The sequence below is a fragment of the Lacinutrix jangbogonensis genome, from assembly GCF_000797445.1.
In the GTDB taxonomy this organism is placed as follows: Bacteria; Bacteroidota; Bacteroidia; order Flavobacteriales; family Flavobacteriaceae; genus Lacinutrix; species Lacinutrix jangbogonensis.
Window position 1 is genome coordinate 1 of sequence record NZ_JSWF01000033.1, and the last position, 115,343, is coordinate 115,343.

Genomic DNA, 115,343 nt, shown 5'->3' on the forward strand with positions numbered 1-115,343 from the left:
AGCTTTAAGGAAACAAAGTAATACACCAAAAGAAGGTATAGCTGGCGTGTTTCAAAGGGTGTTTTCTAAATTGCGTTACATTAATATGTTTGGAGATAAAGTCATGACTTGGCTTCGTGATAAATTGTATAGTCCTACGTTAAGATTCGCTTTAAAGTATAAGTTTTTAACTTTTCATTTTTATTGTCTTCTTAATTTTAACCAAAGCTAGTTTTGATAGCGGTATCATTAGAGGTGCTTTTTTCCCAACAATAGCCAGTGATAGGATTAGTATATCACTAAATATGCCTAATGGTACAACAGAGAAAGTAACAGACAGTATTATTTCATTTATTGAAACTAAAGCGATTGAAGTTACCAAAGAAATAAATGATGAATATATTGGTGAAGATTCTGAAAAGTATTTGGTAGAAAATATGATTAAGAATATTGGGCCAGGTTCATCAACAGCATCTTTAGCAATAAACTTGTTGCCAGGAGAAGAACGACCTAATGAAATTACGTCTGCTTTAGTGTCCAATAGAATTCAAGAACGTGTTGGAGCAATATTTGGTGCCGAAAGTTTAGTTTTTGGAAGTGGCGGGAATTTTGGAGGAAGTCCTGTTTCAATATCATTATTAGGAAATGATATTATTGAATTAAAAGCAGTGAAGTCTGAATTAAAACAATATCTAGAAAATAATATTTTACTAAAAGATGTCACAGATAATGATCCTGCTGGTATTAAAGAGATTCGTCTAGAACTTAATGAAAGTGCTTATGCACTAGGTTTAAACTTGAGAACGGTAATGACTCAGGTACGTTCTGCATTTTTTGGAACTGAAGCACAACGTTTTCAAAGAGGGCAAGATGAAATTAGAGTTTGGGTACGATATAACAGAGACAATCGTTCATCCATTAAGAATTTGGATAATATGCGAATTGTGGCGCCAAATGGACAAAGAGTTCCTTTAAAAGAAATAGCTAGTTATAGTATTGAGCGAGGAGATGTTGCTATTAATCATTTAGAAGGAAGGCGAGAAATCCAAATTTCCGCAGATATAAAAGATCAAAAGAAAACGAGTCCAACAGATATTATGGCAGAGATTCAAAATGAAATTATGCCAGAAATATTATCAAAATATCCTACGGTAACACCATCTTATGAAGGGCAAAATAGAGAGCGAGTAAAACTATTTAATTCTTTAAATGCAGTAGGTTTAACAATTTTAGCGCTCATATATATAGTTATTGCATTTACATTTAGAAGTTACAGTCAGCCTCTTTTATTATTGCTACTTATTCCATTGAGTTTGCCAGCTGTTGCTTGGGGTCATTGGGTTCACGATTTTCCATTAAACATTCTATCAATGCTTGGTATTATTGCTCTTATTGGAATAATGGTTAATGATGGATTGGTACTTATTGGAAAATTTAATAATAATCTAAGAGAGGGTATGTTGTTTGATGACGCTTTGTATCAAGCAGGTCGTTCTCGTTTTAGAGCCATATTTTTAACCTCAATTACTACTGTAGCAGGTTTAGCACCTTTAATTTTTGAAGAGAGTAGACAGGCCCAATTTTTAATTCCTATGGCAGTTTCTATTGCTTACGGAATTGGATTCGCAACCGTTTTAACGCTTGTTGTGCTGCCAATTTTCTTATCGTTTAGTAATAGCGTAAAAACAACTGCAAAATGGTTGTATACAGGTAAAAAAGTAACTAGAGAAGAAGTGGAGCGCGTAACAAGAGAACAAAATCATAACAATGACTATTAAATTTTATATTACATATGTTTTATTTTTAATCGGAATAGTAGTTAGTGCACAACAAGTACTAACAACAGATGAAGCAGTAAAACTAGCATTAGAAAATAATTTCAATATTAAAATTGCTAATAATGCAGTTGAAGTAGCCGAGAACAATACCAATATTTTAAATTCAGGTTACTTACCAACGCTAACAGGAAGTGCAGGAGCAACTTATAATTTAGATAATACTGAGGCTGATTTTTCTAACGGAAATACTACAGTTTTAAATGGAGCAGAAAGCTCACGTTACAATGCTTCGTTAAACTTAAATTACACCATATTTGATGGTTTAGGAAGACAATACAATTATAAAAGTTTAAAAGAACAATATCAATTATCTGAATTACAAGCACGAGAAACTATAGAGAACACGATTATTCAGCTGTTTTCGGTGTATTATAATGTAGCACAAGTATCTGAAAACGTTTCCGCCTTAAAAGAGACTTTAAAAATTTCAAAAAACAGATTAGTAAGAGCGCAATATCAATTCGATTATGGACAAAATACCAAGTTGGGAATCTTAAATGCCGAAGTGGATATTGTAAACGATAGTATTAATATTATTAATGCTATTCAGCAATTAAAAAATGGGAAACGAGATTTAAATGTTGTTTTGGGTGATGTTCTAAAAAACGATTTTAATGTAGAAACTGAAGTCAACTTTGCAATACAATTTAAAAAAGATAGCTTATTTGAAAAGGCTAAAACCAGAAATACGGCATTACTTCAAACTGAAAAAAATATAGCTATTAGTCAATTAAGTATTAAATCAGGTCAATCGGCTTACTTGCCTACAATTGGTTTGGTTGGCAGTTATGGATGGAATAAAAATAATAATAACGCAGCGTCTTTTGTTGCAGGATCTATTAATACAGGTTTATCTGCAGGTTTAAATTTGTCATGGAATATCTTTGATGGAGGCAATACAATAACTAGAGTAAGAAATGCTAAAGTCAATCTTGAAACACAGCAGCTTCAAAAAGAGAATATATTAATTAGTATTACGCGAGATTTTAATAATGTTTGGGACGATTATAATAACAAATTAGCCATTTATAACTTACAAGAAAATAATATTTCAACAGCTCAAAATAATTTTAGTCGTACCCAAGAGAAATTTAAAATTGGACAGGTAAATTCTATTGAGTTTAGACAAGCACAACTTAACTTGCGTAATGCAGAATTAAGTAGGAATTTGGCTAAATTTTCAGCTAAATTGGCAGAGTTAGATTTGTTGCAGTTAAGTGGGGAATTGCTTAACACTTCTTTTTAATTCTAAAAACTTAAAAAAACACCTAAATTATGGGTTTAGTCTTTTCTACAAACAACTTATAACCAAAAAATAATATTTTATGCTTGAGCATTTTTTTCAGTGTCCTTATTGTTGGGAAACGATATCAATGCTTATAGACAGCAGTGTAAGACAACAAACTTATGTAGAGGATTGCGAAGTATGTTGCAATCCAATACAATTAACTCCTCAGTTTTTAGACTTGGAACTTGTTGGTTTTGAGGCTGTAAATATAGAGCAATAATTTTTTGTAAAATAATACTTGTATTATCTAAAAAGCATTGTATATTTGCAGTCCGAAATGATTTGGTCGGTATTATGAGCCGAAAGTTAAAAGCTAAGTTAATCGTTTTAGAGATTATATCGCGGGATAGAGCAGTAGGTAGCTCGTCGGGCTCATAACCCGAAGGTCACTGGTTCGAGTCCAGTTCCCGCTACTAAGCTAAATGCTAATAGAATCAACGGATTGTGTCTCACAATCCGTTTTTTTATGTCTTATATTTTCTTACATTTACGTAAAGTACACGATTCCGTACACGATTTGTCTATGAAATTACAATACAACGAGCCTAAACTCTTCACTGGAGGAGTTGATATTACCAACTGGTATAAACTATCTAAAGCAGACCAAAAAAGGGCGTTATCTAAAGATTGGTATGTGTATTATTCTTTTAGAAACCCTAAAACAAATAAGCTTGTTAGGCAGACTAATCTTAAAGGAGGAACTAATGTGTTTAAGGATAAATTACGTCGTTGTACTGCACTAAACATATTAAAGAAAGGTCTAATGACACTTCTAGATGAGGGCTATAACCCATATAAAGATAACTTAACTTTTCTTGAATACCTCGAGAAGCGTGAGAAGGAAAAAGTCAAGATTAAAAGCAAGAATAAAACTAAAAAGAAAAAGAAGGTTTTATTAGAAGTTCCTATGGTTATAGAATCAACAGATGATGCTATTAAAGTTGTAACAATATCAATTGAAGATGCTTTTATTTTAGGGTTAGAAACCAAAGCTAATATCCTTGCAACGGGTTCTTATACCAGATTTAAAAGTAGGATCAATAGATTTAAAGTGTGGTTAGAAAAAGAAGGCTTTGATTTTAAATGTGATATTAATACTTTAAATAAAAAAACTGTAATACAATATTTAAACACTGTATTACAAAACACGAGTCCTAGAAATCGTAATAATGCAAGGACTGATATTGGTTCTCTATTCCAAGTATTGGTGGATAATGATGTTATACTTGATAATTTTGTTAGAAAAATTAATGTTTTAAAGGCTATCCCTAAAAGGAATAAAACATATACTCCAACACAACTTAAAGAAGTATTAAATTATGTAAAAACTAATGATCCTGTATTACACTTATTTGTGCAATTTTTTTCCTATAATTTCCTAAGACCTATAGAAGTTTGTAGATTGAGAATAGGAGATTTAGATTTGGAGGACAAAAAGCTTTATGTTAGAGCAAAAAACCAACTTGTTAAAACTAAAATTATACCAGATATTTTAATAAAAGAGTTGCCAGATCTTACAAAATTTAGAAAAGATGATTTTCTTTTTACACCAGATGCAATTGGTGGAACATGGGAAACTTTAGAAGAGAATAAACGTAATTTTTTTACTAAACGTTTTAAAAAGGTAAAAGATCATTTTGATTTAGGTATAGAATATGGTTTGTATAGTTTTAGGCACACTCTAATTACAAAACTATATAAAGAGATGGCAAAAAATGCAACGCCGTTTGAAGTTAAAAGTAAACTATTATTAATTACTGGACATGCAACAATGAGTGCTTTAGAACTATATTTACGCGATATTGATGCTGTGCTTCCAGAAGATTACTCAAACCTTTTAGAATAAATGGACTACAAATATTTAGGAATTATAGAACAATACAATTTTAATGGTCTTTCTAATGATGAACAGGACGATTATATGTTTGGAAAGCGATATTTATTACGAAGAGCTACAATAAACGAGGACTTAGTTCCTAATGAAAATGAAGTTGGTGCATTTTCTGTTTCAGGTAATATATCTTTAAGTGGTAAAACTTATATTCTATCTCGTGAAATTGCAGAAGAATTTTATCAATTTTTGCTACAACATTATCAAGGAGGTTTAGAAGGAGATAATATTTTGTTTTTTAAAAAATTTAATGAAGACACGTTTGCATTAACCGATAAAAAAGCTAAAAAATTAGGTTTAAAGAAGTTTAATAAAATTTTTAAAGGAGCCTGTCCTGAAGGAGATACAATTAAGGGTATGGATAATGAAACAGGAGCACTTATATTTCATAATAAGTTTTTTACTCTAAATCGTGAGCGTGTTCAATTAACAGAATGGCTTAGAAAAGAAAGAGCGTTGTTTATTCAATATTTATTAGGTAATAAAACATTTTTTGATAGATCACTTTTTAAACAGCAGCCTACACTAATAAAAATGTTCAAATTTGAAAATGATTTATTAACATTAATTCAATTAAATAGAAAATTCAATTTTATAATAGATGAACATTTTTCTGTAAAACCTATTTCTTATAAAATTTATGATAACTACTCATGTCATTTTGAAAAACAGATACAAGTTGATTTCATTTGTATACAATTGAAATTAAAAACAAATTTTGTATTTGTCGTTAGTCTCTTTTATTTTTTTAGAGATAAATTATCCATGAAAATGCCTTCAGCTAAATTATTTCAAGCAATAATTAACGAGTGTTTTAACCTTGAATTACAAACTTTAAAGCTAACCGATACTACAAATGCCAAACACAAAGAAAGGTTAAACATCTTTGAAAAAAAATGGAATAAATTTATCTCTGACGTTAAATAATATTCAATTTCTACATTCCTTTCATTTTTTCTATAAATTTCTATACATTTTCTATTTTCCTTTCATTTTATAACTTTCAATGTTTTCATTTATTACAACCAGTTAGATCTTATTAGCTGGTAATGGATTTTCATCATTCTATTTAATAAGCATTTAACAAAAACAATGTTTAATTAAATAAATAAATAAAGATGAAAGCAAAAATTAATTTAAGAATTGATTTATTATTAAAAGGAGAATTAGAAACTTTAGCTCTAGAGAGAGAGACTACTGTTTCAAATCTTATTAGAGATATCCTTGAAGAAAAAGTATCTGATTACTTTGAGGAGCAATGTGTTCAAGATTTCGAAAAACCAGAACCATTAGTTATTGATTTGTCTGATTGTTTGGGACAACGAACAGAAGAGCACATAAATCAATTAAATTCTGTGCATTATTTTCCAAACTATATTGATTTAAGTCAATGTCTAAATGTTAAGCCTAACTCAAATAGAGAAGAGGATGAATAGCAAAAACATAAACTTAATTGGAAACGATCTTCTGTCTAACGAAAACAAATTAAAACAGAAAGAGTCCGTTCAAGGATGTTTAATAATTAAAGAGGCAAACGAATGGGTAGATGAAGCTAAAAGGCGCCCTATTCCTAATATGCTATTTAGTGAACTTTGGTATGAAAATGAATTAGCAATATTATTTGCTGACACTAATATCGGCAAGTCTATTTTGGCTGTACAAATAGCAGATAGTTTAAGCCGTGGAAAACCAATAGCAGGTTTTAAACTAGAATGTCAACCAAAAAAAGTGTTGTACTTGGATTTCGAATTGTCAGACAAACAATTCGAAAACCGTTGTTCTAATAATTATAAGGAGCATTATGTCTTTAATCATAATTTTCTTCGTGCAGAGATAAATACAGATTTAGATATTCCAAAAGAGTATAGTGGTATCGAAGATTATTTGTGTAAGACACTTAATGAAAGTATCTCCAAAAATAATGTAGACGTATTAATTATAGATAATCTTACATACCTAAAAAGTGACAATGAACGTGCTAAAGATGCATTAGAGTTAATGAAACAATTAAAAAAACTTGCCAAAACAAGTGGTGTTTCTATTTTGGTCTTAGCACATACTCCAAAACGTGATGAAACTAAAGCTATTTCAAAAAATGATTTAGCAGGTAGTAAAATGTTAATGAATTTTTGTGATAGTTCTTTTGCAATTGGTGCAAGTTCTCAAGATTCATCGTTACGTTATATAAAACAAATCAAACAACGTAATACAGAACATTTGTATCATGGTGATAATGTTGTTTTGTGTCAAATTAATAAAGAACAGAATTTTTTAAAGTTTGAGTTTTTAGGTTTTGGTAATGAATTGGAACACCTAAAAACTTTTGGTACAAATTCTAAAGAAGAAAGTAATAACCAGTTATTAGAACTTGTAGAAAAAGGAATTTCAAACGTTCAAATAGGTAAGGAGTTAGGAATACACGAGGCTACAGTTAGACAGAGAAGAACAAAACTAGGAATCTAACGTATGACTGCTAATGATGTATATAATGTAGCTAAAGCACTTCCTAAGGAAGAGCTTAATAAGCTGTATAATATGATCAAAAGCGAAGTAGAATTAGAACTGCCTAAAATTAACAATCGAAAGAAAAATTTTCAATCGTCAATGTTTACAGAAACAGAGTGTTTAAAATACTTAATACAGCATTTCAATAAAAAAAGAATCCCTTAAAATAAACTCGTACAACTCGTACATATATAATTGTACGACCTATACGAATAGTAATATGACACAACAATACAAATACACACTCGATAGGTCAAGTAAAAAGCACCAATGCCCTAGCTGCAACAAAAAATCATTTGTTAGGTTTATAGATTCTGAAACAAAACAATATACAAACTCATTTGATGGTAGATGCGATAGGGAAAGTAAGTGTGGTTATTTTAAAAAGCCAAACACAAACAAACGTATTACGTCTTCAATAATAAGTAATACAAAGCGTATTACTCCTACGTATCACAGTTTAAGTATGGTAATACAGTATATGTCAAATTTTAAGCAAAATAACTTTATAGCCTATTTACTAACGCATTTTGTGCCAGTAGATGTAATACAAGCTATTAAATTATATAAAATTGGTACTACAAATCATTGGAATGGTGCTACAATTTTTTGGCAGATAGATAATTGTAGGACAGTTAGAGCAGGAAAGATAATGTTGTACAACAGTAATACCGGTAAAAGGGTAAAAAAGCCATACAACCATATAAATTGGATGCATAAAAGTATAAAACAACATGATTTTGTGTTACAACAATGTTTATTTGGATTGCATTGTATTACAAAACAAGAAAATTATAAAATAATTTGCATTGTCGAGTCAGAAAAGACTGCAATAATAATGAGTATTATTTATCCATCTAATATTTGGATGGCAACTGGAAGTAAATCTAATTTTAAAGAAGAATTACTTACACCTATAAAGCATAGAAAAATAATTGTGTATCCAGATAAGTCTGAGTTTGATAAATGGAATACAGTTAGCCTTGAATTAGAGAAAAAAGGATATAATATTGAATGCAGTAGGATGTTAGAGGAATCCAGTTTAAAAGATGGTGGTGATTTAGTTGATCTAGTTGTATAAATGTTATTTGGTAAATGAGTTTTTTTGAAAATAAAAAAAAGCGACATTTTCATGCCGCTTTAAATGTTTTCACAACGGAATAATCCTTATTGTGAATTGATTTCAAATTGTTTAACAAATATATAAAAAAATATGATTCTAAATTACGGGTTTCCGTACAGGGAGTAATTATTTTTTTTTTAAATTTATAGTAAATATAAAAATCGCTCAGAATGAAAAAGATATTAGGATTAGATTTAGGGACTACATCTATTGGATGGGCTTTGGTAAATGAAGCTGAAAATAAAAGTGAAAATTCAGAAATTATTAAACTTGGAGTAAGAGTCAATCCACTTTCTATTGATGAGAAAACAAATTTTGATAAAGGAAAACCAATTTCTACAAATGCAGATAGAACATTAAACAGAGGAGCAAGAAGAAATTTACAACGTTATAAACAAAGACGTGAAAACTTATTTGAGATATTGTTAGACAATAAATTAATCACGAAAGAAACAATATTAACTGAAACAGGAAACAACACGACCCATGAAACTTTAAGATTAAGAGCTAAAGCACCTAATGAGAGGATAGAACTAGATGAATTGGCTAGGGTGTTTTTTTCAATAAACAAAAAAAGAGGATATAAAAGTAGTAGAAAAGCAAAAAGTGAAGATGAAGGAAATGCTATTGATGGCATGTCAATTGCCAAAGAATTATATGAAAATAATATTACACCAGGACAATATGTATATGAGTTACTGTTAAATAAAAAAAAATATATACCAGATTTTTATCGCTCCGATTTACAAAATGAATTTAATATAATATGGGAATATCAAAAACAATTTCACTCGAATGTACTAAATGATGAAATGTACAAGAAACTTGAAGGACAAGGACAACAAAACTCTAGAAAAAGATTTCTTGCAATTCATGGAATTTATACCGCTGAGAACAAGGGCAAAAGAGACGCTATAAAACTACAGCACTATAAATGGAGAGCGGAAGCAATTACTAATCAATTACCAATAGATCAGGTTGCTTATGTTTTAGTAGAGATAAATAATAATTTAAATAAATCCAGCGGATACCTCGGTGCTATAAGCGACAGAAGTAAAGAATTGTATTTTAAAAATGAAACAGTTGGCGAAAATTTACACAGACAAATTAAAGAAAACAATCATACTTCTTTAAGAAATCAAGTTTTTTATAGACAGGATTATTTAGATGAATTTGAACAGATTTGGGTAAGACAAGCTAAATATTACTCAGAATTAACTTTAGAGTTAAAAAATGAAATCCGTGATGTGGTTATTTTTTATCAACGAAAATTAAAATCTCAAAAACATCTTATTTCTAATTGTCAGTTTGAAAAACAACATAAAGCTGTTCCTAAATCTTCTCCATTATTTCAAGAGTTCAAAATTTGGCAAAACTTAAACAACCTAGTATTTAAAAATACAAGAACAAAAGAAAAATGTGTTTTAGATGATGACTTAAGAATTTCTCTTTTTGAAGAATTAAATTTAAGAGGCAACTTAACGGAAAAAACAATCTTAAAGTTTTGCAATTTAAACTCAACTTGGAAAAGTAATTTCACCAAAGGACTAGAGGGTAATAATACAAATAAAGCACTCTACAATATTTACCAACATATTGCAACAGAAGAAGGTTATGGTTTTGATTGGGAAAAGAAAACTACAAAAGAAATAAAAGAAGAGTTAAAGTCTATTTTTCCTCGAATCAATATTGATACTACTATTTTAAATTTCGAAACGAATATTGAAGGTCAGACATTTGATAAACAAACCAATTATCAATTATGGCACTTACTATACTCCGCCGAAGATGATACAAAAATTTTGGAGGAAGATAGATTGGTTTATGGAAATTCTAATGTAGCTCTAAAAAAGAAACTTCATACTAAATATGGTTTTAAACCAGAATACGCTACCATGATGGCTAATGTTACTTTACAAGACGATTATGGCAGCTTGTCTTCTAGAGCAATTCGGAAAATCATCCCTTTTTTACAAGAAGGTAACGAGTATTCAGAGTCTTGCGCGTTAGCAGGATATAACCACTCTAGTAGCCTAACTAAAGAAGAATTAGAAAAAAGGATTCTTAAACCAAGATTAGAGATACTGCAAAAAAACAGTTTAAGAAACCCGGTTGTAGAGAAAATATTAAATCAAATGGTAAACGTTATAAATCAAATTATTGATGAATATGGGAAGCCTGATGAAATAAGAATTGAACTGGCGAGAGATTTAAAAAAATCTGCAAAACAAAGGGAAGAAACTACAAAATTTATAAACTCTGCAACAAAAGTAAACGATGATATAAAATCTGTAATTCAGAAAGAATTTGGCTTCACTCCTACAAAAAACGATGTAGTACGTTATAAGCTATGGCTTGAACTCAAAAACAATGGCTATAAAAGCTTGTTTACCAACAAATACATACCAAAAGAAGACATCTTTTCTAAAAATATAGATATTGAACATATTATACCAAAAGCCATTTTATTTGACGATTCTTTTTCCAACAAAACACTCGCATACAGAGCCGTAAACCTAAAAAAAGCAGATAGAACAGCAATAGATTTTATAGAACAAGACTATAGTAATGAGGACATTAACAAATATAGATTAAGAGTAGAAAGTTTATATAAAAACGGTGATATAAAAAAAGGAAAATACAAGAAGCTTTTAATGAGTTTAGCTAATTTACCTACAGATTTTATTGCCCGAGATTTAGTAAACACACAATACATTTCTAAAAAAGCAAAGAGCATGTTATTTGAAGTGTTTCAGAATGTGGTTCCAACATCTGGTAGGATTACTGATAAATTACGTGGCGACTGGGATTTAATAAACGTTATGAAAGAACTTAATTTACATAAATATAGAAGTTTAGGATTAACAGAAATTCAAGAAAGAAAAAACAATGTAAAAATTGAAATAATAAAAGATTGGACAAAAAGAAACGACCACAGACATCATGCAATGGATGCACTTACGGTTGCTTTTACAACGCACAACCATATTAATTATATTAATAATTTAAATGCTTCAAGAAATAAAGAAAGCCACTTGTTTAGTATTAAAAACACAATTACCAAGGTGTATGAGGATACAACAGGAAATAAGAAAAGAAATTTTATTCAACCAATTGAAAACTTTAGAACTGAAGCCAAAAAGCATATTGAGTCTATTTTAATTTCTTTTAAAAACAAAAACAAAGTTGTTACTAAAAACATTAACAAATCTAAACTAAAAGGTAAAGATAATTTTAATGCTAAACCACAACTTACTCCAAGAGGGCAATTGCATAAAGAAACAGTATATGGCACCTCTAAAAGGGAAATGGACAAGCCTATTAAATTGAGTAAAAAATTTAAGATAGAAACATTGAAATTAATTGTTAACTCCAACTTAAAAACAGTTGTAACAAAGCATTTACATAAATACAATAATAAGCCAGAAATTGCTTTCGATTCTAAGACAATAAAAAAAGATCCTATTCTCTATAAGGGTTTACAGTTGACAGAAGTTTTGTGTTTTGAAGAAATTTATACAATACGAAAAGTTGTTTCTCCAGATAATTTTAAAACAGAAAAAGATTTAAATAAAATAATTGATAAAAAAACACAAGAAGTTTTAAAAAATAGGCTTAATGAATTTGGAGGTAAACCTAAAGAGGCTTTTTCAGATTTAGATAAAAACCCTATTTGGTTAAATAAAGAAAAAGGAATTAGTATAAAGCGTGTTACTATAACTGGAGTTTCTAATGCAGAGCCTTTACATTATAAGAAAGACCATTTTGGAAGTGAAATTTTAGATAAAAAGGGTAATAAACAAGCTGTTGATTTTGTAAGCACAGGAAATAACCATCATGTAGCAATTTATAAAGATGACAAAGGTAAATTACAAGAAAAAGTTGTTTCGTTTTATGAAGCCGTGGCTAGAGTAAATGAAGGATTGCCTATAATAAACAAAGAATACAATACAGGTTTAGGTTGGGAGTTTTTGTTTACTATGAAACAAAATGAAATGTTTGTATTTCCCAATGATGATTTTAATCCAATTGAAATTGATCTTTTAGATGAAAAAAATGAAATCTTAATCAGTAAAAACTTGTTTAGAGTACAGAAAATTTCAACAAAAAATTATATGTTTAATCATCATTTAGAAACACAGGTTGTAACAAGTGAAATTTTAAAAACAAAAAAACAATTATCAGGTATTACGTATCACTTTATTCAAAGTACAGAGCCATTAAGAAATATTATAAAACTAAGAATGAATCATATTGGAAAAATTGTTTATGTAGGAGAATATTAAAAAAGAAAGCCATGATAAAAAGAACCATTTACATAGGCAATCCATCCTATTTAAAAATAAAACAAGAACAATTGGTTGTTCAAGAACCTGAAACAAAAGAAATCAAAGGAACTGTACCAATTGAAGATATTGCCTTGTTAATGTTAGACCATTATCAAATTACAATATCTAACCAGCTTTTAGTAAAATTACAGGGTAATAATGTTGCTGTAATTAGTTGTGATGAACATCACTTACCATTTGGAATGATGTTACCAATGCATGGACATTCAGAATATTCAGAAAGAATAAAACACCAATTTGCTGCATCAGAGCCTTTAAAAAAGAAGCTATGGAAACAAACGGTGGAACAGAAAATAAAAAATCAAAAAGCATTACTAGTATTAAATGATAAATTTGCAGAACCTTTAGGAGTATATCAACTAACTGTAAAAAGTGGTGACACTACAAATAGAGAAGGAATAGCAGCTCAGTTTTACTGGAAACAGTTGTTTGAAAACTTTAATAGACAACGTTTTGGAGAAGCACCAAATAATTTATTAAATTTTGGATATTCCGTTTTACGGAGTATCGTTGCTAGGGCTTTAGTTAGTAGTGGTTTATTACCTGTTTTAGGGATTTTTCATAGAAACAAGTACAATCCGTATTGTTTGGCAGATGATATTATGGAACCTTACAGGCCTTTTGTAGATAAATTAGTTTACAATTATATTTTAGTCAATAATAATACCGAATTAAACAAAGATGCAAAGGCTACTATTTTAACAATTGCAACACAAGATGTGCGTATTGATGGCTTAGTAAGGCCTTTGCTTGTTGCTGTAACTGCCACAACTGCTAGTTTATATAAATGCTTTACTGGAGAGCTAAGACACATAAAATATCCAGAATTAGATTAAATGTCAACTAACAGATATAGCGCTTATAGAATTATGTGGGTATTCGTTTTTTTTGATTTGCCAACCGAAACTAAAAAGGAACGAAAAGCCGCTGGCTTGTTTCGTAAAAAACTAATTGATGATGGTTTTGCCATGTTTCAATTTTCAATATATCTTAGGCATTGCCCAAGTAGAGAAAACGCAAAAGTGCATGCTAAAAGAGTAAAATTTAGTTTACCAAAACATGGAAAAATCTGTATTTTAGAAATTACTGACAAGCAATTTGGTAACATGGAATTATTTCATGGTATTAGAGAAGTGGATTTACCACAACCAACACAACAGTTGCAATTGTTTTAAATAGGATAGGTAAAATCTAATAAACTTCTATTTATCCTCTCCTAAAAGTAAATTTTTTGAATCTTAAAAAGGAATCCCAACCTATTGATTTTACTCAATAAACTGGGATTGACCTTGTGATTGCTCACGTAAAAATACAATTTGAAATCAATTCACAACCCCCTTACCTATAATAAACACCGAGTAAAACTTGTGATTGCTCACGTAAAAATACAATTTGAAATCAATTCACAACACATTAACATCAATGGTTTGATTTAGTTTTCTTGTGATTGCTCACGTAAAAATACAATTTGAAATCAATTCACAACGACAGTAGCAAAGTATTTAAAAGAGTTAAACTTGTGATTGCTCACGTAAAAATACAATTTGAAATCAATTCACAACCTGAGTGGTGCAAGTAAACAACGAAACGAACTTGTGATTGCTCACGTAAAAATACAATTTGAAATCAATTCACAACAATTCCTTCATTTTCTTTTAAAATGTCTAACTTGTGATTGCTCACGTAAAAATACAATTTGAAATCAATTCACAACTATCTTCATTCGCTTGTATGTCTAGTTTAGCTTGTGATTGCTCACGTAAAAATACAATTTGAAATCAATTCACAACACATCTTGCAAAGTTTGGCATTGCTTGCTTCTTGTGATTGCTCACGTAAAAATACAATTTGAAATCAATTCACAACGGCCTTCAAATCATCATTTCGAAATCTTGCCTTGTGATTGCTCACGTAAAAATACAATTTGAAATCAATTCACAACTTAGTATGGATTTATCTCTAGCGTAATCTTCTTGTGATTGCTCACGTAAAAATACAATTTGAAATCAATTCACAACACTTTAACCATTACTTTAATTGTTCGTTTCCTTGTGATTGCTCACGTAAAAATACAATTTGAAATCAATTCACAACAATTGCTCCTTTAATGGTTGTTGGTTTTGTCTTGTGATTGCTCACGTAAAAATACAATTTGAAATCAATTCACAACTAAGTTCCCAAATTGGTTAAATTGGTTATGCTTGTGATTGCTCACGTAAAAATACAATTTGAAATCAATTCACAACCATATCGACAAACTTTACAAAGTTCTGGATCTTGTGATTGCTCACGTAAAAATACAATTTGAAATCAATTCACAACAAACAAGCTTGTACCATCACACCACTATAACTTGTGATTGCTCACGTAAAAATACAATTTGAAATCAATTCACAACTATTTATTCGTGAATTAACTGACTGATTTACTTGTGATTGCTCACGTAAAAATACAATTTGAAATCAATTCACAACATGCCTTACTTAATTAGTAAAGATAAAAAACTTGTGATTGCTCACGTAAAAATACAATTTGAAATCAATTCACAACACAATCTACAAGTTCCAAAATGGTATGCCTCTTGTGATTGCTCACGTAAAAATACAATTTGAAATCAATTCACAACTGTTTAAACTGTCTTTTAAGAAGTGTAATTCTTGTGATTGCTCACGTAAAAATACAATTTGAAATCAATTCACAACAATCCTATGGCGCAATGCATAGACCTGTCTCTTGTGATTGCTCACGTAAAAATACAATTTGAAATCAATTCACAACAACATCGCTCTCCTTACACTCATAATGGATCTTGTGATTGCTCACGTAAAAATACAATTTGAAATCAATTCACAACCATTAACTTCAAAACCAAAACTATGACCGACTTGTGATTGCTCAAGTAAAAATACAATTTGAAATCAATTCACAACTACACGTATAGCAGTTTATAACTCATTTTTCTTGTGATTGCTCACGTAAAAATACAATTTGAAATCAATTCACAACTCTTTTAAACGTTTAACAGCATTCTTCATCTTGTGATTGCTCACGTAAAAATACAATTTGAAATCAATTCACAACAGTATGAGTAAAATTACTGAACACGATAGACTTGTGATTGCTCACGTAAAAATACAATTTGAAATCAATTCACAACATTAGCACCGCTTTTTTACATAGCAGAACACTTGTGATTGCTCACGTAAAAATACAATTTGAAATCAATTCACAACCATATTTAGCAGTATAAAAAATGAAACTCTTGTGATTGCTCACGTAAAAATACAATTTGAAATCAATTCACAACGCGTTAAACCCAAGTTTGGAAAGTGCTTTCTTGTGATTGCTCACGTAAAAATACAATTTGAAATCAATTCACAACTATTCCTCTGGATTTTCTAAAGGATAAACCCTTGTGATTGCTCACGTAAAAATACAATTTGAAATCAATTCACAACTAAATCTTTCCAATTTTATATACTGATGCACTTGTGATTGCTCACGTAAAAATACAATTTGAAATCAATTCACAACGTTCTAAACCTGTGGTATTAGCATCTATTGCTTGTGATTGCTCACGTAAAAATACAATTTGAAATCAATTCACAACCAACCTTGCTCCATAACTTCAAACACATCTCTTGTGATTGCTCACGTAAAAATACAATTTGAAATCAATTCACAACATGTAATTGCTCACATGATGCCTTGCTTGTCTTGTGATTGCTCACGTAAAAATACAATTTGAAATCAATTCACAACTAATCCGCACCATCTAAAAATGGATAAGACCTTGTGATTGCTCACGTAAAAATACAATTTGAAATCAATTCACAACCAACTTTACATTATAAAGCAAGAGATTTTACTTGTGATTGCTCACGTAAAAATACAATTTGAAATCAATTCACAACACATAGGATCAACACAATTAAAAAGTGATACTTGTGATTGCTCACGTAAAAATACAATTTGAAATCAATTCACAACTAAACTACGTAAGTGCTACAGATATATTCACTTGTGATTGCTCACGTAAAAATACAATTTGAAATCAATTCACAACAAACGAGGGTGAAGTTGTATTTAGTCCGTTCTTGTGATTGCTCACGTAAAAATACAATTTGAAATCAATTCACAACTGGAGGTATGTTTATAATAAGCCTTTTAATCTTGTGATTGCTCACGTAAAAATACAATTTGAAATCAATTCACAACGATGGCGATAATGTCACTTATGAGGTTGTACTTGTGATTGCTCACGTAAAAATACAATTTGAAATCAATTCACAACATAGTTCTTAACCCTTTGAATGTGAAATTTCTTGTGATTGCTCACGTAAAAATACAATTTGAAATCAATTCACAACAGTTTTGATAAGTTTAATTAAGGTCGTATACTTGTGATTGCTCACGTAAAAATACAATTTGAAATCAATTCACAACCAAATCTGTATAATAATCGTAATCTTGAGACTTGTGATTGCTCACGTAAAAATACAATTTGAAATCAATTCACAACAGATTGCATTTCTATAATGATTTCTGGCTTGTTGAGTTTTAAAAGATCAAGAATTTAGACATTATTTTAACTTTTCAAATTCAACCAATATCGAGTTCCTTTCAGTTCACCAGTTTTAATTACCATTTTCTTATCTACCATATCTTTTAAATCACGAGTGGCCGTAGAAGCAGAAGTTTTTGCAATACGTGTGTAATTTTCGGCACTTAAACCACCATCAAAACCTTGGTGTCCTGCATTAAAAAAACGTGTAACAACTTTTAGTTGGCGTTCATTCATAACTTGAGTAAAGCGATCGAAAAATTTGGCTTTCTCAATTACAAAATCAATAAGCTTTAATGTGTCTTCTTGGGCATCTAATATGGTTTGCCCGAAATAGAGTATCCAATCTGTAATATCTGCGTGTTTATTATTGTTTTCTAAAGCATTGTAATACGCTTTTTTATTGGCTTCTATAGTTTTTGATAATGAAATAAGTGCAGGTTGTCCTACACTTTGTGCTACAGATTTTTCAGCAAGCGCACGTGCAATACGTCCGTTTCCATCTTCAAAAGGGTGAATACTCACAAAATACAGATGTGTAATACTTGCTTTTACAAGAGGTAATACGTTGTATTCCGTTTTTGAGTGTAGGGTGTTAAACCAGGTTATAAACTGCGCCATCTCTTGTTGCATGTTTTGAGATGCTGGTGCTTCAAAATGAATAGTTGGTTTGTCTAAGCGTCCAGAAACCACTTGCATTGGGTCTTCGTGTGTACGGTATTTGCCAATGTCGTTTAAATCTCGTCTACCATTGGTTAGCATTTTGTGCCAATTATAAAGTTGTTTATGAGAGAGTTGTTTATTGTGGTTTTTGTATAAATCAACCATCATTTCAGAAATGCCAAATTCTGCTGAAGCTATCTTTTTTTTATCAACTTTTAAACCTAGATTTTTTTTAATAGAAGATTGTATACTGTCTCTATCTAGATATTCGCCTTCGATTTCAGAAGTTTTAAGTGCTTCGTTAGATAATATTTCAATAATTAATTGCTCTTTTTCACTTTTATTTACGTGTTTAAAAGCACCAAGTACGATTCCCGTATTTTGTGAGAATTTCTGTTCCAAATTTTTTAAAGCATCTTCATTGTATGAAAAATGAGGCCATTCTGTTTTTTGCCAGTTCCATATTTTTCTTATCATGAGCTATAAATTTATTTTTTATAGCTCAAATATAAGTGAATTTTGAGCTATAAAGTTAGTTTTTATAGCTCAAACAATTCTTGTATTTGTAAAATACGTGATTTTTTATGTCAAAGCTAGGGGTCTCTAATGTGTATTATGTTTTTTTTGTAATTGTAATACGTCTTAAAATATTATGTAAATTTGAATAGAAATTAATTATAAATCAGAGTACACGATCTCGTACACGATTTTATTAAAATATAGCAAAATAGTAAGGAAAAAGAGTTTTTTCTCAAACTCATAACCCGAAGGTCACTGGTTCGAGTCCAGTTCCCGCTACTAAGTACAAAGTCAATAAAATTAACGGTTTGGAGTCTCCAAACCGTTTTTTTATGCTTAATTTTAACTTCATAATAGATAAACAATACAAAAGTGCATACGATTTGTCCTTGAAGAAACAATTTTCCACACCAAAGATCTACATGGCAAAAGGCGATTTAAATAAGCGCTGGTATGTCTATTTTTCTTATCGAAATCCAAAAACAAATATGTTAATTCGTCAAACACCATTTTATGGGAATGCGAATACTTTTAAAACAAAAGAGGAGCGTCTACATTTGATGTGACGATTTTTATGAGCTTATAAATTTTATATTTGATTTATGGTAAAAAAATATGACAATGAATTTAAAGTTATGATCGTAGAGCTTTTAAATTCGGGGATTAAGACAAAACAAGTTAGTGAGGATTATGGTTTAAACTTGAGTATGGTTGGGCGTTGGAAACGCGAATATAAGTTACAATCGGGTGATTTCTCAAAAAAGAAGGAGTTATCTGTTGAAGCTCAAGAACTCAAGGCTCTAAAGAAAGAATTAAAGAATGTAACAATGGAGCGCGACATCTTAAAAAAGGCGGTGAGCATCTTCTCCAAGAGCGACTTATAATATATCAATTCATTTTATAAAATATTGATATATATCCAGTTGAGAAGATGTGTAAATCTATGAAGTTTAGTAAAAACGCTTATTATCATTGGTTTAAAAACAAAGATGTTATATTTTTAAAAACACCGAAAATACTTTATAAAGGAACACTTTTAATAAGACTTTTAAACAAAATTTGTTTTTTATTTGTGATGGCATTATTACTTTTAATATATTTTATTTCTTGTTACAGCGACATAGAGAGATATAGCTTTTGGCTATACAGCTAAATCCTAGGTTATAACTGCATGGTTAAATAGCGCCTCAAATAAAAGAATATTGAGAGAGACTATAGAGAAAGCCGGTCCTGGAGTGCTTAAAAGTCCATCTGGAGCGTGTTATTTTAAAACAGCTTTTTTCTAAATATTAAAAACGACACGAAGAATAATGTTTTTTTAACTATTTAAGATAAATTATTTTATAGAGCACTTCTTGCCTTCGCTTGGCAATAGGTAAAGATTTTCCATTACTCATTTCACAATAATTGCCACCAGACTTGTTTATTTTTTTTACTTTAGAGAGGTTAATGATATAGCTATTGTGAATTCTAAAAAACAGATTAGAATCTAAAATATCCTCATACATGCCAATGTTTTTAGAGGAGACAATTTCTGTATCATTACTTAAGTGAAATACAGTATAACGGCCATCCGATTTAAGATAAACAATATCAATAAGTTTAACAAAATCTATTTCGTTCATAGATGGAACAGCAATAAAATCAAAATTTTTTTCTGTGGTATTCATAGAAGAATTAACCGTTTCAATTTGACGTGAATTTGTGAAAGATTCCCGTTCCAATTCAATTACAGCCTTTTGTACTGCCAATACGATCTCTTTTGGATCGTAGGGTTTTAATATATAATCAATGGCATTGTACTTAAATGCTTTTATAGCATATTCACTAAGAGCAGTAATAAAAATAATTTTTGTGTTTGTTAATTCTACCATTTCTAAAACATCAAACCCTGTTCCTTTATCCAAGATAATGTCCATAAAAATGAGTTCAGGTTTTAAACTATTGAGTTGTAGAACGGCATCATCGTATGTGAAAGCATTACCAATAATCTCAATTTGAGGGCAATGCTTTTGTAAGTAAAACAATAGTAAGTTCGAACTTCTTTCTTCATCTTCAACGATAAAAGCTTTGATGTTTTTTGTCATTTTGAGTGAGTATGGGTTGAAAATATTGTTTAGCATTTATATTGTAAATGTAAACAAATATTTTAAATGATTATCTAATTTTTAATTCAGAATATTTGAAATATCAATATGGTAATGGGGGTATACTTTTGTTTGTCTAGAGGTTAAACTAGCTAAAGTCGAAACGAGTATGAGTGCACGCGATCCTGGATCCAATAGAAATGGTTACAGCCGTATTTTACGGTATTCTGTAAAATGTATCTTGTTTAGACATAAATGAACAACAATTCTGTTTAAAACAACAGCTATGAGTACCTATTAAATTTAGAGATTAAATGGTTTATCTATTCATGTCAAAAGAGTAGCTATGACAATAAATAGATAAAATAAGGCTAAAAAAACCTTATTTAATACTTCAAATTACAAATATTAAAAAAAATATTTATTTTTGTTTATCAAAAAAAAATAATTAAAAGTAATTGAAATAGTTGTTTTCTTGTAAGTTATTTAAGGCCCATGCTCTTTTAGTTATAGTTATATTATAGTAATCCTATGCTTTCATCTCTTTATAAAAAACACTGGATATTTTCTTTATGGATGCTATGCTCTTTGCTATGCGCTTCTTCTTTATATGGTCAGGAAGTTGTTATTAAGAAAGTAGAAACTGATATGAGCGACAGCGAAACCTTTCCTAAGGCTATTCATTTAGATCGGGATGGCTTTTTATGGTATTCGGTAAAAGGTGGTGTGGTTTTAGAGCAAGGAAGTAATGATCATTTTTTTGCTTTTAAGCACTTAAATTTTAAATATGCATCAATCACTCATAAAATTCATAAAGCTAAAGACAATAAGCTTTGGATGATTTATAAGGGAGAACCTGAATTTCTTGATTTTGACACGGGGGAATCGACCAAGATAGCGTTGAACCCTCCATTTTTTACAGAAGACAAACCTGAATTTCTGGATATTGCGGAAACACCAGATGGTACTATGTGGTTTACGAGCAATAAAAACTATGTTTGTTCTTACACCGCGGATGGAACTATTAGGTATTACAATCTTACAAATAGCTTGAATTCTGGAGTTTATTTTCGTAGTTTAAGCAGTCCCATTTACATAAAAGAGGTTTTTTTAGATGGATCTTTATTGCTAAAAGCAGGAAATCAGTGGCTCACATTTAAGGGCGGGAGCGTAAAACACTTATTAGATCTTAGCGACAGTGAAGTTCAAGGTAAAGTCCAAATTTGGATAGAGAGTCCGACTTGGAGTACTAAAAATGGAGCTCTTTTTCCAAAGAATACCTCTGGGAAATTTAAGGAAAATGGAAATACAGGTGCTTATTATTACATTCCTGAAATAAACCGACAGATTGTTGAGTTTTTTCATGGAAAAAATAAGGGAGTACTTTTTAATTATGACCCTAATACAAATGTGTTTTTGGAGATCCAAGGAACATTGCTTACGCTCTACACGTTAATTTTAAAACAGGGGCGCTATTCTTTAGAGCCTTTTAAAAAGATTACGTTTAATAATAAGATTATTAAGCACACTTTTCAAGAAGGAAATAAAATAATAATACAAGAAGGCAAGAGTATTCATCAGATCGAAATTCGAAATGCGTCGATCTTTAAAAAACATTTAGTCGGAAAGGGTCAGAGAATCTATAGTTGTAGAGAATTTTATGAAGACTCTAAAGGGGGGGTTTATAGTCATACATATAAAGGCCTATTTAAGTTTCGTAAAGAGGGCTCTAAGTGGAGGGGTGAAGAGCTTTTGACTGGGCCTAACTATCATTTTAGAGATGGCGTTTTAGGGGTCAACGATAGCATTTTTTTAAATTATAGTAAGGGGGTTTTAATGACTATAATTAATTTGAATACGCCTCCGATTGAAAAACAAATATTGAACTTACGAAAGGTCTATTTTGAAAAAAAACCATTGTATGTAAATAGTCTCAAGAAATTAAATGATAGTTTGATTTTCATAGCAACCAACAGAGGCTTATATGAGTTAAATATAAATACAACTGAATTTAAAAATAGAAACGCATTAAATGATGTCTACAATATAGAAAATATAGCGATTAATGAAATGTATGTTTCAAAAGGCGGAAACGAGTTATGGTTAGGAACGGAAGACCAGGGAGTGTTTCGGAAAAATTTAGAAACAAATAAGGTTTCCCATTATCACAGTCAAAGCGATGTATTGCCGCTAGTCCATGACAATGTTACCTGTTTTTATGAGGATAGTGATCGTAATATTTGGGTAGGCACCACTAAAGGAATTCAGAAAATAAACCCAAATAGTTTAGAGACCATATCATACACTCGCAATTTTGGCTTCCATAACGACAATATTACCGGTATTTTAGGGGAAGGGAATACTATTTGGTTTGGTACTTTTGATGGTTTGGTTCGGTTGGATGTTGAAACAAATACGTTTGTTCAATTTTTTGTTGAAGATGGATTGACACATAACGAGTTTAATTATAAATCATCCTTTAGGTCTAGAGACGGTACTTTTTTCTTTGGAGGTATTAATGGTTTTGTAAGCTTTAGACCAGAGGAGGCTCTATCAAAAATAAAGCGTCCTAAGATAGTACTTAATGCACTTAGGCTTTTTGACTCCAAAAAGAAAGCTAGAGAAAGCTATATATTCAATTTAGATACGGTTAGCAAACTCACCTTGCCATATAATCATAATCACCTCGAATTGTCATTTTTGGTAAATAAACCTTTTGGAGCTATAGTTACTAATTATTTGTTTAGAATAAGAGAAATTGATACTAGTTGGGTTCGTTATCAAAATGATAGAACGATACGGCTCCTCGGTCTCCAACCAGGAGAGTACACCTTGGACGCCAAAGCAGTTTCTAGAAGTGGCTTGCAAACAGAAACCTTAACGTATAAAGTTAAGGTGAATCAATTGTTTTATAAAACATTTTGGTTTTTAGCGCTGATGCTAAGTACGGTTTTTTTGTTGGGTGGTTTTTGGGCTTTTAGAAAAAGAAAACGAATGGAAGCTAAAGTAGAAGAACTGATTATTGTTAAAGAGTTAAAAAACAAAGCATTAAGGGCTCAGATGAACCCGCATTTCATATTTAACACCCTTAATGGCTTACAGAGTATTATGGAGCTTGAGGGTCTCGATAATGTCAGAAAGTACTTTAGCGCATTTTCTAAAATAACAAGATATACCCTGGATCAAAGCACCCAAAATCAAACCTTGTTGGCAGATGAATTGTTATTTTTGAAAGCCTATGTCAAATTAGAAAGAATGAACTTAAATGATAACTTATCATTTCAATTACATATAGACGAAACGGTACAAATAGATAATTTAATGATTCCGTGTATGATATTTCAGCCCCTTATTGAAAATGCAATATTACATGGCTTAAAACCTAAGAAAGGAAAGAGAATATTGCACATGTCGCTAGTGTTTAAGGCCGACCGACTTCACTGTGTTATTGAAGACAATGGGATTGGTAGAGAAGCTTCAAATGCATCAAAGAAAGAACATAGAGTACTCCATAAATCGCTGGCTAATACCATTCTTAATGATAGAATTAATTTATTAAAGGAGGAGGGTAATAACATATTCTTTGAGGTTCAGGATCTTTACGAAAAAAAACTTCCAAAAGGAACGAAAATTCTGCTTTGTATTCCAGTTAAGCAGAATTATTGAATGAACAGCATTACTTGGCTATATTCATAACCAAATGTCTAAAATCTCAATAATTCGTCCAAATAACGTTCAAAAGACTCCGATTATTGCTATCAATGGTATCTTACTATTTTTATAGAAAGTAATTATGTTTTTGTTGTCTTGAGCCATATAGTTATAAGGTGCAAGACTATTTTCTTGTATTATCATTTTTTAAAAGTAAACAGACCATTCACATTATTCATCAAGAAAACAGAAGCTACTCATTGGTCTCTAGATAAAAAAGGATGCCTACTCTGTATTTAGATAATAATTTATGGTCAATAGTAAGTATAAAAAACATATTCCTAATATGATAAGCAAAATCTAAAGTTCATTTTTTAGGTGAATTGAAAAAGGATAATAAATCTTCAAAAAATTATTGAAACAAAATGAGTTTCATGATAACTTTCACAATAAATAAATATTTAAGCCAAGCCTTTTTAGAAATAATGTTTTAGTACAAGGAAACGAAAAGCTTAAATATTAATAAAAACCGATTTAATAACGGGTTTGGTTGCAATACATATTTCTTTAAAAAACAAATTTAGTAGAGTCACTTCGGGTTCTTAAAAAACCAATTTTATATGTTGTCATATGTGCTGTTTTTAACTAAAACGAAAACAATGCATATGAGGCGTAATAGACAAAATGGTTGCTAATTTGGTGTAATATTTTCCAAGTGGACAAAATGGTTGCTGATTTTATTCTTAATTCTTTGCTATTGAGGAAACAGAAAATATCATAAATTTTAACCTAATAAAACAGAATTAGATTCTAATGAAAACGAACACGTCTGACACCTATTTTAAGCTAGACAAAAACAACAAGTTATGAAGCTTTTTACTGCTTCTTTTTTATGTCGTTTTAAAGTGTATTATCCTTTTAAAAATTCATTTATAAATTTGATTTTCCTGTTTTTAGTCAAGCCATTATGATTCCTCAATTTGTTTTTTAAATCTGAAAAATGACCATCAATCATATTTGTTGTATTAGGTGTATTTTGATCGAAATTATCATACCAAGTAAAGAGCCATTTTATATTTGTGTTTAGACTTCTATAAGCACTTCTGAGTCGTTTATGAGTATAGTAACTTTTTCCTGTTTCGAGGTTTGTAGTGCGCTCATTTAGGAAGCATTCCCATTTTGTAAACCATAATCCTAAGCCTCCAGCAAAAGATTCTTTATCTGTCTGTTTTAACAAGCTTACAAGTGATTTAAGCTCAATCGAAGCAGGCATCTTAGGGTTTTTAGTTATGTATGGTCGTATGGTTGCAACCTGATGAAACTGACAAAGCTGTACAGGTAAATTCTTAAACAATCCTATAAGTCCCTTTCTTCCATCACAGACAATTGCAACTATAATATAGCCTCTTGATATGAGGTGATTAACACCTTCTAAGTAAAGTGTATTAGTTTCTGAACGGACATAATACCAAATTAGATTTTCTTTGGTGTAAGCGTCCTTAAATAACATCAAACCAAAGCTTCTACCCCAATAGGTTGTATCCATTAAAACTACAATTTTCCTCGGAATGCGCTCTGGAATTGTAACCTTGTATAAATCCATTTTTCGCTGGATAGTTCTCTTAGAACATCCGTGCTTTCTAGCAAGTTGCTGGTAAGTCTGTTTTCCTTTAGTATAGTCTTCCCAAATGATAGCAGGAATGACTTGTTTTCCTCCTGTAAAAAACGTGCCGCAGGATAAACATTTGTAGCGTTGTTTTTCATTTCTAATCCCATATTTTTTGGTTAGGGAACTCTTACAATAAACACATTTTTTTTATTCAAAGCCTTTGATTTACTAAAGACCTAATCAATATTAGGGCTAACAAGATTATCAGCAACCATTTTGTCTATTACATCGCATATGACAACATATAAATACTGTATTTAATCTTATTTTTTTACCGATTACCGAATATGTCTCAAATAGTACATGTTATTACAAATATTAATTCAGCTATTACTTTTTGTTGTTTTAGCCTAGCATTTAAAAATATATTTGTTGTAATGATTAGAAAATTGAAAATATTATCTCCTTTTCAATAGGAAAACAATAAATAAGATCAAACCAAAAAATATTAAAAAAATGAAAAAATTATTAATTTTTGTATTACTGTTAATCGCGAGTGTGAGTTTGCAAGCTCAGGTGGGAGTGGGTACTCCTTTGCCAAACAACTCAGCACAGCTAGATATTGTTTCAAGCAATCGTGGAATTCTAATTCCTCGTATCCCGCTTTTAAGTGAAACAGATGCTACCACAATCACACAGGGTAATGTTGTAAGTTTATTGGTGTTTAATACTACTAGTAATGGTCAATTAACTCCGGGCTATCACTATTGGAATGGATCTAAATGGCAACGCATGGTCAGTGCTGATGATATTGTTGTTTTTGAAACACTAACGACTTTAGTCGATAACGGTGACGGTACTTTTACCTACACTAGTGAAAACGGAACAATACAAACCTTTAATGTTGTCCAATCAGGCACAGGCAATCCAATTACAAATACAACAGTAGGTGTAGCGGGCGATATTTATGTAGATGAAAGTACAGGCGATGTGTATACGTATGATGGTACAACCAATACTTGGGTACAACAAACCGGAAACGAGGTGGTAACAACATTGGTTCAAGCCGATGGGACGTACACCTATACAAGTGAAGATGGAACTACCACTACTTTTAATGTTTCACAATCAGGCACAGGCGATCCAATTACGAATACAACAGTAGGTGTAGCAGGCGATATTTATGTAGATGAAAGTACAGGCGATGTGTATACGTATGATGGTACAACCAATACTTGGGTACAACAAACCGGAAACGAGGTGGTAACAACATTGGTTCAAGCCGATGGGACGTACACCTATACAAGTGAAGATGGAACTACCACTACTTTTAATGTTTCACAATCAGGCACAGGCGATCCAATTACGAATACAACAGTAGGTGTAGCAGGCGATATTTATGTAGATGAAAGTACAGGCGATGTGTATACGTATGATGGTACAACCAATACTTGGGTACAACAAACCGGAAACGAGGTGGTAACAACATTGGTTCAAGCCGATGGGACGTACACCTATACAAGTGAAGATGGAACTACCACTACTTTTAATGTTTCACAATCAGGCACAGGCGATCCAATTACGAATACAACAGTAGGTGTAGCAGGCGATATTTATGTAGATGAAAGTACAGGCGATGTGTATACGTATGATGGTACAACCAATACTTGGGTACAACAAACCGGAAACGAGGTGGTAACAACATTGGTTCAAGCCGATGGGACGTACACCTATACAAGTGAAGATGGAACTACCACTACTTTTAATGTTTCACAATCAGGCACAGGCGATCCAATTACCAATACAACAGTAGGTATTGCAGGAGATGTTTATGTAGATGAAACGACAGGCGATGTTTGGACGTATAATACAACAACCAATACTTGGGAACAGCAGACAGGAGTTAGCGATTCATTAGTAGGATTAGACGGTTTATACACGCATACTTCCGTAGATGGAACTATATTAACTTTTGATGTTACTCAATCAGGCACAGGCGATCCAATTACCAATACAACAGTAGGTATTGCAGGAGATGTTTATGTAGATGAAACGACAGGCGATGTTTGGACGTATAATACAACAACCAATACTTGGGAACAGCAGACAGGAGTTAGCGATTCATTAGTAGGATTAGACGGTTTATACACGCATACTTCCGTAGATGGAACTATATTAACTTTTGATGTTACTCAATCAGGCACAGGTGATCCAATTACCAATACAACAGTAGGTGTTGGAGGTGATGTATATGTAGATGAAACGACAGGCGATGTTTGGACGTATAATACAACAACCAATACTTGGGAACAACAGACAGGAGTTAGCGATTCATTAGTAGGATTAGATGGTCTTTATACACATACCGCAGTAGACGGAACGGTACAAACTTTTAATGTAACACAAACCGCAGCAGGCGATCCTATTACAAATACAACAGTAGGTGTTGCAGGCGATGTGTATGTAGATGAAACGACAGGCGATGTTTGGACATTTGATGGAACTACTTGGGTACAGCAAGTAGGTGTTCAAGGTCCAATAGGAGCAACTGGAGCAGATGGAGCAACCGGAGCAGATGGTATTCAAGGTCCAATAGGGGCAACTGGAGCAGATTCAACAGTAGCAGGTCCAGCCGGAACAAATGGTACTGATGGAGCAGATTCCACAGTAGCAGGACCAGCAGGAACCAACGGAACAAATGGTACAGACGGAGCAGATTCCACAGTAGCAGGACCAGCAGGAACCAACGGAACAAATGGTACAGACGGAGCAGATTCCACAGTAGCAGGACCAGCAGGAACCAACGGAACAAATGGTACTGACGGAGCAGATTCCACAGTAGCAGGACCAGCAGGAACCAACGGAACAAATGGTACAGACGGAGCAGATTCCACAGTAGCAGGACCAGCAGGAACCAACGGAACAAATGGTACTGACGGAGCAGATTCCACAGTAGCAGGACCAGCAGGAACCAACGGAACAAATGGTACTGACGGAGCAGATTCCACAGTAGCAGGACCAGCGGGAACAAACGGAACAAATGGTACAGACGGAGCAGATTCTACAGTAGCAGGACCAGCAGGAACCAACGGAACAAATGGTACTGACGGAGCAGATTCCACAGTAGCAGGACCAGCAGGAACAAACGGAACAAACGGTACTGACGGAGCAGATTCTACAGTAGCAGGACCAGCAGGAACTAACGGAACAAATGGTACAGACGGAGCAGATTCCACAGTAGCAGGACCAGCGGGAACCAACGGAACAAATGGTACTGACGGAGCAGATTCCACAGTAGCAGGACCAGCAGGAACCAACGGAACAAATGGTACAGACGGAGCAGATTCTACAGTAGCAGGACCAGCAGGACCAACAGGACCAACGGGAGCAGACGGAGTTGGAGGCGTAACCACAACAACCGCACCTATTACTATTTCTGGAGATGGTACTGTTGCAGTTCCTTATGAGATAGGTTTAGATCAGACGGCAACGGTAATAGATAAAATGGTCTTTAGCGCAGAATATGCAGGTGCTGCTTTAAATGCTGATGGCACTAGGAACCTAGGGTTTTTAACTAGTGATAATGCAGGAACTGCTACAGACATGTTTATGAACTATTACTCTTGGTCCAATACACAAAGTACAGGCGGTCCTCACGATTATGATGTTATCCTACGCTTCACACTTCCTACTAATTTTGTGGCTTGGACTGCAAGTTCTATTGTTATCGATTATGCAGGTAATGCTGGCGGTAGCTTTGAGGCATATGTGTTTAATGAAGCAGGAAACCTTCAAGGAAGTTTACCAACAACGGCAGGTGCTACAGCTTGGGATACAGAAACCATAGATGTGACCGGTGCAACCTGGGCAGCAGGACAAACAGTTATTCTTGCTTTAAAGATGATTGCTGCTGATCACCCAGTAGTCGGTACCAATGAAATTCGCCTAGGCGATGTTACCTTAAATTTCACAAGATTAAAATACTAAATTGATTTTAAAAGCTGTAACGCTGACTTTTAAAACGGTGCTATAGCTTTTAAAATTAATCAAGTAGTAATAGTAATAGTAAAAGAATAAATTATGCTAAAATTATTAAAAATAGTCTGTTTTGTAGTAAGTGTTAGTTGCTTCGCAGCCAACGCTAATACGGTAGAAAGTGGTGATTTATGTGATCAAATTATCAGTAATACCAATACTGTAAACAGTGTTAATCCTGTAGTGCAACCACTATTTGGTGAGGCTACTGTAAACACTAAGAGCTATATAGACGCATCCCTTCCAGACCAGGAAGTCTTGCAAAACGCCATAGCAAACAATGAAAATACCTTTCACTTATTTTCCCATGGCCGCCCAGGCGAATTGTTAATCAACGGCAAGTGGCTCCAAAAAGAAGAACTTGCTCGTTTTATCAATAATAAGATAGCACCCAACAGCCAATTAGCAGCTATGAATATCTACGGCTGTAATTTCGCTCAAGGCGAAAAAGGCCTGGCAGCAGTTACTTACCTAGAAAAAGCAACCGGCTTACAGATAGCCGCTTCTACGAATATTACGGGTGCAGCTGGAGATTGGATACTAGAAATTGGAAATAAAAATTTAGCGTTACATAGCTATGGGTACAGTTTACAATGTGTAGATGGTACACAACGCCCAAATGACACCTATACGGTGTCAAGTAGTAATAATCAGAGGCCTTCTTGCCCAGGTGATTCAGATGCTGAAGTAACCTTTGCAAACATTACGGGTGTAAATGGAGACTTTATTGTACGTAGATTATCAGGTAGTACTGTATTACAATCATACCCAGCTGGGCCTGGACCAAACTTTACGGTAACTGGCCTACCTGCGGGAACTCATGTTTTTGACATAGAAGACCAATGTTCGAACAACAGTGCAGACAAGACGATAGTTATACAGGCTTCTGGTGCAGGGATTTTTAATAATAACGCGCCTCTATTGCATGATTATGTAGGAACTTGTGCAAATCCAAGTTATCGATACCTTAATCAAACTAGTATGTTTGCAAAGAATGCCGCCACTATTACATTAAATGTTAAGAACAGTGTGGGTACTACTGTTTTTACTCATACAAGTGAAAGTGGTGGATTTCGATATCTTGCTATTCTTATTCCTGTAAGTGATGTAACTGGAACCGGAGCAGCACGTACGTTAACCTTTGAATACACACACAGCTGTGGTGATGTTGCATCCGTTACAATAACCCCCCCACCAGTAGGAGGTTTTGAGATTACATTTCATCAAAATATTAATACTGTAGAGGGCTGTAATTTAAACTCTTACAAAATATCACGTAATAGGTATTCGGGTCTTAATCAAATAACAGCTAACGTTGAAGAGACCAACTCTAGTTTCACTACTGTTACTAATAGTAACCCAACAGATTACGATGGCAATGCTTTTGCCTTTAGTGGCAATGTTAATCATGTTGGTAACTATAATACTGTTGTTTTGTCAAAATTTAAGTATGGGGTATCTTACAGGATTACCTACACGGATGCCTGTGGTGAAACATATATAGAAAACCTATACATGCCGATACTGCTTCCTGCTCCTTTTGGTATAGATTATATAAGTTGTTCAGGCGAGGCAGAAATTGATAATATGTTTAGAAGTTTTTATATAAGGGTAGTGCCGGGCTTCGTTGAAAACTTCCCTATCACCGCTACAGTGATTAGCGGTCCTACACAATGGGTCTCTGGTATGACTGGAGCTGCAGCTCCTGCACCCGTAAATTATTCGTATCCCATAGTTCTCCCCCCGCTCAATAGTGTTTATCAGCTCTCTTTACGCCCGCAATTTTTCGGTGGACCAGGTACTTATACCATAAAACTAGAAGATGCCTGTGGTAATACAGATACAGCAACGTTTACCTCTACTTGTACCAATCCTATGACTACTGATTATACGCTAGATTATTGCAGCTCAAATGCAGGAACGGTTAATATGACTTACATTGATAGAGCAGACCCTAGTAATTTATTTAACCGTTTTATGAAACTTGCGCTATATGATAGTGCAGATAATTTATTAGTAACAGATAATACGGGTGCTACTAGAGTAACAACTTTTGTTAACCTAGTGCCAGGAACTTACACCGTAAGGTTTGGTCCTGGTTTTACTGCTTTTCCCCCTTCCTATTTGCCCTCTTTTCCTTTGCTTACGGATGGTTATCCTTATGAGCATCAAATAGTAATCCCTGCTTTATTAGCAATGACTAATACGTCTGACGCTATACAATGTGGTGATGAAATTTCAATTGTAACTATCGGAGGAGTACCGCCATATTCGTATAGCTTATATGATACTGTTGGAGGTACTTTATTACAGGGTCCACAAACGAGTGGAGTATTCATTGGTATAGCTAATGAAACCGACTACTATATGGAGGTTATTGATTCCTGTGGGCGAACGTTTGGACAAACTCAATCTGCAGTAATCCCACCAGACTCTACTAAAACAGTAACATCAACGAACCCTTCATGTCCCACTAATGATGCGACTATAACAATAGCAGCAGCAGAAAATGGGAGAACTTATCAAATCTTACAAGGCGGTAACCCGCTAAGTCCAGCGATAACGGGAGTAGGTACAGGTGCAGATTTAACGCTCACCATACCATTTGCACAAACCATTGTAGGAACAACAACCTATACCATAGAGGCAAGTTACTCTGTTTGTGTTGTAACTTTAAATGAAACTGCTACCATAGTAGTAAATAGCGTTACAGACACCGATAGTGATGGTGTTAATAATGCTTGTGACCTAGATGATGATAATGATGGTGTTTTGGATACGGTGGAGTGTGGAACTACTGTAACCAGTATGATTACTGTTAGTAAGAATGGTGTAGCGGATACTTCAACTGATACAGCTGTTGTAACTGGCGTTGCTGGTGACAACACACCTTTTAATATATTAGTCGCTATGGGCGCAAATGAGATATTTGAAGGTTGTTCGTTTTCAGTAGCCTCTGGAGCCTTTGATGATGGTATCCGCATTAGCGTTGATGGGGTTATAATTCTGCAAGTTGATCAAAGTAATTACAGTCAATATGCTGGCGGAACTACCACTGCTTTATATAACCCTCTAAATAATAAATTTGATACCGACAACGATGGCTTCTGGAAACCTTGGAACAATGAAGGCACGCCTACTCTTAATATTACTGATGGGGTTATTGAATTATTGGTTACAACAGTATCAGGTACAAGAGAGAATATTTTGCCCTTTATGGTAAGTGAAACAGATGACCCAGGAAATGCTGTATTGATTATAAATTCTAGTTTCTCTTATAACTGTTTAACAGGAGTTGATGTAGTTGTTATAGGGCTAAATAATAATGGCCCATTTTCCCCTCCTACACCTGTACTTTCTGCTAGTTTATTTACCTGCCAGGACACAGATACCGATGGTGATGGTATAGAAAACAGCCTAGACCTAGACTCGGACAACGATGGTTGCGCAGATGTTTTAGAATCTGGTGGTTTGGATGGTAATGGTGATGGTGTGCTAGATAATGGAGCAGCTACACCACCAGCAGTAACGGTAGATGGTGACGGACTAGTGACCAACGGTACAGACGGGTATAACGGTCTTACTGGCAATGAATATACGTCGACGCAGGTCAATGTAGCAACGCTAGCAGATCAAACTGTAACTAATGGAGATGCAGCAAGCTTTACCATAGTAGCAAGCGCAGACGAGACGACTACTTACTTAATTACAAGCCCTAATGCACCACCTAACACAGTGCCAGATTATAGCGCAGCCCCTGGCAATGCAAATGCAGGTATTAATTACCAATGGTATTTGGGAGACCCTTCAAGTGGTGGGACTGCCCTTAATAATACATTGATATACAGTGGTGTTACTACAGCTACCTTAAATATAAGCAATACATTTGGATTCAGTGGAACCCAATATTTTGTAGAAATTACGCACGATGATAATGTATGTATCGCTGTGGCGGAGTCTGCTATTCTTTCCTTACTGGCAAGAGATTATATGCGACATGGAAAATACTTTAAAGAGGACAAAGAGCAGCCTATGGATTTTGGCAAGAGTGGAAATTAAGAGTATGCTAACGTGTTATAAATAAAAAAAATTCATGAAAACAAAAAATAAAATAGTGCTATTTTTTTCAGGGATGCTCTTCGGAGTGCCCAATCTAATGGCGCAGACAGTAAATATTGGAGAAGTAGTGGTCATGCCAGGAACACAGTTTTCTATTGGAGATGATTTTAATAATACTCTTACAGGTAGTTTTATTAACGACGGTGAGGTGTTTATCTATGCCAATTTTAATAATGAGGGTCTTGTAGATTTCACGGAGGAATCTGGGTATACGCGCTTTCAAGGAAATGCGGTGCAAGAACTCTCAGGAGGCAATATAAGTTATTTCTACGATGTATTGTTTGATAATGATGCCAGTACTTCGGCCTCTTTCGAGTTAAGCAGTGAGATAAGTATCGCCAATGAAGCAGATTTTAATACTGGAATCGTAAAAAATGATGATTTTGGCGGTTTGGTCATATTTGAAGACAATGCAGATCATACCGGAACATTTGATGGAAGCTATGTAGATGGGTTGGTTCAAAAAAATGGAGATGACAGCTTTATATATCCTATAGGAGATGCACAGTTTTTTCGCTATGCAGCCATCAGCGCACCAGACAATAGTGAAGATGTTTTTACAGCCAAATATTATTTTGAAAACCCAATAGGAATCACTGTAAATGGAGAAACACCAACAGCCTCTACTACAGGAGTAATTAACCTAATAGATAATGCAGAGTTTTGGACGATTACTAATGATACAGCTAGCAGTGATGTGCTTTTAACACTGTCTTACGATGAACTAAGTACTACGCCTTTAGCGATAGTAACTGGCCCACAAACAGCAATACACATTGTACGTTGGGATGCAGTCCAACAACTATGGGTAGACGAAGGCGGTATAGTAGACGTAGCAAACAAAACTGTGACTACACCACTACGCCTAGAGGATTACGGAATATTTACGCTAGGCCGTATTAATGAAGATATTATTCTTCCTGGGGATGTTGTAGTCTATAATGGTGTAACGCCCAACGGTGATGGCGTAAACGATTATTTTATAATTGATAACATACAAAATTTAGCGAATAACAACCTACAGGTATTTAACCGTTGGGGCGTGAAAGTATTTGAAACAAATAATTACGATAGCACAGGGAATGTTTTTAATGGGTATTCAGAAGGAAGGCTTACAATAGCAAAAAACAAACAATTACCAACAGGGACCTATTACTATGTTCTAAACTATGATTTCTCAGAAAACGGTAGTACAGAACGCATAAAGAAAGCGGGATACCTCTATATAACTACAGAATAACTTAAAAGAGATGGAAAATAAATATAAAAATATTGCTTTGTTTGCTGTATGTATAATTGTAATGGTGTTTGCTACATCTCAATTGCAAGCGCAACAAGATTCGCAGTATACACAATACATGTATAACACACAAACGGTTAATCCTGCTTATGCAGGAACGCGAGGAGTCTTTGGTATAACCAGCCTTTATCGTAACCAATGGGTAGGCTTAGAAGGTGCCCCAGAAACACTAAACTTGAGTTTAAGCACGCCGTTGGGAGAGTCTCAACGTGTTGGCCTTGGAGTAAGTTTTATCAAAGATAAAGTAGGACCAGCAGATGAAAGCACACTTGTTGCAGATTTCTCATATACGATACCAGTAGGGGAACGCACAAATTTAAGTTTCGGTCTTAAAGGTGGTTTTAATTTATTAAATGTTGATTATGGTGTGCTTACTATTAACAATCCAAATGATGCCCTTCAACAGTTTAATATAGATAATAGAACAAAAGTCGTTGCTGGCTTAGGGCTGTATTTGCACGACATAGAAAAATGGTATGTGGGTGTGTCGATTCCTAACTTTTTAGAGACGACCCATTACGATGATACTAATATATCTAACGCGTCAGAAAAAGCAAATGCATATGCAATAGCAGGTTATGTGTTTAATCTAAGTGATAATACAAAATTTAAACCCGCAGTATTAGGGAAATTTATTCAAGGAGCACCGATTGGTCTGGATCTTTCTGCTAATTTTTTATTATACGAAAAATTCACATTAGGAGCAGCCTATAGGTTAGACGCTGCAGTAAGCGCTTTGGCAGGATTTCAAATAACAGAGGGTATGTTTATAGGGTATTCGTACGATTATGGAACTCAAGAATTAGCAAATTTTAATTCAGGCTCTCATGAAATATTTTTAAGATTTGAGTTTGCCAACACGAAGACAGACCGTTTCTTAACGCCAAGATTCTTTTAATATAGACACTATGAAATATATAAAAAATATAATTTTATTTAGCCTTTTACTCGTTGTTTCGCTGAGCAATTCACAAAGCAAGAAGTTAAAAAAGGCAGACAAGAAATTTAACGATTTCGCCTATGTCGATGCCTTAAAAATCTATGAGGATGTTGCAGATAGTGGCTATGAAGATGCAGATCTTTTTAAGAAACTAGGAGATGGCTATTATTTTAACGCCGATTATATCGATGCCACAAAATGGTATAGTAAACTCGTCGCCATTAACTCAAATTTAGAACCAGTATATCAATTTAGATATGGGCAATCTTTAAAAGCTAGTGGTAATTATGAACAAGCAGATACTTACTTGAGTACTTTTTTTGAAAGTCAAGGAATACCGTATTCTAATTTTGACAATTATTTAAAGAATATTGAAGAGAATTCAAATGCATATAAAGTAAGTACTGTCGATTTTAATACAAAATATTCAGACTATCCTGCGTTTTTGAAAGAAGACAGCCTCTATGTTATTTCAGGATCGTTAACAGAAAAGAAAACACCTTGGAATAATGAGCCTACGTCAGATATTTTTTTGCTAAAAAACAAAAGGACTCTAAATAATCTAGGCGATACTTTTAACACTAAATTTAATGAAGGGTCTTTGGTTATTACCAAGAATGGTACAACCATGTTTTTTACAAGAAATGATTATAATGATAGAAAAAGAGGTAGAGATGCTAATAAAACAACACGTATAAAACTATATAGCGCTTTAAAAGAAAATGGGACATGGGATGCTATTAAAGAATTACCATTCAATAACAGTGAATACTCTTTTGGCCAGCCAGCATTAAGCCCAGATGATAGTAAACTCTATTTTGTAAGCGATATGCCAGGGAAGGGCAGTAAAGGCGGTACCGATATTTATGAGGTAGACTTGTTTGAGGACGGTAGTTTTGGAACGCCTTCAAATATGACAGCATTTAATACTCCTGGAAACGAAATGTTTCCCTTTGTGGCTAAAGATGGTACGTTTTACTTTTCCTCCAACGGTCAAGTTGCCAATTTAGGAGGCTTAGATATCTATAGATCTGGAGCTGTTGGCGGTGTGTATAACAAAGTTGAAAATATCGGTAAGCCTGTAAATGGACCCATGGATGATTTTGCAATCGTTGTAGATAGTGATACTAACAAAGGATATTTTGCATCAAATAGAATAGGTGCTGTAAGTGATGATATTTATTCATTTATTTATATAGAGCCTTGTTTAGTTAATTATACTGGTGTAGTAAGAGATAAAAAAACAGGAGCTGTTTTAGATAATGTGTTAGTGTCCTTAATGGATGGGGATAACAAAATATTGTCTCAAAAAGTAGTAACAGCAGGAGTATATGAATTTAATGGAATAGAGTGTGAAAAGGCAAAGTTTGTAAGGGCAGAAATGGATAGTTATCAAACAGCAGAAGAGCTATTAATAGCTCCTATTGATGGATTATCAACTACAAACGTATTATTATCTCTTAGAAAAATTGAGTTAATTAAAGATACAGACCTTGCTATGCTTTTAAATCCTATTTATTTTGATTTAGATAAGTCCAATATACGTCCAGATGCCGAGGTCGAATTACAAAAGATTGTTATAGTTATGAGGGATAATCCTGCCTTGAAAATTGATGTGAGATCGCATACAGATAGTAGAGCCAGAGATGCTTACAATATAGCATTATCTAATCGTCGTGCTAAATCAACCCTTGAATACATCGTTAATGCAGGTATCGACAGTTCGCGATTAACAAGTAAAGGCTATGGTGAAACACAACTAATAAACGAGTGTGCTAATGGTATTAAATGTTCAGACCAAGCACATCAAAGCAATCGAAGAAGTGAATTTATTATTATAAATAACTAAGATATATGAAGCTCGAAAAAAAGAATGAAATTATACTCTCTGCAGATGAATTGCTGTTTTTGAAATTCCATGTATTTGGTTTTACTGATAAATATATTTTTGATCTGCTACAAATGTCTAGAAGAGAAGTTACCGATTTAAAGTATTTTTTATTTAAAAGGCTTAAGTCCGCGTTTGCTGTAAAGACTAATTTAGAATGCGTTAAAAAAGCTTTTGAAACGGGAGTGTTAGATTCATTAGATTTTTTAAATGAGGACAAAAAGGCAGAAGTAGATATCCTTACTAAGAACATATGTGAAATGAGCTTTTTAGAAATGATGGCTACCAATGACAAGCATGAAAATTTGGAAACAAAAATATTAAGTATTCTTGGCATCACAACAAAAGAAAATAATAGTAGTACTATTTCTGTTGCTTAATATAAAGAAGCACCATTGTATAAAATGAGGTTAAAAAGTAGTTTGAAAATGCTATTGTTTAGCTTCATTTCTTATTATGCTTTTTTTATCCTCTGATGTTGTGATATTAGGGTATATATTGGCTTTCAAAAGTCTTGAAATAACTTTCGTAAAATTTACAAATGAAAAAGAACAATCTAACAGATACCGAAGTAATTTTAATAGATTTATATTATTGTGGACATTTTGAAAAAGATAAGATTGCTAAAAGACTTTTTGTGTCATCTGCGAAACTGTCTAAAATTGAAAAAAGCATATTTAAAAAATTCAAAAGCAATTGTTGGTTTCTAATAATTAAAAAGGCATTCGAGTTAAATATTTTGGTTAAAGAAAAAAACAGCACTTTAGATATTCAAAAAGAAGCTAAAGTTTGTGCTAAGAATATTCGAATAATTGGCATTACAGAGGGCAGTAGCGATCTCGATATTAAATTTAAAATTTACAAAGAGTTAATCCGTTTTTATAGTAAATATGAGTACAGTTATCTATTAAAACCTTTTGAAGAGTTTAAGTAAGCTTAATTAAAATTAATGGTGTTTTTGGCGCCATTGAATAAGCTTTTAATCTGTGTTATTTTATTTTAAAAAAAACAAAACGTATATATACTTATTATGTTTATGGCTTTAAAAAAAAATAAAAAGAACGCTGGAAAATTTGTAATTTAAAAACGTAAGATTATATGTCAACATAATGATTGTTTCTTTTTAGAATTATCATATTTTTATAATAGAAAATAATGGTCTAATCTAGACTTTAAATTATATATTTTTTTGCATACGAAAGTGCATATGATTTTGTAAAACGCACATCGGGAAAGCCCTATTAATATGGGTTTTTAGTTTTGAGCATCAAACTCATAACCCGAAGGTCACTGGTTCTAGTCCAGTTCCCGCTACTAAGCTTAACGCTAATAAAAAAAACGGATTGTGGTGCACATCCGTTTTTTTTTTTATGTATTCTATTTTCTTACGTTTGCAATAAGTAGTTTTTTATTTATCTTTTGAGAGTATTCTATATTTAGTATCTTATAGAGCATTACAAAAAAACACACTGCCATAGGCTAAAAAGAGCTTGCTTATTTTGAAAAATAAAAACCCAAACAGGTCCTTAACTTGGATACTATATTTTACAATACCATTTGTAGTGGTTTTGTTTTATAAATACCTCTCAAAAGATACGGTTAGTAGCTATATTTCTATGGATTCCACTGTGCTTTCAAAAGTAAATATTGAAAAAATATGACCTCAAACAGTAGATTATATATTTGATGTAAAACCTATTTTATCTGATCGTTGTTACTTATGTCACGGCCCTGATGAAGGTTCTCGTGAAGCAAACTAGAGACTAGATATAAAAGAAGGCGCATATGCTGCCATTAAAGAAAGTTTAGATCGTTTTGCAATTGTTCCCGGAGATACAATTTCTAGCATTATGGTACATAGAATCAATTCTATAGATTCTGAAAAAATAATGCCACCAGAAAGTTCTAATCTTTCACTAAGCGATTACGAGAAGAAAGTGTTTACCAAATGGATAGAACAAGGTGCTGTTTGAAAAGAGCATTGGGCATTTGTTCCTCCTGTAAAAAAATAGGTTCCTGAAGTAAAGTATGCGAGTTTTGTCTCTAATGAAATAGATAATTCAAAAATTAGAACAGCAAGGACTATCGCTTTCCGAAAACGCAAGTAAAGAGAAGTTAATTAGACGCGTCTTTTTTGATTTATCAGGTTTACCACCAACTCTAGAAGATATCCATAGTTTTCTTAATGATAGTTCTGAAAACGCTTATGAAAAAGTAATAGATAAGCTTCTTAATTCCAGGCAATATGGAGAACATATGACTTCAAGTTGGTTAGATGTAGCAAGATATTCAGATACACATGGTTATCAAGATGATTTAGAACGCACGATGTGGCCTTGGCGCGATTGGGTTATCAGTGCTTTTAATAGAAATATGCCTTATAATGATTTTGTGACTTGGCAATTAGCAGGAGATTTATTACCTGAAGCTACCTTAGAACAAATCCTAGCCACTGGCTTTAATAGAAACCATAAAATCACTCAAGAAGGAGGTGTTATTGACGAAGAATATCGTGTGGAATATGTTTTAGATCGCACAAATACAGTATCCAAATCTTTATTAGGACTGACGATGGAATGTGCGCAGTGCCACGATCATAAGTACGATCCTATTTCTCAAAAAGAGTCGTAATAGACAAAATGGTTGCTAATTTGGTGTAATATTTTCCAAGTGGACAAAATGGTTGCTGATTTTATTCTTAATTCTTTGCTATTGAGGAAACAGAAAATATCATAAATTTTAACCTAATAAAACAGAATTAGATTCTAATAAAAACGAACACGTCTGACACCTATTTTAAGCTAGACAAAAACAACAAGTTATGAAGCCTTTTACTGCTTCTTTTTTATGTCGTTTTAAAGTGTATTATCCTTTTAAAAATTCATTTATAAATTTGATTTTCCTGTTTTTAGTCAAGCTATTATGATTCCTCAATTTGTTTTTTAAATCTGAAGAATGACCATCAATCATATTTGTTGTATTAGGTATATTTTGATCGAAATTATCATACCAAGTAAAGAGCCATTTTATATTTGTGTTTAGACTTCTATAAGCACTTCTGAGTCGTTTATGAGTATAGTAACTTTTTCCTGTTTCGAGGTTTGTAGTGCGCTCATCTAGGAAGCATTCCCATTTTGTAAACCATAATCCTAAGCCTCCAGCAAAAGATTCTTTATCGTTCTGTTTTAACAAGCTTACAAGTGCTTTAATCTCAATTGAAGCAGGCATCTTAGGGTTTTTAGTTATGTATGGTCGTATGGTTGCAACCTGATGAAACTGACAAAGCTGTACAGGTAAATTCTTAAACAATCCTAGAAGTCCCTTTCTTCCATCACAGACAATTGCAACTATAATATAGCCTCTTGATATGAGGTGATTAACACCTTCTAAGTAAAGTGTATTAGTTTCTGAACGGACATAATACCAAATTAGATTTTCTTTGGTGTAAGCGTCCTTAAATAACATCAAACCAAAGCTTCTACCCCAATAGGTTGTATCCATTAAAACTACAATTTTCCTCGGAATGCGCTCTGGAATTGTAACCTTGTATAAATCCATTTTTCGCTGGATAGTTCTCTTAGAACATCCGTGCTTTCTAGCAAGTTGCTGGTAAGTCTGTTTTCCTTTAGTATAGTCTTCCCAAATGATAGCAGGAATGACTTGTTTTCCTCCTGTAAAAAACGTGCCGCAGGATAAACATTTGTAGCGTTGTTTTTCATTTCTAATCCCATATTTTTTGGTTAGGGAACTCTTACAATAAACACATTTTTTTTATTCAAAGCCTTTGATTTACTACAAACCTAATCAATATAAGGGCTAACAAGATTATCAGCAACCATTTTGTCTATTACATCCTAATTTTACAGAAGCCGATGATCAAATTACTTATGGCACCAATGCACAAACCACGTTTGGTATGCCAACGGATATTTTAGGGATGTGGTCTGGAGATGTTAATGGAGATAGCGTTATACAATACTCAGGTACAAATCCAGATACGCCAAGTATCTTATCGCATGTAATAAACGCTGCTGGAAACTTTTTAAACGTCCCAACCTATAGCGCTTTAGGATATAATGATAATGATATGAACGGAAGTACACAATACAGCGGCACAGCGCCAGATACGCCATTTATTTCACAAAATGTACTGTCCCATTCTGGAAACTTTTTAAATTTCAGTACCTATGCTATAGAAGAACAATTACCAGAAAATTAAAGACATAAAACAATTATTATGAAAAGAATTATCCAATTCTAACTATTCTATTTAAAAGATTCGGTTATAAGATTTTCAGTTGCTTCTGGAATTAATGTCAATGTAGGCGCAACAGGCGCAGCATCTTTGTGAATCCAAACTGGAAATTCATAGTACTTCACTTCGGGCGCGTTCACATTTGAAAAGTTAATCACTGCGCAAGCGTGGTTAAACCAATCATGACTTTTTTCAAGCCATTTTACTGGAGTTGTGCCTACCTTAATGAGAGGTTTTTTATAGCGGACATTACAGTCTGTAGTATGCCTTTTATAAGGGGCTTCTCCTGTGAATTCTTCAAAACCACTGCTACCTACTAGACGTCCTTTAGATAATTTATGAGCTCCATCTTGATAGATTCCAAGGGAGTGTTCGTGTCCCCAGAACCAAGCTGGAATCTTATGGAAATAATGCTTAAAATATCCATATAAATTATCATTCAAATAGGGGCTTCCTCCATTTGTTTTTTCATTTATCAAAGCATTGACTGAGAACAACTGGTGGTGAGAAAGAAGAATTGTGTTACCAGGAAAATTTTTTAATTTGTCTTTATGCCATGTCACTTCAGATTCTTGTAGCTTGGGACCAATGGTTGGCATAGGCGTAGGAAGTGAATTATATCCTGTGTCCATTCCAAGAAATTGCCATTTTTCATCTTCAGACCTCAAACAAAAGTAGCTAGCGTCTTGATAAGTAGTTGCAGGAAGACCTGCTTTATTATTTACATCTAAAACATGTTTGTAAAAACCTTGCCCTCCAGACATGTATTCGTGATTGCCAGGAAGAGAAAAAAGAGGCACGCTCTTGCCCACTTTTTTAAATACGTTTAGAAACACATCTAGTATTTCAGTTTTACACTCATGCTCCGTTCCGGAATAATAGACATCTCCAACATGAATAATACAATCAGGGTTTATTGTGGTCATGATGTTTTCTAACATAGCCACAGCATCTGGAAGACCCGTACCATAATCTCCTACGATTACAACTTTGGCATTCTCAGGTAATTTGTAATCTATTAATCCATAATTAATATCATTTTTTCCTTCGATCTTCCAATCATTATACTGTTGATGTTTTGTACTACCACAAAACCCATGATTGATATAATAGTTAATGATCGATATTGCCCAGAATTCATAGGTAAAATCGCTAAAGGGAAAACCTAATATGGATAATGGAACTTGCTTCTTAACTTGGTCAATAGTTTTCTTCTTTTCTTCTTTACAGTTGTTCTTCAGTTTATTAGATGCTTGTAAAAAGAACTCCTGCGACAAAAAGGATTGAATATTTGCATCGTTATCAAGGTCTTTTGGCAGCCTAGCTTCTATTGACGCTTTATCTAATGGATCAATTAGTATATCCTTGTTATACGCATTGACATGGAGATTAGTACCCAACATCATAGTGTGAAATTTTACTTTAGCGTCATTATAGTTGATAAGAGAATCCTCTTTGAGAGCTAAATCGTGGATTGTTTTTTGCACCGCTGATTGCCAATTAGAATGAGCGATACTACTGCTACGAATAAAAGGTTTTGAAGGAATCATGATTTTGTTCTTTATTTGTGCGTAACGTTTGGGATACAGTTTGTTACTTGGTTGAGCAACTAATTTAGCAAATAAAAACTGAATAGAAAATATTACAATTTAGGTTCCAGCCATAAATATCCAGCACATAAAATGAAAATAACAAAAAACCATAAAGGATTGACTAATTTTAAAGTACTTCTTGGGGATGTTTTAGAGCTAGAGATTGTATTAAAATTATTTTTATTTGCTTTTATCGTATTAAAATTGGTGGCAGCTTTCCATTGTAAACTATCTGTCACATAATACTGGAATATTTCTGAGCTATTTTGACTAACACGTTGTTGTTTCCATCCAGTTTTTCTAGGATAAACTCTTCCTTTCCATAAACTTTTTACATTAAGATCTCTTTGTAAAGGAATGGAAAAACCTTCATTAGATTCAACTATTGGATTTGGAATAGTCGTTCTCAATTCAAATTCAAAAGGCTGATTTATATAAGCGAGGTTATGACTTGAACTCCATTGAACTGAAGGCGTTTTTGGTTTGCTTATTTTTTCGATAATCTTTGACCATAAAGCGTGATACGTTTTGGGATGCCCATTTAATATAAGTTCAAAGGTGTTTCGAAATACACTAGTGCCAACTCTTCCCGAACCAACACGCTGATAAGCCGACCAAATTTTAGAGCCAGAACGGTGAATTGGCTGAAGTGAAAATTCATCTTTAAATTGATAAAAATATTTCTTTAAATTTTGTTTTGGAAAAGCACTCAGGTTCGCTTCTTTACTTTTTTCAGTTTCAAATTTGAATGAAGATATTAATTTTTTATTTCTAAAATAATTAACATCTGGCTGTATTAAAATGCCCATGCCTAATTCTCTTACTACAGTTCTTAAAGTGGTTAGTTGTCGTTTAGAAAATGCTTTTAAAGATCTTGTGTCGATGATTAATAAGTCGAAAATTTCTAATTTTTCTTCTGTAATATTAATGATAGGTTTGCTAGTCATATTAAAATACTCATACTTATAACGTGCTGTTGTGAGTTGGTTTTTAACAACAACTTGATGACCAGTTTCAGCTAAATAATTTTTTAAATATTTAGATTCAAATGTTGGAGATCCGTTAAGCATCAAAATTTTTAAAGGACTTTTGTCAACGATGGTTAGTGGTAAAAGAGCTGTGGATAGTACTGCGTCAAGACTGTCTTTTTCTACCAAATGATAATTAAAATTCCCACTGACGTTCAAATCCGTTGAAACCTCAAATGATTGAAACTTCTCATCAGTAAGTATCAAAGAATCTAGAGTTTTACCGCCTGGTCCTTCTAATAGTAATCTGTTGCTTTTGGTTGGGTTTTTATAAGTGCCATTAAATTGCAAACGATTCCCTTTGGTTTGATAATAATCATAGTTTAATTGAGTCACTCCTTTTAGTTCTTTTCCACCTAAATAGAGTGTTGGAATAGCTTCTAATTGCCAATGATCAAAGCGTCTAATTCCATGTCCAAGTATAAAAAGAGAGGAAGGAATATTGTCAATGTCAAAAATTTCTTCACCAATTTTATATTGATAAACGTCAAGTTTTGGATCTGTTTTTTTGAGACTATCTAATTGTGTTTGTTTGAATCCTTCAGTTAATAGTACTGCAATTTGGGTCTCTGTTTTTACTTGTGTTTGTGGCTGTAAAGCAATAAGTACAAGTGATGAAATGGCTAAAAATGAAATCCCTAAATGAATAAAAAATATTGAACTCCCATAGAGAGCTCTTTCTTTCCAAGCAAAAACAAGCCAAAGACAAAGCGCTATAACTAAAATAGGCCAAATCCAATTTAAATGTGCAAAAGTGAAATTATCAATCATTAGTTTCAAGTGTTTGGATTAATAATTGTGTCATTTCATCTTTGGATTGCCATGTTGTGTTAGGTGTTTCTTTTGGTTTAGGAATTGCTAAAATTAAGGCTTTCTGAACTTCTGTATAAAGAGCGTTCTCACTTTTTCTACCTTCTGAAATTGACTTTAGTTGTTGTAATGCTTTTAAGTATTTTCCAGGAAATTCAATCGCTAGAGTTGCGAATTCATTTCCGGCTTTCTCAAATAATAAACGATCTTTCGCTTCAATATTTTCTCCCATTCTTTTTAACGTTTCAAGTCTTACAATTGATTTTCGCATAAATGGAAACCTTAATTCTGGTGCTAAATTTTCGCTTTTTCTATAGCTTGAGACTTCATCAAGTTTTCCCGATAATCTCTTGTCTTCCTTAATTGGAGGCGGATCAAAACCGATGCGATGGACATAGATTCGAGCACTATTTTTAATATCTTGAATCAATTTCAAAGCTCTATATTGATATGGTAGTGACTTTTCAGGTTTATAGAGTCTCAAATACAACTCTGCATCCCACATTTCATTTAAGGCTTTTCGCAATTTCACTTTTAAAGACTCTGTAAATAACGTTGCTGCTTCAGGATTGTCATGATTGTGTATAAATGCATCTAAAGGGTTTTTAGCATTCTCTTTTTTAGTTTGATCTGGTACTAAATTATGTTCGTTTTCAGAATCATGTTCATGTGTAAAGCCTGCTAAAGGATCTTCTGAATCATGTTCTTGTTGATTTGATTCATCCTCATCATGATACTCATTGCCCTCTTCCATTTCAGATTCCTCACCCATAAAGGTCCCATATTTTAGGCGTAAGGTTTTTTGGTCAAATCCTAGTTCATTACTTTCAAATTTAAATTTGTTTACAGCTATTTTTTTTCTCTTTTTAATTAGTTTTTTAGTGTCAATGATAAGCTGTCGTTGACTCCTGAAATAATCAGGCATGCGATCAACTCCCATATTTCCGGTAACACTAAATTCATATGATGTCGTGTCTTTGATGACCACGAAATACGTTTCACTGCGCGAAACATTTGGATGTGGTCTTTTTAAGTCAGAAGTTTTAATATAAAAATAGAGCTCATCTCCAGGTTCCATTTTCATATCGTCTAAATTTATTTTTTTGGATAAGTTTAACTTTTTAGAGCCTTTTATTACGAGAGCATCAAAGGATAATTGTTCCTCTCTAAACTTTACAGATTCACCAGATCCTTTGCTCACAGTAGCAATAATTTGAGCATCAGCTATACCGTAATCATCTGTAATCAACGCATTGAATGTAACAGATTTATCCTGGTTAAAATCAAAAGAAGTAAAGGGATCAATACCTATTAGTTTAATTTCAGGAGCCTCATCTTTAATGACTTCAATACTATACAAATCTGAAGTGTAAGCGTTTCCCTGAAGATCTTTAAATTTGAAATTATAAAAGCCAGAATATTTTAAAACGGTGCTATTCGTATAAGAATCATTTTTAAGCGTCATAGGATAGTTTGCTCCTGTGCTTTGTAATAAAACACTATCTACTTCATAATCAAATTGTAAATTCCAACGAATGTACGAGCCTTCAACGGCTTTAATATTCATACGATCGCTACTATAGGCCTTCGTATTAATGTAAGGTGGATAGGTTACGCTAATTGATTGCTTTGTAATTTTTGGTTTAGATGCTATCGTTTCAATGCTGTCATACGTATGGAACTCCATTAAATTTTGTTCAGTCTTAAGTAGAGTAGGTGTTTTAAAATAATCAATCGCATTAAACTGGTTTAGTAAGAAACCCAAAACTATCATTGCTAAACCAATACAGATTCCCTGAATTGCATGGTTGGGAGGAGTCGTACCTTTTATAACTTTATCAAGTGTTCTTTCAATCTTTAATTGCTGTAATTTTGCTAAATTGGATACCTCATTGCTCGGTTGTAATAAAAGGCCAGTGCTATACTCTAAAACTTCATATTTGGTGTCCAAAAAACGACTAGTAGCACTTAATGTAGGTTTCCAAGGTTTAATAATTATAGCACTTAGAATTCCAACAAGAATGAATGTTAATAATGAAATAAGAATGTGATAACTAATAAAGTAGATTAGCACAGCAGCTCCAATGGCATAAGATAGCGCTTCGATAAGCAATAACAATTGCCAACGCTTTTTAAACTGAATTATATGATGTCTATGGTTCTGCTTCATTGAGATCTATAATAGGATATTATTCTTTCAGAGATTAATAATAAAATGAATAAGGCCCATAGCCATTTTGTAATACTTAGACTATCAATTTTTGGTTGTTCTATTTTTTGATTGCTATAGACTGGAATCATAGCTTCTTTCTCCAAGACTCTAATGTCATGCAGGTTTATTTGTTTCTCCAGGTCTGGGTTAAGTGCTAATAATGGAATTAATTGTTCTGGTAAATGGTCTTTCTCAATATTTTCTGCATCCAAAAACTTAGTGAGATGATAGATTCCTTGAACGTTGCTTTCCTCAATTAATTGGTTTGCAAATGGATTCGGTTTAAACAAAACAACTTTTCCATTGGTGTTTAGTACAGGCTTATTACTAAACCAAATTACTATATCGAATACATTAGAGTCCGTTTGGTCTATTTTATTGGTTTTAACAAGATCAATTTTATGGTTGAGATACTTAGAAATGACTTTGAATCCTGCTTCAAAATATTTAGCTTCAGATAAATAATCAGCATCGTAAAACAACAAAATTTGACTCGCTTTTTTTGTATTAATAGCGGTCCAATTATTCAGATAGAAAATACTGTCTTTTGAAGTATTCCATTTAATTTTGGGGTTATTTAACTGCAATACTTCTTTGCTAAAGGATACGTGTTTATCACTTGCATTCATAACTAATAATTCCAATTGTTCATCCAATTGATTCACTTCCAAAAGGTGTTTACTGGTTTTATCGATAGCAATAGGTATCCATTCTATAGGTTTAGTTGTTTCTGGTCTAATACCTTTAAAACCTGATTGATATGCGCTTGTGAAAACGATGATACTATCAGATTTAAGAGATTGCATTTCCTTGGTCATTTGCCAATAATTAGGGATTTTAGAATCAAATGTATTATTCGCTTCTAAATCAATTTCTGGAAAACCATTTTGAAGCAACCTAATTGAAACATCCTTTGAAATAGTGTCGAGTACTGATTTGAATTCTTTGTTTTGAAGTAAAGAAGATTCAACAATATAGGTGATTGGAACATTATCAGCGTTCTTTTTAATATGGACATTAGACAGTATAAGAACAAGAATACTTATTAAAAACAGCCTTAATACTAGCAGCCAAAATTCATTTAGTTTGATACTACTGCTTTGTTTTGTGTCTGCGGTTTTGAGTAATTTAATACTTCCGATTTTAATTGTTTTACCCTCTTTTTTACTCCATAAATGAATTGCTATCGGGACTGCTAGTCCCAATAATGCCCATAGATATGTAGGATTTAAAAAGAACATATTAAACTAGTTTATTGCGTTTCTTTAAAAATAATTCTATCGTTTCCCCTATATTTTCATCTAAACGCATTAAGTGATAACTGATGCCGTTTGCCAGCAACATATCTTTTGTGTTTTTCATCATCATATTTAAAGATGTCAAGTATTTCTTTTTAGCATCAGTAGCATTTAATTTTACCTTCGCTCCGGTTTCCAAGTCTTCAAAAGTTAGATTTCCATTATAATTGAATTCTAATTCATTTTTACCCATAACATGTAACACTACAACTTCATTTCGTAAGGTTTTAAGTTGTTTTATAAATGCCGTTAATTCATTTTGTTCTTCATACATATCAGTGATAAAAAAAATCAATTCTTTATGTGTGCGATCATGTAATTTTCTTGAATCCTTAGGATTCTTTGGCCAAGATCCTTCATTTTCAATATTAAGGAGTTCTAACAAAAGACGATTGAAATGTTGTTTCTGAACTTTAGGATACAAACTGTGTAAATGATGCTCATTTAAAGCAAATAGTCCTAGGGCATCGCCTTGATTTTGACATAAATAGGCAAGAGATGCTACCAAGACTCTCACATGATCCATTTTGGAAAGTTCATCTTCTTTATGTAACATAGATTTACTCGAATCCAAAATAAACTTGACAGCAATGTTTGTTTCAATTTCAGATTGTTTGATATAATATCTGCCAGATCTCGCGAGCATTTTCCAATCGAGTAATCTCAAATCGTCACCGGGTTCGTAACTGCGAAATTGACTAAATTCCATTCCTGGTCCAACACGTCGGCTATGATTTAATCCAGACATATATCCATCAACAATGACCTTGGCAATTAATGACAATCCGGAGATGCTTTTAACAATATCTGGTTTTAGTAACTGTTGATAATCTGATTTCAATGGTTAAGATTTTTTAATAGAAGGCATAATAGTTTTGAGTAGTTGTTTAGTCACGCAATCGGAATTGATATTTTCAGCTTCTGCTCTGAAATTTACGATAATCCTATGTCTTAAAACTGGCAATGCAACATGGTTGATGTCTTCTAATGTTACAGACAATCGACCTTGTAGAAGTGCTCTAGCTTTTGCAGTAAGTATCATGGCTTGTCCAGCTCTAGGTCCTGCTCCCCAACTCACCCATTCTTTAACATAGTCATTTGTGGTTGTTTCTGGTCGCGTTGCGCGAACAACTTTACTTACAAAACGTATTAAATCGTCGCTAATAGGAACTTCCCGAACTAAGTATTGTAATCTTAAAATATCGTCTCCACTAATAACCTGTTGTAATGTTTCCTTTTTAACACCAGTTGTATTTTTTAAAATATTGGTTTCATCGGTTTCATTTGGATACCCAATTTTAATATAAAACAAAAAGCGATCTAGTTGAGCTTCTGGAAGCGGAAAGGTTCCGGATTGTTCTATTGGATTTTGTGTTGCTAAAATAAAAAAGGGCCTGTCAAGAGTATAAGTAGTTCCAGAATAGGTGACTTCAAATTCTTGCATAGCCTCTAATAATGCCGCTTGTGTTTTTGGAGGTGTTCTATTAATTTCATCTGCTAAAACGATATTAGCGAAAATGGGACCTTTGTTAAACTTGAAAAACTTCTTTCCTGTACTGTGATCTTCTTCGAGAATTTCTGTACCAATAATATCTGATGGCATCAAATCTGGTGTGAATTGAATTCTTTTAAATTGTAAATCAATACATTCTGACAAGGTTCTAATCATTAAGGTCTTTGCTAGGCCAGGAACACCTTCAAGTAGTGCGTGGCCTCCTGCAAGAAAAGTGATAAGCAATTGCTCAACAGTGTCCTCTTGACCAATTATAACTTTGCCAATTTCTTTTTTTAAACTGTCAAGTTTCTGAGTTAAATAGTTAACCTCTTCTTCAATATTTGCTAAAACTTTATCCATCTGCTATTTATTTTATGAAGTCAATGCATACATAATAATGTTCACTCCAAATCTTGTGTTATCTATTTTATACCAACGTTTATTCCTGAAATCATAATCCCATTCACATCCATAATCTTTATTGCTGTATAACACTCCAACTCTTCCATTTATTTCGATTGCTTTTAAATAATCATGCACAATATCATCTCCCCATCCATTAAGTTCTTGTGTAGTGGTTGGAGGTCCATTTTTAAATTCGAAAAAGACATTATAAATTTCATGATTATTAGGGATTTTTTTTAAAGCTTGAGGTCCAAATATAGCTTCCATTTGCCGTTCAAATGATTTGGCAAATAATCCATCAATATCATGATTGCAATCGTCTACAAACACAAAACCACCATTGTTAATATATTTTTTAAAATTGGCTCTTTCTTTTTTAGTGAATTGCACCAATTTATGACCTGACAAATAACAAAATGGGCTCTTGAATATGTCATCACTACTTAAGGGTATTATTTTTTCTTGAGTATCCACTTCTAAGGTTGTGTACTCTACTAAAGAATACAAGAGGTTTGAGGGCATTCTTTGATCTACATCCCAATCTCCAGATTCATATTGTAATCTTGTAAAAAAAAACTTGTTATTTATTGCCATTAATTAAGTGTACCAAACGCATTTATTATAATTGAATTTATAATATTAGATGTGTTTTAAAAGCTCTAATATAAATAAAAAAAAAACTGATTGAAATGAAGAAATCAAAACAATCAGTTTTTATGTGTTACTGTTTTTTAAACAGCATCAGATAAGCTGGTAAACGTAAATTCTCTAATTTTCATATACGGAATTAAAAAACCATCAATTCTAACCTGTTTGCCAAGTGTTTCAAGATTATTTAACATGATTATTGGACTCTCATTGAATCTGAAATTTTTAACAGGATGTTTAATTTTTCCATTTTCAATATAAAAAGTACCATCTCTAGTAAGTCCTGTAAATAATAAAGTTTGTGGATCTACACCTCTTATGTACCAAAGTCTAGTAACCAAGATCCCTTTTTTTGTGCTTTTAATAAGCTCTTCTAATGAAGCGTCTCCACCTTCCATAATTACATTAGATGGGTATGGAATTGGTTCAACTCCTTTTTCTTTTGCCCAAAAACGATCATAGGCTAAGTTTTTTACTACACCATTTTCAATCCATTTCATTTTTTTTAATGGTTCTCCTTGACCATTAAATGTTGCACTAGGAACTTCTGGATGTAATGGATCAGAATATACGTTAATACGTTCATCTATAATTTTCTCTCCTATTTTAGTACCACCACCTTCTTTAGACATGAAACTTCTACCTTCATCAGCTCTACGCGCATCAACAGAATAAAATAGACGAGTTAACAGTCCTATAGAAGCTGCTGGCTCTAAGATAACAGTGTATTTACCGGGTTCTATAGCTTTAGCTTCTTTAGATAGTATAGCCTTACTAATAGCTACATTAGAAGCTTCTGTTGCATCAAATTTTGAAGCATCATTAAAATCTCTTGTTACCCAACCAGAACCTGTACCATCATTTGTTCGCATGGTAACAGTAAATTCTAGATTAGTTGATTTATTATAAGCAAAAAGGCCATTTGAATTCATCAAGGCATTAAAGCTTGCAGAGTCATTAAAAAAACCAGCTGCAGTAACATCTTTAGGTCCTGCAGGTTTAATACTGCTTTCTGCTACTTTTGTTCTGAATTCTGGTGTGATATTGGCAGTCTCTTCGTTAAAAGTATTTGAAACGTCATATTTTTGCGGTCCTAAAGGTGCCATAAACTCCGGATTCTCAGGTGAAAGTTTTGCCAATTCCTCTGATCTTTTTACAACTTTTTCAAGAGATGCATCATCAAATTCATCAATAGTTGAAATTCCAGATCTCAGTCCAAAATTAGATTGTACTACTAACGTTTGATTAGATCTTTGTCCAGAAGTGGATACCGTATTTCGTGCATAGCGAATGTTGCCACTATTACTACCATCTAAAGTTATTTCGCAAGCATCAGCAGTGGAGAAGCTGAGTGCTTTTTCTAGTATTTTACGTGCTTGCTCTTTTGTATATATTGCCATAGTTTTGATTTGTTTGTAGAACTAAAAATGTTTAAATAGATCGTCCTGTGTTGATTACTTTTACTCCATTAAATCGAGTCGTTGAACTACCGTGAGATACTGCGCTAATTTGAGAAGGTTGCCCTTTTCCATCGAAAAAAGATCCCATAAATCGGTAATCATCTTTGTCACAAATTTTCGCACAAGAATTCCAAAATTCTTGAGTATTCGATTGATAGGCTACATCTTCTAACATTCCAACTATTTTGCCATCTTTTATTTCATAAAATAGAGTGCCTCCAAATTGGAAGTTGTAACGTTGTTGATCTATAGAGAAAGAACCTCTTCCTGCAATATAAATTCCTTTTTTAACATCTTTAATCATCTCATCGACTGAATATTTTTCAGTTCCTGCTTCTAAAGACACATTTGGCATTCTTTGAAATTGAACATCATTCCAGCTTTGAGCATAGCAACAACCATGAGATTCATTTTGACCAATCATATGCACTTGGTCTCTAATGGCTTGAAAATTTGTTAAAATTCCTTTTCGTACTAAATCCCATTTCTTGGTTTTTACACCTTCATCATCATAACCAACATTACCTAAAGAATTAGGATGTGTTTTATCTGCTACGAGATTAACAATATCACTTCCGTATTTGAAGTTTTTTGAATTTAATTTTTCGAGTGTAGCAAAACTTGTTCCAGCATAATTTGCTTCATAGCCAAGTACACGATCCAATTCTAACGGATGTCCTACAGATTCATGAATAGTAAGTCCTAAATGGTTAGGCTCTAACACAAGATCATATTTGCCAGCATCTACAGATTTAGCAGTTAATTTTTCTTTAGCTTGTTTTGCAGCAGCAGTTGCATCTTCTACCATATCATAACTGTTTCTGTATAATTGTATCCCTCCAGGACCAGCAATTTTTTCAGAATCAAGTCCGTCCAAATATTCATAACCCATTCCCATAGGAGCACTAAGTGCTTGACGCGATTTAAATTTATTAGTCTTTTTATCTATAGCTGTAACATCAAATGTTGGCCAGATTCTATGAATATCTTGATCAATATACGAGCCTTCTGTAGACGCGAAATATTTCTGCTCATTCACCATAAATAATCCTGAATTAATATAATCTGCTCCATTATTCATAGCTGCCGCATTTGCAGTCAACAATAAATCTACCTTTTCTGAAACAGGTACGTCTTTAAAGTCTTTGACAATGGGTGTCTTCCAACTTGTTTCACCATACGCTGCCACTGGAGCCAATTTAACTGGGTCTTTTTGAATTCTTGAATTTGCTTTTGCAATAGCAACTGCTTGCAGTGTTGCTATTTTAATGCCATCTTCTGTTACCGTATTTGTGGATGCAAATCCCCAAGTGCCACTAACAATCACACGAATTCCAATCCCAAAAGATTCTGTGTTCACTACGTTTTGAACTTTGTCCTCACGTGTAAAAACATATTGGTTTAAATAACGTCCAATTCTTGCATCTGCATAGGTTGCTCCAGCAGATTTAGCTGTGTTTAAAGCAACATCAGCCATGTTTTTCTTAATTAAAACATCCATGCCCGGATTAAGAAGTGCCTCTGCGGAAATATTATTTCCTAACAGAATTGAGGGCATCATTATTGCCCCAGTTCCAAGTCCGGCGTATTGAATAAATTGTCTTCTTTTCATAAAGAGGTATGTTATTTGGTTATTAATTAATAGGATTTTCAATCTTTATTTGAGGAAAGAATTAAGATTGATCTATTTATTAGTGTTTAAAAAAATGGTTTCCTAATTTTTTTAAACACTGTAAGTTAAAAAATATTCTACCAAATCACAACATTTTCTTCTTATTGCCATATTTTGGAATTGCGTTAAAATTCTAATTCAATTTTAACTGTAGATAAATCTTACAATGCTATTTAACGGTTCTAGGAATTTGAAAACAATGTATTTTCTTATGCTTTATTACACTTCTTAGGATTGTTTGTAAAATTAATAACGTGGTAGTTTTACTAGTAAACATAAATTTCTTGAGAAATCCTAAACGCCGTGTTTTATGCGTGTTTCATTAAACATATTTCTCGATTAGCTTTCAGTATACAAGTATCTTAAACCTTTATATAAAGCAATTAAAGGAACTGTCTTGAATTATTATATATTGCAGTTTAAATTAACAAAGGATAAATTCATTTATGCAAAATGAAAACCCAAGTTTAGGGAGTATTATTAATGATTCGCGTAAGAAATTAGGATTATCACAAGAGGCGTTAGCTGAAAAGGCTAATGTATCTTTAAGCACCATTCAACGTATAGAAAAAGGAACCGTTAAACCTAGATCTTTTACGATAAAAGTTTTGGCCGAAACATTAGGATTAGATGTTTCAGAATTGTTAGTAGACTTTGTAGAAAAAGAAACACCTAAAACGTCTTTTTCTGCTTTAAAACAGATGAATCTATATACGCTGTTATTGGTTTTTATTCCATTCATTAACCTAGTCATTCCATTTCTTTTTTGGAACAGGAATAAGCAAATTCATCCTAAAGATACTAAAGCGGGCAAAATTGTAAGCTTTCAATTATTATGGAGTATAGCTACTGTTATAGGAATGAGTATTACTCTTTTTTTATCTAACCTAATAATAGGAAAAGCAGGTGATGGACTTTTTGTAAGTATTATTTTTTATCTCTTAGCGGTGTTATTTAATATTTATATAATAGTTAAAACGTCTTCTCAACTTGATACTGAGGATGAATGTATACTCTCCTTTATCCCTAACTTGTTTTAAATTTTTATTTTAAATGTCTGATAATCAGATGTCTCATTTCTAATGCCCTACAAATGAAGTAAGAATGCTATACTTCTGACACTATCAAATATAATTCTTCTTTCTAATTTTGCTGCTTCAATCAAAAATCAACTTATAATGAAAAACATGAAGAAAGGTATATTAAGAATGCGTTTAATTAGTGTATCGATACTAATAATTTGGGGAGCTTTTGTTGCTTTTAAACCAGAACCAAAAACCATTGGTGATTTAATGGAGAGCTATGAAGATCCGGGATTAAAAATTAAAATTAGAAGTCCGTTTAGTGGAACAGTATTAGTTGCTAAAAAAGGAGAAATAATTTTTGAAGAAGCTTATGGAGAATCCGATAGAGTAAATAAAACACCAATTACAATTGATACTAAATTTGGCATTGGTTCTATAACCAAGCAATTTACTGCCATGCTAATCATGCAATTGGTAGAAGAAAACACAATAAAACTGCAAGATACTATTGGTACGTACCTTCCATATTTACCAAAAGAAAAAGCAAACCATATTACTATTCATCAACTATTATCACACACTTCAGGATTATCGCACTACAACTCATTACAAGATATAGGTGTGAGTTTGAATGATTTCGGAAACACAAAATATTCTCCAAAAGCATTAGCAGAAGTAATAGGTAGAACCTATTTAGTTAATAAACCAGGAACGACCTACTATTATAGCAGTTTTGGCTATGACCTTTTGGGAGCTATTTTAGAAGAAGTTTCAGGAAAAACGTTTTCTGAATTATTAAACGCATCTATTATTAAGCCTTTGGGATTAAAAAACACAGGGTTTGGAACCAATGAATACAATTCGATTAATTTAGCAAAAGGCTATAGTTATCGAGAGGTTTATGGATGGGATTGGTGGACTTCAGAACATGGTGGTAAAACTATTGAAGTACCTTTTAGAGATCAATCAACAGCTTATGCTGCTGGAGGTATGCATTCAACGGTTAAAGATTTATTTATTTGGAGTGAAGCCGTAAAGTCAAATACCTTATTATCTCCAGAATTAACCACAATAATGCTCACCCCAAATATGAAAGGACATTGCTATGGTTGGGTAAGAAACTGGGACGATATTATTGAGAAAAACACCAAGGTACGACTATATGGACACGGAGGCGCATTATCTGGAAACAGTGCGTTTATTGCTCTATATGATGATGAAACAACAATCATTTATTTGTCAAACAGAAGTAATTTAAAAGCCGAAGAGATTTTACACCAAATACATTTACGAGCTAATAATTTAACAGATGAATACAAATTAAAAGGGTATCCAAACAGAAGTTCATATAAGAGGTTTAAAGAATCAGGAGGAATGAGTGCTTTGCAAGATTATTTCAATACACTTTCAGAATATAGTGGTTATAAAGTGAATCCATCTAACAGTACAATGAGAGGAGTTATGAAAATTCATTTAGAAGCTGGGGAAATTGAAGTTGCAGATAGTTTAAAAACAGTGTTTTTTAATTCTTATAATCCAGATGAAAGAACACTTAACGAATTTGGATATGATTTTTTAAATTCGGATACTCCTAAATATGCTTTAGAATTTTTTAAAGAAAATACTATAAAATTTCCAAATTCTTCAAATGCCTGGGATAGTTTAGGAGAAGCATATCTAACTTATAAGAGTTACCAAGAAGCCTTAGAGTGCTATAAAAATGCTGTTTCGTTAGGTGAAGAAGTGGCGCATAGATCATTAAAAAATTATAAAGAAAATCTTAAAAAAGTACAAGACAAGTTAAAAGGGTAAGATTAAACTTGAACTCATCTATTTTGTTTAAAGGTCACTTTGCACTGTTTTGTGTATCATTTTTTGTGATAAAACGTACGAGGGAAGTTTAACATGGAATTGAGTTACCCAAAAGTAGATTTATTTATGATTTACCATTTTTTGTACTATTAAAGAGTGTGAATAAAAGCAGTGTTAACAAGTTGTTTAACTGTTAAACAACTTGTTAACGTTACTCTTATAGGTTTGACCAATCGGGACTTTATGTTTGTTAATTAGAATACGATTTCCTTCAATAAATTTTATTTTATTTATAGCAACTACAAAAGATTTATGTACCCTTAAAAAATTATCTCCGTTTAAAATAGCTTCATAATGAGATATTTTTTCATGACTTATAATCATTTCATCTTTTAGAAATAGTTTGGTGTAATTACCGTAAGCTTCAATATATAACAAGTCGACCAAATCAATTTGGTGGTGTTTTTTATCACCTTTAACAAAGAATCGAGTAGTAGCTTCGTTGGAATTAGAAACTTCTTTAATAACTGTTTTTGTGGCTTGGGTATCTGATACTTTATTAACAGCTTTTACCAAACGATTAAAACTAAAAGGTTTTAAAATATAATCGATAACATTCAATTCAAAACCTTCTAAAGCGTGCTCTTTATAAGCAGTAGTAATAATAGTTTTTGGTGGTTTAGTTAAGGTCTTTAAAAAATCTAGACCTCTTAATTTTGGCATGTTTATATCTAGAAACATAAAATCTACAGTGTTTTCATTTAAATACTGCATAGCCTCCATAGCATTATAACAATTTTTTTCTAATTGCACGTGTGGCAACATACTACAAAATTCTTCTATAATTTCATGTGCTAAAGGTTCGTCATCAATAATTATAAATTTAAGCATGTTTCGCGATTTTTAAAGTTGTTTTATAGGTGTTAATAGTCTTGTCAATATTTAATTCATGCCTATTTTTATATAATAAAGAGAGTCTTTTTTCAAGGTTTTTCAATCCTATTCCATTGGATTCCCTTACTTCTTTTAGATCAAAATTATTCTCAATATCAAAATGGATATAATCTGCATCTTCATATAAATTCATATGAATAAAAGCGTTTTCAGTAAGGGTTTCGATACCGTGTTTAAAAGCATTCTCTAAAAGTATAATATACAATAAAGGCGCAATAGTTAAACTAGAATCTATATCATGATTAAAAGTGATTTCAACAGTTTTCTTATAACGTATTTTGTGTAACTCAATATAATTATTAAGGTATTCAATTTCATCTTGGATCTGAACCTTTTCTTTTTCTCCTTCGTAAATAGTATAACGCATCATATCTGATAATTTCAAAATTACCTCTGGTGCTTGTTTTGAGTTTTTAATTGTTAAGGCATATAAGTTATTTAACGTATTAAAGAAGAAATGAGGATTTATTTGTGCTTTCAATAATGATAATTCAGTTTTAGATTTTTCTGCTTTTAAATTTTGTAACCATTTCCATTGTTCAAATGTCCAAAGCCCTAATAGTAAAGGGATTGGTAATAGGAATATAAAAAACGGAATATCTTTTTTGATTTTTAGGTAGGCTTCTAAATCACCTGAAAATAGGCGCAGATATAAAAAGTATAACAGTAGAGACCCGTATATTAAAGCTATTAATCTCCAATACTTTTTTAAAAATTTAGGAACCAGTAAATATGCAAAACCAAACCAGAATACTATTAATAGAATGAATGTAATTGGGTTGTCTGGTACTTTCATACTTGCGTCGATAAACAAGGCTATAAAAATGAACAGAAATAAGCTTATTACTTTAATTACTGTTTTCTTATTCTTTTTGAAATGATGAATTGGTAAAGCAATTACCAATCCCCAAAAAATAATATAAAAAATAATTTCGTAAGTTCTTTCTTTTGGAATAATAATTAAACCCATATAATCTAATAAATAGAATATTGGTATAATAATAATGAACCCAAATATAAATGCTTTGTATTTTTTTAAAAACTGAATCATACTTCAAAATTAACATTGTTATGGCATTTTCACAACATTATTGATATACACTATTAAAATCACTACAAACATTATTTTTTTTTAGTTAAACCGCTGTTTGGTTAATTTAATGTTACATGTACCCTAATTATTCTTTAGTATATCATTTATTATTTTAAGACTTAAACCGTGATCGTTTATTTGCTTCATAATCATTTAAACATATAATCATGAGAAAAATAATTAATACCACATTACTAATGCTTTGTTTAGGAAATGCAATCGCACAAAACAAGAATGCTTCAATTCTAGAAAAAATAGAAGTAATAGATAAAGAGCTTAATACTGTTATAGAAAAAAGTAAAGCAGCAGGTTTTGCAATTGCTATTGTAAAAGGAAAAGAAGTAATATATGCTAAAGGATTTGGTTATCGTGACCTTGAGAATAAATTACCCGTAACAACAAATACGGTATTTGCTATTGGTTCTACTACCAAAGCTTTTACAGCTTCACTTTTAGGAATTCTAGAAGGCGAAGGTAAAGTAGATTTTGATGAATCTCCAAGAACATATATCCCTGAATTAATCTTTTATAATTCTGAAATGAATACACAAATAACAGTTAAAGATTTAATAACACATCGCACTGGATTGCCACGTCATGATGGTTCTTGGAGATACTTTGGAGCAGATACAAAGAAAGAATATATCACTCGAATAGCATTTCAAGAACCTATTGCGCCTGTACGAACAAAATGGAGATACAATAACATGATGTATATGGTTCAAGGTGCTATTGTAGAGCGTTTAACTGAAAAAACTTGGAAAGAAAGCATTGAACAAAATTTCTTCAAACCACTAGAAATGACAAATTCAAACACAAGTATTAACGCATTAAAAAACAATAATCAAGCGGCAATTGGCTATTATATTGAAGACGGCGTTAATACAATAATCGATTACTATGATATAGGAGCTATGGAGCCAGCAGGAGCTATAAATAGTTCGGTTACTGATATGTCTAACTGGATGATTGCTTGGTTAAATAAAGGAAAATACAATGACAAACAAGTATTACCAAATGCTTATGTTAAAGCAGCAATGAGTTCACAAATGATTGTTACTGGGAAGTTACCTAAAAAATCTGATGCAGGAACGTTTATGAATAATTATGGCTACGGATGGTTTGTAAAGTCTTATAAAGGGCATTATCGTTTAGATCACGGTGGTAATATTGAGGGATTCACGGCTGATATTTCTTTATTTCCTACGGATAATTTGGGCATTATAATTTTAACAAACCAAAACAGATCAGCAATCCCTCAAGTTCTTAGAAATATAGTTGCAGATATAATATTAGACACTCCTGAAACGATGAACTGGATGGGATATTTAGAAGGGTATGTTAAAAACCAAACAAAAGTACTAGAAGTTGAACCAATCGTGTCTACAGAAAAATCTGTTCATGTGTTAAATGAATATACAGGGAGTTATATCCATAAAGGGTATGGGACTTTTGATGTAGTTGTTGAAAACGATTCTTTGTTTGCTAAATTTCCTTTAAAGACGTTATGGTTAAATCCTATTCACCCTAATGTGTTTGAGACTTTCAATTTTATTGATAATAAAGTTTACGCAAAATATCAAGACGAGAGTATCAATTTTATGACAAATTTTGAAGGTGAGATTACTGGTTTAAAAATGGAGTTAGAACGTCGATTAGATCCTATTGAATTTAAAAGAGTACCATTGAAAATAGAGCTAATGGATTAAGCTAAGATGTAATATGTCAAGGTTTTGAATTTAATTTCACTATTGAAAACTGCACCTCGTTTACAATGATAAATGGTACTGTACTAGTACATAAACGAGTGCTAAATTATCCTATTAGCGCAAAACACACAAGAAATAGACTAGGTGTAACAGTGAGTAGTCTATTTCTTTTTTAACAACTTAATCATATTTAAAATCAATCATTTTATGCGATACAAGCAAGAATAATGTAGTACACTATTCAAATTAGTACAAACACTACTATTTTCTGGACGAACGCGATTGATACTATTTTTCACTAAGTATGACTTTAGAAAAATGCCATATATCATATTAATTATAAAGAGCTATCTATCTCTTTTATGTTTGTATCAAATTAATATTAAAACCAAAACTATGAGGACTTTAAACAACAATCAAATCACAAACAGATTAAGCACAACCAATAGCTTTAAATGGAATGCTAAAAGACGTTTTAAATAAAAAACAAACAGCTATTAAAACATTAATTTAAAAACAAACAGATTACTAAAAATCAAAATTATGAGAACTTTAAGCAACATTAGAATTACAAACAGATTAAGCGCAACTCATAGCGCTACATGGAACGCTAAAAGACGTTTTAAATAAAAAATAGTACAATTAAACATCAATTTAAAATCAAACAGAAATGAACACATTACAAATAAATAACCTTACAAAAACCTATCCGAACGGCGTAAAAGCACTAAACGGAATCAATCTTGAAATAACAAACGGTATGTTTGGTTTGTTAGGTTCTAATGGCGCAGGAAAATCATCATTAATGCGCACCATAGCTTCTTTACAAGAGCCTTCTTTGGGAAGTATTTCCTTTAATGGAATAGATGTGGTAAAACAACCTCAAGAGATTAGAAATCAGTTGGGGTATTTACCACAAGAATTTGGCGTGTACCCAAAAATATCTGCAGAGAAATTATTGAATCACTTAGCCGTTTTAAAAGGAATATTAAATAAAAAGGATTGTAAAGAACAAGTTACAGCATTGTTACAGCAAGTAAACCTATATCAACATAGAAAAAAAGCGGTATATACTTTTTCTGGCGGCATGCGTCAACGCTTTGGTATTGCACAGGCATTATTGGGAAATCCACAATTAATAATTGTAGACGAGCCTACAGCTGGTTTAGATCCAGAAGAGAGCAATCGTTTTTTAAATTTATTAAGTGAAATAGGAGAGAATGTCATTGTTATTCTATCTACTCATATTGTAGAAGATGTTAGAAACCTATGTCCTAAAATGGCAATTCTTTCTAATGGAGAAATCATTTCAGAAGGAAATCCAACAGAATTAGTGGCAAGTATTGATGGGAAAATTTGGACGAAGATTATACCTAAAAAAGACATTGAAATTTATAAGAAAGCCTTTGGTGTTATTTCTACAAAACTAGTGTCTGGAGAAACTCAAATTAGAGTACTCTCTGAACAAAAACCAGAAGTTGGTTTTGAAATGATTGTTCCAAATTTGGAAGATTTTTATTTCGCAACCTTATTTAATCAAACTAATAAAAAAGCCTAAGCTATGTTTAAGAAATTATTACAATTCGAAGTTTTCTATCAGCTAAAACAACGTGCGTTTCCAATATTTTCGCTTTTGTTTTTAGCATTAGGAGTGTTTGTGGGCAGGAATGGTTTTGCTTCAGCAGGTGTGAATTTTAACGCTGTTTACCAAGTATACTTCAGCACAAGTATATTTACTTTAGGCAGTGTATTCATTATTATGTTTTTTGCTATTAGCGCCATGTTAAGAGATAGACAACACAATATGGAAGGTTTAATTTATAGTTCTTCAATAAAAAAAGCACATTATTTTTGGAGTCGTTTTATAGGTACATATGTTTTTAGTGTATTGGCTTTTACACCTTTCATTTTAGGGTATATTATTGGAATTAATTTTTTTAATTTAGATCCAGAACGTTTAGGTGATTTTCAATTAATGACCTATTTGCAACCTTGGTTATATATTGTATTGCCTAATATTTTTATCATATCTACCATTGTGTTTTCTGTGAGCACAATCACAAAAAACAGCACAGCAACCTATGTAAGTGCCGTTTTTATTTACATGTTATATTTTGTGAGTTCTATCTTTCTTAATTCACCTTTAATGGCACAGGCTGTTCCTGCATCTCCAGAAAGTATGGCCATTGCAGCTGTTGCAGATCCATTTGGAATTGCTGCCTTTTTTGAGCAAACGCAATATTGGACGCCGTTTCAAAAAAACACACAATTACTCTCTTTTTCAGGCTTGTTTTTATGGAATAGATTGGTTTGGATATTGGTTTCTATCGGCGTTTTATTAGGGACTTATAAGCTATTCTCTTTTAGAAAAATTTCTAAAAAAGTAAAGAAAGAACCAAAACAGAAAAAGGAGCAACTCCAACTATTGGCATATCAACCAAAAGAAGCATTACATAATTTTAAAGCTCAAAAAATGGCATTCTTTTCGCTGTTAAAATTAGAATTGAAGAGTGTTTTTAAAAGCCTACCATTTATAGCTGTTTTGTTAATGTGGTTGTTTATTGTATTCTCAGAATTATATTCAACAGTAGTTAGTGGTGGCGAATATGGAGTAAGCGTATATCCATTTACAAATCAATTAATAGATTTAATTGTAGATCCGCTATCCATCTTCAGTTTGATATTAATCGTTTTTTATAGTGCAGAGATTGTTTGGAGAGAACGTAGTTTAAATTTCAATATAATTGTGGATGCAACACCAGTAAAAAACTGGATATTTTTTATGTCTAAGTTTACTGCATTAGTATCCTTACCAATGTTATTAATTACTTCTGGAATATTAATGTGTATGCTGTTTCAAATCAGTTTAAATTATACGGACTTTGAATTTGGCTTGTATGCTTCATTATATTATCATTATGGTGTACAGTTAGTCGTGTTTTCTATGATCGCTTTATTTATAAATAGTTTTGCCAAAAGTAAATATATTGGCATGGGTGTTTTCGGCTTGATTGTACTGTTATGCATGAAATCTGATATGTTAGGATTACAACATCCATTAACAAGTCTTGGGTTTATGCCAAGAATTAAATACAATAATATGGATGGCTTTAATGGTGCTTCAAATCTATTTGATCACCTAGCACTATATTGGTTTGCTTTTGGTTTGCTATTAACGGTATTATCTTTTAAAATTTGGAATAGAGGTATCGTTTCAAGCTTTTCTGTAAAACTAAAACAACTCCTTTCTGGTTGGTCTAAGATTCAAAAATTAACGCTATCCCTTTTAGTTGTAATGTTTATAGGTGCAGGAAGTTTGGTTTTTTACAATGTAAATATTATTTCTGAGTATGAAACGATGAATGATCGATTAGACTTTAGTGAAAACTATGAACTAAAGTTTAAGAAATATGAACGCATAGAAAGATTATATCCAACTTCAAAAAAGACAGAAGTTGCTATCTATCCAAAAGAGAGAAGTTATACTATTAAGGCTGATTATATGTTGAAAAATAAAAGTGATCAACCTTTATCAGAATTATTCATCACAGAAAGAATTCCGCTGGAGAATATCACTATAGAAAATGCACGTTTAGTTACTCATGATACTATTTATGGAACGTATTTATTTCAGTATAAAAAACCTTTACAGCCTAACGATTCTTTAAGATATACCTATGAATTAAAGAAAGAAATAAAAGGCTATGAAAAAGACAATTCCATTGTAAACAATGGTACTTATATTAATCATAGAAATTTTGAACCTATTTTAGGGTATACTACTGGATTAGAAATTTCAAATAGAATGGAGCGTCAAAAAAGAAATTTACCTGAACGAGTACAAGACAATAATTCGGCCGCACATATTGTATTAGAAGATGTTAAATTTGAAAAAGTAAGATTCGAAACCATTGTTTCTACAAGCAGTGATCAAACTGCAATAAGTTCTGGTCGTTTAGTAAAAGAATGGTCAGACAATAATAGAAACTATTATCATTATAAAACTAATGAGAAAATTATACCAGGAGTCGGTTATTTTTCTGCTAATTATGCCTCTAAAAAAACAAATTACAAAGGCATTGCAATTGAGCAATATTATGATGCGAATCACGATTTTAATGTTGAAGACATTGAAAACAGTATAAAACAAACCTTGGATTATTGTAAAGAAAATTTTGGAGACTATGCTTTTGATCATTTAAGAATAGCAGAAGTTCCTTCACATTGGCCATTTGGTGGATTTGCACATCCAGGAGTTATAAGTATGGTAGAAGACAGATTGTATTTGTCTGACGTAAGCAATGAGGAAACTTTTAATGTGGTTGCAAAAAGAGTTATTCATGAAGTTTCACATCAATATTGGGGACATACATTAAATGCAAAACCGGTTGCTGGTGGTTCTTTATTGGTAGAAGGATTTGCGAAATATACGGAAGCCGTTGTGCTAGAGAAAATGTATGGCAAAGGCGTTTTGTATACCTTGAGCGAAAATGTTAGAAGCAGATATTTTACAGGAAGATCTTTTGCTGGTGAAACCGAGCCTCCAGTTTATATGGTTAATGGTCAATCATACATTGCGTACGGAAAAGCATTAACTGTTATGTTAGCCTTAAGAGATTTAATAGGAGAAGAACAGGTAAATAAAGTCTTAAAAACGATTACAGACAGACATCGTTCTATCAATAAATTGGAAGCAAATACAATTGAGCTATTAAATGAGATCTACAAAGTAACACCAACTAAACAGCATATATTAGTTAACGATTGGTTTAAAAAAGTTGTTATTTATGATCTTGGAATAGAAGAAAGTTCTTATAAAGCATTGGCAAATGGTACTTATGAAGTAACTGTTAAAGTAAAATCAAAACGTTTTGAAACGTTAGATAGTGGCGAAATCAAACAAATCGCAACTGATGAACCTATTAAAGTAGGTGTTTTTACAGAGCATCCATCAAATGTAAAAGATGATGGTTCTATTCTATATTATGAATCAAATCAGATCAATAAAGAAATGACTGAGTTTAAAATAATTGTAAAAGAGAAGCCTAGTTATATTTCTATTGATCCTTATGGAACACGATCTGATGAGAATTTAGTGGATAACCTAATGAGATTATAGAATGTTTCAAGGGTAAATGTGTGCTCATAAAACAAGAGTTAAAAACTTGAAATTTGTAAAAAGATAAAACACTATTACCTAAAATGTATAAATGCAATAGCGATTTGGGTTCGTACTCAGATCGTTTTTGTTTTTATTAAATTTCGTAACAAAATGAATTGCCAATCGTTTTAACAATATGAAAGCAGCAGTATTTACAAAATATGGACCACCTGAGGTGGTTCAAATTAAAGAGGTAGACAAACCAACGATTAAAGAAAATCAAGTATTAGTTAGAGTGTCAGCAACGGCCGTAACTTCTGGTGATGCCAGAATACGAGGCTTTAATATTCCGCTTGGGTTTAGAACGCTTTCAAGATTAATTTTTGGGATTACAAAACCAAGAAAACAAGTGTTAGGTGTTGTTTTTTCAGGAATTGTAGAAGCAATTGACGAAAGGGTAACCCAGTTTAAAGTTGGAGATGCCGTTTTTGGTGCAAATAATAATTTCGGAACTCATGCCGAATATATTGCTATTCTTGAAAGAGAGTCTATGGTATTAAAACCTTCTAACATTGATTATACTCAAGCCGCTGCAGTGCCATTTGGAGCACTAACCTCATTAAAGTTTTTAAGAGATTTCGGGAAAATTAAATCTGGACAGAAAGTACTTATAAATGGTGCTTCTGGAGCCTTAGGTGTCTATGCCGTGCAATTGGCTAAACATTTTGGAGCAGAAGTTACTGGAGTTTGTAGCGCTATAAATTTAGAATTAGTAAAATCTTTAGGAGCAGACCATGTTATCGATTATACAACGACCGACTTTACCTCAAATAATGAAACCTATGATATTATTTATGATACGGTTGGCAAAATTTCATTTTCACATTGTAAAAATTCTCTAAATGTAAATGGGCGTTTGTTGTTAGCGGTTGCTGGAATATCTCAGTATTTCAAAATGCTTTCAACAGCTTTGATAGGAAATAAAAAAGTAGTTGCTGGAGTTGCCATCTTTAATAAAAAAGATTTGAATACGATTAAAGTTCTACTCGAATCGGGAGAACTTAAATCGGTTGTAGGTAAAAGTTTTCTTTTAGAAGATATAGTTGAAGCACATCGTTATGTTGATTCAGGGCATAAAGTAGGTAGTGCTGTTGTTACTTTAGACTAAAGCGAGAGCATAATAATATTCAAATAAAATCATAGCGTCGTCCTAAAATAGGTTGATAGGGTTTTACAATATCAAATTAAACCGTTGAAGTTCAATTCAGCGGTTTTTTTGTTGTTTATAAATACTTTTTAAACGAAATTTAAGTAGAATAATAGTGAGGTGTGGTACTGTATTTTGTTAAAAATCAAATTAATACAATATTATACTTGCGAATATTTTATATATTTAACGACCTCTTTGTTAGATCAATTGTCATAGTAGAATGCATAGTTGCTTCAAAAGAAGCAAAACGAAATGAGATAATACTATACGTAATTCTAAAAATCATCTAAAAATGAAACTAAAAAAATCATTAATACTTACTTTTATAATATGTAGTATTGGGCTTATTACTTGGGAAAGTTATTGGCGTTCTCAGGGAAAAATAGCAGATTTAGACGATAATAAAGATCTTTGGGCATTACAAAGAGCAAAAGTTGAAAACTTATCTAAGAATGGAGTTCTCTTAATGGGATCTTCACGTGTTCTTTTTGATTTTCAATTAAATGAATGGCAAACAGAAACTGGAATTAGACCCATACAATTAGCATCTGCAGGAGCCTCACCGCTACCAATTTTCCATGATATTGTAAATAATACAGGTTTTAAAGGTACTGTTTTGGTTGGTGTAACTCCTGGATTATTTTTTTCTACTACGTATCCAGAAGCTGGACCTTGGAAACGGGCCCAAAGGAGAGTTGATTATTTTGAAAACAGGACTTATGCGCAACGTATTAATCATTACTTGTCAATGCCGCTTCAAAACAACTTGGCACTTGTTTCTACTAGTGAAGAAGGTTGGGCAGATGATATTGATTTAAAATCGTTACTAAATAATTTTAATTCAGGAACTAGAACTGGAAAACCCCAATTACCTCCTTTTAATGCTTTCTCTTATATCGATCAAGACAGAAATAATCCAATGCGTGAAAAAACGGCAACAGATACTATTTTTGCGAATTCAATAAAAGCTGTCTGGAAGTTTATAATCATGGGCAACAAAAATCCGCCAGAAAAAGAGGCGACGACCAACTTTTTTGTTGCGGATGCAAAAAAATTCATGAAAAGAGGAGGGAATCTAATTTTGGTGCGTTGTCCTTCTAGTGGCTGGATAAAACAAGGTGAAGATAAATTTTTATCACGTATTGATTTTTGGGATCCACTTGTAAAAGCGACCAATGCTAAGGCTTATTATTTTGAGGATTATGACAAGTTTAAAAACTTGGAATGCCCAGAATGGTCTCATCTATCTGCTGAAGATGCTAGGTTTTTTACAACTGAATTAGTAAAAATAATGAAAGCAGATGGCGTACTTTCTAACTCTAAAACCAACTAATCATGTTATTCAATTCATTAAGTTTTGTAGTATTTTTAGTTATTGTTTTGGCACTCTATTATTCAAAATTATTTAAATGGACTAATAAAAAGCGAATGCTGCTTTTGGCTAGTTATGTGTTTTATGGTTTATGGAATCCACCTTTGGTTATTTTACTTTGGATATCCACAGCAGTAGACTGGACAGCAGGAAAGAAACTAGCACTAGAAGAAAACGAGAAAAAACGTAAATTTTGGTTGCTATTAAGCATGTGTGTCAACCTTGGGTTTTTAGGCTTTTTTAAGTATGGTAATTTCCTGTTAGATAATTTTACTTCATTAATGAATTCTTTTGGGATAGAATACCAAGCACAACCCATGGACATCATATTGCCTATGGGAATTTCCTTTTACACGTTTCAAACCATGTCTTACACAATAGATATGTATAAAAAAAGGATTGAGCCAGCCAAAACATTTTTAGATTTTGCTTTATATGTTACCTTCTTCCCTCAATTGGTGGCAGGGCCGATTGTAAGAGCAAAAGATTTAATCACTCAGTTTTATGAAGAAAAGAAAGCGACCACTAACCAGTTTATTTGGGGTTTGTTTTTGTTTACCATTGGTTTATTTCAAAAGGTAGTCATGGCTGATACCTTATTATCTGATACCTCTGACACTGTTTTTGGTTCAGATAAATTATTACATGGAGTCGATGCTTGGATTGGAACATTAGCATTTTCTGGTCAAATATTTTTCGACTTTGCAGGTTACTCTACCTGTGCAATTGGTATTGCGCTAATGTTAGGTATTATTTTACCTGATAACTTTAGATATCCTTATGCTTCTTTAGGGTTTTCGGACTTATGGAGTCGTTGGCATATTTCTTTATCGAGCTGGTTAAAAGATTACTTATATATTCCATTAGGTGGTAATCGTCATGGAATTACTAGAATGTATGTTGCTTTAATGCTAACAATGCTTTTGGGAGGCCTATGGCATGGAGCAGCTTGGACATTTTTAGTTTGGGGCGGTTTACATGGCACGTATTTATTACTAGAAAAATTACAAAAACAATATCTCCCTTTTAAAATCACAAAATGGAATGGCATCTTTTTGGCATTCATTACATTTTCTTGTGTAAATATTACTTGGGTGTTTTTTAGAGCAAGAGAGTTTGAAACCGCATGGAATATGATAAAATCTATGTTCTATATGCAAACAGATGGCGAAAAGATTCTGGGTTCGTTCGATATCATTAAGGTTAGTGTCGTGATTGGAATTTTATTTTTATGTCATTGGATCATGCGAAATACATCTATGAAAGCACTCTCATTAAAAACCTCACCTTGGGTTTTAGGTGTTATTTGGGCCATTATGTTTTTCTTGATAGTAATTGCTCAAGGAAGTGGTGAACAGTTTATTTACTTCCAATTTTAATACTATAACTTTAGAGATATTAAATAGAATCAAATTGAACTTGATGCATTTTTTTATGTTTCTAAAAAAATAGAATCTAAATTATCTTTTTCTATTTCTGCGATCAAGTTAACTAAGTTTTGTTGGTCTTCTTTTGCTAATCGGTTGAAAATTTTATCACCTTCCTGTATCATTTCAAGGCCCATTTCAAGCCCTTTAATTTGGCTTACAGAGTAAGCGTCTTCTTTTGCTTTCATAATAAGAATTAAATAATGAATAACCTCTTTTATTTTTTTAATTAGAATTCTATCATGTAAAATTTCAAATAGGGATTGGGAAGTCTCAATAAATTTCTCGATTTCTTTACGCGATAATAATTTTATAAGTGCATCTATCTTTGAGGGATTATAAGGTGCTTCTATTTTGTTTTTGATGGCTTCATCGACAAGATTATTTTCAAAATTTGTTGCTGCTTTGAATGTGTTCATTGCATTTAATCCTGAATTTAATATTTTGGGTAGATGTCTTCCATATCTAAAGATTAATTTGGCAGCATCTAATAAAATTCTTAATAATTTTTGAGGATGCTTGATATAATTATCTAGACTTTTAAAGGCCTCGTTTAATTCTGCTCGCGTATTAAATTCTGGATACATGTAATTTAGGAAGTAACTCCTAAGTAAGTTTACGGTCTCCTCATCTATAGATTCAGGAATTCCATATTTGTCCTTGATATTTTGATATTGATATCGTTTATAAATAGTATTACGATAGCCTTCAGTTATATCTTCCAAAATTTGATCTCTAGTCATCTGCTTTTATTTTCTTTTACCTGTCCAATGAGAGGTGAATTGTCTTCCTTTAGAATATGAAATTCCAAAAACCTGATCTCCATCAATATAACCTGAATGATAATATGTATTCTCACGGTCTTGGGTAGTGAATGCAAAAATCAAAACATCCCATTCGATATTGAAAATTCCGGATTCAAAAGATGCTCCATAAAACGTACCATTAAAGTTTTTACCCAAAATTGGCGTAATCACAAATTCTTTTAGATAGGGTTCGCTTTTAGGCGATGGTCTTAAGTCAATAACCCAAGTACCTTTTGTGCTCTCTATACTCAAGGCTTTTGGTTCTTTGTTTTTTTTTGGTTCTGGTATGGTTAATTGTTCGCCTTTACTTGCAAGATAAAATTGTTCAGACATTTCATATAAATTAGTAGCGTTAGTGTTACTAAATACAATGATACTTTTCTTATTGTCTATACTATGTATCCAATTTGCTGTAGCTCCTAAAATTGCTCCAGGACGATAAACAAAGTCCTCTTTAAAATTTCCATATCCTTTTGAAAACCAAAACCCAAAAGCGACGTTCTGCAATTCAAGATTAGGGGAAATCATTAATTTAGTTGTTTCTTCGTTTAATAGCTGGTTGTCGAAGATAGCTGTGTCGAATTTTAATAAATCTTCAACGGTAGAATATATTGCACCTGCTGAAAAGTAATTTTCAATATAATAAGGTTCATCTGTTGCAATGGTATTATCGGTTTCATTCATTGTATAAGAAGCTGTGAGACCCATAACAATGTCATTAGATTTTAAAACACCTGTGCTGTTCATTTGCAACGGTTTCAGTATTCTATTTTGTAATGCTTCGGCATAAGTTGCTTTAGTAATATTCTCTATTATTTTTCCTAAAATGATATACTCCGTATTGCCATAGTTACTTTTAGTACCCGGAATTTCGGTGATATCTCCACTACAATATACTTTTATAAAATCGTCAATATTCATTTTTTTTCTGATAGGGTTCTATACCTAATAAATCTAATCGGTTTGGTATTCCAGAACTATACGTTAGAAGGTTTTTAATAGAAATTTTATCTTTTCCGTTTCCCTTATAATTTGGGAAATAATCACCAATTTTTGCGTTTAAATCAAGTTTTCCTTCTTGGTGAAGTTGCAAGATTAAGACAGCCGTAAATGTTTTCGTGATAGCGGCAATCTTGAATTTAGATTTTGTGTTTAATGCTGTTAGCGACTGTCTTTTTACTTTTCACATCGCGCGTTCTTGTAGGTTCGGTTTTGTGAGAACTAAGATAATATAAAAGGCAGAAAACAATTGTTTAGCAACACCGATTTTTCCAAATGAAAATCAGTTGGAATGAATCATACTTGTTTTAGGTTGTGTTTATTTTTGGTACACACCACTTCTAAGTTCAAGTTCACCTGTCTTCAAATGGCCTAGAAGATTCATTAGTTTTGGTTTTGTCGTTTCTCCCATAAGAACGTTGAGTCCCATTTTTGGAGGCCCAAATTCTTTTAGCCTAGCAACGAGTGCATCAAAAAAAATCAATTCCTGCTTGAGTTTCATTAGTAGATTGTTCTTGTGTTAAACCAAACGCTTTCAAAAAACTATCTATTTCATCTGCTTTGAATAAGAAGCTTTGATTGCCATTACTGGCCCAAGGCATTGGATAATTAATTACTCCATTTTCTTTTCTAAGAATATCGTAAAAAAGAAAATATCCACCTGTTTTCAATACTCTATTTATTTCGGAATAAAATTTTTCCTTATCTGGGATATTCATTTGAACATGCCGTGTCCAAACGACATCAAAGCTATTGCCATCGAACGGCAATGCAGCAGCATCTCCTGGAATACATCTTGTTTTGGTCTTTAGGTTTACGAGTTTGGATAGCTTATTAGCTGTTCTAATGTATTCAGTACTAAGGTCTATTCCTGTAGTTTTACAATTATATTCATCAGCAAGCATTCTACAAGGTCCTCCTAATCCACAACCTACGTCTAAAACATTAAGTCCATTTAGTTTAATTACTATTAGCGAGTTCTTTAGAGACTGTTGCTTCACGCACATGAAACTCATCGGTACCTGAAATATCAGACCTTTTTACATTATCCAAAGCAATGTTTTGCTCTTTAAGACGATCGAGGATATCTTCGTAAAGCCCTATTTTGCGATAATGATTTTCTATATTTTGGTTTAGGCTTTCCATTATATCAGGTTTTAGTGAGTTTTAATAGTTGCTAACAGTGAATGTAAACGGCGTTTTATACCTTTTGGACTTTGGCTTAGTTCCTTTTTTTTAGGATTACCCATAATTAAAAAGGACTTTTTTAATTGTTTATTCTTTAAAGATACTAAATTATTTAAAACACTTTTTTTTACGGTTTTGTGTCTTGGTTTTGATGTGTGCTTCAGAAGCTATTTTAAAACAAAAATTAGCACTAAAAGTTACGCGTCAAAGATGATTTGACGTTATCTGCGAAATAAAACTAGAATAGTGAATCTTTTATTTCAATTCTTCCTCATAAAAATGAGTAGCATCTTTTAGAAGGATATTTAATATTTTTCTCTCTTTTTTAATGCGAGTAGTATCCCATTTTAAGTATTTGGAACAATCTTTAATAATTAGTGTTTCAAACTCCGAAATACTAGAAATATTAAAATAAAGTCTTCCTGTTCTTCTTACAAAAAAATCGGCGAGACTATTCGCCATTTCATGATGGATACTATACCATAATTCGGCTCTTATTAGTTTGGCTTCTGGATTTTTATTCGAAAAAACCTGCATCTGTTTTACTATAATATCTGCTTGTTTACCATAGTTTGAAGTTAAATACCAAGCAAAATAATCATTTTCTATTCCAACGTCTTGAAGCTTTAATTGTAATTTTTTTTGATATTTTTTTACTTCTTTAGAAGAGGTCATTGCATGTGTTGTAAGCGCAATTTTTTCGGTATACGATTCTTTAAGTTTTGAAACTTGTATAGAAGTCATCGTTTTTAAAACGGCATCAATCACACGATGTGCCATTTTTCTATACCCTGTTAATTTCCCTCCTGCAATAGAAATTAAGCCGCTTTTAGAAATAAACAGTTCATCTTTTCTAGATAACTCCGAAGGCTCTTTTTCTTCTTCATGTATTAAAGGTCGCAATCCAGCCCAATTAGATTCAATATCTTTGTCGGTTAAATTAAGTTTAGGAAACGCTGCATTTACAGCGTCTAATAAATAACTAATATCTGATTTTGTGGTAACGACATGTTCTAAATCTCCAAAATAATTGGTGTCTGTGGTGCCAACATAAGTGGTGCGTCCTCTTGGTATTGCAAAAATCATTCGACCATCTGCCACATCAAAATAAACCGATTGTTGTAGCGGGAATTTTTCAATAGGAAAAACAATGTGTACACCTTTAGTGAGATGCAAATATTTATTGTTTTTAGAAGCATCTTTCTCGCGTAATATATCTACCCAAGGCCCGGTTGCAGAAACAAAATTTCTAGAGGTAATGTTAAGTGTTTCTCCCGAATTATGATCGATACATGCTATGCTTTTTATTTGTTTTTTAGTATTGTAGATGAATGTGTTCATCTCACAATAATTAAGAATCGTTGCTCCAAATTCAGATGCTTTTTTTAGCAACTCTATAGTTAATCGCGCATCGTCTGTTCTGTATTCCGAATAGTAACCACTACCAAGAATGGTTTTAGCATCTAGTAATGGTTCTTTTTTTAAGGTTTCCTTTTTGTCTAACATTTTCCTACGATCGTCACCTTCTACACTTGCCAATAAATCGTAAATTTTTAATCCAATTGAAGTCATCATCTTACCGTAAGTGCCATCTTTAACAAGAGGTAAAAGCATCTTTTCAGGTCTAACTAAATGTGGTGCTAATTTATGTACAATAGTACGTTCTTTGCCAGATTCCCTTACTAATCCAATTTCTAATTGCTTTAAATAGCGCAAACCACCATGAATTAATTTTGTGGATTTATTACTTGTACCTGATGCAAAATCATTTTTTTCTATCAAACAGGTTTTCATGCCACGTGAAGCTGCATCCAGTGCAATTCCTGCACCTGTAACGCCGCCACCAATAATGACAAGATCAAATTTTTGAGTAGTTACTATTTTAATCTGTTCGGCTCTATTAAGTATGGAAAATGGTTTCGCTTTCATAACTATTGACTAAGCTTCATTAAAGGTTTTGGTTCTTCTAATAGCAGTTAACCAACCTGCGTATTTTTCTGTTCTGGTTTTTGTATCCATTTTTGGAGAAAAAACATGGTCTATTTTCCGAATAGATTCTGTATCTTTTTTTGTCCAAACGCCAGCTTTTAAACCTGCTAACATTGCGGCACCTAAAGCAGTAATTTCAATCATTTTTGGTCTGTCTACAGTAACATTTAATAGATCAGATTGAAACTGCATTAAATAATTATTGGCACTTGCTCCTCCATCTACTTTTAGTGTTGTTATTGCTTTTCCACTATCTTCTTCCATGGCTTTTATAACATCTTTGGTTTGGTAGGCTAGTGCTTCTAAAGTTGCTTTAATAATTTCGTTTTTCCCTATATCTAATGTAATTCCATAGATAGCACCTTTCGCATTTGCATCCCAATATGGTGCTCCTAAACCAGCGAAAGCTGGCACAACATATAAGTCTTTTAAAGGCGGAATGCTATTACAAATTGCTTCAGTTTCTTTTGCTTCATTAATTAAAAGCATCTTATCTCGCAACCATTGTATAGATGCGCCACCAATAAAAATACTACCTTCTAAAGCATAATGTGTAGGTTCGTTTGGTAGGCTGCACGCTAATGTGGTAATGAGTCCGTTTTTAGAAGACACATAATCTTTTCCATTGTTTAATAAAAGAAAACAACCCGTTCCATAGGTGTTTTTAGCAATACCTTCTATAGAACCTCCTTGTCCAAACAATGCAGCTTGTTGGTCTCCAGCAACACCATAAATGGGAATAGTTGTGTCTTTATATGTAACCGAGCCAAAATTTGAAGATGATGTTTTTACTTCTGGAAGCATCGACTTTGGAATGTCTAAAGCAGCAAGCAGCGTGTCATCCCATTTTAAATCTTTAATATTATAAAGCATGGTTCGTGATGCATTGGTATGGTCTGTAACATGCTGCTTTCCGTTAGTGAATTTATAAATCAACCAACTATCAATAGTTCCAAAAAGGAGTTGTCCAGCATCGGCTTTTTCCTGAGCGCCTTTTATAGTATCTAAAATCCATTTTAACTTGGTTCCCGAAAAATAGGCGTCAATTACTAATCCTGTATGTTCGCGAACATAAGTTTCTAATCCTTTGTTTTTTAAAGTCTGACAAATATCTTGAGTACGATTGTCTAGCCAAACAATAGCATTATAGACGGGCTCGCCAGTTTCTTTATCCCAAACCACAGTTGTTTCTCGCTGATTTGTTATCCCAATAGCAGCAATTTCTTTAGGGTGTATGCCTGTCTCTTTTAGAACGGTTTCAAAAGTTTCCTTTTGATCGTTATAAATTTGATTTGGATCGTGTTCTACCCAACCAGATTGCGGATAATACTGTGTGAGCTCTTTTTTAGATATACCTTGAATGTTACCTTGGGTATCAAAAATAATGGTTCTCGTGCTTGTTGTACCTTGGTCGAAAGCGATTATATATTTGTTGTTCATTGGCTTCTTTTTTCTGAAATTGACCAGCAAAATCGAATGTCTTAAAGTCTAAAGAACTGAAAATATTTTCGAAATACTATGCTTGCATAGTAAATAATTTTTAATTTTGATGATATAATTACCGTTATACTGATTTAGTTTTTCAAAAAAAGAATTGTAATTTGTAACCGATTAAAATTTTAAGACTATGGCTAAAAAAGCAGATCAAACCGCATCTTTTATGGTTCGGTTTAACCAGATTATTTTTGAAGAAGATGGTGAATCTAAGGTCCAATGGCGCGGAAAAGTATCGCATGTACAAGGAGGAGAAGATCAAAGTTTTACTAACTTTAATGATGCTGTTTCTTTTATTCAAGAACGATTGGGTGATTTAACCATGGAAGCCACTAAAGATAAATCGCCAGAACAGCAAGATTCTTTACTAAAGAAAAGTTTTTCTTTATGGAAAACCATGGCAAAAGAAGGCCCTAAAGTAATAATGGAAACTATTAAAGATCCAAGAAAACAAGTGGCTAACCTGCAAGATCAAATTAGTCATTTTGGTGAGGACTTGATAGATAAAGTGCCAATAGACGAATGGCGAAATGCTTCACGTTCCGATTTTAATACCATAAAAGAATCGATTAGTACGCTAGCAGATGAGATTAAAAAACTAAATGCAAAAGTAGATGCTATTAGTAAGCCCGCAAAAACAACAAAAACTCCAAGAACTACCAAAAAGAAGTAAACTTTTTAAATGAATCAACTTCAGGATAGATTAAAAGAATTGAAACAGTTTCAAAAAGATGCCGTTATTCGCATTCAAACTTTGGGACAGTTTAATCTATGGCTAGAAAATGAAAAAGTAGATTCTAAAAAATGGGGAAGAGATAAAACGGTTCAGTTACTACAATATTTAATTTCTAATAGGCAACGTCACGCACTTCATAAAGAAAAAATCATGGATCATCTTTGGGAAGATGGCGACGACAGAGATTTTAAAGTAGCATTACATGGTGTTAATAAAGTACTAGAACCCGAAAGGCCCTCTAGAACCGAACCTAGTTTTGTAATTAGACAAGGCATTAGCTATCAGTTAGATTTAGAAAAAGTATGGATTGATGTCGAAGCTTTAGAACAATATGTTATTATAGGTAACGAAGCTTTTGGCGAAGATATAACAATTTCTAAAGAGGCTTATAAAGCCGCTATTGCATTATACCAAGGTGTGTATTTACCTAATCGTGTTTTTGAAGATTGGTCGTCTGAAGAGCGAGAAAAAATACAAATCCTAATTTTAGGAGCTTACGTAATACTTGCCGAGATATTACTAAACGAAAACCCTTTAGAAAGTATTCGTTTAGCACAATGTGCTATTGCTATAGATAATACTTGGGAAGACGCTTATAGATTACAAATGCAAGCCTACATAAAAAAGGGAAACAGACCACAAGCTATCAAAGCCTATCAGAAATGTGCAGATGTGCTAGATCAGGAATATGGTATCGATCCACTTCCCGAAACAAAGAACCTTCTAAAAGATATTGAAAACATTCAGTAAATATTTTTTTTAAAAAAAAATATACTGTAAACCATTGTGTTTGCTAGTCCTTATTTAAAATATTACGTTTAAAACAATGCCACCCTTCAGTTTGCAACTCATTTGTAACTGCGCCATCGTACGTTTGTACCATAAATATTAAACAACACATTAAAACTATATATTATGGCTACTAAAACTAAAAAAGAAAAGGCAACACTAATCAATACTGCGACTACTAAAGTATTAGGGTTAACAACTAAAGCAAACGATTTAGCTTTAAACACTACAGAAAAAGTTTTAACAAAATCTATAGACCTAACTGAAAAAGGATTAGGACTTTCTACTAAACTAGTAAAGAAAGGTTTCAAAGCTTCGGCTAAAAATCAAGAAGTAGTTTTTAATACTTTAGAAACTGTAAAAGATAAGGCCGTAAAGTTTTTATCAAAATCTAAATAATTTTAAAATAAAAAGGAACGCATACACAAGTGCAACTCATTTGTAACTCACTGATTGTATGTTTGTACCAGAATTAAAAATAACATATAATAACAACACTATATTATGGCAACTAAAACAAAAAAACAACAAAAAAGGCAACAAGTAAAGTGAAAAGCACTACCAACGTTGTAAAGAAAATAAATACAGAATTAATAAATGCTTCAATAGCTACAATTAATACTGTTGTAGATAATGGTGGGAAATGGCAAAAATTAGCTTCTAAGTTAATTAAGAAGACAGAGAAAGTAAGAGAGCAACAAATCAATATGATTTTTGATACTGCTGAAGCTGTAAAAGGACAGTTTGTTTCAGGAACAGATAAAATGAAAGATTTAGTTGGTTACGATGTTACTATAGTTGAAAAAGCTAAAAATATGGCAGTTAATAACCCAGTAAGCAAAAAAGTAATCGATATCGTTGAAGATATTACAGAAAAAGTTTCTGAAAACCCAATGGTTCAAAAAGCAGAGAAAGTTTCTGAAGATATAAAAAGCATGGGAATGGCTAAGTTTAATGAACTTAAAGGAGATGTTTTAGAACAAGCTTCAAAAATCATTAACAAAGGCGAAGCTATTATTGAAGATGCTAAAGCAACACCTAAAGCTAAAGTTACTAAAAAGGGAGTTACAGTTAAAAAAGTAAAAGCAACTAAAGTGGTAGCAAAAGTTGCACCAAAGAAAACGGCAGTTAAAAAAGCAAAAGCAACTAAAGTAGTAGCAAAAGTTGCACCAAAGAAAATGGTAGCTAAAAAAGCAACTACAACTAAAAAAGCGGTTACTAAAACAGTAACAAAAGCGACTCCTAAAGCAAAAACTACTGTGGCTAAAAAAGTAACAGCTGTTAAAAAAGAAACTGTAGCAAAAGTAGCCGAGGTTAAAAAAGAAGCGACGACTAAGGCTGTTGAGGTTAAAACAGAAGTGAAAAAATAATTAGATTTAACGTAAAATATAATTTAATATGAGCACAAAATCAATATTAGATGCGCCAAAGAAAATGGTATTTAAAGCATTAAAGAAAACAAGAAAAGTTGCAGAATCTGCTAACGATTATGCGCTAAATAGAACTGAAGGCGTTGTTAGTGAAACAATTGTTGTTGCAGAGCAATGGCAAACTGTTGCTAACAAAGCAATAAAAGACAGTTTTAAAATTGCTGCAACAAATCAAGATTTAGTTTTTACAGCTTTAACTGGTGTTAAGAAACATATGAAACTTAGCAAAAAAAGATTTACTAAGCTTACGGCATAGTAATTAAAGCTTTTGTTTATTTTAAGTTGGTTAGTTAAACCAAGCTACATTGTAGCTTGGTTTTTTTGTTTTATAGTAATAGTTTTAGCCAAAACGTTTTGTATTTTTATAGGCAAATATTTGGTGAATGGTAAAGAAAAATAGAATTACAGCGTCCGAAATTATAACACTATACATGGATTATATGGTAGAACACCATAGTAAACCAGAATCGGTTGTAGATTTTACCAAAATTCATCAGTTTACAGACGAACAATTCTACGCCCATTTCAGCTCATTTAAAGATTTAGAAAAGGATATTTATTTATTACTTTTCGAAAATTCTTTATCTATTCTGAAGCAAACACCAGGATATATCACGTTTACTAAAAAAGACAAACTACTTAGTTTATATTATACCTTTTTCGAAAACCTGTCACTTAACAAAGAATTTGTAAAAATTAATTTAAAAGGTTTTGAAAATCAACTGAAAGCATTAGCCGTGTTTTCAAGATTTAAACATGAGTTTTTAGCATTTATGGATGCATTAGATTTGGAAACATTTAATCTGAAGGTAGACAGTATTGAAAATATTCAGAAAAAAACCATTAAAGAATCTTTCTGGATTCAGCTGGTATTTACCATGAAATTTTGGTTAGATGATACCTCTGAAGCTTTTGAAAAAACAGATATTTTTATTGAAAAATCATTGAACACTAGTTTTGAATTGTTAAACACCAAGTCCTTATCTAATATATTAGATTTGGCGAAGTTCTTGTATAAAGAGAAAGTGAAATAGTAGGAACATGTAGTTATGAAAACACTAAAAAGTATACCGATTTCTAAAATTCAACGTGCCTCTAAACTCGTGCAAACTGGAGCAAAAGTTGGCGTAAATTATTTGAAATATTATGGCGATAAAATGGTTAATCCTGAAGAAGAAGCCAAAGAACGCTTAGATGAATCTAACGCTACAGATATTTACGATAGCTTAAAAGATTTAAAAGGATCTGCTTTAAAATTAGCACAAATGTTAAGTATGGAGAAAAACATTTTGCCTCAGGCTTATGTTGAAAAATTTTCTTTGTCACAATTTTCTGTGCCACCGTTATCTGGACCTTTAGTAATGAAAACCTTTAAAAAGTCTTTTGGTAAATTTCCAAATGAGATTTTTGATATATTCAATCCTGAAGCAATAAATGCAGCAAGTATTGGGCAAGTGCATAAAGCCGAAAAAGAGGGAAAAACCTTGGCTGTAAAAATTCAATATCCGGGAGTTGCGGATAGTATTTTGTCAGACATAGCAATGATAAAGCCAATTGCTATTAAAATGTTCAAGATAAAAGGTGAACATTCCGAAGTGTATTTTAAAGAAGTAGAAGGTAAGCTTTTAGAAGAAACGGACTATTTACTAGAGATAGAACAAAGTAAAGAAGTCGTTGCTGCTTGTTCACATATTCCAAATTTACAATTTCCAAGATATTACGAGGCTTTTTCATCGAAGCAAATTATAACCATGGATTGGATGGATGGGATTCATCTTTCTGAATTTGCAAAAACAAACACCAATATAGAGCTTGCTAATCAATTAGGACAAGCACTATGGGATTTCTATTTGTACCAAATGCATACGCTTAAAAAAGTACATGCAGATCCGCATCCAGGTAATTTTCTAGTATCGGAAGAAGGACAATTAATAGCTATAGATTTTGGCTGTATGAAAATAATTCCAGAAGATTTTTATGTTCCTTATTTCGAATTGTTTAGTAAAGATATTCTTGATGATCCCGTTTTATTTCACAATCAATTATTAGAATTAGAAATTTTGAGAGTATTGGATACTCAGGAAGAAACACTGTTTTTTACCACTATGTTTCATGAGGTTTTAAGTTTTTTTACACAACCATTTCGCGAGGAACGATTCGATTTTTCTGATCCTGTTTTCTTTGAAAAAATAGGTGCTATTGGAGAACGTTATTTCAAAAGTACGAGAACTCAAAATATGAATGCAAATAGAGGTTCTCGACATTTTATTTATTTAAACAGAATGTTTTTTGGTTTGTTTAATTTAATGTTCGATTTACAAGCAAAAAACATTAGTATTAATAACTATAAGACCTTGTAAAATGTTCAGCTTAACTAAGCTTAATTTTCTCAAAATTAAATATGCTATGCACGCATAGTATATTATTGAAATAACGTATATTGCAAAAAAACCATTGTAAATCTGTGGTTTATTTTGATAAAAACATTAAATTTTCAGAATAAATTTAAGGAATTGATACGTTTTTAAAACAACAGCATATAAATACAAGTAATTAATAATGGCAAAAAAAATTGATTTAAAGGATATTGTACAAGACGCATTGGATTCTTCAATACAACAAATTTCAGGCTCTGATGCAGCGTTTTTGTACGCAGAATCTCCTACAAGTCCAATGCATATTGCAACGTTAAATATTGTTGAAGGCTCATTAAAATATCAAGACTTTAAAGAAATTGTCGCATCTAAACTGCATTTAATTCCAAAATTTAGACAGCGTTTACTAAATGTACCAATGAATTTGGATTACCCGTATTGGGTAGATGATCCCAATTTTGATTTAGACTTGCATTTAAATAGAATTAAATTACCGGATCCATCTAATTGGAAAACGTTAAGAGACTTAACATCAACATTGTTTTCTGCGCCTTTAGATTTACGCAGACCATTATGGTCAGTGCACTTTATTGAAGGCATAGACGAAATTGCACAAGTGCCAAAAGGCTCTGTCGCTATTGTAACAAAAATACACCACGTTATGATTGATGGGAGTTCGGGCGTTGGTCTTCTGGGTGTTTTATATGATAGTGATGCCGATGGTAAACAAAAAAAGCGCTCTAAACCAAAAGCCTATAATCCAGAACCCTTGCCAGACGAACTTAGTTTGTTGTTGAAAAGTGGTTATGGTTTTTTTAAAAACCCATTTAAAATTCCTAAAACAGTTGCAGAAACTGCTTATAGTTTTATTAAAAATAAAGCGGCAAAGAAACTTAGTATTCAAAAAGAATTTAGTGCTACAAAATTTCCAGTTCCAATTACTATTTTTAATGGTTCCATTTCTGCAAAAAGAACTTGGGGAACAGCAATTTTATCTTTCGACCGCATTAATGCACTTCGAAAAACAATGGGAGGAACTATTAACGATGTTATTCTAGCTATTTGTGCAGGAGCCATTCGTCGTTATTTAGTAGAAAAAGAAAAACTACCATTACATCCTTTGGTGGCTAATGTCCCAATTTCTATTAGGAAAGAAAGTAGTGGCGAAATGAATAACCAAATTGCTAATATGATGATTCAATTAGCAACACATATAGAAGATCCTTTAGAGCGATTAGAATATATTCAAGAGCAAACCATGTTAGGGAAATCCAGACATAATACAATGGGAGCAAAAACATTAGCAAATATGGCAGATGTTGTGCCTTTTGGTTTGGCAAATTTAGCAGCTGGTTTGTATAGTAAATACAATATTAAAGATTTACACAGACCACCTTTTAATGTTACTATTACCAATGTTCCGGGACCAAGAGGTTTATTGTATTTAAATGGACATAAAGTAGTTTCTATTTTTGGTTTAACTCCTGTTGTAGACGGTTTTGGACTCATTATAGCAGCATTTAGTTATAATGGTCAAGTGAGTATTACTACAACTTCAGACTCTAAAACAATGCCAGATGCTGACGTGTTTTCAAGGTATATTAGAGCATCTGCAAATGAGTTGGAAGAGCAAATTAAAAACGTAGGTAAAGGTAAATCTTCTACTAAAGCTTCAAAACAAGTTAAAAGCAAGAGCACACCGTTTTTCACTGCTTTAAGAAAGTATTTAAAAGAAAATCCTAAGCGTGTTAAAACCTACAAAGGTTTATACCATATGCAATTAGATTTAGGAGATATAACGGTAGGTTGGGAGCTAGATTTAACAAAAGCGGAAGCCGTTATTAAGAAAAAGAAAAATCTAGATCCTAAAGTTTTAATTGAGATTGAAGATCAAAACCTTTTTGCTTTGTACAAAGGCAAATTGCTTTTAGAAGAATTAAAAATACAAGGACGAATTAAAATAACAGGAACTGCAGCGAGTAAAATGAAATTCACGAAATTACTTACGGCCTTTTTAGAACGCTAATTAATGTATTACAACACACATATATTAAAATCTGCAGATGGCGAATCCATTTGTTATTATAAATGGGAAGCGAATCCAAATGTGCCTTTTAGAGGTCTATTGCAAATAGCACATGGATTAGGGGAACACGCTGGAAGATATGATAGTATAGCACATCTTTTACAAGAAGAAGGCTATTCAGTCTACGCTAACGATCATCGTGCACATGGTAAAACCGCCGAAATAAAACGCTTATTTGGGTTTTATGATGGCAAAGAGTATTTCGACGATTGTGTTGCGGATATGTATGCATTGTCGACCATAATGAAAACTGAAAAACCACAGTCTAAATTTATATTATTTGGACACAGTATGGGATCACTTTTAAGTAGAAAATATGTCACAAAATATGGTAAAGAATTAGATGCTCTAATCTTATCTGGAACCGCAAGCTTTATAAAAGGACTAGGTAATATAGGGCTTGTTACAGCAACAACAGTTACAGCTTTTCGTGGAAGATCGCGAGGAAACGAATTTTTGAAATCTTTCTTTTTTGGCGAATTCAATAAAAAATTCAAACCCAATAGAACAAAGTTTGATTGGATTAGTAGCAATGAAAAAGAAGTAGACCTTTATGCTAAAGATCCCTATCGTATCGAAGATTTTTCTCTAGGTGTCTTTTTAGATCTTATTAAGAATTCAAAAAAATTGAATAAACCAGAAGCCTTTAAAGCAACACCAGAAAATTTACCTGTGCTCATTTTTTCAGGCGATAAAGATCCAGTTGGTGAAATGGGAAAAGGTGTGAAGCGTGTAGTAGAACAATACAAAAATCGTGGTATGCAAGATTTAACTTTTAATTTATACGAAGGCGGAAGACACGAAATGTTAAACGAAGTCAATGGAAAAGCTGTTAAGCAAGAAGTTATTAGTTGGTTAAATGCACGCATAAAAGATTAAAAATAAAAATGGAAGAAACCCAAATTTTATATAAAATTTTCACACGTTTAGCAACAGCGCTAAGTGTTTTAAATGGTATTTCTTTAAAGGAAGCTAAAAAGTTAACGAGTCTACAATTTAAAGAGCATCCTTTTGAGAAAGAAGTCAAAGCGCTTATTAAAAAAATTAATAAAGATGAACATGATAGCATAGAGCAATTACTTGATGAATGCATTTTAGTCTGTGATGAGTTAGGTTCAAATAGAGATTATATTACATTAGTTAAAATATTTGAAGATATCGGTCATTCTATTTCAGAAGGACATGACCAAAATGAATATAAATACACAAACTCTATCATCGATAGATTTAAAAAAGAGATTGCAACCATAAATAAAAAAATACCACTTCCGCCATTGTTCAACATATTAATGGAAAGCAGATCTGTAATTGAATGGTCGTCTATTTATTGTTTGTATCCTTTTATTCCAAAGCGTATTAAAGGAAAAGGAAAACCGGTGTTATTAATTCCGCCCTATTTAGGAGACGATTTTTCAACATCATTTGTTAGAAAGTATTTAAAATCATTAGGCTTTACAACCTATAAATGGGAATTAGGCTTTAATATGGTAAAGTCCCATTATATCCCAAGATTAGAAGAGAAATTGGCTGATATTTATCAACTACATCAAGAAAAGGTGAGTATTGTTGGTTGGAGTGGTGGTGGAATATTTGCTAAAATAATGGCAAACAGACATCCAAACCAAGTAGAGCAAATTCTAACTATAGGATCTCCAATTTGGGGTGTTATGGATATGAAAACGCCTGTATATGGTTTGCTACAGTTTTTTAGAGGCAAATCTTTAAAAGAAAGAAACGAAAGATTTCTTGCAGAATTAGAACCAATACCAAAAGTACCAATAACGTGTATTTACACTAAAACGGATGGTTTAATACCTTGGAAACATTGTATGGAGGCTGCAACCTATAGAAAAGATATTAAAAACATTGAAGTCTATGGCAGTCATACAGGAATGGGTGCCAATGCGAGTGTGTTATTAGTTACAGCCAATATGTTAAGTGCAAATATACAAGGCAAAAAAATAAGGGACGTCGGTTCAAATATTGAACGTTTTTTATATCCTAATTTTTGGAATAAAGCCGTGAAAGCATTAAAAACAAAAAAGCCAATTGTACAAGTCATAAAAGAATAAGGTATGGATCATATTATTGCCCATCATAAATTTCAAGAAACATTAAAACAAATCGCAATTGAGCAAGATTTGGAGCTTGAAGATGTTAAAAAACAAGGCGCAAACTGTATAAAGGAATTGTATTCTCAACAGCATCCTATTGCAAAATTAATGTCTGTAAAAAGCTTCGATTATATTCTGTCTAGAGCGTATAACGATAAAATTGATGTAGATCCAAAAGGAATAAAAAAGCTCATGAAGCTTATGCAGAAAAACTCTGTAGCCTTTATTATGACGCACAAAACCTATCTGGATACTTTGGTGCTAATTTCAACATTAGCACGCTACGGAATGCCAATCCCATATTCTTTTGGAGGAAGTAATTTAGCGTTTCCAGGAATGAAACAACTTGGGAATAATGCAGGACTTATTTTTATCCGTCGCAGTTTTAAAGACGATTTAATCTATAAAGCAGCATTACGCCATTATATTGCTACTATAATTGATAAAGGAGATCATTTAACGTGGAATATTGAAGGTACGCGTTCTAGAACAGGTAAAATTATCTACCCGAAAATGGGTATTTTAAAATATATTAAAGAAGGCGAATTACAAAGTTCTCGAGCTATAAAATACGTTCCTGTTTCCATTGTTTATGACTTGATTCCTGATGTCAAGCAAATGACTGAAGAAGGAAAAGGGCAAGAAAAAAAATCTGAAAATGTAAAAGAAGCATTCAGTTATATCAAGAAATTAGGAAACGATTATGGTCGTGCGGCTATTCGTTTTGGGGATCCTGTTGCCTTAGAAGAAGATCAACATGCTATCATTCCAGATATGGAAGAAGATAGTTATGCAGATAAAAACACTTTACCACGTTTTGCTTTTGAACTTATTCATAAAGCGAATGCTATTACACCAGTAACCACAGTTTCATTGGTTTGCCATACATTACTAAACGATTTTGCCTTAACTAAAAAGGAAATTGAATTTAAGGTCAACCGATTGATGACATATATTGGTGAGAAACAAGAAGACGTACTTATAGATCGCGGAAATAAAATTGGAGTTACCATACAAAAAGCCTTAAATTTATTGCAAGGTGCTAGAATAATTCAAAAAAGTAGAGCAGGACAACGCGCACAATATAGTTTGGTTTCAACAGAATATTTACCAGCAAATTATTATGCAAATATGGCTTCAGGTCATTTATACCATCAAGCGTTTATTGAAATGGCTTTGGTGAAAATTAAAGACGATACATCGACTAATCGAATCACTAATTTCTGGGAAGAAATCATGAGACTTCGTAATTTATTTAAATTCGAGTTTTTCTACACTAATAAACCTAAGTTTAGCAGCGAGATTGAGGCAGAGTTATTACGATTCGATAAAAATTGGAGAACCATTTTAGCAGATCCAAAAGGCGATATTTCGGCCGTATTGAAAAGGCAAGATTTATTCGTTTCTAGAGCTATTTTATTATCTTATCTAGAAGCAGATAAAGTGGTTTGTCATACACTAAATAGTTGGGATACAGACGATGAATTTACAGAAAGCGAATTTGTAGAATTGGCTATTTTTAAAGGGAAAGAGCTGCATTGGCAATCTAAAATCACACGTTTAGATAGTGTCTCTAAACCGTTTTTAATAAACGCACTCCGTTTTGCTAAAAATGCTAATTTAATTCCAGTTGAAAGAACCTTAGATTATAAAGGTCTAGAGGATTGGAAAAATCAGTTAGATGATTTGTCTGAAAGATTATTTTATTTAAAACAAATAGAAACACTACAAGATAAAAAAGGATTAAATGAAGAAGCATCAGAAGAAAGTATAGTTCCAGATTCTGGTAATGATGAGATCCATCATGAAGAAGTAATAGAAGAAGGACCGCATATTACTGCGTTTTTTGATTTAGATCGTACAATAATTAACGATTTTTCTGCAAAGAAATTTATGACTACGCGTTTATTTAGTGGAAAAACAACAGCAAAGGAATATTTAACACAATTTGCAACTGCACTAGTGTTTGCATCAGGAAATAGAGATTTTGAAATGCTAACTAAAATAGCGGCACTTGGCGTAAAAGGTATTGAAGAATCAGAATTTGTAGCATTAGGAGAACAAGTATTTGCAGATTCTCTAGAAGAAACTATTTATCAAGAATCTCGAGAATTAATCGAAAAACACTTAGAGAAAGGACATCAAGTTGTTATTATTTCGGCTGCTACATCGTATCAAATTCAACCTGTTGCAAAAGCCTTAGGGATTAAGGATGTGTATGGCACCGAAATGGAATTGCGTAATGGTAAATTTACAGGTCGCGTTTCCGAAATGTGTTGGGGAGAAGGAAAAGCAAGAGCAGCACGAAAGTTTGCTAAAAAGAATAATACAGACTTGTCAAAAAGTTATTTCTATACAGATAGTTATGATGATTATCCACTATTAAAAATCGTTGGTAAACCTGTTGCTACGAATCCAGATCAGAGATTATCTCAAGTGGCATTCGAAAACAATTGGCCAATTTTAAGGTTTGAAGAACCCGTAGGGAAACCTGTTGTAAATGGCTTTAGAACAGGAATGGCAATTGCGAGTATTTATCCTTCTGCAGTTAAAGGTCTAATTAAAGGCGCGATAACAATGTCTAGGCAAGAAGCTGCAAATGCAACTTTTTCAAGTGTTGGAGATTTAGGGTCTAAATTAGCAGGACTAGATATAGCGGTAAAAGGGAAACATAATTTAGAAGAAATTAGACCAGCAGTTTTTTGTTTTAACCATCAAAGTGCGGCAGATTTCTTTATCGTCATGAAATTAATTCGACACGATTTTACAGGTGTTGCAAAAAAGGAATTAGAGCGCACACCAATAGGACCAATTTTTAAAGCTTTAGGTGCTATTTATGTCGATCGTTCTAATAAAGGAAAAGCTATTGAAGCGATGCAGCCAGCAGTCGACGCCTTAAAAGGCGGTATTTCTGTTGCTATTGCGCCAGAAGGTACGCGAAGTGGCAGTAAAACCTTAGGGGAATTTAAAAAAGGAGCATTTCATTTAGCAATGCAAGCAGGAGTTCCTATTATACCTATTGTAATTAAAAACGCATATATGGCAATGCCAAAAGGGACTAGCATGTTTAAGCCTACTCATATTGAAGTGGTGGTTTTAGATCCGGTAGACACATCGCTTTGGAAATTAAAAGACATCAATAAGCATATCGAAGATGTTCGTAATTTATACCTTAACGAATTAGAAAATTAATGTAACAAGTTTAATTGTTCGCGTAATACATATTTAACATATGAAACATCGATAACTAAATTTTGATACGCAAAGGAATCATTAAATGATGTACTATGAGACCGATAAAAAGCAATAAATATTAACATATGAAACTAAACGTTGGAATTTTAGGAGGTGGATCTTGGGGAACCACAGTCGCATCATTAACGGCAAAAAATAATGATACTATTTTGTGGGCTAGAAATGAAAAAACAGTTCGCGAAATAAACGAAGAACATAAAAATTCTAAATATTTGCCAGGAGCCCAATTACATAAAAATTTAAAAGCGTCGTCTTCTATTGAAGACACGGTTAAAAATGCAGATGTGATTGTTATGGGAATTCCTTCTCAGCATTTTAGAGAAGTACTACGTACTGCAAAGCCACATATAAGACCTTGGGTTCCAATTGTAAGTTTAGCTAAAGGATTAGAGTTGGAGACTAAAATGCGTATGACTGAGATTATTGCAGAAGAACTTCCAGGTCATCCGGCAGGAGTATTAACAGGTCCTAATTTAGCCAAAGAAATTCATTCAGGTAAAGCAGCAGCAGCTGTAATTGCTATGGTAGATAAAACCATTGCTAAACAACTGCAACAAGTATTTAGTACCGGATTATTTCGTGTGTATACCAATAACGATGTTATAGGCTGTGAACTTGGTGGTGCATTAAAAAATATTATGGCAATTGCTACAGGATTGGGAGATGGTGCAAATGCAGGAGATAATACTAGAGCCGCATTAATTACCAGAGGCTTATCAGAATTAACAAGATTAGGAATTGCAATGGGAGGAAAACGACGTACGTTTTCTGGACTTGCAGGCATGGGTGATTTGGTAGCAACCTGTTCGAGTTCTAAAAGTAGAAATCACCATGTTGGATTTCAAATAGGACAAGGAAAAAGTTTGGAGCAGATTATTGAGGAAATGAATGAAGTTGCTGAAGGTGTAAAAACAGCAAAAGTAGTCATGGAACTCGCTAAAGATTATAATGTCGATATGCCAATATCTAGAGAGGTTTACAAAGTGCTTTACGAAGGTAATACTGTAAACGATGCTTTCAGAGGGCTCATTACAATAGAAAGTGGCTCGGAGAAGGAGCCAGGCTAGGATGTTTTTTAGAGGTTTTGTTTAAGCGTTGACTTCGTCAGTTCACTTATCGGTTTTTCGTTTGAGTTTTTACAACCCAAAACTAAATTCAATAATAGTATTCCGAAAATAATGTTTTTCATAATTGTTTGCAACACTCCACGGATAAACTCTGGTTTCAATGGGTTTTATCCATTATTATTGTAAGTGCCTTTCGGCAGTTACTACGAGTTTTATATAAGATTAGTTGCGTGTTTTAAGCAGTGAATTCACTAAATAAAACCAACCCAAGAAAGCCCATTTGGACTTTCGTAAATAGGCTAAAACCTGCAGTTAATTTTATACGGTGTTGTGCTTAGTTGTTTATTCTCTTTTCAAATTTTATTTTTCTAATGCCGTGGTCGGTATCCCATTGTTTAACTTCTATAAAACCAAATTTTTTATATAACGTAGTTGCTGGACCATTCGCAAGTCCAGTTTCAACTACAAATAGATTCGAATCAAATGTGTTGAACACAAATTCTATTAATTTCCTTGCTATTCCTCGTCTAAAAAAATCAGGGTGTACTACTAAGCTATTAATATCTGTACATTTATTATTATATTCAATCTCAATAATTCCTGCTAATTCGCTATTTTCAAGATATCCAAAGAACATATTATCACTATTTAGATAACTTTTAATGGGTCTTTTAAGAGGTGGAAAATTAGTTGCTTCTAACAATTTAGCTTCAACGGCATATGATAATTGAAAAATAGAATGTATTTGATTTGATATTTCTAACTCACTATTTTGCAGCCTTTCAATCATTTTTAGTCTGTTCTTTAATTTAACGTCTAGTATAAGAAACGTAGGGCAATTAATATGCACTTTCGTTTCGGTTTATTACTTAGCGAAATATAAATATTTTGCTTTTATTTTTTATCTTAAACGCCAAGTTTTATATTTGGCGGACTTTGTTAAAATGCACAAAACTTTCAGTTTGGCACAAATGCCCTATGTTTTTTATACAGTGTTAGCAAACGTTTTATTCAATATTGTACTCTATGAAGAGATAATTAATAGCTTTCTCAATAACTAAGTCAATGTTGCTGTTAATTGAGGTTTCTGTGTTTTTTATATATACATCAGGTGAAATCCCAATCCCTTCTAAACTTTCTCCGTTTGGCATTAAATACAATTGTGGTGAATAGGTATAAACCCATCCGTTTGGAAGAAACCTTAAATTACTTTGGTCTGAGTGGTCTCCAGCTGTTGTGTCCCCAATAACGGTAATATGATTAAATGCTTTCATATTTAGGGTAAATATTTCTGCTCCACTTGCTGTAACTCTATCCGTTAGTAAAATTACTGGTTTTAAAAATTGTTCTGTTCCTTCTGGTTTTGTAAACCATTTAGTTTTAGCATCAAAATCATCAATACCTGTTCCATTTTTTGTCTGTACAGTATAAATAAAATGCGCTCCATCTGCAAAAGCACCTGCAACTCTATGAGCATAATCATCATTACCACCACCATTGTTTCTTATGTCAACTACTATAGCTTTATGCTGTTTTAATTGTTGAATTATGTTGTCAATAATTTCAGGGTTGTCACCTTCGACACCATATAAATGAACATAACCTATATCTTTATTTTTTAATTTACCGAATGAGATATCTGGTTCAGAAGAATTTGTTAAATAATCTAGATATTTGGTTTTTAATAAGTTGAAATCAAATTCACTTTCCGCTATTACATTAAGCGAATCACCTGATTCCATCTTTAAATTCTTTTTGACGTCTATTAATGTCGTGTGTCCATCATTTAATAAATCAAGCATATTAGAACTAATGTCCCAAAGTTCCTCATTAGAAGTGTTCGGGTTTACTTGTGGCCTGTATATGTCATAAGCATCTTGCCAATTAATATTTTTAACTCCAAAAAGTGCGTAATGTACATTGAAGTCATTCCATAAGAGTTCGAAATTATTCTCAGGAGAGTTTATTTCATCTTCTCCTAAAATCGTTTTTTCACAAGAATTTAGTATTATAATGCTAAATAATAATGTGATAAGAATGTATTTGTTATTTTTCATTGTTTAAAATTTATAGCTTAGACCTATTCGTATTTGGTTTTGATAAGTTATCAACCTATCATTCTTGCTCTGATTTTGATAATTCATTTGATATTCTCCCGATATTGAAAAACGCTTGGTTAGATTATATTCATATTGAATTGAAAAACTTGGAGACACATAGTTATTTACTGAAGTAAAATACCCATTTGTGATTAAACGTAATGGTTTGTCACTGTTTTCATCTAATTCTTCATCAAAACCTGAATAAGGAGGTCTAACCATAAGTGTAAATAAGGGTAAAGAAATAGAAGCATTTATAGCGTGTTTATTATTAAAACGAAATTCCCCATAAAAAGAAATACCAAGACTGTGAGCTACTAGAAAGGAAGTAGATTCTCCTTGCCAATCTATATAATCAATATTTGATTGATATTGACCACCAAGAAAAAAATCAACTTTGTTTGAGATTTTAGTTAGCTTTCTAAGGTAAGCTATTTTTACTTTTCCTTGAAGATATATAGCTTCTGGGAAAACAGTTTGTTGCATTGTATTTATCGTATTGTTATTAAAATCTATAGAAGTAAAAAAAATACTTTTGTTTTTTCTTCTCGAGTAAGTTATTCCGTAATTCACACCAGAAATGGAGTAGTTTAAAGGCGAAAAATTTGAATCTTTAAAATATCCTTGATTCAACCCAGTGGAAATAGTAATACTATTTTGTATTGTACTATCTTTTTGGGAGTATACTTTAGAATAAGTTAGGGCAACTATTAATATCAGAAGAAAGTACTTTATTGTTTTCATAATATTTTTTTACTTATTTATCTTAGTAATTAATTTGCATTAATAATTTCACCATCATCCGAGGTCGTTACATTTATTATGGGGCTTCCTTTGTAGCGAAGTATTGAGTCATCACTTACACTACCGTTTAATTCACTATTACAGGTAATACTTAATTCAGAATCATCTTGTACATTAGCATTCAAAGATGTAGTAGCAAACAAAAAACCATCTATTCTACTATCGTCTCCAAGGTTTATATTTAGGGATTCAGAGGAACCTATTAACTCCAGCTGTGCTGAGTCGTTTACTTTTATATCAAGTTGATCAAGGACAAAATCTATTTTTCCTTGAGTATCATCATTCATTTGAAACTCCTGTAAAAAGGGCATCTGAATATTTAGTTCGAACGTTGAATTGTTATAAGAACCATTTCTAAGGGAAACAAATAAAGTATTGTTGTCAACATTAGTTATTATAACATCCTGAAGATTTTCATTTACATTTATTGTAACTTCTTGTATAGAACTTTGCTTAACATTTATTGTCAAATCGCCTTCAGCATGTATTTTACTAAAACTTGGAAGCTCTCGTGATAGTGTCACTATATTATTTGAACCAGTAATTGATCCTAGAATAGAATCGTCAGAACTACAACTCGAAAGGGTTTGATACAAAATGACAGTAATAAGTAAGAGTGATTTTGAAATTGCTTTTTTCATTTTTTATGTTTTTTGATTTACTGCTGCAAAAGTATGAGCATCAAAAAAGATAAAAGGTGATTTTAGGATTGTAGAAGTCCTGAAACAATAGAAATATACGAATTAGGACGTTTTTTGAAGCTTTCTGCAGGCTCCTGGAGATATTCCTGTATTGGTATTGAAAGTGCTATAGAATGCACTTTTAGATTTAAAACCAGCTTCCATACCAATGGCTTCAACAGAATATTTATTAAATACGGGATCATTCAATAGTTCTTTAGCAGCCTCAATTCGATATTCATTTACAAACTGAATTATACTTTTATTGATTTCCTGATTTATAACTTGAGATAAATATCCTTCACTAGTTCCTAACCGAGTTGCTAAATCTAATCTGTTTAAAAGAGGGTTTTTGTATAATTTCTCCTCATCCATTAATGCATATAACTCAGTAATAATCTTAGAAGAAGTGGCTTTGTTTATTCTCTTTTTTGTCTGAGCGCTATTTGCTCCTACTAATGTTAAATATTGGTGTATTTCATCTTTTTGAACGACTATCTGTAGTTTGAATACTCCGTAATATAATATCCACCAGGATAAAAAGGAAAGTACTATCCGTAGAAAATTTGTAGTATATTTTGAATCTAATAAATCATCTTCTAAATTAGACAAAAGCCAAATCGCAATGATGCATATAAGAAACAGGTTTAACCTTAACAACCAACGTCTTTTTGCTTTTGAAATATCATTAGAACGATTTATTAAATTTCTTCCCCAAAAGATTAAAACAACATTATATAAAAATGATAAGCCATCCTCAAGACTATAAAATAACTGAACAGCGTACCCTTCCTCTTCAAAAGAAGAATTATAAAGGTTAAAATTAAAATCTAAATGAAGAAAAACCTCAATAATCAAAGTGCTAAAAAAAGGGAAGTAAAGCCATTTATACCAATTCTTTTTAAGGTGTTTATGCTGAATTTGAAGTAGAAAATATGTAAATACAGTAGCTGCAACCAGAAATTCCCACATGATACTTTGCAAGAGTTCGAAAATTCCCTCTTCAGGATCATACCATTCTAAAAGGGTCATGCTGGTAAGCAAGAATAATGAAAGGGATAGGTAGTTATTTGCACGATTCTTATAAAAAGAAGTAGTGACTAAGGATATGCTTATAAAATATCCTATAACTCCACTGGCTACAATTACAAAATCTAATATTATTTTATTCAACTTTTTTCGAAATTAATTATGTTCAGATTACTGCTAACAAAGATATATAGTTAGTATTAACTATATATCTATTATATGATTACTAATATAATAAATTATTAGTGCTGTTTTTTATTGTAACAGTTTTAATTATATCAATGTGCTTAGGCCTTAATAAGTGCAACACGTTGTTATGTAATCCTTTTTTTTAATTCATGATTTCTTTTCGTGTTTCCTCCTAAAGAAAGCCAGCCCTAAGAATAGGATTGACCTTTAAACCTCATAAAAGCATCCATGTCTTTATTTTAGAATAGACTTTTGGGTTGCTTAACAAATCTACATGGTTATTCTCATAAGCAATCCAAGTGTTTTCTTTTTTAAAATTTAAATCTTTAGCAGTTTTTTTATGTTTACCTAAAGCGCTTTTTAGACCTACCATGTTATCTCCTAATAATTGCGTAGACCCAGATTTAATTGCTTTACCAATAACGCCAGCTATATTGTAACATTCTATTTTTTCTGGTAACGGAATGTGTTGTCTTTGGTCGCCACTTAGTTTAAAGCGATCGCTATTTAGCCAGTCTTCATCTAATAGATTTCCATATCTTAAATCTGTTACGCCAGCACTCCTAATTTTTCCCAATCGTGCAAAAGGTTTTGCGTATGGAACAGCTTCTAAAACGGCATCCAAATAATTACCTGCTTGTTCCAATGTTGCACCATGATGTGGTGTGCCTAGAAAAATAATTTTTTTAAGGTGTTTTGTCCACGACTTTTGCTGTTGTTGGCCATAATGTACCGAACTTCGTGTTACTAGACCTCCCATACTATGCGCAATAATAACGAGTTCTTCAATTGGTACAGGCCATTGCAATACTAATTGTTCTAATAATTTATTTAAGTTTTGGCCATTGGTAGAAATGTGAAGACCACTATTGTAATGCAGATAAATTGGTGTTTTGTTACATTCTTTTGCTAAAGCTGTTCCGTGGTTGTGTTCTTTGCGAGTCCATTGAGTATCGTTCATACATGATCCATGTACCATCAAAATAATTTGCCCATTGCTTGTTGGAAAGGTTTTTTTAATACTTTCTGTATCAAGCGGAATAGTCTTAGCTTGAAACCTGAAATGCATGTTAATCTTTAATGGATTGTCTGTTTTCTCCAAGTAATCACCAATAACTCCGTTGAGAACAGATTGTGCTGCTTCTCTTTCATCAGTAGTTTTAATTTTTCCAATCACAGAAGGAAACAATCCCAAGGCTTTGTCTGCTCCACTGCCAATTACCCTAGTGGTCCATCGAATATTTTTATAGGCTATTCCAGCTATATCGGTGATTAAGTTTTGTATTGGAGTAGATGGCAAAAAAGGAGGATGTACTATTCGTCTATGCATAGATTCTACCAAGTCGGTTATTTCTAATGTGGCATCGGTAATTAAACGAGAGACGCCTTGTAGCTTAGAATCTGTATTTTTTTTATTTGACATTTAATATTTTATAAATGAAATATTGATGTTTTGTTCCTGACAGCGGATAACGTGTTTCTTTAGCATTGCAAAGAATCATCAAAATATCAAGAGTTTAATTTTAAGATCAATGAAATATCTAGCTCAACTTATTTAATTGCTCTAATTGTAAAAATATAAAAAATTATAATGGAGTCGTAAGAATAGATGTAACAAAAAAGATAGGACTAATTATTCATCTGTAAAAACATTTCGAAAAGGAGAATTAGATATAATGAATTATGAGCGTGTTAAGGTTGCGTTTTTTTTTCTTTCAAATTCATTGGGAAGGTATCGCTTGAAAGATAGAATTAATTTTATGCTTTGTCAGTACATCTTATTTGGAGCACTACCAATGTCCTTTTTCATATAAATCTAAAAACGAAGCTGCAGAAAGATTAAAAAAGTCAACTAAAAAGTGAGCCACTATAATCCATCTCAAACTATTTGTTTTCTTATAAACGAGTCCCCAAATTAGTCCCATTATGAATGTTGAAATTATGACTGTTAAACCACTATTTAATTTTGAATTCACTGCAAAAACAGCGTGACTAAAAGCAAATACTACACTTGTAAAAATTACTACTTTCCAATTAGACCAGTTTTTTGTGTATTCAAATAGTAGTCCACGCCAATAAAATTCTTCAATCCATGGATTAATTAGCGTCAATACAATCCAGGGTAACCAAATGTACCAATTACCTAATGTTTGGTAATGCATTAAAAATAGCGGTATTGGCAGGATACCAATACATAAAGCTAGACTATTCCAGCCGAATGCGCTTTTTGATTTTTGTAACCAGTTTTTCTCGTTTCCTTTTCAGTATACCTAAAAGTGAAGAATAGAAAAAGACACCATTACATGAGGATTATGGGAATAAAGGTCCATTTTCCTATACTGTTTTTAAATAGAAAAGTAATTCCGAAGCTCTTGGCTATAATTAAAAATGGTGATGCAAGAACACTATTTTTTTTGTTAATTTCAGTCCGAATTGCTTTTTGTCAAATGTTTATCAGCTTTTGGGGTATTACTACATGCTAGTGTTAAATACCTTGTTTTTTTGTGTAGTCCTGCCAAGCACCTAACTTTAAATGGTGTTATTAATAGTTTTACTTTTTACTACTTGAACGATCTGTTTGTAAACTTTGCGCTTCTTTGAGATCAAACTTTATTTTAAGGCTATTAAGAGAGCCAATATTTTCGGGTTCTTTTATATCGACTCTGTTCACTGAAATCATTGTTGCAGGTTTTACAGATTTTAAATACGCTCTCGTATTCTTAATTAATGCGGCGTTAATACTATTGGCTATAGCTATTGTAGTTTCAGGTTCTATGAGTTGCAAAGTTGCATTTTTTATAGTGATTCCGTCTGTACTAACTTTAGCTCTTACATAAACCTCAAAAGCCTTTTTATCTTTTAAATAATCCTTTTTTGTGTCTTTAAAATACTGTTTTCCTACTTCTGAAAGTGCAATGGATTCACGCTGCAATTTAGGATCGACAAAATGTATTAATTCAATTTTAAGACCTTCTTTTTTTGTTTCTATTTCTAATAATTTATCTAATTTTAATAATTGTTTTTCTGAAGGGATCGAATCTGTATAGCTAAATTTTAATTCTTCATAATCTTTTGGGTCTATATCGACAAGTAGCGCTAAAGAGCTAACTGGGTTTGTTGCAGCTCCCGTTATTCTCTTTTTAAAAGTATTCCAAATAATTTTCCCAATACTAATTTTAGGGTCATTTATGTTTCCTCTCACAGGGATTTCTAAATTAACGTCCCCATTTTTATCTTTTAAGATAAATAACGCGAATTTTAAGGGTAAACTAAATAACCCGTTTTTTTCGTTAATTACTTCAACATTTTTTACTAATAATTTGTTCTCGCTAACAATATCAGCATTGCTAATTATAGATTTGGAATAATAATAAAAATCACCAACCAAGATACTATGCCCCATATAATATTGAGAATAGGCATTAATATCAGAGAGTAGAAAATTTTCAATGGTTAAATCTAAATTGATGTTGTCTAAATCTAATGGATTATAACCTAGTTTTGCATTTAGAGTACCACGGTTATTTAGTAGCATATCAGAATAAATAGTTACCCAATCTGCTTTGCTATCAATGCCATCAGAATTCATTTTTATCTTATTCATGTGATAATCAAAACGTTTTCCTGTTATGTTATCGCTGTAATCCATAATGCCTTCGGTCACATTTAAATTGTTTATGGCATAATATAGATTTGAAATCGAATCGGCATTTTCTTTCGTGTTATACCCCTCATTAATAGGGTCTCCATTTGGATCACGTTTAAATATTTTGAAAAAATTATTCGTTATAGAATCCATTTCAAAATAGACGTAAGGCTCTGTAAACTTTAAGGAATCTAAAACATAAGAACTGTTCGCATAATCGATATTTTTTAAATTACAATCAATACGACTCGCTTTTAAAAAGGCTTTATTGTTTTTGTCGGTCATCATAAAATCTATGACATCAACGTGCCCAGAAACAATTGAATTACTCGCTTCACTGGTATTTCCTTCAATTTTAATTTCCGAATTTAAACGCCCATTAAAATCATTAATTTCTGCATATTCTAATACATATTCATAGAATGGATTGAGTTCTAAATCTTTTATGGTGATCTGCGCATCAAATGCACCATCTGCAGGGTTTACGTTTAAAGCCGATTGAAAGTACCCACCATTTTTAAAATTAAACTTCACATCTGCATTACTTTTTTCTTCTTGATCCCAACCTATATGAGGTATTTCAAAAGACAAACCTTCAAGATGTGTTTCTCTACCCACATTTTTATTATCGAAAAAGAATTTGGAATCTTTCAATTCAATATTAGAAATACTATATTTAAAGGGGGCTCGGTTTTTCCTTGTTATGGAGTCCTCCGGTTCCGAATGGAAGACTATTAAATCGTCAAAATTAAATGTGGAATCTTGCATTACGGTGTTAACCATTAATCCTTTAATATAAAATTGCTCTACTACTTTTTCATTGAATAAAAGGCGGTAAGGTTCAATATTAACAATCAGTGTGTCAAAAGTTGTGAATTCGTCTGTACCGTTTTGTTCAAACATTTTAAAGTCATACACTTTTGCAGTACTAGAGAAATAATTATATTTAATTGCCCCAATATCTATTTGCCTCCCTAATAACTCCTTACTATTATTTATAGCATAACTTTTTATAAAGGTGGGTAAAAAAGTTAAAATTAAAAGAATAACTCCAAGAACTATTAACAGTATGTTTCTTGTTCTTTTTTTGATAATGGTCATAGTGGTATAATGAATTAAATAATAATAAATAGTATTTTAATTTATGGGTACAAATATGGACTTGCTATTAAATTGTAATCCAAAACAGCCTTTCTCAGGACAATTTACCAGATAATAAAACCCAAAGAACATGGATGTGTTTTTTAGCAAATGCTTTTCCGAAATTAACACCTAAAGGTCTATTGTATTCATCATTTTCCCAATCAAATTTTAAAATGCCGAAAAATTTATAAAATAACCACTATCAAAATAATGAATAGTTTTATTTAGAGCTATTTACTTAATTCCCTGCGTTTGCATTTAAATATTTTGAAACATCAGACACGTCTAAAGACATGCTTTTTTGACTGGGTGGAAATTCTTGAAATGATTGCACGAATTTACCAACCATCTTACCTGCTGGTCCAAATAACCAACTGCGGTTTTCAGCCCATTCATCATAACCTCTGGCCTTAGTAAACCTTTCAAAAGGGTCTAGTTTTAAATTTATAATATAAGGTGATGTTAAGGCATTTTGTGTTGCTCTAAACCATTTGTCTTGCTCGGTAAATAATAGTTTCCAATCACCATATCTCACCCCATGAAACTTCGTCTCTGTGAAATAGTAAAAATCCTTACGTCTAGTGTTTCCATTATTTAAAATCAAATCACTTTGATCATAGCCGTCTAAATGCACCTTAAATGATTTGCTGCCAAAGGTTTTACCAGTAAGTAAATCTTGCTTTAAGGTTTTATTTCCGACAAAAGACAATAAGGTTGGCATCCAATCTTCCATACTCATAAATCCAGCTCGTGTCTCACCTGCAGGAATATGTCCTGGCCATGATACAACCATAGGTACGCGAAAACCGCCTTCCCATCCACCAGCACCTTTCTCGCCTCTAAATGGATGGTTCCCACCATCTGGCCAAGAGTTAGACGCTGCTCCATTGTCTGTTGAGAACATAATAATTGTATTATTATCTACTCCTAATTCTTTTATTAACGCTAATAATTCACCAACGCCATTATCTACTTCTTTCATACCGTCAGCATACAAACCGTAACCTGTAGCACCATCACTCTTATCTTTTAAATGTGTTTTATAATGCATACGTGTCATGTTATGCCATACAAAAAAGGGTTTGTCATCTTTTACAGCATCTCGAATAAAACGCTTAGACTCTACCATGACTTCATCATCCAAAGTTTTCATGCGCTCTTTGCCAAAGGGACCTAAATCTTTTACGGATTGTTTTCCATTAGCTAAAGCTTTGGAATGTAGAACACCACGTTGCTTTAAACCAAACTTTTCTTGAGAGGCTTCATCTTTAGGGAAGTCATATTGCTCTGTATATTCACCAGCATTTAAGTGATAAACGATTCCGAAAAACTCATCAAATCCATGTACTGTTGGGAGATGCTCATCTCTATCCCCGAGATGGTTTTTACCAAATTGCCCAGTGGTATAGCCCATAGGTTTTAACAATTCGGCAATCGTAGGGTCCTTATCTTTAATTCCTTCTTTTGCTCCTGGTAAACCAACGGTGCTTAAACCTGTTCGCATAGGGTATTGCCCCAAAATAAAAGACGCTCTTCCAGCCGTGCAAGAAGATTGTGCATAGTGATCCATAAAAATCAAGCCTTCATCTGCAATGCGGTCAATGTTTGGCGTAGACCCGCCCATCATGCCGCGATGATAAGCACTTAAATTCCACATGCCAATATCATCACCCCAAATAATTAAGATGTTTGGTTTTTTCTGTTCTTGAGCTCCTAATATAAATGAGAGCAAGAGTAGTGCTACTGTTATTTTGTTTTTCATAGATTTATAGTTTTGATTGTTAGGCGTTATTTATTTTTTTTACTGCTTCAAAAAGAAATCAAGTGACAGCAGGAATTTCTTGTTTAATTTTATGAATGTTTGCTGTGTAATTGTAGCCTTTTATTATTAGTGTTTAGTTAATTGTACTGGGTTCACCTAAAAGACAAGCTGCAATTGAGCCAATTTTATTTTTTTATGAGCAGTTACAATTTATCATTGTCCGGATTATATTTAAAAGGTTTGCTTTCAAAATATTATAAATATATGAGATAATCTAAATCAGTGCCCTATTTAATCATCTCAGTATAGCCTTTTCCAAATTGTTTATTGCAAACACGCATCTGCTTCATGGTTATGGAAATACATGTCACTGAACTTTGCTTAATAATCATCATCGCAGCAGGGTTTGTATTTGCCGTGCCCACTTTAGCTAGTGTTATCCATACCTCGTTTTCTTCTATTATATACGCAGGGAAACACTGATCGTCTTTTATAACCAATACTGCTTTCCAATTTGAAACGGCATGATCCGAGTTTAATTTTTCAGCAGCCATTAGTTTTAAATGATTCAAAGACGGAATAAATTTTAATATCAATAATTCAACTTCCCCTTTTAAGTTTGCAATTATTTTTATCTTCATTAGAAGCCCAAGCAAAAAAATGATGGTAAGCATAATCAGTATCGCAAAAAACGTAAGTGTTATTTCCCCGAAAACATGTTCCACCTCAAATTTTTTGGCAATAGGGCCAATAAGTTTTTCGAAAACTTTAATGAATTTAGATAGTATATAGACTACTACAGATAATGGAAATGCTAAGGCAATGCCTCTTAAAATGGTTGACGTCAAGAATTTTTTTTTCATTTTTATAGTTTTTAATTTGGATCAAACCAAATAGTTTTAGAGCACCCGGTCTCAACTACTGTTTTTGAATCGATGTAGGAAAAGTAAAACCTTCTCTTAAGTCATCAAATAGATTCTATAGTGCCGTTGTTCATTGTAATACAAGCAGATCGTAAATGGCATTTATCATTACTTGAAAAATAATAGGTTCCAAACACATAAGTTATAGTGTTGTTATTGGGAGCTATAAAATCATTATTTTGAAAATTATTCAGGGCTAAGTCTTCACTAAATCAAGAGAATTTCCCCATATCCATATTGTATATTTTAACAAGTATAATTTTATCGGTTTGAGATAGAAATTGAATAAAATAGATATTCAAAATCTAAACGATCAATGCCTTCTAACTTTTTATAAGCGATGGCACTATTTAGTGATTATACTGTGCCTTTGCGTTACCCGAATTAGAGTCAATGCATATTATGGTAAAAAATCCTTCCTTTAGCCTAATTTCTAATCATTAAATAGCGTGGTGAAACCAAATTCGCTCCCAAAATCAAAAACTTTTATTGCCTTTAGTTTTTACTATACCGTGGTAATAGTTTTCAAAGCCAGCTTTAATTGTTATACGTTTGTCTTGCGATGTTGGGTATAATCTACTTCATTTAATAGTTAAGGTTTGGCGTTCCAGATCGTTGTGGTATCTGCGAGTTCCTTTGTGTCTTGAGAAATTTTATCACTTCTATTTTGAGCAGAAATTGTATCTATCCAAATAGTTATTATAAATAGATCGCTAAATAATATTTTTAAAATAATATGAGGTCATCTTTAACGTCTTCCTAAAACGATCACTCTGGCTTTTCCACTAAAACGTCCTTTGGTATCAAACCAGAATTCTATTTTTCGCAAGCTTCGTTTGCCTCCTTTTAAATCGATTACTCGGCTAGTTTCTCCTTTTCGAATTACAAATTTTAATGGTATTTCGTCTTTTCCTCCATTATCGTAAGTAATGACCATACGTTGCATGTTGACATCTGCACTGGATACTTTTAATTTTATTTTCCTGAAATCGTCAAAAGGACCTTGTACAAATAGGGCGTCGTGGTCCCCACCATAATTGGCTTTAACTTCTCCGATTTTTTTCCAAGTAGTATTAGTGGTATTATTACTCACCTTGTGTCTAAGTCTTTGTGCATTTGTATTGCATGCATACCCTATAACAAAAATGATAATTAGTAAGTTTTTCACAATTTGAATGTTTAATAGTTTATTTATTTGATTTTCAGAAACGTGGTGTTCACATTTAATAGTAATATAGAATCATTTTGATTTGGAACACTAATGGTATATTTTGGTTCAAAATATGTTGATAAATTTCAGCTAGTGTTTACCAGTAGCAATTCTTATAATTACGATTTTGAGTTTCTTTTTCTTTTTTGAATATCTTTATCTAGTTGGTGAAATATGTTAAATATTCAAATGCTGATTACTAAAAAAAAAAGTGAAGTAATGAATAATACCACTAAACTTCACTTTTTAGGATTAGGTTGTGAATTGAGGTTTTATTCTTCCTTAATTTCTGCTATTTCATACATGTCCTTACCATCTATCTCAATAGGTTGATAATACGTTTCTCCAAATTGAACATAGGTCTGATCACCAATCTTTACTTCTTCGCCACCTTCTGGTAAATTGGGCACAATGGTACCAGCAGTTGCTGGAACTACGGCATATCCTTCAGCATTTTTTTCATAAAAGGCACCACCGTAATAATAATTATTAGTTTCATTTACTTCTACTTTTTCAGCCTCTTTTGGTATGGATGGAACTTGAGCACCTACTGGCGCTTGAACCGCCTCAAAACCTTCTGCTGTTTTTACATAATAGGTGCCTTCTTCATAATGATATTCTTCTTTTTTATCATCATCATTATCACTTATAATTGCTACAATTATAGCTGTTGTAGCTAATCTTGTTACGAAGTAGCCCCATGGGTGATAATAGGACCCATAAGCAAATGGTCTGTATGGATGGTAAACGTATGGTCTATGGCAATAATAGCCACGGCCACCATAACGATAAGGAGGTCTATTATATCTCCTAGAACTTCCTCTTACTCTGGTGTTTCGTGTATTTCTGGTATTTCTGGTATTTCTAACGCTAGTGTTCCTGCTTTTGTCAACATTAATATTAATATTATTATTACCTATACGGGTTTTGTTACCCACCTTATTCTTCTTTTTAACATTAGACGTCTTTCTTTTTTTTACTGTATTAGACTTCGATCGGTTCTTTATTTTGGTCTTAGATGTATTTGGTCTTGTCGCCGTTCTTTTTGTAGACGATTTAGGTTTAGATAAATTTCTACTGCTAGATTTCTTATGACCACCGTTTATAGATCTTTTTGGGCTTGAATATTTTTTTGTGTTAGCAGATCTCTTTGGGGTAGTAGATTTGCTTCGGCTAGGGGATTTAGATATGGAACGACCTCCTCCTCTAGAAGCGCCATGGCTAATGCGTTGTGCGATTAAATCTGAAGGAAAAATTAATGCTAAAAACATAAAGATAATTCCTAATTTATGTTTTATGTTAAATGAATATGCTGTCATGATAAAATATGTTTTGAGATGAAATTATTAAGATTTTTTTAAAATGCTTATTAATTTAGCATTTGGTGGTGGCATAAAATCAAATGTAGAATCTGGAATATTAGGATTTAATGACCAATTACTAAAACTTGATTCAAATTGAAGGTTTGATTTGTTTTTATAAATAATTACAAAATGTTTTGGAAGAAAATTTGTTTCGTTTGAAATCCATAATTGTACGTTCAACTCTGTATTAGTTGCCATGATATGGTAACACTCTTCTCCATCAATATATTGTTTGCCTAGATATTTAATAGATGTGAATTGTTCTAGCATATCGTCTGTAAAAGACGGGTAGAAAAAATCGGCAGCAGGGAAGTTAAAGTTATAATCGAGATTCATTTGATCAATCATCTTTAAAGTAGATTGCGGAGCTTCTAGCGTTACATAGTTGTTTTCATCAAAATTATAATATGATAGAAATGAACCATCATACGAATATCCTTTTTTACCTTTTGTGCCTTCAGTACGAACGCTCAATTTATCTGATCCAGAAAACGAAATGTTACTAGTAGAAAAGCGCTTTTTAATATTTTTGTTTGCATCTAATTCATCTGTAGAATTATTCAAATTAAAGCTAACAGATTCCAAATCTCCAATAACACTGGCCATTTTATCTAGGAGGAATATCGCAGAGGAATCAATGTCTTTAACTTCTTGAGCATACCCTACTAAGGATAGCATTAATAGGGGTAGTAGTACAAAGTTTTTTTTCATAGTTATAATATTTTAGTAAAGAATAATTAATGTTAAAATTAAACAAATAAAAGTTAGTAAAAAAAAAATCATGTTAGGGGTGCTATCCTACCTGTCATAACCTAGACTGTTTTGAACTTTTTTTACATTTGAAAATGCAATTACTAATGGCTATTGTTGGCATATATTTATTATTTCACAAGTTCGAAATCATTTAATTGGAATGATTTATCAAAAAACGGTTTTGTTGGCGCATAAAGTCTAAAGTATACAAACCAACCATCTGTATCTATGGTTTTCATAAAATTACTGTCTAAACCTTTAGGTGCTTTATTCCCAATGTATAAATCTAAAGAACCATCTTCATTGTATTGTAGTTGTTTCATTTTGCTATCAAGACTTACACTTGGTACATCTGTGCCGCCATTGTCATAAGGTCTTCTGGTGTTTTCGCTATAAAGCGTTAAAGCCCAAAATTGCAGCACAGGAATCTCCTTAGGCACCGTTAATTTATAGGTTTTGTCAGCTCTGAATAAGTTACCTTCCTTATCTCTTTTAGCAGTCATATATACTTGTCCTTCACCTATTTTAGGGTTTACCATACCTTCAGTACTTGTTACGGCTTCATAAAACCAAATAGCTCTTTCATCTAGTTCAACTTTGTAATCGGTGCTTTGAGCAACGGTAAAGTCAAAACTTTTATACCAACTTGTTCCTGGCCAATAAGGGGTTGCAAAACGCGGGTTTGTTTGCATATTTCGAAGCATCAATTCTCCCATTTTCAAGCCTTTCAATAAAATTTTAGTTTTACGCTCATCAGGATTAAACGCTTTTCCTTTTTCTATTCCAAGAGGTTCAAGCATAGCCATCCATACTTTGTCTTGTTCTCTTACAGGTTCTTGATTTATAATGCTGTGCAAGGTTTTCCAGTATTCCATATCACGAGGTGCTGTGGCACTCCATTCAACGTCCATATTTTCAATAAATACAGTGGGCATTTTATCTTCTCCAACCTTACCCGTTTTTAATTCTGACTTAAATTCCGCAACAACTTCAGGCCTTGAGTCAAAAAGGCGCATGCCAATAAAGATAGTATTTGTTTCCGATTGATACACATAATCTCCTTTTCCTTTATACTTGCTTAAATCATCTTCAGGACCAACTAAAATATAAGTCCCACCTGTTCCTTTATCAGGTCCGGTAAGGCCCATATTTGCAATAGGTCTTTGCCATAAATCTAAAAAGGCACTCGCTGTTTTTCCTGCTGGATATTCTACTTCTAAAGGACCATTAGATAGATTGTAAAACTGTATAATATAAGGTGTTGTTAAATTCCCGGTTACAATACCTCTCTTTTCTTTTAAGGATTTGAATACAGCAAATTCTCCTAGCTGTCCCGTCTTGTAATTCTTATTCTGCTCTTTCATCCAAGTATAAAAACTGACCACGGGTGTCGACCATATATACGCTTGAGAGGCACGTTGGAAATCCAAGGCATCAAAGAGTTTTTCTGAACTTTCGTCAGTCACAAAATTATTCTGCAATTCTAAATCGCCATAAAATGAATTGATGGTTTCATCACCAATCAATGTTGCTTCTTCGAGCGATACTCTTTTTGAGCTGCTATCGTTAGTCGTCCTTACATTGTTACAGCTAGTGAGTACCACGACTCCCAAAACGAAACTAAAAATGATTTTTTTCATGTTTTTATTAATTTTTATGAGTGCTTAATAACAGCAGGTAGTGTGTAAATATAGTTTTCTATTATCAAAAAATATCAAATAGATTAAAGAAAAGCAACGGTTTGATAGCCTTATGATATTGGATTTCAAAACGTTTACTTTTTTGTAGATACTTTTTTAATAGCTGGAAATTTTATGTTATTGGCCGGCTCATAGATTCTAAAAAGACCGTAAAAATTAACTCCGTTAGTGGGTATTGCATTTTCACCTAAGCCTTCATTATTAATACGTATCGTATAGGTTCCATCAGGATTTGGCTTCGCATCGTAGGATGAGACATAATATATATTCTTTTTATTCGGGATAAGATATCGGTCTGTAGAAGAATATATTGTTACGGTCCAGTATCCTTTATCATTTTTCATGAGCCCCTCTTTAGGAACGGTTATTTCATAGGACGCTTTACCGCTTAAATGTTCTTTATTTTGATCAAAGACGATCGAACCATACTGAGCATATCGAGCTTGAGTTCCTAGCTGTCCTGCAAGTGCACCAGCGGCTCTATCCAAATCACCTCCACCCTCATAAGGTGAGACGAAAAATTTAGAGGAATCATGTCCTTGTTTTACATAGGTATCTATTTTCTTAAATCCAGCCTCTTTTACAGCATCCGAGAAACTTGGAAGAACAAATGGAAAATTGCCACCTCCGCCGCTCAGTTTTATGTTTTTTGCAAGCCTCATTACCTCTTGTTCATTATTGACAATGACCTGGCGTGTAAAGGCAAGTCCCTGATAGGTTTGTAATACAATTTCATAGGCGTCTTTAATAGGACTTTTCTGATGCGGTAAACGTACAACTACTGGTTTATTAGGCATCACAGATACTTCCATAAAGTGATTCATATCAAATATTGATACTGAATAGTATCTGTCATAGGTAGGCATGGTAATGACCAAAGGTTCGTTTGATATATTGAACCAGGAATAACCGTAGTTTGCACCTGCTTGAGGACTTACCACTGTTTTATCCTTTGCAGTAATGGAACCTGAAAACTGCCACTCACCCATTTTGTGCTCTTTGAGCCAGGCATCTCTCATCTCGACCTGTTTTGTTGCAGGGAACCATTTAATGTATTCTGCAAGATCTGAACTGTTAACAGATTTGTTAGACATTTCTTGGGCACCAACGTAACTACTCAAAAACATAAGCGTTACAAAGGCTGCTCCTAATAATAAATTATATTTCTTCATTTTCTATAGTATTTAGTGGTTTTTTTTATTCAAATGCTGCTAGGCAACTCATTTAGTAAACAAATCACAGATAGGGAGTTCTAGAGCGATTTTCATAAGTAGGCAAGAACTAGTAATTAATTAAATATTGTATCGTGCTTTCGTTATTTTCTCTCCGAGTTTAGTTGTAGTGTTGATTTTTAGTTGCTCAGTGCCAATTTAATATTTTCATGGAAATTTTCTAAGGTTTTTTAAAACCGTAAATGTTTTTAGTTTTGATCTGATACTGTTTTTGGATAATCGATACTCAATTTGAATGCATTCGATAATCCCTAAATTGATTATTACTATTTAATTTAAGTTTGGTGAAATGTTTGCTTTTAGATTATGAGATTACCAATTATAACTAAATGAAAGCTTTAAAAAGTCACCATCTAATCCATTAGTGTTTTGCGCTACGATACCACCATAAGTAACATAGGTGGCAATTTTCGGGTTGATATCAAACCCAACAGTGCCCCCAATTTGCAAAGCGTTAATAAGGTCGTTATTATTAACCCCTCCTAATGAAGTCCTACCTCCATTACGATATAAATAATCAAAAGATCCCCAAATTAGTTTCGAAAACTTTCTTGTAACATGGCCTTCTAAATTAAATAAAGCAGTTTGCTCTAAGGATGCGTTCGTTCCTGAAATATCAGTATTATCTGTAAATAAAGAAAGAGTAGGTACAAGCTCTATACTAATAACTTTATTCGTTCCCCAATTAAAGAATTTCATCATTGGAAAACCGAGTTTAAACTCCCATCTATTTGTGCCAATATTGAGAATTCTGTCTGCATCATAACTTCCTGTAGGAGCTCTAAACGCAACAATAACATCAGCAGCAAAGTTATATTTGGTTTGCATGTACGTTTCTAAATCAACACTAGGTGCGCCATAGAGATTAACAAGGCCAATAACGTAAGTGTCTGCCATACCAGATGTTTCTCCTTCTATTAAACCACTAATTTCACCATTCAGCGTTCCGCCAGAAACCATAGCAATCACAGCAGCACTGCGCCCTGCTAAATTAAATACTCTCGTGTACATGGCGCCGTAAAGATTGGTTTCAAACTCTGCTTCTGCAACAACCAATGGGTTATTAAACGCCGCATTTGAATTAATATGAAAATATAACGGTGTTACCATGTTAGTTCCAGCTGGCACTGGCCAATAGGCTCTCGTGCCATCCCCTTGAGCTAAACTAGTATGTATTACAAAACAAGTGATGACTATGCTGATAAAATATTTCATTGGTAAGTTTTTTATAAATTTAATATTAATTAAAATTCTATTATTAATAATAGTTCAAATATATCAATTTTTAATGATTTTATTGCAACTAGATGTTATAATCAAAGTTAGATCTAAATAAGGAAGCAATTGGTTTTTAATTTTTATTAAAACTAATCTTTGAGTCGGCGTTAATGACCTATTTTTAAGACTCCTCAAAATTTTATTTGCTAGATTCAAGTAATAAACGCAACTTCTGTGTTAAACAAAAGTTTTTCCATTACTTCTAATGGTGTATCAAATTTATGCCTTTTTCTTGGTCTATCATTTAATTTTCTTTTAATCCTTTTAATCCTTTTAATTTCTTGGTCAGGTATGTTTGAGAAGTCCGTTTTCTTTGGGAAATATTGCCTTATTAAACCATTTAGATTTTCATTAGCACCTCGTTCCCAAGGTGAATATGGATTTGCAAAATAAAAATCAACGTGTCATCCTTCCGATACTTTTTTGTGTTCTGTAAATTCCTTTCCATTATCTGCCGTTATTGTATTGACATAGGGAATCCACTCCTCAAGCATTTCATTTATAGCAACTCTTACTTCAGTTGCTTCACGTGTTTTTGTTTTCTTCATCTTAAGCATTCCAGAAGCTCTGTCATTTAATGTGACGATTGCACCTTTGTGATCTTTGCCCACTATTGTGTCTGCTTCTAAGTCGCCAAAGCGTGATTTTCCATCAACAATAGATGGACGTTTATCAATACTCACGCGATCAGGTATTTGCCCACGTCCCGTATTGATTGCTCCTCGCTTTTTATACCTACGTCCTTTTCGGCGTAGATGTTGGTATAAAGTACCGTTATTGTTTTTATCTTTCCATATGTGAAGGTAGATAATTTCTTTACTCACACAGTCTATATCATTCTTTTTACAGTGACCCACAACCTGTTCAGGGCTATAATCCTCACTGATGAGGAACTTAATAGTGTTAACCATATTGATAGTGAGACGGATTTTCTTAGGTTTCTTTTGGTGACGTTCCTTGCTCTTTTTCTCTGCAAGGTTTGGTCTGTAATTACCGTTACGCTCATCTGAATTACGATTGAGTTCTTCTCTGCTTATACTAGATTTATGTAAACCAAGATTATTAGCTATGTAATTTTGTGTATTCAAATAGTAGTCCACGCCAATAAAATTCTTCAATCCATGGATTAATTAGCGTCAATACAATCCAAGGTAACCAAATGTACCAATTACCTAATGTTTGGTAATGCATTAAAAATAGCGGTAGTGGCAGGATACCAATACATAAAGCTAGACTATTCTAGCCGAAAGCGCTTTTTTATTTTTGCAACCATTTTTTTCTCGTTTGCTTTTCAGTATACCTAAAAGTGAAGAATAGAAAAAGACACCATTGCATGAGGATTATGGGAATAAAGGCCCATTCTCCTAAACTGTTTTTAAATAGAAAAGCAATTCCGAAGCTCTTGGCTATAATTAAAAATGGTGATGCAAGAACACTATTTTTTTTGTTAATTTCATTCAGAATTGACTGTTGTTAAAAGGTTGACTAAAGTTTGAAGATAAGTCTAGTTGCCGTTTTTATTTGCTTTTTTATACAATGAAATATGTGCAGCCTTTCAAAGAAATTTACAGCTCCATGTCTATTATAATTTCGTTTTTATAAGATTCAATTTGTTTGAGTTATTGAAACAAAACGTATCTAGGAGGCACCAGTCCGTTTAGTCTTATGTAAACAAGCATTTGCCCTCTATGGTGCGTTATATGGTCGGCAAGTAATAAGAAAATTTGTCGCTTTGTTCTATTCAATCCGAAATAGTCTAATTCGTCATCAAATTTAGTTGTGTCAAATTGTTTAATTAATTTTATGGCTTCATCAAATGTGTTATCTATGGTTGCAATCATCTTTTCTTTAGATTTATTAGCAACTTTAAATAGTGTGTCAGTTTTCCATTCCCTAGATTCTCGACCACCTAATAAGGACTGGCTATGCCAATCTATCGCATATCCTATGTGCATTAAATTTTCGGCAAAGGTCAATGATTCTGGTGACGCTCTAAAGTTATATTTGCTCTCTGGCATTGTTTCTGCGACCAGAATTAAATATTTACGGGAATTTTGCAATCGCTCTAAATAGTCCTTGATAAAGCTGTCCTGTTGAGCAAACAGAGGTGCGACCGAACTAAATAGTATAATGGTTGTTAGAATAAGGATCTGTTTCATAGTTTTTAAATTTCGATTTTTCCTTTATAGTGGGTACCTCATTAAATAGCAAGATGCTTGAATAATTTTAGTGGTTCGAAACTAAATTAGTACATAAATCACAGATAGAAAACTTTCGCAAGTGAGCGAAAATCTGCACTTAGTTTTCTGCGTTTTAGGTTCTTCTTTTAATAAAAACACTAAAGTTAAAACATGGAAATTAGATACAAATTCTATTTCTCTGGTTGATTTAAAAAAAGGTAAAATTATTTCTTAGTGTTCCAATGCGTAGCTTCCAATATTTTATGAAAGATTTCAGTGTTTTCATAAACACCAGAAAATGCTTCAGATCCCGGGCCATAAGCAAAAACAGGTATTAATGTCGCCGAATGCCCATTGGTAGAAAATGTCCCAGTAATTTCATTATAATCATTGTAGGATTTGCCATCTTCTGTTTCCTTTTTCGTAGACGCTAATGTAAATCCTCCAGTTTCATGGTCTGCAGTTACTATTACCAATGTGTTACCATCTTTCTCTGCAAAATCTAGAGCTTTTCCTACAGCATCATCAAAATCAATAAGTTCAGAGATAAGATAATCAGCATCATTAGCATGACCTCCCCAATCTATTTGTGAACCTTCTACCATCACGAAAAAATTAGAATTGTCCGCATCCTTATTAAGAAACTGTATACCTAATTCTGTTGCTTGAGGTAAAAAATCACCACGCCCTTTAGCGACAGGTTCTAGATGGTTTTCTGCTAATAGATAAGCCATTTTTTGATGCTGTTTAATGCCTGAAAATTTACCCAGGGCGGTTGTATCTATTCCAAACCCTTTCACTTTCAATGCCTCTAATAAGTTTTTTTCATCTTTTCTTTTATTAAAAAATTTGATGCCACCACCAGCAAAAAAATCAATATCAGAATCAACCATATCTGCTGCAATGTCCTCATAGAGTCCTCTGTTTATAGCATGCGCATAGAAAGCTGCTGGCGTAGCATGTTGTATGGATGACGTAGAAATTACTCCTGTTTTAATATGTTGTAGTGATACAATTTCTACTAAAGTTTTAACTTTAGTAGAATCATCGGCAACACCAACAGCTCCATTATAGGTTTTTACTCCAGAAGCAAAAGCCGTTGCACCTGCGGCAGAATCAGTAATATCTTCTCTTGATGAAGATGTGCTAATAAGTCCTATGTGCTTAAAACGCGCATAATTTGGACGCGTTTTCTTAAAATAAAATGCTGATGATATTTGTGATAAACCTGTGCCATCTCCAATTAAAAGAATAACATTTTTAGCTTTTGGAGGTACTTCCTCTTTAGCTATTTGTGATTTACAAGAAAACAATGTTACGAATAATACTAGATAAATTATGTTTTTGTATGTCATGAGCTTGTATTTAATTTATTGCAAATGTTTATGGTTTTGTTGCATGACAACTAATATAGTAAATAAACCTAAGCCTATTCATTGTTAAGCACCAAGTGTTTTTCGAAAGGAAAATTAGGTGCAATTAATTACACCTCTTTTAAGTTCGATTTTCTCTGCCTTTCTCTGTATAATCCAATTATTAGTCCAATAAATCCAATTAAAAAGCATGATATAAGCCAAAATATAATATCGTATTTTTTAACCAAAAATCTATAGGTAAATGTGAAAAGAAATAAAGCTAATCCGATGATTTGCCAAAAATAATCTTTTTCTAACCTAACTTTTTTGTCAATAGTCGGAACGAGATTAAAGAGCATTTTTAATTCATTCCATTCCCAAACAATTAGTAATAAATTTGCCAATAACATAAGTCCAGTTATTATTGGTGTATTAGCAAAATAATAGGACAAAGTTATTACGAAGATATTTAGAATAATAGGTAGATTAATTATTGCTCCAAGTTTAGAATACCGTTGAGTCATTAATAAGAAACCAGCTATTAACTGACCTATTCCAATGAATTTCCAATATAATCCAGATTGGTACATCGTTTCAAAAAAATGAAACGCACTATTTGTAGGATTTAATGCACCGCTTTCAGATGTGAAACGATTCCCTTTTATTTTTATAAGACTAGCAAAAACAAATGCTCCACCAATTAAGTATCGCGTATAAATAATAAAAATTTGAGGCACTATTT

81 protein-coding genes, 1 tRNA gene, 6 pseudogenes and 1 CRISPR repeat array (1 of these 89 running past the window's edge) are annotated in these 115,343 nt (G+C 32.6%); of the genes and pseudogenes, 44 read left to right on the forward strand and 44 right to left on the reverse strand.

Annotated elements, in window-relative coordinates; all coding sequences use genetic code 11:
* The 12 genes and pseudogenes from RH82_RS13480 to cas2 form a co-directional block, all read left to right on the forward strand.
* Positions 1–1,757 (forward strand): annotated as a pseudogene (locus tag RH82_RS13480) (efflux RND transporter permease subunit); the annotation flags it as partial.
* Positions 1,747–3,063 (forward strand): TolC family protein, encoded by a 1,317-nt coding sequence (locus RH82_RS13485; protein WP_034061481.1) that lies wholly within the window; start codon positions 1,747–1,749, stop codon positions 3,061–3,063. The pseudogene RH82_RS13480 and the gene RH82_RS13485, both read left to right, overlap by 11 nt.
* Before the next feature lie 79 nt (positions 3,064–3,142).
* On the forward strand, positions 3,143–3,325 hold the full coding sequence (locus tag RH82_RS13490) for a CPXCG motif-containing cysteine-rich protein (RefSeq protein ID WP_034061482.1): 183 nt from the start codon (positions 3,143–3,145) through the stop codon (positions 3,323–3,325).
* Positions 3,326–3,445: 120 nt separating this feature from the next.
* Positions 3,446–3,518: transfer RNA gene (locus RH82_RS13495), tRNA-Met, on the forward strand.
* A 53-nt stretch (positions 3,519–3,571) separates the two neighbouring features.
* A complete protein-coding gene (locus tag RH82_RS13500; protein ID WP_034061483.1) occupies positions 3,572–4,951 on the forward strand; it encodes a tyrosine-type recombinase/integrase in 1,380 nt (459 codons plus the stop codon).
* The gene (locus RH82_RS13505) at positions 4,952–5,923 is read left to right on the forward strand and encodes a hypothetical protein (protein WP_034061484.1); all 972 of its coding nucleotides are present in this window, start codon (positions 4,952–4,954) and stop codon (positions 5,921–5,923) included.
* A gap of 191 nt (positions 5,924–6,114) precedes the next feature.
* Entirely contained in the window at positions 6,115–6,432 is a 318-nt protein-coding gene (locus RH82_RS13510; RefSeq protein ID WP_034061485.1) for a hypothetical protein, read from the forward strand.
* On the forward strand, positions 6,425–7,459 hold the full coding sequence (locus RH82_RS13515; RefSeq protein ID WP_034061486.1) for an AAA family ATPase: 1,035 nt from the start codon (positions 6,425–6,427) through the stop codon (positions 7,457–7,459). Before RH82_RS13510 ends, RH82_RS13515 begins: the two co-directional genes overlap by 8 nt.
* 262 nt (positions 7,460–7,721) lie before the next feature.
* Positions 7,722–8,582, forward strand: coding sequence for a DUF6371 domain-containing protein (locus RH82_RS13525; RefSeq protein ID WP_034061489.1), 861 nt, complete (start codon positions 7,722–7,724; stop codon positions 8,580–8,582).
* Between the two features lie 212 nt (positions 8,583–8,794).
* Positions 8,795–12,910, forward strand: coding sequence for a type II CRISPR RNA-guided endonuclease Cas9 (cas9, locus tag RH82_RS13530; protein ID WP_034061490.1), 4,116 nt, complete (start codon positions 8,795–8,797; stop codon positions 12,908–12,910).
* Between the two features lie 11 nt (positions 12,911–12,921).
* Positions 12,922–13,809 (forward strand): type II CRISPR-associated endonuclease Cas1, encoded by an 888-nt coding sequence (cas1, locus tag RH82_RS13535; RefSeq protein WP_034061491.1) that lies wholly within the window; start codon positions 12,922–12,924, stop codon positions 13,807–13,809.
* Entirely contained in the window at positions 13,810–14,148 is a 339-nt protein-coding gene (cas2, locus tag RH82_RS13540; protein WP_034061492.1) for a CRISPR-associated endonuclease Cas2, read from the forward strand. It begins immediately after the preceding gene.
* A 113-nt stretch (positions 14,149–14,261) separates the two neighbouring features.
* Positions 14,262–17,495: direct repeats of the CRISPR family, unit length 46 nt; unit sequence CTTGTGATTGCTCACGTAAAAATACAATTTGAAATCAATTCACAAC.
* Between the two features lie 66 nt (positions 17,496–17,561).
* Here the strand turns inward: cas2 and RH82_RS13545 are convergent.
* Positions 17,562–18,677: a Fic family protein gene (locus RH82_RS13545; protein WP_034061493.1), complete on the reverse strand. Its 1,116-nt coding sequence runs from the start codon at positions 18,675–18,677 to the stop codon at positions 17,562–17,564.
* Positions 18,678–19,321: 644 nt separating this feature from the next.
* Here RH82_RS13545 and RH82_RS13550 point away from each other — a divergent pair.
* Positions 19,322–19,761: pseudogene (locus RH82_RS13550) on the forward strand (transposase); the annotation flags it as partial.
* A 280-nt stretch (positions 19,762–20,041) separates the two neighbouring features.
* Here RH82_RS13550 and RH82_RS13555 read toward each other — a convergent pair.
* Complete coding sequence (locus RH82_RS13555) at positions 20,042–20,806, reverse strand: LytR/AlgR family response regulator transcription factor (RefSeq protein ID WP_034061495.1); 765 nt, start codon at positions 20,804–20,806, stop codon at positions 20,042–20,044.
* Between the two features lie 531 nt (positions 20,807–21,337).
* Here RH82_RS13555 and RH82_RS13560 point away from each other — a divergent pair.
* Entirely contained in the window at positions 21,338–24,472 is a 3,135-nt protein-coding gene (locus RH82_RS13560; RefSeq protein ID WP_081979265.1) for a sensor histidine kinase, read from the forward strand.
* A gap of 895 nt (positions 24,473–25,367) precedes the next feature.
* On the opposite strand, the pseudogene RH82_RS13565 reads toward RH82_RS13560, so the two are convergent.
* Positions 25,368–26,258: pseudogene (locus RH82_RS13565) on the reverse strand (IS256 family transposase, variant Zn-binding type); the annotation flags it as partial.
* A gap of 324 nt (positions 26,259–26,582) precedes the next feature.
* Between RH82_RS13565 and RH82_RS17920 the strand changes: the two are divergent.
* The 9 genes from RH82_RS17920 (at position 26,583) to RH82_RS18885 (ending at position 40,979) form a co-directional block, all read left to right on the forward strand.
* Positions 26,583–30,053, forward strand: a complete 3,471-nt coding sequence (locus RH82_RS17920; protein WP_156112481.1) for a beta strand repeat-containing protein — start codon at positions 26,583–26,585, stop codon at positions 30,051–30,053.
* Positions 30,054–30,146: 93 nt separating this feature from the next.
* A complete protein-coding gene (locus tag RH82_RS13575; protein WP_034061497.1) occupies positions 30,147–34,160 on the forward strand; it encodes a DUF4347 domain-containing protein in 4,014 nt (1,337 codons plus the stop codon).
* 34 nt (positions 34,161–34,194) lie between these two features.
* The gene (locus tag RH82_RS13580; RefSeq protein ID WP_034061498.1) at positions 34,195–35,460 is read left to right on the forward strand and encodes a gliding motility-associated C-terminal domain-containing protein; all 1,266 of its coding nucleotides are present in this window, start codon (positions 34,195–34,197) and stop codon (positions 35,458–35,460) included.
* Between the two features lie 10 nt (positions 35,461–35,470).
* Positions 35,471–36,418, forward strand: coding sequence for a PorP/SprF family type IX secretion system membrane protein (locus RH82_RS13585; protein WP_034061499.1), 948 nt, complete (start codon positions 35,471–35,473; stop codon positions 36,416–36,418).
* A gap of 10 nt (positions 36,419–36,428) precedes the next feature.
* Complete coding sequence (locus RH82_RS13590; RefSeq protein WP_034061500.1) at positions 36,429–38,309, forward strand: OmpA family protein; 1,881 nt, start codon at positions 36,429–36,431, stop codon at positions 38,307–38,309.
* A gap of 5 nt (positions 38,310–38,314) precedes the next feature.
* Entirely contained in the window at positions 38,315–38,728 is a 414-nt protein-coding gene (locus tag RH82_RS13595; protein ID WP_034061501.1) for a hypothetical protein, read from the forward strand.
* Between the two features lie 161 nt (positions 38,729–38,889).
* Entirely contained in the window at positions 38,890–39,282 is a 393-nt protein-coding gene (locus tag RH82_RS13600; RefSeq protein WP_034061502.1) for a hypothetical protein, read from the forward strand.
* Positions 39,283–40,198: 916 nt separating this feature from the next.
* Complete coding sequence (locus RH82_RS19010) at positions 40,199–40,321, forward strand: hypothetical protein (protein WP_262494880.1); 123 nt, start codon at positions 40,199–40,201, stop codon at positions 40,319–40,321.
* Between the two features lie 85 nt (positions 40,322–40,406).
* Positions 40,407–40,979 carry a DUF1549 domain-containing protein gene (locus tag RH82_RS18885; protein ID WP_316930939.1) on the forward strand — a complete coding sequence of 191 codons (573 nt, stop codon included), beginning with the start codon at positions 40,407–40,409 and terminating at the stop codon, positions 40,977–40,979.
* A 234-nt stretch (positions 40,980–41,213) separates the two neighbouring features.
* On the opposite strand, the pseudogene RH82_RS13610 reads toward RH82_RS18885, so the two are convergent.
* Positions 41,214–42,104, reverse strand: a pseudogene (locus RH82_RS13610) (IS256 family transposase, variant Zn-binding type); the annotation flags it as partial.
* Between the two features lie 160 nt (positions 42,105–42,264).
* On the opposite strand from RH82_RS13610, the gene RH82_RS13615 reads away from it, so the two are divergent.
* Positions 42,265–42,567 (forward strand): hypothetical protein, encoded by a 303-nt coding sequence (locus RH82_RS13615; protein WP_034061504.1) that lies wholly within the window; start codon positions 42,265–42,267, stop codon positions 42,565–42,567.
* A 47-nt stretch (positions 42,568–42,614) separates the two neighbouring features.
* Here the strand turns inward: RH82_RS13615 and RH82_RS17930 are convergent, their stop codons facing one another.
* The 9 genes from RH82_RS17930 to RH82_RS13660 form a co-directional block, all read right to left on the reverse strand.
* A complete protein-coding gene (locus RH82_RS17930; protein WP_052158346.1) occupies positions 42,615–44,153 on the reverse strand; it encodes a metallophosphoesterase family protein in 1,539 nt (512 codons plus the stop codon).
* Between the two features lie 92 nt (positions 44,154–44,245).
* The gene (locus RH82_RS13625) at positions 44,246–45,994 is read right to left on the reverse strand and encodes a hypothetical protein (protein ID WP_034061505.1); all 1,749 of its coding nucleotides are present in this window, start codon (positions 45,992–45,994) and stop codon (positions 44,246–44,248) included.
* Positions 45,987–48,203: a hypothetical protein gene (locus RH82_RS13630; RefSeq protein WP_034061506.1), complete on the reverse strand. Its 2,217-nt coding sequence runs from the start codon at positions 48,201–48,203 to the stop codon at positions 45,987–45,989. The genes RH82_RS13625 and RH82_RS13630 overlap by 8 nt, the downstream gene beginning before the upstream one ends.
* Positions 48,200–49,486, reverse strand: coding sequence for a BatA domain-containing protein (locus tag RH82_RS13635; protein WP_034061507.1), 1,287 nt, complete (start codon positions 49,484–49,486; stop codon positions 48,200–48,202). Before RH82_RS13635 ends, RH82_RS13630 begins: the two co-directional genes overlap by 4 nt.
* 1 nt (position 49,487) lies before the next feature.
* Positions 49,488–50,384 carry a DUF58 domain-containing protein gene (locus RH82_RS13640; protein ID WP_034061508.1) on the reverse strand — a complete coding sequence of 299 codons (897 nt, stop codon included), beginning with the start codon at positions 50,382–50,384 and terminating at the stop codon, positions 49,488–49,490.
* 3 nt (positions 50,385–50,387) lie between these two features.
* Positions 50,388–51,398, reverse strand: a complete 1,011-nt coding sequence (locus RH82_RS13645; protein ID WP_034061509.1) for an AAA family ATPase — start codon at positions 51,396–51,398, stop codon at positions 50,388–50,390.
* Positions 51,399–51,410: 12 nt separating this feature from the next.
* A complete protein-coding gene (locus RH82_RS13650; RefSeq protein WP_034061627.1) occupies positions 51,411–52,031 on the reverse strand; it encodes a DUF4159 domain-containing protein in 621 nt (206 codons plus the stop codon).
* 143 nt (positions 52,032–52,174) lie between these two features.
* Positions 52,175–53,491, reverse strand: coding sequence for a TldD/PmbA family protein (locus tag RH82_RS13655; protein ID WP_034061511.1), 1,317 nt, complete (start codon positions 53,489–53,491; stop codon positions 52,175–52,177).
* A 31-nt stretch (positions 53,492–53,522) separates the two neighbouring features.
* Positions 53,523–55,163, reverse strand: coding sequence for a TldD/PmbA family protein (locus RH82_RS13660; RefSeq protein WP_034061512.1), 1,641 nt, complete (start codon positions 55,161–55,163; stop codon positions 53,523–53,525).
* 506 nt (positions 55,164–55,669) lie between these two features.
* On the opposite strand from RH82_RS13660, the gene RH82_RS17935 reads away from it, so the two are divergent.
* Entirely contained in the window at positions 55,670–56,263 is a 594-nt protein-coding gene (locus RH82_RS17935; RefSeq protein ID WP_052158347.1) for a helix-turn-helix domain-containing protein, read from the forward strand.
* Between the two features lie 147 nt (positions 56,264–56,410).
* Positions 56,411–58,060 carry a serine hydrolase gene (locus RH82_RS13670; protein WP_162182458.1) on the forward strand — a complete coding sequence of 550 codons (1,650 nt, stop codon included), beginning with the start codon at positions 56,411–56,413 and terminating at the stop codon, positions 58,058–58,060.
* A 186-nt stretch (positions 58,061–58,246) separates the two neighbouring features.
* On the opposite strand, the gene RH82_RS13675 is transcribed toward RH82_RS13670, so the two are convergent.
* On the reverse strand, positions 58,247–58,951 hold the full coding sequence (locus RH82_RS13675) for a LytR/AlgR family response regulator transcription factor (protein ID WP_034061514.1): 705 nt from the start codon (positions 58,949–58,951) through the stop codon (positions 58,247–58,249).
* Positions 58,944–60,065: a sensor histidine kinase gene (locus RH82_RS13680; protein ID WP_034061515.1), complete on the reverse strand. Its 1,122-nt coding sequence runs from the start codon at positions 60,063–60,065 to the stop codon at positions 58,944–58,946. The genes RH82_RS13675 and RH82_RS13680 overlap by 8 nt, the downstream gene beginning before the upstream one ends.
* A 209-nt stretch (positions 60,066–60,274) precedes the next feature.
* Between RH82_RS13680 and RH82_RS13685 the strand changes: the two genes are divergently transcribed.
* The 6 genes from RH82_RS13685 to RH82_RS13710 all read left to right on the forward strand — a co-directional run bounded on the left by RH82_RS13685 (position 60,275) and on the right by RH82_RS13710 (position 70,878).
* Entirely contained in the window at positions 60,275–61,816 is a 1,542-nt protein-coding gene (locus tag RH82_RS13685) for a serine hydrolase (protein WP_034061630.1), read from the forward strand.
* A 670-nt stretch (positions 61,817–62,486) separates the two neighbouring features.
* Positions 62,487–63,374: an ABC transporter ATP-binding protein gene (locus RH82_RS13690; protein ID WP_034061516.1), complete on the forward strand. Its 888-nt coding sequence runs from the start codon at positions 62,487–62,489 to the stop codon at positions 63,372–63,374.
* Positions 63,375–63,377: 3 nt separating this feature from the next.
* A complete protein-coding gene (locus tag RH82_RS13695; RefSeq protein ID WP_034061518.1) occupies positions 63,378–66,935 on the forward strand; it encodes an ABC transporter permease/M1 family aminopeptidase in 3,558 nt (1,185 codons plus the stop codon).
* Between the two features lie 178 nt (positions 66,936–67,113).
* Positions 67,114–68,085: an NAD(P)-dependent alcohol dehydrogenase gene (locus RH82_RS13700; RefSeq protein WP_034061519.1), complete on the forward strand. Its 972-nt coding sequence runs from the start codon at positions 67,114–67,116 to the stop codon at positions 68,083–68,085.
* A 334-nt stretch (positions 68,086–68,419) separates the two neighbouring features.
* On the forward strand, positions 68,420–69,460 hold the full coding sequence (locus tag RH82_RS13705) for a hypothetical protein (RefSeq protein WP_034061521.1): 1,041 nt from the start codon (positions 68,420–68,422) through the stop codon (positions 69,458–69,460).
* A gap of 2 nt (positions 69,461–69,462) precedes the next feature.
* The gene (locus RH82_RS13710) at positions 69,463–70,878 is read left to right on the forward strand and encodes an MBOAT family O-acyltransferase (protein WP_034061523.1); all 1,416 of its coding nucleotides are present in this window, start codon (positions 69,463–69,465) and stop codon (positions 70,876–70,878) included.
* A 53-nt stretch (positions 70,879–70,931) separates the two neighbouring features.
* On the opposite strand, the gene RH82_RS13715 is transcribed toward RH82_RS13710, so the two are convergent.
* The 8 genes and pseudogenes from RH82_RS13715 to glpK form a co-directional block, all read right to left on the reverse strand.
* Complete coding sequence (locus tag RH82_RS13715; RefSeq protein ID WP_034061524.1) at positions 70,932–71,669, reverse strand: hypothetical protein; 738 nt, start codon at positions 71,667–71,669, stop codon at positions 70,932–70,934.
* Between the two features lie 6 nt (positions 71,670–71,675).
* On the reverse strand, positions 71,676–72,653 hold the full coding sequence (locus RH82_RS17940) for a serine hydrolase domain-containing protein (RefSeq protein ID WP_052158348.1): 978 nt from the start codon (positions 72,651–72,653) through the stop codon (positions 71,676–71,678).
* Positions 72,643–72,879: pseudogene (locus tag RH82_RS19015) on the reverse strand (serine hydrolase domain-containing protein); the annotation flags it as partial. The gene RH82_RS17940 and the pseudogene RH82_RS19015, both read right to left, overlap by 11 nt.
* Before the next feature lie 171 nt (positions 72,880–73,050).
* On the reverse strand, positions 73,051–73,233 hold the full coding sequence (locus RH82_RS18890; protein ID WP_052158350.1) for a hypothetical protein: 183 nt from the start codon (positions 73,231–73,233) through the stop codon (positions 73,051–73,053).
* A complete protein-coding gene (locus RH82_RS18895) occupies positions 73,202–73,732 on the reverse strand; it encodes a class I SAM-dependent methyltransferase (protein WP_241148069.1) in 531 nt (176 codons plus the stop codon). Before RH82_RS18895 ends, RH82_RS18890 begins: the two co-directional genes overlap by 32 nt.
* A complete protein-coding gene (locus RH82_RS18900) occupies positions 73,692–73,877 on the reverse strand; it encodes a hypothetical protein (protein ID WP_052158352.1) in 186 nt (61 codons plus the stop codon). The genes RH82_RS18895 and RH82_RS18900 overlap by 41 nt, the downstream gene beginning before the upstream one ends.
* A 297-nt stretch (positions 73,878–74,174) precedes the next feature.
* Positions 74,175–75,848 (reverse strand): glycerol-3-phosphate dehydrogenase/oxidase, encoded by a 1,674-nt coding sequence (locus RH82_RS13730; RefSeq protein WP_034061525.1) that lies wholly within the window; start codon positions 75,846–75,848, stop codon positions 74,175–74,177.
* 9 nt (positions 75,849–75,857) lie between these two features.
* Entirely contained in the window at positions 75,858–77,348 is a 1,491-nt protein-coding gene (gene glpK, locus RH82_RS13735) for a glycerol kinase GlpK (protein ID WP_034061526.1), read from the reverse strand.
* Positions 77,349–77,535: 187 nt separating this feature from the next.
* On the opposite strand from glpK, the gene RH82_RS13740 reads away from it, so the two are divergent.
* The 12 genes from RH82_RS13740 (at position 77,536) to RH82_RS13800 (ending at position 91,254) form a co-directional block, all read left to right on the forward strand.
* Positions 77,536–78,075, forward strand: coding sequence for a hypothetical protein (locus RH82_RS13740; protein WP_052158353.1), 540 nt, complete (start codon positions 77,536–77,538; stop codon positions 78,073–78,075).
* Between the two features lie 9 nt (positions 78,076–78,084).
* Positions 78,085–78,888 (forward strand): AfsR/SARP family transcriptional regulator, encoded by an 804-nt coding sequence (locus tag RH82_RS13745; RefSeq protein ID WP_034061527.1) that lies wholly within the window; start codon positions 78,085–78,087, stop codon positions 78,886–78,888.
* 165 nt (positions 78,889–79,053) lie between these two features.
* Positions 79,054–79,326, forward strand: a complete 273-nt coding sequence (locus RH82_RS13750; protein WP_034061529.1) for a hypothetical protein — start codon at positions 79,054–79,056, stop codon at positions 79,324–79,326.
* A 149-nt stretch (positions 79,327–79,475) separates the two neighbouring features.
* Positions 79,476–80,297 (forward strand): hypothetical protein, encoded by an 822-nt coding sequence (locus tag RH82_RS13755; protein ID WP_052158354.1) that lies wholly within the window; start codon positions 79,476–79,478, stop codon positions 80,295–80,297.
* Positions 80,298–80,325: 28 nt separating this feature from the next.
* On the forward strand, positions 80,326–80,613 hold the full coding sequence (locus RH82_RS13765) for a hypothetical protein (RefSeq protein WP_034061531.1): 288 nt from the start codon (positions 80,326–80,328) through the stop codon (positions 80,611–80,613).
* A 127-nt stretch (positions 80,614–80,740) separates the two neighbouring features.
* A complete protein-coding gene (locus tag RH82_RS13770) occupies positions 80,741–81,391 on the forward strand; it encodes a TetR family transcriptional regulator C-terminal domain-containing protein (protein ID WP_034061532.1) in 651 nt (216 codons plus the stop codon).
* A gap of 15 nt (positions 81,392–81,406) precedes the next feature.
* The gene (locus RH82_RS13775) at positions 81,407–82,717 is read left to right on the forward strand and encodes an ABC1 kinase family protein (protein WP_034061533.1); all 1,311 of its coding nucleotides are present in this window, start codon (positions 81,407–81,409) and stop codon (positions 82,715–82,717) included.
* Positions 82,718–82,916: 199 nt separating this feature from the next.
* Positions 82,917–84,758 carry a wax ester/triacylglycerol synthase family O-acyltransferase gene (locus tag RH82_RS13780; protein ID WP_052158355.1) on the forward strand — a complete coding sequence of 614 codons (1,842 nt, stop codon included), beginning with the start codon at positions 82,917–82,919 and terminating at the stop codon, positions 84,756–84,758.
* A 3-nt stretch (positions 84,759–84,761) separates the two neighbouring features.
* Positions 84,762–85,697, forward strand: a complete 936-nt coding sequence (locus RH82_RS13785; protein ID WP_034061534.1) for an alpha/beta hydrolase — start codon at positions 84,762–84,764, stop codon at positions 85,695–85,697.
* A gap of 8 nt (positions 85,698–85,705) precedes the next feature.
* On the forward strand, positions 85,706–86,890 hold the full coding sequence (locus RH82_RS13790; protein ID WP_052158356.1) for an alpha/beta fold hydrolase: 1,185 nt from the start codon (positions 85,706–85,708) through the stop codon (positions 86,888–86,890).
* A 3-nt stretch (positions 86,891–86,893) separates the two neighbouring features.
* The gene (locus RH82_RS17965; protein ID WP_052158357.1) at positions 86,894–90,124 is read left to right on the forward strand and encodes an HAD-IB family hydrolase; all 3,231 of its coding nucleotides are present in this window, start codon (positions 86,894–86,896) and stop codon (positions 90,122–90,124) included.
* A gap of 128 nt (positions 90,125–90,252) precedes the next feature.
* Positions 90,253–91,254: an NAD(P)H-dependent glycerol-3-phosphate dehydrogenase gene (locus RH82_RS13800; RefSeq protein WP_034061536.1), complete on the forward strand. Its 1,002-nt coding sequence runs from the start codon at positions 90,253–90,255 to the stop codon at positions 91,252–91,254.
* A 334-nt stretch (positions 91,255–91,588) separates the two neighbouring features.
* On the opposite strand, the gene RH82_RS13805 is transcribed toward RH82_RS13800, so the two are convergent.
* The 21 genes and pseudogenes from RH82_RS13805 to RH82_RS13900 form a co-directional block, all read right to left on the reverse strand.
* Entirely contained in the window at positions 91,589–92,044 is a 456-nt protein-coding gene (locus RH82_RS13805) for a GNAT family N-acetyltransferase (RefSeq protein ID WP_034061643.1), read from the reverse strand.
* A 217-nt stretch (positions 92,045–92,261) separates the two neighbouring features.
* A complete protein-coding gene (locus RH82_RS13810) occupies positions 92,262–93,311 on the reverse strand; it encodes a S41 family peptidase (RefSeq protein WP_034061537.1) in 1,050 nt (349 codons plus the stop codon).
* 3 nt (positions 93,312–93,314) lie between these two features.
* Positions 93,315–94,097: a hypothetical protein gene (locus tag RH82_RS13815; RefSeq protein ID WP_156112482.1), complete on the reverse strand. Its 783-nt coding sequence runs from the start codon at positions 94,095–94,097 to the stop codon at positions 93,315–93,317.
* 29 nt (positions 94,098–94,126) lie between these two features.
* Positions 94,127–94,753: a GIN domain-containing protein gene (locus RH82_RS13820; RefSeq protein WP_162182459.1), complete on the reverse strand. Its 627-nt coding sequence runs from the start codon at positions 94,751–94,753 to the stop codon at positions 94,127–94,129.
* Between the two features lie 147 nt (positions 94,754–94,900).
* Positions 94,901–96,010: a helix-turn-helix domain-containing protein gene (locus RH82_RS13825; protein ID WP_156112483.1), complete on the reverse strand. Its 1,110-nt coding sequence runs from the start codon at positions 96,008–96,010 to the stop codon at positions 94,901–94,903.
* A gap of 259 nt (positions 96,011–96,269) precedes the next feature.
* The gene (locus RH82_RS13830; RefSeq protein WP_034061542.1) at positions 96,270–97,478 is read right to left on the reverse strand and encodes a PGAP1-like alpha/beta domain-containing protein; all 1,209 of its coding nucleotides are present in this window, start codon (positions 97,476–97,478) and stop codon (positions 96,270–96,272) included.
* 367 nt (positions 97,479–97,845) lie between these two features.
* Positions 97,846–98,217, reverse strand: coding sequence for a CPBP family intramembrane glutamic endopeptidase (locus RH82_RS13835; RefSeq protein ID WP_034061543.1), 372 nt, complete (start codon positions 98,215–98,217; stop codon positions 97,846–97,848).
* 389 nt (positions 98,218–98,606) lie between these two features.
* Positions 98,607–100,802: a DUF748 domain-containing protein gene (locus RH82_RS13840; protein WP_034061544.1), complete on the reverse strand. Its 2,196-nt coding sequence runs from the start codon at positions 100,800–100,802 to the stop codon at positions 98,607–98,609.
* A 280-nt stretch (positions 100,803–101,082) separates the two neighbouring features.
* Positions 101,083–102,606, reverse strand: a complete 1,524-nt coding sequence (locus RH82_RS13845; RefSeq protein ID WP_081979267.1) for an arylsulfatase — start codon at positions 102,604–102,606, stop codon at positions 101,083–101,085.
* A 287-nt stretch (positions 102,607–102,893) separates the two neighbouring features.
* Positions 102,894–103,469, reverse strand: coding sequence for a hypothetical protein (locus tag RH82_RS13850; RefSeq protein ID WP_034061545.1), 576 nt, complete (start codon positions 103,467–103,469; stop codon positions 102,894–102,896).
* Between the two features lie 808 nt (positions 103,470–104,277).
* Positions 104,278–104,697: a hypothetical protein gene (locus RH82_RS13855; RefSeq protein WP_034061547.1), complete on the reverse strand. Its 420-nt coding sequence runs from the start codon at positions 104,695–104,697 to the stop codon at positions 104,278–104,280.
* A 314-nt stretch (positions 104,698–105,011) separates the two neighbouring features.
* Positions 105,012–106,058 (reverse strand): DUF6515 family protein, encoded by a 1,047-nt coding sequence (locus tag RH82_RS13860; RefSeq protein ID WP_034061549.1) that lies wholly within the window; start codon positions 106,056–106,058, stop codon positions 105,012–105,014.
* A gap of 27 nt (positions 106,059–106,085) precedes the next feature.
* A complete protein-coding gene (locus tag RH82_RS13865; protein ID WP_034061550.1) occupies positions 106,086–106,814 on the reverse strand; it encodes a DUF2092 domain-containing protein in 729 nt (242 codons plus the stop codon).
* Positions 106,815–106,984: 170 nt separating this feature from the next.
* Positions 106,985–108,496, reverse strand: a complete 1,512-nt coding sequence (locus tag RH82_RS13870) for a DUF1254 domain-containing protein (protein ID WP_034061551.1) — start codon at positions 108,494–108,496, stop codon at positions 106,985–106,987.
* Positions 108,497–108,630: 134 nt separating this feature from the next.
* Entirely contained in the window at positions 108,631–109,728 is a 1,098-nt protein-coding gene (locus tag RH82_RS13875) for a DUF1214 domain-containing protein (protein ID WP_052158359.1), read from the reverse strand.
* 372 nt (positions 109,729–110,100) lie between these two features.
* Positions 110,101–111,003 carry a transporter gene (locus RH82_RS13880; protein WP_034061552.1) on the reverse strand — a complete coding sequence of 301 codons (903 nt, stop codon included), beginning with the start codon at positions 111,001–111,003 and terminating at the stop codon, positions 110,101–110,103.
* 215 nt (positions 111,004–111,218) lie between these two features.
* Positions 111,219–112,166 (reverse strand): annotated as a pseudogene (locus RH82_RS13885) (IS30 family transposase).
* A complete protein-coding gene (locus RH82_RS19275) occupies positions 112,129–112,257 on the reverse strand; it encodes a CPBP family glutamic-type intramembrane protease (protein WP_394330732.1) in 129 nt (42 codons plus the stop codon). Before RH82_RS19275 ends, RH82_RS13885 begins: the two are co-directional and overlap by 38 nt.
* Before the next feature lie 428 nt (positions 112,258–112,685).
* A complete protein-coding gene (locus RH82_RS13890) occupies positions 112,686–113,225 on the reverse strand; it encodes a DinB family protein (RefSeq protein WP_034061553.1) in 540 nt (179 codons plus the stop codon).
* 245 nt (positions 113,226–113,470) lie between these two features.
* On the reverse strand, positions 113,471–114,601 hold the full coding sequence (locus RH82_RS13895; protein ID WP_034061554.1) for an alkaline phosphatase: 1,131 nt from the start codon (positions 114,599–114,601) through the stop codon (positions 113,471–113,473).
* 128 nt (positions 114,602–114,729) lie between these two features.
* On the reverse strand, positions 114,730–115,343 hold the 3' portion of the coding sequence (locus tag RH82_RS13900; protein WP_156112485.1) for a hypothetical protein. 19 nt of this gene lie beyond the right edge of the window; 614 of the gene's 633 nt are visible here — the last part of the coding sequence; its start codon lies beyond the right edge, outside the window; its stop codon occupies positions 114,730–114,732.

Excerpts from the sequence above, each read along its gene's own strand:
- RH82_RS13485 (WP_034061481.1), top strand. The coding sequence starts at position 1,747 with ATGACTATTAAATTTTATATTACATATGTTTTATTTTTAATCGGAATA.
- RH82_RS13490 (WP_034061482.1), top strand. The coding sequence starts at position 3,143 with ATGCTTGAGCATTTTTTTCAGTGTCCTTATTGTTGGGAAACGATATCA.
- RH82_RS13500 (WP_034061483.1), top strand. The coding sequence starts at position 3,572 with ATGTCTTATATTTTCTTACATTTACGTAAAGTACACGATTCCGTACAC.
- RH82_RS13505 (WP_034061484.1), top strand. The coding sequence starts at position 4,952 with ATGGACTACAAATATTTAGGAATTATAGAACAATACAATTTTAATGGT.
- RH82_RS13510 (WP_034061485.1), top strand. The coding sequence starts at position 6,115 with ATGAAAGCAAAAATTAATTTAAGAATTGATTTATTATTAAAAGGAGAA.
- RH82_RS13515 (WP_034061486.1), top strand. The coding sequence starts at position 6,425 with ATGAATAGCAAAAACATAAACTTAATTGGAAACGATCTTCTGTCTAAC.
- RH82_RS13525 (WP_034061489.1), top strand. The coding sequence starts at position 7,722 with ATGACACAACAATACAAATACACACTCGATAGGTCAAGTAAAAAGCAC.
- cas9 (WP_034061490.1), top strand. The coding sequence starts at position 8,795 with ATGAAAAAGATATTAGGATTAGATTTAGGGACTACATCTATTGGATGG.
- cas1 (WP_034061491.1), top strand. The coding sequence starts at position 12,922 with ATGATAAAAAGAACCATTTACATAGGCAATCCATCCTATTTAAAAATA.
- cas2 (WP_034061492.1), top strand. The coding sequence starts at position 13,810 with ATGTCAACTAACAGATATAGCGCTTATAGAATTATGTGGGTATTCGTT.
- RH82_RS13545 (WP_034061493.1), bottom strand. The coding sequence starts at position 18,677 with ATGATAAGAAAAATATGGAACTGGCAAAAAACAGAATGGCCTCATTTT.
- RH82_RS13555 (WP_034061495.1), bottom strand. The coding sequence starts at position 20,806 with ATGACAAAAAACATCAAAGCTTTTATCGTTGAAGATGAAGAAAGAAGT.
- RH82_RS13560 (WP_081979265.1), top strand. The coding sequence starts at position 21,338 with ATGCTTTCATCTCTTTATAAAAAACACTGGATATTTTCTTTATGGATG.
- RH82_RS17920 (WP_156112481.1), top strand. The coding sequence starts at position 26,583 with ATGAAAAAATTATTAATTTTTGTATTACTGTTAATCGCGAGTGTGAGT.
- RH82_RS13575 (WP_034061497.1), top strand. The coding sequence starts at position 30,147 with ATGCTAAAATTATTAAAAATAGTCTGTTTTGTAGTAAGTGTTAGTTGC.
- RH82_RS13580 (WP_034061498.1), top strand. The coding sequence starts at position 34,195 with ATGAAAACAAAAAATAAAATAGTGCTATTTTTTTCAGGGATGCTCTTC.
- RH82_RS13585 (WP_034061499.1), top strand. The coding sequence starts at position 35,471 with ATGGAAAATAAATATAAAAATATTGCTTTGTTTGCTGTATGTATAATT.
- RH82_RS13590 (WP_034061500.1), top strand. The coding sequence starts at position 36,429 with ATGAAATATATAAAAAATATAATTTTATTTAGCCTTTTACTCGTTGTT.
- RH82_RS13595 (WP_034061501.1), top strand. The coding sequence starts at position 38,315 with ATGAAGCTCGAAAAAAAGAATGAAATTATACTCTCTGCAGATGAATTG.
- RH82_RS13600 (WP_034061502.1), top strand. The coding sequence starts at position 38,890 with ATGAAAAAGAACAATCTAACAGATACCGAAGTAATTTTAATAGATTTA.
- RH82_RS19010 (WP_262494880.1), top strand. The coding sequence starts at position 40,199 with ATGGTACATAGAATCAATTCTATAGATTCTGAAAAAATAATGCCACCA.
- RH82_RS13615 (WP_034061504.1), top strand. The coding sequence starts at position 42,265 with ATGCCAACGGATATTTTAGGGATGTGGTCTGGAGATGTTAATGGAGAT.
- RH82_RS17930 (WP_052158346.1), bottom strand. The coding sequence starts at position 44,153 with ATGATTCCTTCAAAACCTTTTATTCGTAGCAGTAGTATCGCTCATTCT.
- RH82_RS13625 (WP_034061505.1), bottom strand. The coding sequence starts at position 45,994 with ATGATTGATAATTTCACTTTTGCACATTTAAATTGGATTTGGCCTATT.
- RH82_RS13630 (WP_034061506.1), bottom strand. The coding sequence starts at position 48,203 with ATGAAGCAGAACCATAGACATCATATAATTCAGTTTAAAAAGCGTTGG.
- RH82_RS13635 (WP_034061507.1), bottom strand. The coding sequence starts at position 49,486 with ATGTTCTTTTTAAATCCTACATATCTATGGGCATTATTGGGACTAGCA.
- RH82_RS13645 (WP_034061509.1), bottom strand. The coding sequence starts at position 51,398 with ATGGATAAAGTTTTAGCAAATATTGAAGAAGAGGTTAACTATTTAACT.
- RH82_RS13655 (WP_034061511.1), bottom strand. The coding sequence starts at position 53,491 with ATGGCAATATATACAAAAGAGCAAGCACGTAAAATACTAGAAAAAGCA.
- RH82_RS13660 (WP_034061512.1), bottom strand. The coding sequence starts at position 55,163 with ATGAAAAGAAGACAATTTATTCAATACGCCGGACTTGGAACTGGGGCA.
- RH82_RS17935 (WP_052158347.1), top strand. The coding sequence starts at position 55,670 with ATGCAAAATGAAAACCCAAGTTTAGGGAGTATTATTAATGATTCGCGT.
- RH82_RS13670 (WP_162182458.1), top strand. The coding sequence starts at position 56,411 with ATGAAGAAAGGTATATTAAGAATGCGTTTAATTAGTGTATCGATACTA.
- RH82_RS13675 (WP_034061514.1), bottom strand. The coding sequence starts at position 58,951 with ATGCTTAAATTTATAATTATTGATGACGAACCTTTAGCACATGAAATT.
- RH82_RS13680 (WP_034061515.1), bottom strand. The coding sequence starts at position 60,065 with ATGATTCAGTTTTTAAAAAAATACAAAGCATTTATATTTGGGTTCATT.
- RH82_RS13685 (WP_034061630.1), top strand. The coding sequence starts at position 60,275 with ATGAGAAAAATAATTAATACCACATTACTAATGCTTTGTTTAGGAAAT.
- RH82_RS13690 (WP_034061516.1), top strand. The coding sequence starts at position 62,487 with ATGAACACATTACAAATAAATAACCTTACAAAAACCTATCCGAACGGC.
- RH82_RS13695 (WP_034061518.1), top strand. The coding sequence starts at position 63,378 with ATGTTTAAGAAATTATTACAATTCGAAGTTTTCTATCAGCTAAAACAA.
- RH82_RS13700 (WP_034061519.1), top strand. The coding sequence starts at position 67,114 with ATGAAAGCAGCAGTATTTACAAAATATGGACCACCTGAGGTGGTTCAA.
- RH82_RS13705 (WP_034061521.1), top strand. The coding sequence starts at position 68,420 with ATGAAACTAAAAAAATCATTAATACTTACTTTTATAATATGTAGTATT.
- RH82_RS13710 (WP_034061523.1), top strand. The coding sequence starts at position 69,463 with ATGTTATTCAATTCATTAAGTTTTGTAGTATTTTTAGTTATTGTTTTG.
- RH82_RS13715 (WP_034061524.1), bottom strand. The coding sequence starts at position 71,669 with ATGACTAGAGATCAAATTTTGGAAGATATAACTGAAGGCTATCGTAAT.
- RH82_RS17940 (WP_052158348.1), bottom strand. The coding sequence starts at position 72,653 with ATGAATATTGACGATTTTATAAAAGTATATTGTAGTGGAGATATCACC.
- RH82_RS18890 (WP_052158350.1), bottom strand. The coding sequence starts at position 73,233 with ATGAAACTCAAGCAGGAATTGATTTTTTTTGATGCACTCGTTGCTAGG.
- RH82_RS18900 (WP_052158352.1), bottom strand. The coding sequence starts at position 73,877 with ATGGAAAGCCTAAACCAAAATATAGAAAATCATTATCGCAAAATAGGG.
- RH82_RS13730 (WP_034061525.1), bottom strand. The coding sequence starts at position 75,848 with ATGAAAGCGAAACCATTTTCCATACTTAATAGAGCCGAACAGATTAAA.
- glpK (WP_034061526.1), bottom strand. The coding sequence starts at position 77,348 with ATGAACAACAAATATATAATCGCTTTCGACCAAGGTACAACAAGCACG.
- RH82_RS13740 (WP_052158353.1), top strand. The coding sequence starts at position 77,536 with ATGGCTAAAAAAGCAGATCAAACCGCATCTTTTATGGTTCGGTTTAAC.
- RH82_RS13745 (WP_034061527.1), top strand. The coding sequence starts at position 78,085 with ATGAATCAACTTCAGGATAGATTAAAAGAATTGAAACAGTTTCAAAAA.
- RH82_RS13750 (WP_034061529.1), top strand. The coding sequence starts at position 79,054 with ATGGCTACTAAAACTAAAAAAGAAAAGGCAACACTAATCAATACTGCG.
- RH82_RS13765 (WP_034061531.1), top strand. The coding sequence starts at position 80,326 with ATGAGCACAAAATCAATATTAGATGCGCCAAAGAAAATGGTATTTAAA.
- RH82_RS13770 (WP_034061532.1), top strand. The coding sequence starts at position 80,741 with ATGGTAAAGAAAAATAGAATTACAGCGTCCGAAATTATAACACTATAC.
- RH82_RS13775 (WP_034061533.1), top strand. The coding sequence starts at position 81,407 with ATGAAAACACTAAAAAGTATACCGATTTCTAAAATTCAACGTGCCTCT.
- RH82_RS13780 (WP_052158355.1), top strand. The coding sequence starts at position 82,917 with ATGGCAAAAAAAATTGATTTAAAGGATATTGTACAAGACGCATTGGAT.
- RH82_RS13785 (WP_034061534.1), top strand. The coding sequence starts at position 84,762 with ATGTATTACAACACACATATATTAAAATCTGCAGATGGCGAATCCATT.
- RH82_RS13790 (WP_052158356.1), top strand. The coding sequence starts at position 85,706 with ATGGAAGAAACCCAAATTTTATATAAAATTTTCACACGTTTAGCAACA.
- RH82_RS17965 (WP_052158357.1), top strand. The coding sequence starts at position 86,894 with ATGGATCATATTATTGCCCATCATAAATTTCAAGAAACATTAAAACAA.
- RH82_RS13800 (WP_034061536.1), top strand. The coding sequence starts at position 90,253 with ATGAAACTAAACGTTGGAATTTTAGGAGGTGGATCTTGGGGAACCACA.
- RH82_RS13805 (WP_034061643.1), bottom strand. The coding sequence starts at position 92,044 with ATGATTGAAAGGCTGCAAAATAGTGAGTTAGAAATATCAAATCAAATA.
- RH82_RS13810 (WP_034061537.1), bottom strand. The coding sequence starts at position 93,311 with ATGAAAAATAACAAATACATTCTTATCACATTATTATTTAGCATTATA.
- RH82_RS13815 (WP_156112482.1), bottom strand. The coding sequence starts at position 94,097 with ATGAAAACAATAAAGTACTTTCTTCTGATATTAATAGTTGCCCTAACT.
- RH82_RS13830 (WP_034061542.1), bottom strand. The coding sequence starts at position 97,478 with ATGTCAAATAAAAAAAATACAGATTCTAAGCTACAAGGCGTCTCTCGT.
- RH82_RS13835 (WP_034061543.1), bottom strand. The coding sequence starts at position 98,217 with ATGCATTACCAAACATTAGGTAATTGGTACATTTGGTTACCCTGGATT.
- RH82_RS13840 (WP_034061544.1), bottom strand. The coding sequence starts at position 100,802 with ATGACCATTATCAAAAAAAGAACAAGAAACATACTGTTAATAGTTCTT.
- RH82_RS13845 (WP_081979267.1), bottom strand. The coding sequence starts at position 102,606 with ATGAAAAACAAAATAACAGTAGCACTACTCTTGCTCTCATTTATATTA.
- RH82_RS13850 (WP_034061545.1), bottom strand. The coding sequence starts at position 103,469 with ATGAAAAAAAAATTCTTGACGTCAACCATTTTAAGAGGCATTGCCTTA.
- RH82_RS13860 (WP_034061549.1), bottom strand. The coding sequence starts at position 106,058 with ATGACAGCATATTCATTTAACATAAAACATAAATTAGGAATTATCTTT.
- RH82_RS13865 (WP_034061550.1), bottom strand. The coding sequence starts at position 106,814 with ATGAAAAAAAACTTTGTACTACTACCCCTATTAATGCTATCCTTAGTA.
- RH82_RS13870 (WP_034061551.1), bottom strand. The coding sequence starts at position 108,496 with ATGAAAAAAATCATTTTTAGTTTCGTTTTGGGAGTCGTGGTACTCACT.
- RH82_RS13875 (WP_052158359.1), bottom strand. The coding sequence starts at position 109,728 with ATGAAGAAATATAATTTATTATTAGGAGCAGCCTTTGTAACGCTTATG.
- RH82_RS13880 (WP_034061552.1), bottom strand. The coding sequence starts at position 111,003 with ATGAAATATTTTATCAGCATAGTCATCACTTGTTTTGTAATACATACT.
- RH82_RS19275 (WP_394330732.1), bottom strand. The coding sequence starts at position 112,257 with ATGCATTACCAAACATTAGGTAATTGGTACATTTGGTTACCTTGGATT.
- RH82_RS13890 (WP_034061553.1), bottom strand. The coding sequence starts at position 113,225 with ATGAAACAGATCCTTATTCTAACAACCATTATACTATTTAGTTCGGTC.
- RH82_RS13895 (WP_034061554.1), bottom strand. The coding sequence starts at position 114,601 with ATGACATACAAAAACATAATTTATCTAGTATTATTCGTAACATTGTTT.